The sequence below is a fragment of the Fundidesulfovibrio agrisoli genome (assembly GCF_022808715.1).
Lineage (GTDB): Bacteria > Desulfobacterota > Desulfovibrionia > Desulfovibrionales > Desulfovibrionaceae > Fundidesulfovibrio > Fundidesulfovibrio agrisoli.
On sequence record NZ_JAKZKX010000014.1, the window covers coordinates 1 to 97,436 of the forward strand.

88 protein-coding genes and 1 pseudogene are annotated in these 97,436 nt (G+C 65.9%); 40 read left to right on the forward strand and 49 right to left on the reverse strand.

What is annotated here, in order from left to right:
- Positions 1-123 precede the first annotated feature (123 nt).
- The 4 genes from MLE27_RS11200 to MLE27_RS11215 all read right to left on the reverse strand — a co-directional run bounded on the left by MLE27_RS11200 (position 124) and on the right by MLE27_RS11215 (position 3,665).
- On the reverse strand, positions 124-510 hold the full coding sequence (locus tag MLE27_RS11200) for a response regulator (protein WP_243312162.1): 387 nt from the start codon (positions 508-510) through the stop codon (positions 124-126).
- Positions 479-1,423 (reverse strand): sensor histidine kinase, encoded by a 945-nt coding sequence (locus MLE27_RS11205; protein ID WP_243312163.1) that lies wholly within the window; start codon positions 1,421-1,423, stop codon positions 479-481. The genes MLE27_RS11200 and MLE27_RS11205 overlap by 32 nt, the downstream gene beginning before the upstream one ends.
- Before the next feature lie 184 nt (positions 1,424-1,607).
- Complete coding sequence (locus tag MLE27_RS11210) at positions 1,608-1,997, reverse strand: response regulator (RefSeq protein WP_243312164.1); 390 nt, start codon at positions 1,995-1,997, stop codon at positions 1,608-1,610.
- A gap of 12 nt (positions 1,998-2,009) precedes the next feature.
- Complete coding sequence (locus MLE27_RS11215; RefSeq protein ID WP_243312165.1) at positions 2,010-3,665, reverse strand: ATP-binding protein; 1,656 nt, start codon at positions 3,663-3,665, stop codon at positions 2,010-2,012.
- A gap of 107 nt (positions 3,666-3,772) precedes the next feature.
- Between MLE27_RS11215 and MLE27_RS11220 the strand changes: the two genes are divergently transcribed.
- Genes MLE27_RS11220 through MLE27_RS11230 form a run of 3 tightly spaced genes read left to right on the forward strand, consistent with a single transcriptional unit; the run spans position 3,773 to position 6,232 of the window.
- Positions 3,773-4,924, forward strand: a complete 1,152-nt coding sequence (locus tag MLE27_RS11220) for a metallophosphoesterase (protein WP_243312166.1) — start codon at positions 3,773-3,775, stop codon at positions 4,922-4,924.
- Entirely contained in the window at positions 4,921-5,850 is a 930-nt protein-coding gene (locus tag MLE27_RS11225) for a hypothetical protein (protein ID WP_243312167.1), read from the forward strand. Before MLE27_RS11220 ends, MLE27_RS11225 begins: the two co-directional genes overlap by 4 nt.
- Positions 5,816-6,232 carry a PqqD family protein gene (locus MLE27_RS11230; protein WP_243312168.1) on the forward strand — a complete coding sequence of 139 codons (417 nt, stop codon included), beginning with the start codon at positions 5,816-5,818 and terminating at the stop codon, positions 6,230-6,232. The genes MLE27_RS11225 and MLE27_RS11230 overlap by 35 nt, the downstream gene beginning before the upstream one ends.
- Before the next feature lie 164 nt (positions 6,233-6,396).
- Here the strand turns inward: MLE27_RS11230 and MLE27_RS11235 are convergent, their stop codons facing one another.
- Positions 6,397-8,181 carry a serine hydrolase domain-containing protein gene (locus MLE27_RS11235; protein ID WP_243312169.1) on the reverse strand — a complete coding sequence of 595 codons (1,785 nt, stop codon included), beginning with the start codon at positions 8,179-8,181 and terminating at the stop codon, positions 6,397-6,399.
- Positions 8,174-9,004, reverse strand: a complete 831-nt coding sequence (locus MLE27_RS11240) for a purine-nucleoside phosphorylase (RefSeq protein WP_243312170.1) — start codon at positions 9,002-9,004, stop codon at positions 8,174-8,176. Before MLE27_RS11240 ends, MLE27_RS11235 begins: the two co-directional genes overlap by 8 nt.
- A gap of 44 nt (positions 9,005-9,048) precedes the next feature.
- On the opposite strand from MLE27_RS11240, the gene MLE27_RS11245 reads away from it, so the two are divergent.
- From MLE27_RS11245 to MLE27_RS11280, 8 genes are all read left to right on the forward strand, one after another.
- Positions 9,049-9,804 (forward strand): motility protein A, encoded by a 756-nt coding sequence (locus MLE27_RS11245; protein WP_243312171.1) that lies wholly within the window; start codon positions 9,049-9,051, stop codon positions 9,802-9,804.
- A complete protein-coding gene (locus MLE27_RS11250; RefSeq protein ID WP_243312172.1) occupies positions 9,794-10,534 on the forward strand; it encodes an OmpA/MotB family protein in 741 nt (246 codons plus the stop codon). The genes MLE27_RS11245 and MLE27_RS11250 overlap by 11 nt, the downstream gene beginning before the upstream one ends.
- A complete protein-coding gene (locus MLE27_RS11255) occupies positions 10,531-10,929 on the forward strand; it encodes a PilZ domain-containing protein (RefSeq protein WP_243312173.1) in 399 nt (132 codons plus the stop codon). The genes MLE27_RS11250 and MLE27_RS11255 overlap by 4 nt, the downstream gene beginning before the upstream one ends.
- Positions 10,930-10,960: 31 nt before the next feature.
- A complete protein-coding gene (locus tag MLE27_RS11260) occupies positions 10,961-12,319 on the forward strand; it encodes an acetyl-CoA carboxylase biotin carboxylase subunit family protein (RefSeq protein WP_243312174.1) in 1,359 nt (452 codons plus the stop codon).
- A gap of 31 nt (positions 12,320-12,350) precedes the next feature.
- The gene (locus MLE27_RS11265; RefSeq protein WP_243312175.1) at positions 12,351-14,600 is read left to right on the forward strand and encodes a carboxyl transferase domain-containing protein; all 2,250 of its coding nucleotides are present in this window, start codon (positions 12,351-12,353) and stop codon (positions 14,598-14,600) included.
- A gap of 10 nt (positions 14,601-14,610) precedes the next feature.
- Positions 14,611-15,261, forward strand: a complete 651-nt coding sequence (locus MLE27_RS11270) for a biotin attachment protein (protein ID WP_243312176.1) — start codon at positions 14,611-14,613, stop codon at positions 15,259-15,261.
- Positions 15,262-15,411: 150 nt separating this feature from the next.
- Positions 15,412-15,759: a hypothetical protein gene (locus MLE27_RS11275; RefSeq protein WP_243312177.1), complete on the forward strand. Its 348-nt coding sequence runs from the start codon at positions 15,412-15,414 to the stop codon at positions 15,757-15,759.
- A gap of 77 nt (positions 15,760-15,836) precedes the next feature.
- A complete protein-coding gene (locus MLE27_RS11280; protein ID WP_243312178.1) occupies positions 15,837-16,358 on the forward strand; it encodes a single-stranded DNA-binding protein in 522 nt (173 codons plus the stop codon).
- 80 nt (positions 16,359-16,438) lie between these two features.
- Here MLE27_RS11280 and MLE27_RS11285 read toward each other — a convergent pair whose 3' ends face one another.
- From MLE27_RS11285 to MLE27_RS11320, 8 genes are all read right to left on the reverse strand, one after another.
- Positions 16,439-17,269: an alpha/beta fold hydrolase gene (locus MLE27_RS11285; RefSeq protein WP_243312179.1), complete on the reverse strand. Its 831-nt coding sequence runs from the start codon at positions 17,267-17,269 to the stop codon at positions 16,439-16,441.
- Positions 17,270-17,373: 104 nt separating this feature from the next.
- Complete coding sequence (locus MLE27_RS11290) at positions 17,374-17,934, reverse strand: hypothetical protein (RefSeq protein ID WP_243312180.1); 561 nt, start codon at positions 17,932-17,934, stop codon at positions 17,374-17,376.
- A gap of 49 nt (positions 17,935-17,983) precedes the next feature.
- The gene (locus tag MLE27_RS11295) at positions 17,984-18,493 is read right to left on the reverse strand and encodes a hypothetical protein (RefSeq protein WP_243312181.1); all 510 of its coding nucleotides are present in this window, start codon (positions 18,491-18,493) and stop codon (positions 17,984-17,986) included.
- A gap of 78 nt (positions 18,494-18,571) precedes the next feature.
- A complete protein-coding gene (locus MLE27_RS11300; RefSeq protein WP_243312182.1) occupies positions 18,572-19,657 on the reverse strand; it encodes an ADP-ribosylglycohydrolase family protein in 1,086 nt (361 codons plus the stop codon).
- A gap of 154 nt (positions 19,658-19,811) precedes the next feature.
- Positions 19,812-20,819 carry an inorganic phosphate transporter gene (locus tag MLE27_RS11305; protein ID WP_243312183.1) on the reverse strand — a complete coding sequence of 336 codons (1,008 nt, stop codon included), beginning with the start codon at positions 20,817-20,819 and terminating at the stop codon, positions 19,812-19,814.
- A complete protein-coding gene (locus MLE27_RS11310; RefSeq protein WP_243312184.1) occupies positions 20,812-21,441 on the reverse strand; it encodes a DUF47 domain-containing protein in 630 nt (209 codons plus the stop codon). Before MLE27_RS11310 ends, MLE27_RS11305 begins: the two co-directional genes overlap by 8 nt.
- Before the next feature lie 32 nt (positions 21,442-21,473).
- Complete coding sequence (locus MLE27_RS11315; protein ID WP_243312185.1) at positions 21,474-22,790, reverse strand: histidine kinase dimerization/phospho-acceptor domain-containing protein; 1,317 nt, start codon at positions 22,788-22,790, stop codon at positions 21,474-21,476.
- A 114-nt stretch (positions 22,791-22,904) separates the two neighbouring features.
- Positions 22,905-24,308 carry a lipopolysaccharide biosynthesis protein gene (locus MLE27_RS11320; RefSeq protein WP_279355796.1) on the reverse strand — a complete coding sequence of 468 codons (1,404 nt, stop codon included), beginning with the start codon at positions 24,306-24,308 and terminating at the stop codon, positions 22,905-22,907.
- Positions 24,309-24,415: 107 nt separating this feature from the next.
- Between MLE27_RS11320 and MLE27_RS11325 the strand changes: the two genes are divergently transcribed.
- A complete protein-coding gene (locus MLE27_RS11325; RefSeq protein ID WP_243312186.1) occupies positions 24,416-25,495 on the forward strand; it encodes a glycosyltransferase in 1,080 nt (359 codons plus the stop codon).
- Here MLE27_RS11325 and MLE27_RS11330 read toward each other — a convergent pair.
- Positions 25,464-26,687: a glycosyltransferase family 4 protein gene (locus MLE27_RS11330; protein WP_243312187.1), complete on the reverse strand. Its 1,224-nt coding sequence runs from the start codon at positions 26,685-26,687 to the stop codon at positions 25,464-25,466. The genes MLE27_RS11325 and MLE27_RS11330 overlap by 32 nt on opposite strands.
- A gap of 96 nt (positions 26,688-26,783) precedes the next feature.
- Here MLE27_RS11330 and MLE27_RS11335 point away from each other — a divergent pair, with 96 nt between their 5' ends.
- Positions 26,784-27,656 carry a deoxyribonuclease IV gene (locus MLE27_RS11335; RefSeq protein ID WP_243312188.1) on the forward strand — a complete coding sequence of 291 codons (873 nt, stop codon included), beginning with the start codon at positions 26,784-26,786 and terminating at the stop codon, positions 27,654-27,656.
- 140 nt (positions 27,657-27,796) lie between these two features.
- The gene (locus MLE27_RS11340; RefSeq protein WP_243312189.1) at positions 27,797-28,831 is read left to right on the forward strand and encodes an AMIN domain-containing protein; all 1,035 of its coding nucleotides are present in this window, start codon (positions 27,797-27,799) and stop codon (positions 28,829-28,831) included.
- Between the two features lie 96 nt (positions 28,832-28,927).
- On the opposite strand, the gene MLE27_RS11345 is transcribed toward MLE27_RS11340, so the two are convergent.
- From MLE27_RS11345 to rpmH, 7 genes and pseudogenes are all read right to left on the reverse strand, one after another.
- Positions 28,928-29,341, reverse strand: coding sequence for a hypothetical protein (locus tag MLE27_RS11345; RefSeq protein ID WP_243312190.1), 414 nt, complete (start codon positions 29,339-29,341; stop codon positions 28,928-28,930).
- Between the two features lie 78 nt (positions 29,342-29,419).
- Positions 29,420-29,740, reverse strand: a complete 321-nt coding sequence (locus tag MLE27_RS11350; protein ID WP_243312191.1) for a DMT family transporter — start codon at positions 29,738-29,740, stop codon at positions 29,420-29,422.
- Between the two features lie 84 nt (positions 29,741-29,824).
- Positions 29,825-30,970, reverse strand: coding sequence for an RNA-binding cell elongation regulator Jag/EloR (gene jag, locus MLE27_RS11355; protein WP_243312192.1), 1,146 nt, complete (start codon positions 30,968-30,970; stop codon positions 29,825-29,827).
- A gap of 9 nt (positions 30,971-30,979) precedes the next feature.
- A complete protein-coding gene (yidC, locus tag MLE27_RS11360) occupies positions 30,980-32,590 on the reverse strand; it encodes a membrane protein insertase YidC (RefSeq protein WP_243312193.1) in 1,611 nt (536 codons plus the stop codon).
- Positions 32,591-32,602: 12 nt separating this feature from the next.
- On the reverse strand, positions 32,603-32,869 hold the full coding sequence (gene yidD / locus MLE27_RS11365; protein WP_243312194.1) for a membrane protein insertion efficiency factor YidD: 267 nt from the start codon (positions 32,867-32,869) through the stop codon (positions 32,603-32,605).
- 70 nt (positions 32,870-32,939) lie between these two features.
- A pseudogene (rnpA, locus tag MLE27_RS11370) lies at positions 32,940-33,302 on the reverse strand (ribonuclease P protein component); the annotation flags it as partial.
- 14 nt (positions 33,303-33,316) lie between these two features.
- A complete protein-coding gene (rpmH, locus tag MLE27_RS11375) occupies positions 33,317-33,454 on the reverse strand; it encodes a 50S ribosomal protein L34 (protein ID WP_243312195.1) in 138 nt (45 codons plus the stop codon).
- 161 nt (positions 33,455-33,615) lie between these two features.
- Here rpmH and MLE27_RS11380 point away from each other — a divergent pair, with 161 nt between their 5' ends.
- Positions 33,616-34,269, forward strand: coding sequence for a lactate utilization protein (locus tag MLE27_RS11380; protein ID WP_243312196.1), 654 nt, complete (start codon positions 33,616-33,618; stop codon positions 34,267-34,269).
- Between the two features lie 198 nt (positions 34,270-34,467).
- Here the strand turns inward: MLE27_RS11380 and MLE27_RS11385 are convergent, their stop codons facing one another.
- The 6 genes from MLE27_RS11385 to MLE27_RS11410 form a co-directional block, all read right to left on the reverse strand.
- Positions 34,468-36,513, reverse strand: coding sequence for a glycosyltransferase (locus MLE27_RS11385; RefSeq protein WP_243312197.1), 2,046 nt, complete (start codon positions 36,511-36,513; stop codon positions 34,468-34,470).
- A gap of 39 nt (positions 36,514-36,552) precedes the next feature.
- Positions 36,553-38,730 (reverse strand): STT3 domain-containing protein, encoded by a 2,178-nt coding sequence (locus MLE27_RS11390; RefSeq protein WP_243312198.1) that lies wholly within the window; start codon positions 38,728-38,730, stop codon positions 36,553-36,555.
- A gap of 7 nt (positions 38,731-38,737) precedes the next feature.
- Positions 38,738-39,748 carry a beta propeller repeat protein gene (locus MLE27_RS11395; RefSeq protein ID WP_243312199.1) on the reverse strand — a complete coding sequence of 337 codons (1,011 nt, stop codon included), beginning with the start codon at positions 39,746-39,748 and terminating at the stop codon, positions 38,738-38,740.
- A gap of 35 nt (positions 39,749-39,783) precedes the next feature.
- Positions 39,784-41,673 carry a GspE/PulE family protein gene (locus MLE27_RS11400; RefSeq protein ID WP_243312200.1) on the reverse strand — a complete coding sequence of 630 codons (1,890 nt, stop codon included), beginning with the start codon at positions 41,671-41,673 and terminating at the stop codon, positions 39,784-39,786.
- An 8-nt stretch (positions 41,674-41,681) separates the two neighbouring features.
- Positions 41,682-43,874, reverse strand: coding sequence for a type II secretion system secretin GspD (gspD, locus tag MLE27_RS11405; protein ID WP_243312201.1), 2,193 nt, complete (start codon positions 43,872-43,874; stop codon positions 41,682-41,684).
- A gap of 283 nt (positions 43,875-44,157) precedes the next feature.
- A complete protein-coding gene (locus MLE27_RS11410; RefSeq protein ID WP_243312202.1) occupies positions 44,158-45,432 on the reverse strand; it encodes a M23 family metallopeptidase in 1,275 nt (424 codons plus the stop codon).
- A gap of 218 nt (positions 45,433-45,650) precedes the next feature.
- Here MLE27_RS11410 and MLE27_RS11415 point away from each other — a divergent pair, with 218 nt between their 5' ends.
- The 5 genes from MLE27_RS11415 (at position 45,651) to MLE27_RS18265 (ending at position 53,539) form a co-directional block, all read left to right on the forward strand.
- Positions 45,651-46,751, forward strand: a complete 1,101-nt coding sequence (locus tag MLE27_RS11415) for an efflux RND transporter periplasmic adaptor subunit (RefSeq protein WP_243312203.1) — start codon at positions 45,651-45,653, stop codon at positions 46,749-46,751.
- Entirely contained in the window at positions 46,748-49,834 is a 3,087-nt protein-coding gene (locus MLE27_RS11420) for an efflux RND transporter permease subunit (RefSeq protein WP_243312204.1), read from the forward strand. The genes MLE27_RS11415 and MLE27_RS11420 overlap by 4 nt, the downstream gene beginning before the upstream one ends.
- Entirely contained in the window at positions 49,831-50,733 is a 903-nt protein-coding gene (locus MLE27_RS11425; protein WP_243312205.1) for a delta(1)-pyrroline-2-carboxylate reductase family protein, read from the forward strand. Before MLE27_RS11420 ends, MLE27_RS11425 begins: the two co-directional genes overlap by 4 nt.
- Positions 50,734-51,129: 396 nt before the next feature.
- The gene (ettA, locus tag MLE27_RS11430; protein WP_243312206.1) at positions 51,130-52,815 is read left to right on the forward strand and encodes an energy-dependent translational throttle protein EttA; all 1,686 of its coding nucleotides are present in this window, start codon (positions 51,130-51,132) and stop codon (positions 52,813-52,815) included.
- 301 nt (positions 52,816-53,116) lie between these two features.
- The gene (locus tag MLE27_RS18265) at positions 53,117-53,539 is read left to right on the forward strand and encodes a TIR domain-containing protein (protein WP_423747980.1); all 423 of its coding nucleotides are present in this window, start codon (positions 53,117-53,119) and stop codon (positions 53,537-53,539) included.
- A gap of 82 nt (positions 53,540-53,621) precedes the next feature.
- Here MLE27_RS18265 and purE read toward each other — a convergent pair whose 3' ends face one another.
- Entirely contained in the window at positions 53,622-54,116 is a 495-nt protein-coding gene (gene purE, locus MLE27_RS11435; RefSeq protein ID WP_243312207.1) for a 5-(carboxyamino)imidazole ribonucleotide mutase, read from the reverse strand.
- Positions 54,113-55,393 carry a phosphoribosylamine--glycine ligase gene (gene purD / locus MLE27_RS11440; protein ID WP_243312208.1) on the reverse strand — a complete coding sequence of 427 codons (1,281 nt, stop codon included), beginning with the start codon at positions 55,391-55,393 and terminating at the stop codon, positions 54,113-54,115. The genes purE and purD overlap by 4 nt, the downstream gene beginning before the upstream one ends.
- 186 nt (positions 55,394-55,579) lie before the next feature.
- Here purD and MLE27_RS11445 point away from each other — a divergent pair, with 186 nt between their 5' ends.
- The 15 genes from MLE27_RS11445 to MLE27_RS11515 all read left to right on the forward strand — a co-directional run bounded on the left by MLE27_RS11445 (position 55,580) and on the right by MLE27_RS11515 (position 68,266).
- Positions 55,580-56,023 carry a Fur family transcriptional regulator gene (locus tag MLE27_RS11445; RefSeq protein WP_243312209.1) on the forward strand — a complete coding sequence of 148 codons (444 nt, stop codon included), beginning with the start codon at positions 55,580-55,582 and terminating at the stop codon, positions 56,021-56,023.
- A 92-nt stretch (positions 56,024-56,115) separates the two neighbouring features.
- Positions 56,116-56,610, forward strand: a complete 495-nt coding sequence (locus MLE27_RS11450) for a rubrerythrin family protein (RefSeq protein ID WP_243312210.1) — start codon at positions 56,116-56,118, stop codon at positions 56,608-56,610.
- A 28-nt stretch (positions 56,611-56,638) separates the two neighbouring features.
- A complete protein-coding gene (locus MLE27_RS11455; protein ID WP_243312211.1) occupies positions 56,639-56,797 on the forward strand; it encodes a rubredoxin in 159 nt (52 codons plus the stop codon).
- Positions 56,798-56,934: 137 nt separating this feature from the next.
- A complete protein-coding gene (locus MLE27_RS11460; protein ID WP_243312248.1) occupies positions 56,935-57,249 on the forward strand; it encodes a cupin domain-containing protein in 315 nt (104 codons plus the stop codon).
- A gap of 374 nt (positions 57,250-57,623) precedes the next feature.
- Positions 57,624-58,889, forward strand: a complete 1,266-nt coding sequence (locus MLE27_RS11465; protein WP_243312212.1) for a phenylacetate--CoA ligase family protein — start codon at positions 57,624-57,626, stop codon at positions 58,887-58,889.
- A complete protein-coding gene (locus MLE27_RS11470; protein ID WP_243312213.1) occupies positions 58,880-60,139 on the forward strand; it encodes a ChaN family lipoprotein in 1,260 nt (419 codons plus the stop codon). Before MLE27_RS11465 ends, MLE27_RS11470 begins: the two co-directional genes overlap by 10 nt.
- Complete coding sequence (mutM, locus tag MLE27_RS11475; protein ID WP_243312214.1) at positions 60,139-60,954, forward strand: bifunctional DNA-formamidopyrimidine glycosylase/DNA-(apurinic or apyrimidinic site) lyase; 816 nt, start codon at positions 60,139-60,141, stop codon at positions 60,952-60,954. The genes MLE27_RS11470 and mutM overlap by 1 nt, the downstream gene beginning before the upstream one ends.
- Positions 60,955-61,081: 127 nt before the next feature.
- The gene (locus tag MLE27_RS11480) at positions 61,082-62,041 is read left to right on the forward strand and encodes a tetratricopeptide repeat protein (protein ID WP_243312215.1); all 960 of its coding nucleotides are present in this window, start codon (positions 61,082-61,084) and stop codon (positions 62,039-62,041) included.
- 134 nt (positions 62,042-62,175) lie between these two features.
- Positions 62,176-62,325 carry a hypothetical protein gene (locus tag MLE27_RS11485; RefSeq protein WP_243312216.1) on the forward strand — a complete coding sequence of 50 codons (150 nt, stop codon included), beginning with the start codon at positions 62,176-62,178 and terminating at the stop codon, positions 62,323-62,325.
- 196 nt (positions 62,326-62,521) lie between these two features.
- A complete protein-coding gene (locus MLE27_RS11490; protein ID WP_243312217.1) occupies positions 62,522-63,142 on the forward strand; it encodes a Maf family protein in 621 nt (206 codons plus the stop codon).
- Between the two features lie 10 nt (positions 63,143-63,152).
- Positions 63,153-64,466 carry a hypothetical protein gene (locus MLE27_RS11495; RefSeq protein ID WP_243312218.1) on the forward strand — a complete coding sequence of 438 codons (1,314 nt, stop codon included), beginning with the start codon at positions 63,153-63,155 and terminating at the stop codon, positions 64,464-64,466.
- 43 nt (positions 64,467-64,509) lie between these two features.
- Entirely contained in the window at positions 64,510-64,974 is a 465-nt protein-coding gene (locus tag MLE27_RS11500) for a phosphatidylglycerophosphatase A family protein (RefSeq protein WP_243312219.1), read from the forward strand.
- A 382-nt stretch (positions 64,975-65,356) separates the two neighbouring features.
- Positions 65,357-67,084: an aldehyde ferredoxin oxidoreductase C-terminal domain-containing protein gene (locus MLE27_RS11505; protein WP_243312220.1), complete on the forward strand. Its 1,728-nt coding sequence runs from the start codon at positions 65,357-65,359 to the stop codon at positions 67,082-67,084.
- A gap of 94 nt (positions 67,085-67,178) precedes the next feature.
- Positions 67,179-67,403: a MoaD/ThiS family protein gene (locus tag MLE27_RS11510; protein WP_243312221.1), complete on the forward strand. Its 225-nt coding sequence runs from the start codon at positions 67,179-67,181 to the stop codon at positions 67,401-67,403.
- The gene (locus MLE27_RS11515; RefSeq protein WP_243312222.1) at positions 67,400-68,266 is read left to right on the forward strand and encodes a ThiF family adenylyltransferase; all 867 of its coding nucleotides are present in this window, start codon (positions 67,400-67,402) and stop codon (positions 68,264-68,266) included. Before MLE27_RS11510 ends, MLE27_RS11515 begins: the two co-directional genes overlap by 4 nt.
- 369 nt (positions 68,267-68,635) lie before the next feature.
- Here MLE27_RS11515 and MLE27_RS11520 read toward each other — a convergent pair whose 3' ends face one another.
- The 15 genes from MLE27_RS11520 to MLE27_RS11590 all read right to left on the reverse strand — a co-directional run bounded on the left by MLE27_RS11520 (position 68,636) and on the right by MLE27_RS11590 (position 81,495).
- Positions 68,636-69,991: a dihydrolipoyl dehydrogenase family protein gene (locus MLE27_RS11520; protein ID WP_243312223.1), complete on the reverse strand. Its 1,356-nt coding sequence runs from the start codon at positions 69,989-69,991 to the stop codon at positions 68,636-68,638.
- Between the two features lie 115 nt (positions 69,992-70,106).
- Positions 70,107-70,403, reverse strand: coding sequence for a hypothetical protein (locus MLE27_RS11525; protein WP_243312224.1), 297 nt, complete (start codon positions 70,401-70,403; stop codon positions 70,107-70,109).
- Between the two features lie 24 nt (positions 70,404-70,427).
- A complete protein-coding gene (locus MLE27_RS11530) occupies positions 70,428-70,844 on the reverse strand; it encodes a hypothetical protein (RefSeq protein ID WP_243312225.1) in 417 nt (138 codons plus the stop codon).
- A 2-nt stretch (positions 70,845-70,846) separates the two neighbouring features.
- Positions 70,847-71,164 carry a hypothetical protein gene (locus MLE27_RS11535; protein WP_243312226.1) on the reverse strand — a complete coding sequence of 106 codons (318 nt, stop codon included), beginning with the start codon at positions 71,162-71,164 and terminating at the stop codon, positions 70,847-70,849.
- Positions 71,164-71,910, reverse strand: coding sequence for a flagellar basal body-associated FliL family protein (locus MLE27_RS11540; protein ID WP_243312227.1), 747 nt, complete (start codon positions 71,908-71,910; stop codon positions 71,164-71,166). Before MLE27_RS11540 ends, MLE27_RS11535 begins: the two co-directional genes overlap by 1 nt.
- A 51-nt stretch (positions 71,911-71,961) precedes the next feature.
- Positions 71,962-72,345: a chemotaxis response regulator CheY gene (locus MLE27_RS11545; RefSeq protein WP_243312228.1), complete on the reverse strand. Its 384-nt coding sequence runs from the start codon at positions 72,343-72,345 to the stop codon at positions 71,962-71,964.
- Between the two features lie 78 nt (positions 72,346-72,423).
- The gene (locus tag MLE27_RS11550) at positions 72,424-73,218 is read right to left on the reverse strand and encodes a FliA/WhiG family RNA polymerase sigma factor (protein ID WP_243312229.1); all 795 of its coding nucleotides are present in this window, start codon (positions 73,216-73,218) and stop codon (positions 72,424-72,426) included.
- The gene (locus tag MLE27_RS11555; protein ID WP_243312230.1) at positions 73,160-73,990 is read right to left on the reverse strand and encodes a MinD/ParA family protein; all 831 of its coding nucleotides are present in this window, start codon (positions 73,988-73,990) and stop codon (positions 73,160-73,162) included. The genes MLE27_RS11550 and MLE27_RS11555 overlap by 59 nt, the downstream gene beginning before the upstream one ends.
- A gap of 14 nt (positions 73,991-74,004) precedes the next feature.
- Positions 74,005-75,054: a flagellar biosynthesis protein FlhF gene (locus tag MLE27_RS11560; RefSeq protein WP_243312231.1), complete on the reverse strand. Its 1,050-nt coding sequence runs from the start codon at positions 75,052-75,054 to the stop codon at positions 74,005-74,007.
- A gap of 31 nt (positions 75,055-75,085) precedes the next feature.
- Positions 75,086-77,185: a flagellar biosynthesis protein FlhA gene (gene flhA / locus MLE27_RS11565; protein WP_243312232.1), complete on the reverse strand. Its 2,100-nt coding sequence runs from the start codon at positions 77,183-77,185 to the stop codon at positions 75,086-75,088.
- A gap of 22 nt (positions 77,186-77,207) precedes the next feature.
- Positions 77,208-78,281, reverse strand: coding sequence for a flagellar type III secretion system protein FlhB (gene flhB, locus MLE27_RS11570; RefSeq protein ID WP_243312233.1), 1,074 nt, complete (start codon positions 78,279-78,281; stop codon positions 77,208-77,210).
- A 4-nt stretch (positions 78,282-78,285) separates the two neighbouring features.
- The gene (fliR, locus tag MLE27_RS11575; protein WP_243312234.1) at positions 78,286-79,071 is read right to left on the reverse strand and encodes a flagellar biosynthetic protein FliR; all 786 of its coding nucleotides are present in this window, start codon (positions 79,069-79,071) and stop codon (positions 78,286-78,288) included.
- A 53-nt stretch (positions 79,072-79,124) separates the two neighbouring features.
- The gene (locus MLE27_RS11580) at positions 79,125-80,036 is read right to left on the reverse strand and encodes a M23 family metallopeptidase (RefSeq protein ID WP_243312235.1); all 912 of its coding nucleotides are present in this window, start codon (positions 80,034-80,036) and stop codon (positions 79,125-79,127) included.
- 12 nt (positions 80,037-80,048) lie between these two features.
- The gene (locus MLE27_RS11585; protein ID WP_243312236.1) at positions 80,049-80,810 is read right to left on the reverse strand and encodes a tRNA lysidine(34) synthetase; all 762 of its coding nucleotides are present in this window, start codon (positions 80,808-80,810) and stop codon (positions 80,049-80,051) included.
- A 205-nt stretch (positions 80,811-81,015) separates the two neighbouring features.
- Positions 81,016-81,495, reverse strand: a complete 480-nt coding sequence (locus tag MLE27_RS11590; RefSeq protein ID WP_243312237.1) for an acyl-CoA thioesterase — start codon at positions 81,493-81,495, stop codon at positions 81,016-81,018.
- 72 nt (positions 81,496-81,567) lie between these two features.
- On the opposite strand from MLE27_RS11590, the gene MLE27_RS11595 reads away from it, so the two are divergent.
- Positions 81,568-83,232: an MBL fold metallo-hydrolase gene (locus MLE27_RS11595; protein WP_243312238.1), complete on the forward strand. Its 1,665-nt coding sequence runs from the start codon at positions 81,568-81,570 to the stop codon at positions 83,230-83,232.
- Positions 83,233-83,690: 458 nt separating this feature from the next.
- On the opposite strand, the gene MLE27_RS11600 is transcribed toward MLE27_RS11595, so the two are convergent.
- The 4 genes from MLE27_RS11600 to MLE27_RS11615 all read right to left on the reverse strand — a co-directional run bounded on the left by MLE27_RS11600 (position 83,691) and on the right by MLE27_RS11615 (position 88,316).
- Positions 83,691-84,359 (reverse strand): hypothetical protein, encoded by a 669-nt coding sequence (locus MLE27_RS11600; RefSeq protein ID WP_243312239.1) that lies wholly within the window; start codon positions 84,357-84,359, stop codon positions 83,691-83,693.
- Positions 84,360-84,406: 47 nt separating this feature from the next.
- Positions 84,407-85,159 carry a hypothetical protein gene (locus MLE27_RS11605; protein ID WP_243312240.1) on the reverse strand — a complete coding sequence of 251 codons (753 nt, stop codon included), beginning with the start codon at positions 85,157-85,159 and terminating at the stop codon, positions 84,407-84,409.
- 40 nt (positions 85,160-85,199) lie between these two features.
- Positions 85,200-86,126, reverse strand: a complete 927-nt coding sequence (locus MLE27_RS11610; protein ID WP_243312241.1) for a WG repeat-containing protein — start codon at positions 86,124-86,126, stop codon at positions 85,200-85,202.
- A 1,071-nt stretch (positions 86,127-87,197) separates the two neighbouring features.
- The gene (locus tag MLE27_RS11615) at positions 87,198-88,316 is read right to left on the reverse strand and encodes a tRNA nucleotidyltransferase/poly(A) polymerase-related protein (protein WP_243312242.1); all 1,119 of its coding nucleotides are present in this window, start codon (positions 88,314-88,316) and stop codon (positions 87,198-87,200) included.
- A 249-nt stretch (positions 88,317-88,565) separates the two neighbouring features.
- Here MLE27_RS11615 and MLE27_RS11620 point away from each other — a divergent pair, with 249 nt between their 5' ends.
- The 4 genes from MLE27_RS11620 to MLE27_RS11635 all read left to right on the forward strand — a co-directional run bounded on the left by MLE27_RS11620 (position 88,566) and on the right by MLE27_RS11635 (position 97,341).
- On the forward strand, positions 88,566-89,303 hold the full coding sequence (locus tag MLE27_RS11620; protein WP_243312243.1) for a biotin--[acetyl-CoA-carboxylase] ligase: 738 nt from the start codon (positions 88,566-88,568) through the stop codon (positions 89,301-89,303).
- A 12-nt stretch (positions 89,304-89,315) separates the two neighbouring features.
- Positions 89,316-93,017 carry a pyruvate carboxylase gene (locus tag MLE27_RS11625; RefSeq protein ID WP_243312244.1) on the forward strand — a complete coding sequence of 1,234 codons (3,702 nt, stop codon included), beginning with the start codon at positions 89,316-89,318 and terminating at the stop codon, positions 93,015-93,017.
- Positions 93,018-93,131: 114 nt separating this feature from the next.
- On the forward strand, positions 93,132-96,680 hold the full coding sequence (locus tag MLE27_RS11630) for a PEP/pyruvate-binding domain-containing protein (protein ID WP_243312245.1): 3,549 nt from the start codon (positions 93,132-93,134) through the stop codon (positions 96,678-96,680).
- A 175-nt stretch (positions 96,681-96,855) separates the two neighbouring features.
- Positions 96,856-97,341, forward strand: a complete 486-nt coding sequence (locus MLE27_RS11635; protein ID WP_243312246.1) for a hypothetical protein — start codon at positions 96,856-96,858, stop codon at positions 97,339-97,341.
- The last annotated feature ends 95 nt before the right edge of the window (positions 97,342-97,436 follow it).

Consider the following 97,436-nt stretch of genomic DNA (forward strand, 5'->3'; position numbering starts at 1 on the left):
CCGCCGGAGGCGTTTTCTTCTTGGGCCTCCGGGGCCAGAGAGGGCGCTGCCCTCTCTGGACTCTCCCGCCAGAGGGACTTCGTCCCTCTGGACACCCTTTCCGCTTCGCAACCGGGAGCGAAACTACAGCCCCTTGGCGGCCCTCCGCTCCACGGCGGAGAGAATCTTTGCCGCCACGTCCTCCGTGGGGCAGGGCTTGAGCAGATAATCAGACCCGCCCTTGCCCATGATCTCCGCCGCGATGTCCACGGAGGCGTGCCCGGTGAGCACGATGACCTCCAGGTTGGGGTCGAGCTTCTTGAGCTCGGCCAGCAGCTCCACGCCGGACATGCCCGGCATCTTCACGTCCACCAGGGCCACGTCGAAGGCTCCCGGCGCGAAGGCCTCCAGGGCCTGCTCGCCGCTGAAGGCCGTGGTCACCTCCATCTGGCGCATGGAGAGCAGCCGGGCCAGGGTGGAGACGAAGCGCTCCTCGTCGTCAACTATGAGCAGGCGGATGGGGCTTTGCATTGCTTGGCTCCGTGCCGGGCGCTCCGGCGGGCAGTGTTATGGTGAAGACAGCGCCGGACCCGGGCCGGTTGGCCACGGTTATCAAGCCGCCGAGCCGGTCCACGATCCGCTGGGTGATGGCCAGGCCAAGGCCGGTGCCCTTGCCGGGGGCCTTGGTGGTGAAGAAGGGGTCGAACACGCGGGAGAGGTGCTCGGCCGGGATGCCGGGGCCCGTGTCGGCCACGCGGATGTAGGGCCGTCCGTCGGGGTGCAGGCCCGTGGAGGCGGTCACGCTGCCGCCGGGGCCCACGGCCTGCATGGCGTTGACCAGCAGGTTGAGCACGGCTTGGCGCAGCAGGGGCGGGTCCACCGGGACGGGGGGCAGGCCCGGCTCGTATTCGCGGCGCAGGGTGATGTTGCGCGGCGAGGCCTCGCGCTCCACCAAGCGCAGCATGTCCTCCACGAGGCGGCTCAAGTCCGAGGGCTGGCGCACGGGCTTCCAGGTGCGGGCAAGGCCCAGCAGGTTGTGGGTGATGTCCGCGCAGCGGCGCACCTGGGCCTGCACCCCGGCCAGGCTCTGGCGCAGCTCGGCCGCGTCGGGCTGCGGCTGGGCGAGCAGATGCCCCATCCACTCGGCCTCCTGGGTGATGACGGCCAGGGGGTTGTTGATCTCGTGGGCGATGCCCGAGGCGATCTCGCCGATGGCGGCCAGCTTCTGGGATTGCAGGAGCTGCTCGTCCAGGGCGCACTTCTGCGATTCGAGGCGCAGCACGCACTCCTGCGAACGTCTGAGCAGCCGCCAGGCCAGCAGGCAGGCCCCCGCGGCCGGCAGCAGGGACCACGGCGGCGGCGCGACCGCCGTCAGCAGGATGAGCGCGGCGGCAGCCGCGCCCTGCGCGAATTGGCTGGTGGCGAACCGTGGCGACGGGGTCATGGGTGGGCCGGGATGGGCTGGAAACAGGATGAAGAAAGGCGGGAACGGGCGCACGCGGCGGCACGGCACCTGCGCGCAGGGGAGGCCCTCCGGCGGGCAAAGGGCTGCGCCTTTTGGAATCCCATGCCTGTCATGCGTTCTCCGCTTGCGCAGGGGCCGAGGGAGGCGTCCGCCGGGCTGAAGGTTAGGCCCCGCCGCCGCTCAGGCGCTTGCGCTCGTAGGCCTGGCCGATGGCGGCCAGCAGTTCGTCGAAATCCACAGGCTTGAGCAGATACGAGTTGGCCCCGATGGACATGCCCAGCACGCCCGACTCCACGGAGGCGTGCCCCGTGAGGAGGATGACCTCCACCTCGGGGGTGCGCTTCTTGAGTTCGCGCAGCACCTCGATGCCGTCCATGCCGGGCATCATGATGTCCAGCAGGGCCACGTCGAAGCTCTTGCGGCCGAGCAGCTCCAGGGCTTCCGGGCCGGAGAGGGCCGTTTCGGCCTCGAAGCCCCTGCGCCGCAGCCGCTTGACGATGGTTTCGTTGTAGTCCCGCTCGTCGTCCACCACCAGAATCCGCGCCTGTTCCATGCCGCCTCCTTGTCAGACCGCCGGGACGTAGACGGTGAAGGTGGTCCCCTTGCCCACGGCGCTCGTCACGGTGATGCGCCCGCCCAGCTTCTCGATGATGCCGAAGGCGATGGCCAGCCCGAGCCCGGTGCCTTCGCCGGGCTTCTTGGTCGTGAAGAAGGGGTCGAATATCTTGTCCAGCGTTTCCGGTGGGATGCCGCATCCCGTATCCACGAATACGGCCGCCAGCTCGTTCTTGTCGGCGTCGAAGCGGGTGGTCAGGGTGATCTGCCCGTTTTTGCCGATGGCGTCGATGGCGTTGTCGATGAGGTTCAGGAACACCTGCTGCAACTGGGTCGGGTCCGACTTGGTGGGGGGCAGGTTCTCCCCGAGGTTCAGGCGCACCTCGATGTTGCGCAGCAGGGCCTCGGTCTTGAGGAACTGCACGGTCTCGCCCAGGAGCTTGTTGAAGTCCACCTCGTGCAGGGAGGGCTCCATCCTGCGCGCGAAGCCGAGCATGCGGTGGGTCACGGTCTTGGCGCGCTCCACGTGGTGCTCGATGCGGTGCACGGAGTCGTAGATCTCCTTGTATTGGGGCACGGCCTTGACCTCGTCCTCTTCGAGCAGGTCCTTGATCCAGCCGGCCTGCTCGCGGATGATGGCCAGGGGGTTGTTGATCTCGTGGGCCACGCCCGCAGCCATCTTGCCCAAAGCGGCCATCTTGCCGGACTGGGTGAGGTTGGCGTCCAGTTCGGCCTTCTCGCGTTCGGCCTTCTCCAGCCTGCGCACCATGGTGTTGGTGACGATGACGGTCCCGGCGATGATAACGGCCACACCCCCGGCCAGCAGCAGCCAGACGAGGTATTCGGCCTCGAACAGGGGGCGCAGCTCGTCCTCGGGGTCTTCGCGGATGACCAGCATCCAATCCTTGTTTTCGAGCCAGGTCCAGCCGTACAGGTAGGAGCGGTGGCTCACCGTGAGCTCCTGCACGCGCACGCCCTGGAAGCGGCCCTCCACGCGGAAGGGCAGCTCCATGTCCTCCATGGCGTGGCCGCCGAAGCGGGGGTTGGTCTGGAGCACCAGCTTGTCGTTGAGCAGGAAGGCGTCGCCCTTGCGGCCCATCTGCACGCGCTTCACGAAGGATTCGAAGATGTCGGAATCGATGGTGGCCCGCACGATCCAGGAGCGGTTCCCCTCGCGCCGCAGCACCGCGATGATGATGTGCGGAACCTTGCGGAAGCCCAGAAACACGTCCGAGATGTAGACGCCCTTGGACGTGACCTTGGAGAACCACTCCTCGTTTTTGTAGTTCAGGCCCTCCAGGTTGTAGGGGCCGGCGTAGGCCATGTGGTAGCCGTCCATGCCGATGACGCCGATGTCGATATAGTAGCGGGTGGAGCTCTGCATGAGCGCGAAGATGCGCTCCAATGTGGCCTGATCGGAGGATTCCTCGTAGCTGAGGGCGCTTGCCAGGGTGGTCACCTGGCTCAAACGCTCGTTGAGGAAGAGGTCTATGGCGTTGCGCTTGCTCTCCACCAGAGTGCGCAGGTTGCCACGGAGGGCGTCCTGGTAGGCGCTGGAGAAGCGCTGCTTGACGCCGATGCCGAGCACCAGCAGGGGCAACAGGGAGAAGCCCACCGTGAAGACGATGATGGAGAGGCGCAGGCGTTTGAAGTCGAGTGTTTTCATCTCCCCGCCAAAGAGGACGGTCGCTTGTTACTTTGAGCGCATGGTAACGTGATGGACAGGCAGGGGCAAGTCCGTCTATGCAGCGGGTGACCATTTTTGAGGACACCATGAACATTCTCGGCTTCCACGGCGCACATCCGGTGCTGCTGCTGGCCTTCCCCCTCATTCTGGCGATCGTCCTGGCCGGCCCTGTGCTGCTGTGGCGCTGCCGGGCTAGGCTGGGGCGCGACAGGCATCGCCTGTTCATCCGGCTGTACTGCGCCGTGCCCGTGGCGGCCCTCGTCGCGTTCGCCCTGGGCGCTCATGACTGGATCAGCCGCCTTTTCTTCTACCTCAGCCTGCTGGCTACCCTGACCACGCTGGACGTGCTGCTGGCCCTGGCCGTGCTGCGCCCGGCGCGCGCATCAGGCGCGTCGGCGATCACGCCTGGGCACGACGGCTCCAGGCGGCGTTTCCTGGCCCTGGGCACCATGGCCGCGGCGGGGTCGCTGGCCGTGGTCCCCGTGCTGCGCGGAGGGGAGGGCGAGGCCGCAACCCAGGTGATCGAACGGCGCATCGAGCTGCCGCGCAGCCCCAAGGCCGCGCCGGGCAGGCCGCTGCGCCTGAGCCTCATCACCGACCTGCACGCGGGGTTCTTCCTGCCGGACGCCAACCTGGAGCAGGCTCTGGCCCTGGTGCGCGGCTTTGGGCCTGACGTGATCGTGTTCGGGGGCGACCTGGTGGAATACCACCTGGAGGCGGCCGCCCAGACAGCGCCCTTCTTCAAGGCCCTGGCCAGCGTGGCCCCGGTGTACGCGGTGCTCGGCAACCACGACTGCTACATCGACCCCGGCGTCGTCACCGCCTTCCACCAGGGCAACGGGGTCATCCCCCTGCGCGACCGGCGCGTGGACCTGGCCGGGCCTTGGGGCCGCTTCCAGCTCTGCGGCTCGCGCGACTTCTGGGAGCCCGACAGGCGCATGACCTGCCTGGACGGGGCGGACCTGGACTCCACCCTGCTGCTGGCCCACAACCCGCAGAAAGTCCTGGGGCTGCCCGCATCCAGGCTGCCCTGGCTGAGCCTGGTGGGGCACACCCACGGGGGCCAGATACGGCTGCCGCTTCTGGGGCCCCTGGTCAACCAGGCCGACCGCCGCCTCGGCCCGGGTCTCAACGAGTTGGACGGCCGCAGGATCGTGCTCTCCGCCGGTCTGGGCTTCGCCGGGCTCCCCATCCGCCTGGATTGCCCCCCGGACGTGACCAACATGGTCGTGCTGTGAGCGCGCCGGAACCGGTCCTCTGGGACGGGCTGGGGCTGGATGCCCCTCCCGGCTGGGAGCCAGCCGCCCTGGGCAAGGGCTACCTGCGCCTGGACGACGCGGACGGGCCGCGCCTGACCCTGCGCTGGCAGCGCGTGAAGCCTGGGCTGGCCCCTGCGGGGGTGCTGGGCAGGCTCAAGCGTAAATACCGCTTCAAGCAGGACGAGGCCCCCGGGCGGATGGCGAAACAGTTGGGCGAGGCCCTGGCCCCGGTCGGCGCGTCGTTGGCCTGCCTCGGGCCGGACGGGCGCGAGGCCGTGCTGTTTGTGCTCCCCGGCCCCCCGGCAACCGAGGGTGCGGGGCTGGCCGTTCTGGCCGCGCCTCATGTTCGCCCTGGCGAGAGCGCCCAGCCCTGGCTGGACTGCGCCCGCAGTCTGCGCGGCGCGGACCAGGGCCTGCTGCGCCTCTACGACGTGGCGGCACAGGCCCCGCCGGGCTTCGCCCTGGCGGAGTGCAGCGTCCAGTTGGGGCACTTCAGATTCCTCTACCGGGCCGGGAGCTCCAGCCTGGAGTACCACCGCTTCGCCCCGGCGCAGGCCATCCTGCGGGGCACCAGCCTGGAGGCCTGGGCCGGGAAGGTCTTCCCGGACAGGCGCGGCAGGGCGCGGGTCTTCGTTCCGGGGCGGCTCCCCGGGGCGAGGGGGGGCGCGGGGGAGGGCTTCGCGGCGGCGCTCCATCCGCCGGTGGAGGTCCAGGCCAGTCCGGCCCGGCGTCTGGCCGCGCGGTGGCTGCCCGCCCTGCGCCTGTTGCGGGCTGCGGTCTGGCTCGGGGACGAATCCAGGATTCTGGCCGTGCTGGCCGTGCACACGGGGGAGCTTTCCCCGCAATTCTTCAAGGAGGTCTGCGCGCGCCATGTGGTTCAAACGCCGCCCAGCCAAGCCGGTTGAGCCCGCCCACGCCGACCCCCCGGAGAACGTGGAGGAGAGGCGGCGCAACCTGGACATGCGCCCCGCGCGCAACCGCCTGGTGCGCGAGGAGCGCACGGAGCAGGGCTTCGCGCGGCTGATCTATTTGAGCGCCTACAAGCCGTGGTTCGCAGGCGTGGCCCGGCGCCTCGGCATGTGGGACGGCAAGCCCCTGGAGCGCAAACTGGAGCTGGACGAGCTGGGCACCTTCTGCTGGGAGCTGATCGACGGGCGCAACTCCGTGCGGGACGTGGCCGCGCGCCTGGCCGGGCACTACGGCCTGCCCGGGCGCGAGGCCGAACTGGCCGTGGCGGGGTTCCTGCGCGAGCTGGGCAGGCGGGGGATCGTCGGCCTGCGCGATTAGCAGCCTGTTGAAAAATTCCCGCTGGCGGCGTCGCTTCAAAAAAGCCAAACCCTCACGTAGGCCAACTACGCATCGGGCTTGGCTTTTTCTCGCGCCTTGCCGGCAGGTTTTTTGAACGGGCTGCGGCGATCGGCTTTCGCGACGGCCTGACGGGCTCTGCGTGATTAGGGCTTCGCCTCCGCTTCGGGCATGCGCTTGAAGTGGTAGCCCGAGTAGTACAGCCCGTCCTCTTCGGCCCGGAGCGTCGCGCCCGAGCCGATGCCCAGGCCCGCCACCACGGCCTGGTCGTCCCCCAGGGGGACGAGCGGGGTCACGGCCGGAATCGCCGGGGCGTCGCCTCCGGGGAGCGACACGCCGAGCACGGCCATGAGCTGCCCGTCGCGCACGGTCAGGGCCAGGGCCTTGTAGCACAGCCCGGCGCATTCGCCCGAGGCGGCGTACACGCCCTGCCGGGCCATCCAGGCCGCTGGGATGGTCTTGTTCTGCAGCTTCACCAGGGGCACGGGCCTGGCCCGGCCCCTGAGCACCAGCACGTCCAGCCCGTCGGGGTGCATGTGCTCCAGGTATTCCTCCTGCCCGGCCTTGGGCAGCAGGGGCAGCAGGCTCTTCTCCGCCTGCAGCCGCAGCAGGCCGCCCCTGGCCGGGGTGAGCTCCACGTCCCTCCCTTCCACGCTGGCCTTGAGCACGCCGTCCACCAGCCGGATGGTGCTGAGCAGGCCGCCTTCCCCCGCATAGTCGCCCGCATAGGTGGCCAGCTCCTCGGGGGTGAGCTTCTCCGGCCGGAAAGCCTCCGGCCTGAAGACGCGGCTGCCGGGCACAGGACGGGCCCCCGCGCCGGGGCGCGAGGCCGCGGCCAGCTCCAGGGCCTTTACCGCCAGGTCGGAGATGAAATGCGCTGCCTCCTGGGTGTTGGCCATCACCACCACCCCGAGCTTGCGGTTGGGCTCCATGGCCATGAAGGCCTGGAAGGGCAGGGCGGTGCCCGCGTGCCAGATCAGTCGGCTGCCGTCGGAGAGGTTCAGGCCGGAGAGCATGAACCCCAGACCCATCTGGAACTCGAAATCCAGAGGCAGGCCGGGGAACTGCGGTGTGACCATCTGGCGGAAGAACCGGTGGGAGAGCACGTCCCCGCCTCCGGCCAGCATGGCCTGGATGAAGGCGGCCATGTCCGGCGCGGTGGAGTAGAGCGAGCCCGCGGGCATGTCGCGCAGGGCGGGGCGGGGAGCCTCCTTGCCGCCGGAGTAGCCCTGCGAGTAGCGCGGGGACAGCTCGGGGGTCATCACGTAGCTGGAGCTGGCCATGCCCAGGGGCTCCAGCAGGCTCCAGCGCATGGCCTGGTCGAAGCCCATCCCTTCCACCTTCTCCACCATGCGCCCCAGCAGGCTGAAGCCCACGTTGGAGTAGCGCCAGAGCTTGGCCGGGGGGGCGGCCATGCTCTCCTGCGCGAGGGAGGGGATGTACGCCGCCAGGGCCTGCGGGTGTTCCGACCACATCCCGGCCACCACGTCCGTGGGCAGGCCCGAGTGGTGCGACATGAGCATGCGCGGCGTGATGTGCGGGTCCGGCCCGAAGCGGCTGCGGATGGAGAATTCCGGGACGTAAGCCCGGATGTCGGCGTCGAGGTCCACCAGCCCTGCCTCGGCCAGTTGCATCACGTGCGCGGAGCTGACCACCTTGGAGATGGAGCCCATCCGGAAGATGGTGTCCAGCTCCGCCGGGACGCCCTTGGCCTCGTCGGCCCAGCCGTAGGCCTGGGCCCAGAGCACGTGCTGGTCGTCCACCACGGCGATGGAGAGCCCCTTGATGTCGTAGCGGGACATGTTCTTGCGGATCTCGGCTTCCAGTTCCTTGACTCCCGTGAACGTCCCCCTGGCGGCCCGGGCGGCGGGGCACAGCGTCAACGAGGCCGCGAACGCCAGCAATGCGGCGGTGAAGACAATCCTACGCATCGAGCTTCTCCAGGATTTCGAACAGCAGGCGGCTCAGGTTCCCTCCGGAACTCCGGGCCACGGACAGCACCTCCTCGATGCTCACCTCGGCCATGCAGTCGGGCAGGTTCTTGTTCACCAGGCAGGAGAGGCCAAGCACCTCCAGCCCCATGTGCTTCGCCGCGATGGCCTCCATCACCGTGGACATGCCCACGGCGTCCGCGCCGATGGCCCGCAGGAAGCGCGTCTCGGCCGGGGTCTCCAACTGCGGCCCGGCCACCCCGGCGTAGACCCCCAGCTCCAGGCGCTGCCCGAGCTTCATGGCGCATTCCTGGGCGATACGAAGCAGGCGGGGGCTGTAAACCCGGCTCATATCGGGGAAACGGGGGCCCCAGGAGTCCTCGTTGGGGCCGGTGAGGGGGCTCTGGCCGGTCAGATTGACATGGTCCACAATGGCCAGTAATCCTCCCGCGTTGTACTTTGGGTCGAGCGCCCCGGCCACGTTGGTGACGATCAGCGTGCGTGCGCCCAGCAGGGCGGAGACGCGCACCCCCATGCAGACCTGGCCCGGTGTGTACCCCTCATACAAATGGAAGCGCCCCTGCCACACCAGCACGGGCCTGCCCCGGAGCACTCCGGCCAGCAGGCGCCCGGCGTGGCCCGGCACCGTCGATTCGGGAAAGCCGGGTATGTCCCGGTAGTCCGCCGAGAGCACAGGGGCCAGGCCGTCGGCCACGTCGCCCAGGCCCGTGCCGAGGATGACGGCGGCCTCGGGCCTGAAGCCGGGGGGCAGCGCTCCGGCAAGGTGCTTCGCGGCTTTCTCCACAGATATTCTGTCCTGCATTGGGCGTGCCTTCTCCGGGTAGTTTGACGAGGAGAGTTGTAGCGATGGACATAGCGACCCTGCTCGGGTTGACCACCGGCGTCGGGCTGGTGCTCGGCGCCATCTTCATGGGCGGCTCCCTGCTCCAGTTCATGGACCCACCGGCCGTGATGATCGTGGTGGGGGGCACGCTGGCCGCCATCTGCGTCAGCCATCCTCTTGAGGAAGTTGTACAGGCCTTCAAGGCGGGCTTCAAGATTTTCGCCTCGCGCAAGGTCACCGCGCAAGAAGTGGTCAACGTCATGGTGCGCATCGCGGACATCTCCCGCCGCGAGGGACTGCTGGCCCTGGAGAAGATCCGCACGGACAACATGGTGCTCAAGAAGGCCTGCAAGCTCATCGCGGACAACGCCGGGCCGCAGCTCATCCAGGACACGCTGCGCATCGAGATCCACTCCCTCAGGCGCCGCCACCAGATCGGCGAGACGGTCTTCAAGTCGCTGGGCACCTTCTCGCCCGCCTTCGGGCTCATCGGCACGCTCATCGGCCTGGTGCAGATGCTGGCCAGGCTGGAGAACCCCAAGACCCTCGGCCCGGCCATGGCCGTGGCCCTGCTCACCACCTTCTACGGCGCGCTGCTGGCCAACCTCGTTTTCCTGCCCGTGGCCGGAAAGCTCAGGGCCCGCACCCAGCAGGAGCTGCTCAACCTGGAGATCATCTTCGAGGGCGCGCGCTGCATCCTACAGAACAACAACCCCGTGCTCGTGCGGGACAAACTCTCCTCCTTCGTGCCTCCCAAGGAGAGGACCTATGGCGGATGACAACGGCCTCTTCGGAGAGGAGCATGGGGACACCTCGCTGCCCCAGGTCTGGGTCATCACCCTGGCCGACCTCTCCATGCTGCTCATGGCCTTCTTCATCTTTCTGTTCTCCCTGGCCTCGCTCAAGCCCGAAGGCGTGAACGAGACCCTGGAGAGCGTGCGCAAGCAGCTCAAGGGCGACCCCGCCCGCATGAAGCCACTGGGCAAGCCCGACGACGCGGCCAAGGAGAAGGCCCTGGAGCAGGTGAACCTGCGCGAGCAGCTCATCAGGCGGGAGCGCCAAGTCTACGAGGACCTCACCGCCTTCTTCAGGGGGCGCGGCGAAACCTCCATGCGCACCAGCCTGGACGGCGCGAGGGCCACCATCTCGGTGCCCACGGACGGCATGTTCGCGCCCGGCGACCCCGGCCAGCTCACAGATTTGGGCCGCCAGCGCGTGATGGCCGTTAAGGATTTCCTGGCCCGCCACCCGGACCAGCGCGTGCACATCAAGGGCTTCACGGACGACACGCCGCCGCCCCCCCAATCCAGGTTCCGCAACAACTGGGAGATTTCCTCCCTCGAAGCGGTGACCGCCTTGCGCTTCCTGCTCTCCCAGGGGGTGCCCCCGACACGGTTGACATCCACCGGGTTAGCTGATTTAGAACCTCTTTTCCCCAACACGAGCGACGCGAACCGGGCTCGCAACAGACGCCTGGATTTCGTCCTGGAAGTGCAGGTTGAGGGATGAACGAACTGGAATTCAGCTACGAAGGCGACGCCAACGAGCATCGCAAGGCCTTCAGGGCCAGCTTGCCCGGGCTGGCCGCGCTGGCGGCCGGCGCGCCCGAACCCTACCACGTGGGGGATGTCAGCGTGGGCGGCCTCTCCCTGGCGGACCCGCAAGGCTTGCTCCAGCCCGGCGGCGAACACACGTTCGACCTGGTGTGCAAGGGGCGCAAACTGATTTCCGGCCTTGCGGCCCGGGTGGCCAGGCGCAACGGCGACCTGGCCGGGCTCACATTCATGGGCCTCGACCAGCTCCAGGAGCAAAAGCTCGACAAGCTGGTGCTGGAGGTCCAGAAGTATCAAATCACTCAAAGCAAAAACCGTGGGTGCCACATTGACGACGAGCACGCGACATAAAGTACTGGTTGCGAACCGGGGCGAGATCGCCATGCGCATCATCCAGGCCTGCTGCAAGCTGGGCCTGGATTTTGTTTGCGTCTACACTGCCGAGGACGAAGCCTCGGGCCACCTCTCCCTGGCCAGGGAGCTCGGCGGGCAGGCCTTCCGCATCAGCTCCTACCACGACGCCAACGAGATCATGGCCGTGGCCGACCATGCCGGGGCCACAGCCGTGCATCCGGGCTACGGCTACTTCGCGGAGGACTACCGCTTCGCCCGCCGCGTGTGCGAGCGCACCCGCCCCATGATCTGGATCGGACCCAGCTGGCGCGTGATCCGCACCCTGGGCGACAAGATCAACACCAAGCGCCTGGCGCGCTCCCTGGGCGTGCCCACGGTGCCCGGGTCCGACAGGCCCGTCTACGACGAGCTCGAGGCCGAGGAGATCGCGGACTCCCTGTTCCGCTTCCAGGCCGAGCAGGGCATCGACCTGGCCCGCGTGCTGGTCAAGGCTTCGGCGGGCGGCGGCGGCATGGGCATCGAGGAGGTCCACAACCTGGACCACTTCAAAACGGTGTACCGGCGCATCCGCAACTACTCCAAGCGCCAGTTCCACGACGAGGGCGTGCTCATCGAGCAGCGCATCCTGGACTTCAACCACCTCGAAGTGCAGATCGCGGCGGACCGCCACGGCTCCATCGCCCACTTCGGCACCCGCAACTGCACCATCCAGTCCACCGGCCGCCAGAAGCGCGTGGAGATCGCCCCGGGCTTCGCGCCGGACCAGATCAAGTACAGCTTCGACGCCGCCAAGGTGCTCGACGACATCACCAACCACTCCCTGGCCATCGCCAAGGAGGTCGGCTACGACAACGTGGGCACCTGGGAGTGGATCGTCACCCCGGCGGGCCAGCCCTTCCTGATGGAGGTCAACACCCGCATCCAGGTGGAGAACGGCGTTTCAGCCGCCATCTCGCGCCTCAAGGGCCAGCCCGGGGTGGACATCATCAAGGAGCAGATCCGCATGGGCCTGGGCGACCCCATGGGCTTCACCCAGCAGGACATCACCTTCGAGGGCATCGGCATCGAATACCGCATCATCGCCGAGGACCCCGCCAACCGCTTCACCCCCTGGGTCGGCCGCATCGACCGCTTCAACCCGCCCCAGGCCCCCTGGCTGTCCATGCATTCCCAGATCCCGCAGGACAAGCCCTACGTGATCCCCACCGAGTTCGACCCCAACCTGGCCCTGGCCATCATCTGGGGCAAGGACCTGGCCGAGGCCAAGTCCCGCGGAGTCGAGTTCCTGGACCGGCTGGTGCTCCAAGGCCAGGACCAGGAAGGCAACCCCATGAAGTCCAACATCGCCTTCCTGCGGGAAAAGACGTCGGACATCCTGGTGTTCTAAACAACGCCAACACACGAAGCCAACCAACCCTATGGATATCGAAAAAAGCACCCAGGAGCTGGCCGACAGGCTCCAGTACATCCAGGACATCTTCGGCTCCCGCCAGCCCGGGGACGTGGCCCTGCTGGCCGAGAAGCTGGCCGAGTTCCGCGCCAGGGAGCAGGCCGAGGGCATGCCCCAGAAGGTCAAGCTGCTCGCCCAGATCCAGGACCTCTTCGACTTCGTGGAGAAGAAGCTCGACGCCGAGCTGGTCCCCATGGACAAGGTGCGCATCGTGCGGCATCCGCAGCGCATCACCCTCAAGGACATCCTCGAGTTCGTCTACGACAACTACACCGAAATCGGCGGGCAGGACGAATACTCCATCGACCCCTCCATGGTCATCGCCAGGGCCTACATCACCCGCCGCATCGGCGACAAGGTGCACAACCAGCCCGTGATGGTCATCGGGCAGGAGAAGGGCCACGGGCAGGAGTTCCGCAACGGCGGCTCCGTGAAGCCCTGGGGCAACGCCAAGGCCCTGCAGTACATGAAGGTCGCGGAGACGGAGAACATCCCCATCCACACCTACGTGTTCACCCCCGGCGCCTTCCCCGTGGAGGACTACCCCGGCGCGGCCCAGCAGATCGCCCGCAACCTCTATGAGATGGCGGCCCTGCGCGTGCCCGTGGTCGCCTGCTTCTCCGAGGGCGGCTCCGGCGGCGCCGAGGCCATCGCCCTGGCCGACACCAGGCTGATGCTCTCCCACGGCTACTACTCCGTCATTTCGCCCGAGGGCGCGGCGGCCATCGAGTCCGGCATCCGCCAGGGCCAGCGCGCCCCGGTGAGCATGATCGAGGAGTGCGCCGAGCGCCTGAAGATCACTGCGGCCGACAACCTGCGCATGGGCTACATCGACCGCGTGGTGCACGAGCCGCCCCTGGGCGCGCGCCCCCACCACTACGACTTCTTCAAGCGCCTGCGCCAGGAGATGATCATGGCCACGGACGAGGCCTTCCTGGGCGTGAAGGGCCTGGGCCTGATCCGCGGCATGGCCCTCAAGCGCCGCAAGAAGGACGCCGTGGCCGACCCCGAGTCCATGTTCGTGCGCTGGGTGCTGGACGAGGGCGCGGCCGACCGCCTGGTCTGGAAGCGCTACAGCAAGTTCCGCAACATGGCCAAGGGCGCCATGCGCGACAAGACCCCGGCCTCGCGCAGGCTGACCGACAGCCTGCAGCAGGTCTCCTGGTCGACCTATTCCTACCTGCGCTACGAGTTCCTGCGCACCTACGGCAAGAAGCTCATGACCCTGGCCGAAGAGACCAGGGCCGAGGCGGGCGTGGTGCTGGAGAAGGTGCTCAGGCCCTTCAAGAGCGGCGGCGCGCGCAAGGTGGACACCCAGACCATCCAGAAGCTCACTGAGCTCTCCTGCGCCGAGGAGGGCATCTGCCTCACCGGCGACTGGGACGGCGGCTATGTGAGCCCCAAGGCCCGCGAGGACAAGGCCGTCACCTGCCCCAACGCCTCCACCCACGGCTGCCTGGACCTCTGGGCCCCGGACCTCTTCGGCGACTTCGCGGGCGTGTGCCAGTACTGCGGGCACCACTTCCCCATGGAGTACCAGTGGTTCATCCACAACGTTCTGGACAAGGACTCCGCCATCGAGTTCGGCCAGGACGTGGAGGCGGGCAACCCGCTGGACTACCCCGGCTTCGACCAGAAGATCGAGGAAGCCAAGCGCAAGAACAAGATCAAGAGCTCCTGCCTGACCTACGAGGCCTCCATCGACGGGGTGAAGATCGTCATCGGCGTGCTGGTGGCCCCCTTCCGGGGCGGCACCGTGGGCGCGGCCGAAGGCGAGAAGTTCATCCGGGCCCTGTCGCGCGCCCGCAAGAAGCACTACCCCTTCCTGGCCTACGTGCACGGCACGGCGGGCATCCGCATCCAGGAGGGCACCAACGGCGTCATCCAGATGCCCAGGGCCACCATGGCCGTGCGCCGCTACATCGAGGCGGGCGGGCTCTACACCGTGCTCTACGACACCAACTCCTACGCGGGCCCGGTGGCCAGCTTCCTGGGCTGCTCGCCCTACCAGTTCTCGGTGCGCTCGGCCAACATCGGTTTCGCCGGCCCCGGCGTCATCAAGGAAACCACCGGCATCGACATCGCGCCCGACTACCACAAGGCCTACAACGCCTTGGCGCGCGGCCACATCCAGGGCATCTGGGACCGCCGCGAGATCAGAAACAACCTGGTGCAGGCCTTCCAGACCATCGGCGGCCGCAACCTGTACTACCGCTAGGGGGTCATCCGTGCAGGACGTGAAAGCCATCCTCGAGGAAATCAAGGCCTCGCCGTACGAGGAAGTCGCCATCCTGGCCCCCCACGCGGGCAAGGTGCAGTTCAAGGTGGCGGGCGAGGGCACCAAGGTCTACGCTCCCTCCGGCACCTGGAGGGAGAAGCCCGGCACCCTGCTGGCCTCCCTGGAGCGCGAGCGCAACCCCCGGCCCATCACCTGCACCCGCAAGGGCGAGGTGCAGAGCGTGAACACCCAGCTCGACGGCACCTTCGTCGAAGCCGGAACCCCGCTCATGGTGCTGCGCCACTTCTTCACCAAGGAGGAAGTCACCCAGGCCATCCTGAAAAAGGTGCTCTTCCTGTTCCCCGCGCCGGAGAGGGCCAAGTACCTCTTCGCCCCCGAGGTGGACAAGAAGGTCAAGGTCTCGGGCTGCCAGTCCATCAAGGTGAAGGACGGCATGGACCTCTTCATCGTCTCGCGCATGAAGCGCGAAAAGCCGCTGGCCTACAACGGGCCCGATGGCATACTCTACGCCGTGTACTTCTCCTACGATCAGAACGTGGACGCGGGCCAGCCCCTGGTCAGCGTCTGCCCGGAAAACCAGATGGACATGATCCGCGACGTGGTGAACCGGGTGCAGTCGGACTGGGAGGAGCGCGAGTAGCGCTACGGAGAGTGCCCAGCCAGGGCGCGAAGCCGGATGGGAGTCCAGAGGGCCGAAGGCCTTTTGGCCGCCGGAGGCTTCCTCGTCCCGGCGGCAGGCGTTGCATGCGGCGCGGTGAGCGCCGCGACACCTCTTCCAGGAGGCGACGGTATGAGCAAGCTGCTGCAAGTGCGCGTGAGCGTCTCGACCCTGGACGTCGCCGCGGTGGAGCGGGCCTGGCCCACCCTGTGGGACATGGCCTATCCCCCCGGCAACGACTACGCCCCGGCCAAGCAGGGGGTGCTCGAACTGGTGGACACCCTGCACGCGCGCATGGCCGCCGGGGAGCTCTCCCCGGCGATCCGCAAGGGCCTCGCCCCCGGGCTGGAGGCCGTGAGCGGCCTGGTGCGCAGCCTGCAGGACGCCCTGGGCACCTGGAACGTTCACGAGGCGCAGGCCCTCACCCAGAAGATCGAAGATGCGCTGGACGCCCTGGAAGACAGGGCGGGAACGCTGTAGGCCCATAATCATACGGACCGCAACGCCGCCCTAGGCGACGGCGGCACGACACACACGCAATCACCTGGAGGTGCCGCATGGCCGGCAGCGTCAACAAGGTCATTCTTATCGGCAGGCTCGGGCAGGACCCGAAGCTCACCTATCTGCCCTCGGGCCAGCCCGCGGCGGAGTTCTCCCTGGCCACGGACGAATCCTTCAAGAACCGCGAGGGCCAGAAGGAAGAGCGCACCGAGTGGCACCGCGTCAAAGTGTACGGCAAGGTCGCCGAGACCTGCGCCAACTACCTGAGCAAGGGCCGCCTGGTGTTCATCGAGGGCAGCCTGCGCACCCGCAGCTGGGACGACCAGCAGGGCCAGAAGCGCTACATGACGGAGATCGTGGTCTCCGGCCCGGGGCACACCGTGCAGTTCATGGACTCCAAGGGCGGCGGCGTGGAAGCGGCTCCCGGCGGCGAAGGCGGCTGGGGCGAGCGCAGGGGCGGCGGCCAGCCCCCCAGGCAGCAGCAGGGCGGCGGACGCCCCCAGCAGCAGAACCGCGAGGACGACCTGGGCCCCGCCTTCCCCTCGGAGGCCTCGGGCATGGACGACGTGCCCTTCTAGACCCTCGCCCTCGAGCATCGTTGCAAACGAGAGAGCCCGCACTTGGCGGGCTCTCTTTTTTTGTCCGGGGCGGGGAGGGGCTACACCTGCCCCTCCTGGATGAACCAGAGCAGGTCCGCGTTGACCTGGTCCTTGTGGGTGGTGCACATGCCGTGCGGCGCGCCGGGGTAAACCTTGAGGATGGAGCCGGGCACGAGTTTGTGGGCCATCATGGCGGAGGCCCCGATGGGCACGATCTGGTCGTCGTCGCCGTGCAGGAACAGGGTGGGCACGTCCACCTTCTTGAGGTCCTCGGTGAGGTCCGTCTCGGAGAAGGCCTTGATGCAGAAGTAGCTGGCCGGGAACCCGGCCGCCATGCCCTGGCGCCAGAAGGCGTAGCGCACGCCGTCGGAGGCTTTGGCCCCGGGACGGTTGTAGCCGTAGAAGGCCGTGGGCAGATCCTTGAAGAACTCGGAGCGATCGGCCTGCACGCCGGCCCTGATGCCGTCGAAGACCTCCATGGGCAGGCCCCCGGGGTTGGCGTCGGTCTTGAGCATCAGCGGCGGGATGGCCCCGATGAGCACGATCTTGGCCACCCGCTTGGAGCCGTGCCTGCCGATGTAGCGCACCACCTCGCCGCCTCCGGTGGAGTGGCCCACATGGATGGCGTCCTTGAGGTCCAGCTCCTTGACCAGGCGGTGCAGGTCGTCGGCGTAGGTGTCCAGGTCGTTGCCCTGCCAGGGCTGGTCGGAGCGGCCGTGGCCCCTGCGGTCGTGGGCGACGGCGCGAAAGCCCCTGGAGGCCAGGAAGAACATCTGGTCCTCGAAGGCCTCGGAGGAGAGCGGCCAGCCGTGGCTGAACACCACGGGCTGCCCGGCGCCCCAGTCGTTGTAGTATATTTTCGTGCCGTCCTTGGTCTTGAAAGTGGGCATATCCCGTCTCCTTGGGGGGCGACCCGATGCGTCCGCCCCCCCGTTCGCGTATGGGGTCAATTTCGCGGCCCGCCTTCGAGGCGGCGGGTCCGCGCCGGATCACGCTAGTACATCTTCAAACATTGTTCCTTTTCCGCCGCGCAGTCCTCCTGGCAGGCCTTGCGCTGGCCGGAGGGGAGGCTTGCGCAGCGCTCCTTGCACTTCCTCAGCTCGCTGGCGCAGTAGGAGGGGCTCTTGCCGCTTTGCAGCGCCGGGTAGACCTTGGAGTCCTTCAACAGGGGCAGCGGGTCGATGGGCGTGCCCGGGCCGGACTCGTCGATGAAGTGCATGGCGCCGTCCTTGTCGCGGTAGAAGAGCCTGCCCGCGTTATCCAGCGAGTAGGGCCGCTCGTCGCCCTTGAGGTAGAACACGCTGCTCTCGCCGTTCTGCTCGGTGACGACGCCGCGCCGCTGAATGGTGTGCAGCGCGCCCTGGTCGTCCACGTAGTAGAGCTGGCCGTTGTCGTCCTTGTAGACGCGGGTGGGCCGCTGCTGCGTCCCGTCGGACCCGGGGGCCGGGGCGGGCTTGTAGGCCGTGGCGTCGGCGCACCACAGGGCCAGGCAGGCCGCAAGCAGGATCAAGGCCATGAAAGTCGGGCGCAGGGAGGCGCGCGGCGTAGGGAACATACACTTCTCCATGTGTTTCGGGTTGATGCGGTGCTGCGGCGGGCCGTACTCAGCGGTCCTTGCAGTTGCGGCGGATCTCTTCGCAGGCGGCCAGGCAGTTGGGCCTGTCAGCCGCCTGCCTGGGGGATATTCCCCGGCATCCGGCCAGGCAGCTCTCCACCTGCGCGGAGCAGGGCTGCGCGGGCGGGGCCTTGGCCGCGCTGCCGGGGATCACGGTGTAGGGTTCGGGCCTGGGCGGGGGAGGGGGCATGCTCTCCACGGGGTGAAGCCGCCCGGAAGCATCAAGGTAGTACAGTCCGGCGGGACCGCGTTCCACCACGGGGCGGTCGTCGTCCTCGAGGTAGTAGAAGATGCCCTCCACGCCGCCGGGGTCGCGGGCCTCGCGCACGATGCGGTGCAGGACGCCCTTGTCGTCCAGGTAATAGCGCTCGCCGCTTTCCGTGCGCACGACGCGCCCGCCGGTGTCCTGGCCCTGGGCGCCGGCCGGGCGCGGAGCAGTCAGGAAGGCGCAGGGCGCAAGCAGGGCCATCAACAACATCATCCGGCACATACGTCTCATGGGGCCTCCTCAGGTTGGAGAATTGCCCTATCCTTGCACCTTTTCACTCCGGGACGTCAACAACCGGATGACGCGGACTCACGTGGCCTCCACCGCGTCCGCGAGTCGTTCCGCCAGCCCCAGGAGCTCGGCGGCATTCTCCAGGCCGTCCAGGAAACGCCTCGGAATGCCCCGCAGACCCGTCTGCGCCCCGGCGAGGGCGCCGGTGAGGATGGCCCGGGCCTGGTTCTGCCCTCCGCCGTTGACCGCGTGGAGCACGGCGGATTCGAAGTCGCCCTTGAAGCGGGCCGCCAGGTAGTACGCCGCCGGAAGCTGGTGGTAGATGGCGCAGGGCATGCCGTAGACCAGGGAGACCTTCCAGGCCGGTTCGATGCTGATGCCGGGGTCCACGGCTGCGGCGGCCATGTAGGCGGGCGAGAGCAGCGCGTCCGGGGATGCGAAGCGCCCGGCGCGCGGCGGGTCCGGGTCGCCGGGCCGCGGCGGCTGGAGGTCGTCGCGGGTGACCGCGTGGAAGGGCAGCTCGCCCCGGTGCACCAGCTCCATGAGCCTGCCGGAGATGTGCGCGTCCAGGGGGTGCCCCTGCACCAGCTGCCCCAGCACCGAGCAGAAGGCCACGGTCAGGGAGAGCACCAGGTCGTCGCCCTGGGTCAGGGCGGCGTTGCGGGCCACGGCCGTGGCCAATTGCCCAGGATGCAGGGCGTAGCGCACGGCGATTGCCAGGCAGCGCTCGATGGCCTCGGTTGTGTCGGCCGGGCCGCCGGGCTCGCCCCAGGCTCCGCCCTGGAGCACGCGCCTCCTCCAGGCCTCGCGGATGGACTGGCTGGTGTAGCCGCCGGGTCCGCTGGCCGGGGTGCCGTCCAAATGGGGGAAAAGTTCCTGGTCCAGGCGGCGGCAGAAGTCCTCCTGGTCGTAGCCGCCGCGCTCGGCCAGGGAGCGCAGCGTCAGCGCCAGGATGAAACCCGCCTGCGAGCTCTGGCCCGCCTTGAGGCCCTCGTGGTAGCGCCCGGGCCTGGGGTCGGTATAGCCGTCGATCCAGTCGCCGTAGTCGCGGCGCAGTTGGCCCAGGTCATAGTACCAGTGGGGGCCGAGGCCCAGGGCGTCGCCCACGAAGGCGCCCATGATGGCGCCCACGGCCCGCTCGCGGATGTCGGGGGTGTTCGGCATGACTTCGCTCCTTTTGAGGGGATGCACCCGTAATATCCCCGCATCGCCTCCGAACGCCAGACGAATGTGCCGCCTGGGGGCGAAATCATGGAAAAACAAAGGGCCGCTCCCCGGCTGGGGAGCGACCCTTCGAGCGTCCGGGCGCAAAGGCGGCTCAGCTGATGCCCAGGGCCTCCAGGGCCCAGAAGCAGAGCGCGGCCACGGAGGCGGCGGCGGGGATGGTCAGCACCCAGGCCACCACCAGGTTGCCCGCCACGCCCCAGCGCACGGCGGAGAAGCGCTTGGAGGCCCCCACCCCGATGACCGTGGTGGAGATTGTGTGCGTGGTGCTGATGGGCGCGCCGAAGCCGGAGGCTCCCATGATGACCAGCGAGGCGGCGGTCTCGGCGGCGAAGCCGTGCACGGGCTCCAGCTTGAAGATCTTGTGGCCCATGGTCTTCACGATCTTCCAGCCGCCCATGGCCGTGCCCAGGCCCATGGCCACGGAGCAGACCACCTTGACCCAGAAGGGGATGGTCACCTCGGGCAGCTGGCCGAAAATCACCAGGGCCAGGGTGATGATGCCCATGGTCTTCTGGGCGTCGTTGAGGCCGTGGCTGGTGGCCATGAAGGCCGAGGAGAGTATCTGCAGCTTCTTGAAGGCCGTGTTGATGGTGTGCGGGTGCGCCTTCACGAACATCCAGGTGATGAGCACCATGAGCAGGTAGCCGCCCAGGAAGCCCGCCAGCGGCGAGAGGAACAGCGGCAGCAGCACCTTCTTGGCGATGGAGGCGTAGCTTGGGGCGGCCCAGCCCTTGTAGGCGATGGCCGCGCCGATGAGCCCCCCGATGAGCGCGTGGGAGGAGGACGACGGCAGGCCATAGTACCAGGTGAGCACGTTCCAGAAGATGGCCCCCAGCAGGGCGGCCAGCACCAGGATGCGGCAGCCCGAGACCATGTCCGGCCCGACGATGCCGCTGCCCACGGTGTGGGCCACCTCGGTGCCCAGGAACGCGCCGAAGAGGTTGAGGGATGCGGCCATCAGCACCGCGGTCCTCGGGGAGAGCACCTTGGTGGAGACGATGGTGGCGATGGCGTTGGCCGAGTCGTGCGCGCCGTTGGTGAAGTCGAAGACCAGGGCGATGAGCACGATGGCCACGAGCAGCAGGGGGACCTCAAGCATTTTTGAGCAGCACCCCTTCGAGCACGTCGCTTAAACGCTCGGCCCGTTCCACGGCCTGCTCGATGCGGCCGTAGACGTGGTTCCACTTGATGACGTGCAGCATGTTGTGCGGCTCGTCCTTCTTCTGGTCGAAGAGTTCGCCCAGGCCGACGAGCAGGAGCATCTCGCACTCGTACTTGTGGGCCTTGATCTTCTCGATGTTCTCCTTGGCCTGTTTGTTCTTGGAGAGCTTGTCCAGCACCTCCCCGGCCTCCTCGATCATCACGCGCAGCGAGCGCACCAGGCGGCGCGAGGGGTAGAGTATCTCGCCGCAGTCGAAGAGCCCGATGCGGGTGGCGGTGGCCTTGATGTGGTTTATCAGGGCCTCCTGGGTGATGTTGATCTGGTGTATGTCCTCGCGGTCCAGGGGGGTGATGAACGTGGAGGAGAGCTCGGCGGCGATGTTGCGCGAGATGGTGTTGGCTTCCGCCTCGATGATGTTGATGAGGGTGCAGCGGTCCTCGACGTCTTCAAAGGTGTTGAAGAGCTCGTCGAGGATGACGACCGCTTTTTTCACCTTGCGGTTCTGTTCTTTGAAGAGGTCGAAGAATTTGACCTCCTTCGGGAATAGGCTGAATCCCATGCGGGCTCCTTGCGGCGGTTGTGTATTTCGTCTCAGCCCTGGGCCTTTTCGGCCTGGGGGCTGGCTGTGTGCAGGAGGTCGGTGACGATGCCGCTCATCTCCTGGCTGCGCTTGAGGATGGTGCCGAGCATCTTGTCCATCTGCTCAGGGTCATTGGGGGGGGACTCCACCAGGGTGGCGGCGTAGCCCTGGATGCTGGTCAAGGGCGTGCGCAGTTCGTGCGAGGCCTTGATGACGAACTCGCGCAGGATGCGCTCCGCGTTCTTGATGGGGGTAACGTCGTGCAGCACCAGGACCATGCGGCGCTTGCCCTTCTGTGTGGTGTAGGGGGCCACGTCGACGTCCACGTCCGGGCCGTCGGCCAGCCGGGCCTGGAAGCGGATGGGCTGCGGGTCGGGCGCGCGCAGGGCCTCGCTCACGGCTTCGAACAGTTCGAGCCCCAGCCCGGCCTCCAGCATGTGCCTGCCGGAGCAGTCCCCGCTGCGCGAGCCCAGCAGGGCGGCAAGGGCGTCGTTGTGGGCCAGGATGGAGCCCTGCTCGTCCAGGATGGCCACCCCGTCGTTCATCTTGGCCAGCACGGCCTCGAACTGGCTGCGGGTGTCCAGCAGGTGGCGCAGGTGCTTGCGGTTGCGCTTGGCCAGGGTGTTGATGGAGTCCATCAGGGGCTTGAACTCGGAGCCGGGGCAGACGCGGATCTTGTCGGAGGCCTCGGGCGCGTCCATCTGGCTGACCACCTCGCTGAAGGCGCGCAGGGCACCCTGGGTGCGGCGGATCAGGAAGAATGCCAGGGCCGCCGCGCACAGGGCCATGACGCCCACCACGGCCAGGAAACGCTGGCTGGACTGGGTCAGCTCGGTCTGCACGGCGGAATAGGGCGAGGCGATGCGCAGCACGCCGTCGGGCACGCCCGCCAGCCCGCCGATCTTGCGGGCGACGTAGAGCATCTGGGTCTGGAGGGTGGCGCTGAAGCGGGTGGACTTGCCCGTGCCGGAGGCCAGGGCGGTGATGATCTCGGGGCGGTCGGAGTGGTCTTCGAGCTTGCCCAGGTCCTGGTCGGGCACTTCGGAGTCGGCCAGCACCTTGCCTGCGGCAATGTAGGTGATGCGCACCTTGAGGTGGGTTCCAAGCTCATGGATGCGCGCCCGCAGGGCGGCATCGCCGGCGTAGGGGGCCTTCTCCGCCAGCAGCCAGGCGACCACTTCGGCGGTGTTGGCCTCGCGCTCCTCGAATTCGTTGACGAGGGTCTCCCCGGCCCGGTGGCTGCCCTGGTAGTAGATGACTATGGCCGCAAGCAGCAGGATCGACAACGCCACTGCGAGCAGGCGCGCGAAGTAGGAGCGGTTTTCCATGGGGGATACCTCGTGTCGTGGGGCGTAACGCTTTCGCCGACGTTCCGTGACACGACGGTCACTATCAGGAAGGCGGGCGTCTGAAAAGCCCGGGAGTCGTTCTGCGGGGGAGTATCAGGCCGGTTTGCGCGGCCGCCAGCGCCAGAGCAGCCAGGCCAGCGGGGCCAGGGCGGCGGCCTCGGCCAGTTCGCGCGGGGCGCGCCCGGAGAGCGCCAGCCAGAGCCCGGCGGCCAGGCAGGCGCAAGCGGCGGCCAGGGCGGCGGAGCGCAGGCTCATGAAGCCCGTCCGGCGCTGGCAGTAGCCCACGGTGCATACGCCCACGGCGGCCTTGGTCGCCACGATGGCCACGGCCGCACCCATGAGCGGCGCGCCGGGCACCAAGAGCCAGCACAGCCCCATGCCCACGAGCAGCCCTCCGGTGTAGACGGCCAGCAGCAGGCGCTCCCGCCCGAAGGCCAGCATCATGTAGGCGGCCAGGTTGTGCAGAAAGGCGATCATGATGGAAGGGGTGAGCAGCGGTGCCACCCAGGCGTACTGGCGGTAGCCCTCGCCGAAGATCAGCGGGATGAGCCTGTCGGACTCCATGGCCAGGAAGGCCATCACGGGCAGGCTCACGGCGGTGAGGGTGCGGGCCGAGCTCCGGGCCAGGTGGGCGAAGCCCTCCTTGTCGGTGCGCCAGAGCTTCACCAGCAGAGGGTAGATAACCCCGGAGAGCAGCAGGGAGGCCACTAGGTTGGAGGCCCCGTCCACCAGCTCCCAGGCCACGCCGTAAGCCCCCACCAGTTCCGCGCCGCCGTGGCGCTGCAGGAAGAAGACGTTGGCCTTGTTGTAGCCGATGGCCGCCAGGGCCATGCCCACGAACACCAGCCCGCCCACGGCGGTGCGCCAGGCCCGGGCCACGCCGCGCCGCCCAAGCCCGAGGCCCGAGACCTCCTCCCAGCGCAGGGCCAGGCAGGCGCTCCCGGCCAGGTTCAGCAGGTTCTCAAGCACCTTGAACAGCCCGAAACTCCAGGCGGGCCAGCCCAGCCACACGGCGGCCAGGGCGTAGCCGTAGCCCGCGGCGGCCGCGACGGAGCGCACGTAGGCCTCCAGGTCCTGCCTGCCCTGCACGCGCAGGGCCACGAAGAAGGAGCCCGCCAGGGGCTCCAGGCCGCAGCCTGCGCAGATGCCCAGCGACATCCAGAGCAGCCCGCCGGAGTAGCCTTGCAACAGGCAGAAGCCGAGCACCCCGAGCATGCCCGCGCCCAGGAGCGCCGCCTTGATGAGCCCGTACTGGGCCAGCACGTGGCCCTTGTCGCCCCAGCGGCGGGAGAGGGCCACCACCATGGGCTGGTTCAGGCCGAACTCGCCCAGGAACAGGATGAACTGCGCCAGGGAGAAGGCCAGCACGAACTCGCCGTAGGTGCTGGCGCTGGCCCGGGCCAGCAGCACGATCAGCAGCGTGTGCAGGCCGTCGCGCACCCACTGGGCGCAGGCCAGGTGCAGGAATTTCTTCAGGATGGAGTGCTGGGTCTTCATGGGATGTTTTCGTGGCGGGCTGATTCGTATTGGGTTAACTGCCGCGGGGAACGGGTACCCCATTTCGGCGGTGCTGGCAAAACATCCCCATGCCGGGGCGGGCGGGCATGCGACCGGTCAAGACAGTTCTCCTTTTGCAGGATTTCCACCTGGGCGGCACCCAGCGCCACGCCCTGGAGCTGGCCAAGCGCCTTGATCCGGCGCGCTTCCAGACCGAAATATGGACCCTCATGGGCGGCGACGCCTTCCTGCCCAAGGCCCGCGAATACGGGCTCACGGTGCGCATGCTGGCGGGCGGCGGCGCGGTGGGCCCGGCCGGGCTGTGGAGCCTCTGGCGCGGGCTTTCGCGCTTCAGGCCGGACGCGCTCATGGCGCTCACCGTAGTGCCCAATATCTGGGGCCGGGTGCTGGGCCGGCTGGCGCGGGTTCCCGCCGTTGTGGCCAACTGCCGTGGCGGGGACGACCTCTGGCGCCAGCACGAGGGCCTGCTCAGGAACCTGGCCCACCACCACATCTGCAACGCCCGCGCCCTCAAGGCGGCGCTCACGGAGCGCTACGGGCTGCCCCCGGAGCGCGTGGACGTGATCCCCACCGGCGTGGACACGGACTTCTTCCTGCCCGCGCCTAAGCTGCGGCAGGAGCCGCCGGTGATCCTCTGCCTGGCCCGCCTGGCCCCCGTTAAGGACCACGAGACTTTGATCCGCGCCTTCGAGATCCTGCAGCCCGGCCACCCCGAGGCGCGCCTGCGCCTTGTGGGCGACGGCGAACTGCGGGAGAAGCTGGCCGCGCGGATTGCCGCCAGCCCGGCTGCCGCCTCCATGGAGCTGCTGCCCGGCGTGAGCGACCCGAGGCCCCACTACGGCGCGGCCTCGGTGGTGGCGCTCAGCTCCGCCAACGAGGGCATGCCCAACGTGCTGCTGGAGGGCATGAGCATGGGCCTGCCCGCCGTGGGCACGGACGTGGGCGGCGTGGGCGAGGTGATCCGGCACGGGCGCACGGGGTTCGTCGTTCCGAAGAGGGACAGCGAAGCGCTGGCCGGGGCGCTCTCGACCCTGCTGGACGATGCCGGGTTGCGCGAGCGCATGGGGGAGGAGGGCAGGCGGACCGCCCTTGAGGAACATTCGCTTGGGAGCGTGGCCGAGCGCCACGCCGCGATCATCGAGGGTCTGGTTCGCGCCCGGCGATGAGCGTGTAGAACCGCCTGGCGTTGCGGGCCGTGTCGTAGAACTCCGCCACCCGCTGCTTGCCCCGTTCGGCCATTTCCAGGGCCTTCTCCCGGTCGGAGGCCAGCTCCATGACGGCGTCGGCCAGGGCGGCGGGGTTGCGCTGCTGCACGAGCATGCCGGTCACGCCCGTCTCCACCACTTCCCTGATCCCGCCCACGTCCGTGGCCACCACGGGCACGCGGCTGATGAGCGCCTCCATGATGACGGTGGGCAGGCCGTCGCGGTCGCCCGTGCGGCTCACTTTGCTGGGCATCACGAAGATGTCGTGCTGGGCGATGAGCTCGGGGATTTTGGAGTGCAGCACGAAGCCGGGGAAATCCACCTTGTCCGCCAGGCCCAGCTTTTCGGCCTGCTTGCGCAGCGCGCCCTCGATCCTGCCGGAACCGGCCAGGGTCAGGCGGAAGTCCACGCCTTTGCCGCGCAGCAGGGCGCAGGCGTCCAGGAGCACGTCCAGCCCCTTGGTCTTCACGAAGCGGCCGATGGCGAGCAGGCGGTAGGGCTGGCGCATGGGCACCTCGCCGGGGGCGGGGATGTCCCAGGAGAGCATGTTGCGCACCAGGTGGATGCGGTCCTTGCGGTCCTTGGTGAACTGGCGCAGGTAATCCACGTTGAAGCCCGCGTCGGTGCGCACGAAATCGGCGGCGGCGATCTTTTCCTCCAGGGCGCCGTCGGGCGGGTAGATGTCGCCCGCGCGGCCGGTGAAGCTGAAGGGAATGCCCGTGAGCATGGAGGCGGTCCAGGCGGCGGTGGCGGGGCCGTTGGCCCAGCCCGCGTGGATGTGGTCCACGCCGTCCTTCTGGAACATCCGCGCCAGCAGGCACCCGGCCAGGAAGGCCCAGGAGTTCTCGCCGGTCTGCTCCAGGTCGCGCCAGAACCGGCCCAGCACCATCCTGGCGGCGTTCCTGAAAAGTTCCTTGTGGTTGGAATGCCACCAGGCCATGGCAGCCAGCCCCCGGCCGGTGCTGCGCGAGCCCAGCCGGACCACCGGGGCGCACTTGGCCTCCATATCCGCGCCGATGTGCTTGGACAGGCGGCCGTAGAGCGTATAGACCGTCACGGGCATACCGAGGTTGCGCAATGCTGCAACCTCCCCGACGACGAACGTTTCAGAGGGTTTGGGATACCAAAGCGTGACGTATGCTGTGCGTGCCATGGGTGCTGCTTGACCCGGAGCGGGTTGTTCAACCCCGGGCAGATCCGATAGCATTCCTGGACGTTCGACTCAATAGACAACTTCCTGGACGGAAAAATGAGTGCAACAGGCTTCGTCAGGCGCATCGGGGCGCATGAATCAATCGCCGGAGGGCTGCATACGGCCTTCGAGCGCATCGCCAGCGTGGGCGGCACCGCCCTGCAGATTTTCACCCGCAACCAGCGCCAGTGGGACGCCGCCCCCGTCTCGGACGAGGAGGCGGCCCTGTTCGCCCAAGCCTGGGAGCGCTGGGGGAGCTACCCCGTGGCCAGCCACGCCTCCTACCTCATCAACGTGGCCTCGCCGGACGATGCGCTGCGGAAGCGTTCCGTGGCGGCCCTTGCCGCCGAGTTGGAGCGCTGCCGCAGGCTGGGAGTGTCCTGGGTGGTGCTGCACCCCGGAGCGCGCGGCGGCTCTCCGGTGGAGGAGGCGATGGCCCGCGCGGCCGCCTCGCTGGACCAGGCCTTCGAGGGCGGCGGGGAGGACGGCCCCCTGATCCTGCTGGAGAACACCGCCGGGCAGGGCAGCGCCCTGGGCGGCGACCTCGCCGAACTGGCGGCCATCGCCGGGCTCTCGCGCCATCCGAGCCGGATCGGCTTCTGTTTCGACACCTGCCACGGCTTCGCCGCTGGCTACGACGTACGCAGCGCCGAGGGCCTCGACGCCGCCCTGTCGCACCTGGACACGGCGCGGCTGCTCCTGCTGCACGTGAACGACTCCAAAGGCGGGCTGGGCTCCCACCTGGACCGGCACGAGCACATCGGCCAGGGGGCCATCGGGCCGGAAGGCTTCTCCGCCATCGTCAACCACCCCCGGCTGGCCGGGCTGCCCATGATCCTGGAGACGCACAAGGAGAAGGACCTGTCCGAGGACGTGCGCAACCTTGCCGCCCTGCGCGCCCTCTTGGCCGAGAACAGGCCCTTGGGCTGAACCGGCCGTGCGGCTACCCGGTTGAGGGCGGTTGCCTGGGCGGTTGCCTGGGCGGCGTGGAATCGTGTAGGGGGGATAATCCGGCGTGGCGGCCAGGAAGTCGCCGCGCGGATTCGATAAGCAACAGGAGGCTTGCGGAAATGGCCGGGAACAATACAGCGAAAGTGGTCGTCTTCATCGTCATGGGAGCCGCGTTGGCCTTGGGTGCGGGCATCGCCTACATGAACAGGCAGGAGGCCCCCGAACCCAAACCGGCGCAGCAGGCCCAGATAGCCGAGACGCCGCCGCCAGCCGCTGCCCCCTCCCCGGCGCAGCCGCAGCCCGAGCCCGGCGCGCAGGCCCCCAAGGCCGAGAGCGTGGCCGACCCCTATGCGGCGTCCAGCGATCCGCACAAGGTCACCACCGGCTCCGATGCGGCGCGGGTGGCCAAGCTGGGCCGCTCCGTGCCCATGGAAGGCCAGCAGGCCGAAGCCGCCCAGGGAGCGCGGGAATCCGCCCAGGACGACGACCAGCCCGGCCTCCCCGCCGGGTTGTGGACCGTGCGGCAGCCTGGCGGCGAAAGGCCCGTCCCAGCTCCGGCCACACCTGCGGCCCCTGCCTCTGAAGCCGCCGCCCCCGCAGCCGCCGCTGCTGCTCCCGCTCCGGCTGCCGCTCCCGCCATGGAACCCGCCAAACCCGCCAAGGCGCAGAAGCCCGAAAAACCCGCGATGGCGGAAAAGGCCGAAAAAGCCCAGAAGCCCGAGAAACCGGCCGCGCCCGAGAAGAAGGAAACCCCCGCCAAGGCGCCCGCCGAGGCGAAGCAGGCTCCGGCCAAGGCCGACGCGGCTGACACCGGGGCGCAGGCCTCGGGCAAGATCCTGGAAGTCACGGCCAAGACCGTTTCAGGCGCGCTGGTGCTGACCGTGGTCACGGACGCGCCCGTGGAGAAGGTGCTCACGGCGCGCTACAAGGGCCCCACCCGAGTGGTGGTGGACGTCGTGGGCCACTGGCAGGGCGGGGTGAAGCCCTCCCTGGCCTCGGAGGCGGATTTCGTGGAGAAGGTGCGCCTGGGCATGCACCCGGACAGGCTGCGCATCGTGTTCGACTACCGCGACAAGCAGTCGGAAGGCGGCGCGGAGCCCAAGGTCGAGAAGCAGGCCAAGGGCGTGGTGATTACGCTGCCGCCTGCCAAGTAAGGGGAATCCCAGCGGAACATCACTGTTCTAGTCAAGTGAAAGGGATTCCAGGGCGTGCCCTGGAATCCCTTTTGTTTTGCTCTGTTCTACGTTGCCTCAGGCGCTGGCCTTCAAGCCGGTGGTGCCGGACGACCCCGCCGCCAGCTTGGAGAGCTGCTGCTGGAGCTGGGCCATCTGGGCCTGCAGCCCCTCCACCACGGCCTCCTTGGCTTCGTCCGGGATGGTGCTCTGCTCCACCTTGTCGATCTTCTTCTGGAGCTCTTCGATCTTCTTCTTGATGGCCTCGGCGCTGTCCCCGCTTGAGCTGGAGGAGGCGTCCGTGGCCTGTCCGCTCTGCTGGGCCAGGATGCTGGAGAGCTCCTTGGCGGCGTCGGAGATGTCCACGGTGTCCGAGCCGCCGGAGCTGCTGGAGGCCTGGCTCTTGGCCGTGGCCGCCCGGCTCGAATTGGCCTGGATGGCGGCGTAGGGGTTGGCTGCGCTGGTGCCGGTGATCTGGTTGATGGCGGCCATGGGGTCCTCCTGGCGGTGTTCTCGGCTGCGGCAGAATCTGCCGCCCCGCTCATGCCAGCAGGAAGCGTTCCAGCCGCCTCACTCCCCCGAGAACAGGCGCAGCCCGGCGACACCGGCGGCGATCATGGCCATGCAGGCAAGCCGCCCCAAACTGGTTGATTCGCCGAAGAAGACGATGCCCGCCAGGGCCACGCCGACGGCCCCGATGCCGGTCCACACGGCGTAGGCCGTGCCGATGGGCAGCTGCCGGGAGGCCAGGCCAAGCAGCGCGATGCTGGCCAGCATGCTGACCGCGACCAGCACGGTGGGCAGGGGCCTGCTGAAGCCGTCGGTGGTCTTGAGCCCGGCGGCCCAGCCGATCTCGAAAAGGGCGGCCAGAAAAAGAATTGCCCAGGCCATGCTCAGCGCCTCCTTGGTTTGGCGTGAAAAGCAAAGGGCCGGAGGATTGCCCCCGGCCCTTGTGAACTGTGTTTGCCGCCCGGTCTACTGCTGCGGCTGGTTCTCGGCCTTGGGGCGCCTGGGCACGATGATGACCCGCTTCATGGGGCCGTCGCCCTTGCTGCGCGTCTGGATGGTCTCGTCGGCCTGCAGGGTCAGGTGCACCACGCGGCGATGGTAGGAGCTCAGGGGCTTGGTGCTCTGCGGGCGGCCCAGGTTCTTGGCCTTGTCCGCCAGATACAGGGCCATCTTGCGCAGGTTGTCGTCCTGCTTCTCACGGTATTCGCCGGTGTTGATCTGCACGCGCACCGGGCTCTCCCAGCGGCGGGCCATGATGCGGTTGGCCAGGTACTGCAGGGCGGCGAGGGTCTGGCCCTCGCGGCCGATGAGCAGGCCGGAGTGCTCCTCGTCCTGGATGATGACGCTCAGGCGGCTGGCCGTGCCCTCGATCTCCATGGCGGGCTCCTGCTCCAGGATGGGGGTCAGCAGTCGCAGCATGATCTCGGAGGCCAGATCCTTGAGTTCCTGGGAGGCCGGGGTCTGGTCCACGCCTTCGGGCAGGTCGTCGTCCAGGGCGGCGTCGGAGAGGTCGCGGCCGGAGGCCTCAAAACCTTCCGGACGGGCTTCGTCGCGCTGACGGGCGGCCTGCTCCCCACGGGAGCGGTCGCGCCTGGGCCTGCGGGAGCGGGAGCGGCGGCCTTCTCCCCCTTCGCGGGGCTGGGCGGCGGCCTCTTCTCCCGCGCCTTCCTCGCCGGATGCCTCCGTTGCCTGCCGGGCTGGCGCGGCCTCGCGGGGCTTGCGCTGCTGGCCACGACCGCCGCGGCCCCTGGGCTCGCGGCCCTTCTGCGGGGCGGGCGCGGCCTCGGCGGAGTCGTCGCCCGAAGCCTGTGCGGCAGCCTGTGCGGATACCGGGGCGGCCGGGGCCTCGGCCCCAGGGGCGGACGCAGCCGCGGGAGCTGCGGCGGCCTTGGGGGCCTCCTCGCATTCGCACATGGCGGCCTTCACGGCCGGGTCATGGCGGCGGCGGGCCTTGATCTGGGCCTTCTTCTTGCCCACCAGCCCGAAGATGCCGGTGGAGCCGCCGGTGATGATCTCAACCTCGAGCTTGTCGCGTTCCGTGGTGAAGAACCGGCACGCCTCGCTGATGGCGTCGTCGACGGTTTTCCCGGTGAACGTGTTGAAGTCGCTCATGGAAGCTCCTTAAGCCTTCTTGGGGGCGGGAGCGGTGCTTCCCTTCATGAGCAGCCACTGCTGGGTGATGGAGAGCACGTTGTTCACCAGCCAGTAGACCACCAGACCGGCGGGGAAGTTCAGGAACATGAACGTGAAGATCACGGGCATGAACATCATCACCTTGGCCTGGGTGGGGTCGCCGGGAGGGGGCGACATCTTCTGCTGCAGGAACATGGTGGCGCCCATGATCAGCGGCGTCACGTAGAAGGGGTCCTTGGCGGAGAGGTCGGCCAGCCAGAGGATGTCCGTGAAGGGCACATGCGCGATGAAGGGGGCGTGGCGCAGCTCGATGGAGTTGAGCAGCGCCTGGTACAGGCCGAAGAACACCGGGATCTGCACCAGGATGGGCAGGCAGCCGCCCGCCGGGTTGACCTTGTAGGTCTTGTAGAGCTGCATCAGCTCTTCGTTCATCTTGTTGCGGTCGTCGGGGTACTTCTCGCGGATGGCGGCCATCATGGGCTGGAGTTTGCGCATCTTCTCCATGGACTGGTAGCTCTTCTGGGAGAGCGGCCAGAACAGCAGCTTGATGATGACCGTCAGCAGGATGATGGCCACGCCGTAGTTGCCCACGAAGCCGTGCAGCAGGTCCAGCAGCCAGAGGCAGGCCTCGGCCAGGATGTGGAACATGCCGTAGTCCAGGGCGATCTTCAGGTCGCCGGGGGCGGCGGCCAGGGTGGCGCGCTCCTTGGGGCCGAGGAAGTAGCTGTTGTCCACCTTGACGGGCTGGCCGGGGGCGAGGGCGATGTTGTCCTTCTCGGCGGCCAGGCGGGTGATGCCGTCGATGTACTGGAGCTTCAGCACGGCGGCCCCGCTGGGGATCACGGCGGAAATGAAGTAGTTGCTCTCCACGGCGGCCCACCTGCCGCCGCTCTCGACCACCTTGCCGTCCTTGATCTTGTCCAGGCTGGTGATCTCTTCCAGGCTCTTGTCCAGGTAGGCGGCGCGGGTGGGGTTGTAGTTGGCTTCGCCGCCGGTGAGGCTGCCGCCCGCCAGGGTGAAGGTCAGCCTGGAGGTCTGGGCGCTCTGCGAGGTCAGGGTGACGGCCTCGTCGATCAGGTAGGTGTCGGCGTGGAAGGTCAGCTCGCGCTTGATCTCCAGGCCGTTCTGGGTGCCGGTGAAAACCAGCGTGGCGGACTGGCCCTTGGCCAGGGAGGTGTCCTTGGCGTCGGTGGCCCAGTTCACGGTGCGCCAGGTGGCCTGCCCGTCAACGATGAGGCCCAGGGGGGCCTTGGCGGCGGCCTCCTCGGTGAGGTCCATGTTGGGGGAGTTCTTGGCCAGGGTCAGCTTGAAATTGTTCAGCGTGAAGTGCTGGAGCACGCCGCCGGAGCTGAGCAGGGTGGCCTTGTACAGCGGGGTGCTGACCACGATGGGCGTGCCGGTCATGGGTTCGGCGGCGGCCAGGGTGGCGTCGGGCTTGCCGGCGGGCTTGCCCGCCGGGGCGGCGTCGGGCTTCTTCTGCGCGGCCTCCTGCTGCGGGGCCTTCTGGACCATGCTGTACTGCGGGAAGAAATACTGCCAGGCGATCAGGACGCCCAGGCACAGGACGATGGCGATCAGGACGCGCTTGTTGTTTTCCATGACGTGAACATCCTATTTCGCGGCAAGCCGCTCGCGGCGCCGCGCGGTGAACGCGTGCCAGCTCAGGTTGTGGGGGACGGGATCGTAGCCGGGTCTGCACAAGGGCTGACACCGCAGAAGCCGCCAGGCGGCCAGCAGGGAGCCGCGCAACGCGCCGTGCATGACGACGGCCTCGCGCGCGTATTCGGAACAGGAGGGTGTGAACCGGCAATGCCCGGGAATCAAAGGGGAAAGGCAATACCGGTACATGGCTATAAGAGCCAAAATAAGCCTTTGCATAGTATCCCGAACCAGGCCTCGCAGCCTGGACAATGGAGCCCGAAAGCCCCTGGAGGCGGCCCGTGCGGCCTCAGGCCGGTTCCGGCCGTGGCTGGCGTTCCTGATTGGCCTGGATTTTGGCGATTGCCGGCATGAGGTCCACAGTGAGGAGCTCAAGCGTCAGGCCGGATGCGTCCAGATGTTTTTTCGGAACAGCCACGATGTCGATTCCGTCCGGAATTTCAGGGCCGTGGAGTCGAAAGAATTCCCGCAGGAGCCTTTTCACCCGGTTCCGCAGCACCGCATGGCCGGTTTTCTTGCTCACGGCCAGCCCAAGCCGCCAATGGTCGGCGCGGGCTGGCCGTTCGAGCACGAAAAGGATGAAACCCTTGGTGTGGTAGCGTCGGCCTCGCTCGTAACAGTCCAGGAATTGCTGGCGCTTGACGAGGTGAAAGGCCTTTGGAAATTCTAGACGCCCAGGCGTTTGCGGCCCTTGGCCCTGCGGCGGCGGATGATGGCCTGCCCGTTCTTCGTGCGGGAGCGCACCAGGAAACCGTGGGTCCTCTTGCGCCGGGTGTTGGACGGCTGGTAGGTTCTCTTGCTCATGAGTCTTCTCCATATCGTATTGAAAAAAGGAACTTGGCTTCATAGCCGGAAAGCGCGGTTTCGTCAAGCGGCCCGCGCCCGGGCTGGACTTCCTTCCCGCGCGGGGCTACAGGCCCTGGAGTGGTAAAACCCATAACACCTTCTGTCAACAAGGACTCACCATGCATCCAAAACTGAAGGAATTCCATCAGAGCCGTCTGGAGGAAACCGCCAAGGCGCTGCGCAAGAACAATTTCGGCGCCCACGTGGTTGAAACCGCGAAGGATGCCAAGGAGCTCATTCTGGGCACGCTGCTGCCCGAGTGCAAGCCCGGCTCAGTCTCCTTCGGGGGCTCCATGACCCTGGCCGAGAACGGCATCTATGAAGCGGTCAAGGCCGTGCCCGGCCTCAAGATTTTCGACACCTACAATTATTCCCTGCCCCCCGCCGAGATGGTGGAGCTGCGCAGGCAGGCCCTGTTGGCCGACCTGTTCATCACCAGCACCAACGCCGTGACCGAGCAGGGCGCGCTGGTGAACCTGGACGGCACCGGCAACCGCGTGGCATCCCTGACCTTCGGCCCCAAGAAGGTCATCGTGGTGGCCGGGCGCAACAAGCTCTGCCCCGACGAATTCTCGGCCATGGAGCACATCCGCTCCCTGGCGGCCCCGGTGAACGCGGCGCGCCTGAGCAGGAAGACGCCCTGCGTGTCCACCCACCGCTGCGAGGACTGCCACTCCCCCGAGCGCATCTGCAACACCTGGACGATCACCGTGAAGTCCGCCCCCAAGGAGCGGACCGTGGTGGTTCTCGTCAACGAAGACCTGGGCTTCTAGCAGCCCGCTGAAAATTCCGCCCTGGCCGCGTTGCGGCTGAAAAGCCAGCCCCTCACGAATGCGCAATACGCTTCGGCCCCGGCTTTTCCCCGCGCCTTGCCGGCGCGTTTTTGAGCGGGCTGTCATTGGTGTCGAGATTCATCGCGCACTGACCGCGCGAAGGCCGCGTCCCGAAAGGGCGCGGCCTTTTTCATGCGTTCAGCGCGGGCGGCCCAGATGGCCGGCGACAGGCAGCGGGAAGCGCAGGCCCAGGTAGGGCAGGCCCCGGCGGCCCAGCAGGGGGTGGTAGTGCGGGTCGTCCTCCAGGAAGGCCCCCCAGCGCTCGGCGAACAGGGCCAGCTCCCGCGAGGCGCGGGCCAGCTTGCGGGGGGAGTCGTCCGCGCCCCGGCTGGCGGACTCCAGGTGCCAGGCCCAGGCGTGGGGCGTGCACACGGTGCGCAAGCCTTGCTGGCGCACGCGCAGGCAGTAGTCCACGTCGTTGAAGGTCACGGCCAGTTCGTGCTCGTCCAGCCCGCCCAGGCGTTTGAAGAGCGCCCGGGGCGTGAACAGGCAGGCTCCCGTGACGGCGGAGCACTGCCGGGTTGCGGCGGCCAGGCCCATGTAGCCGGGCTCGGTGCCCGCACAGTGGCGGAAGGCGTGCACGGCCGTGGCGTCCGGCCCCAGAGTCATGCCCGCGTGCTGCACCAGCCCGTCGGGATAGAGCAGCTTCACGCCGACCACGCCAACATCCGGCCGGGAGAAGTGACCCAGCACGTGGCGCAGCCAGCCCCCTGAAGGATCTGCCGGGAAGAGCAGGTCGTCGTTCAGGAGCGCCAGGACGGAGCCCGCACCGTGGCCCGCCCCTGCGTTGGCCAGCCTGGAGTAGTTGAACGGCCCGGGCGCGCGCACCACGTGGACGCCCGGCGTGGCCTCCAGCTCGGCCAACAAAGCCAGAGCCTCAGGCAGGGCGCTGCCGTTGTCCACCACCACCACATCCAGGGGAATGGCCGCGACGGCTAGGCCCCGCAGGCTGTTCAGGCACTGGCGCAGCAGGGCGGGCTGATCCTTGGTGGGCAGCACGCAGGTCAGGCTGGGGCCTGGAGGCAGGGGCCACTCCACGCGGATGGTCCCGCCGGGGCCTTCGCAGGCCTGGGCCGACGGTGCGGTCCTGGCCAGATGGCGGCGCACGGCCTGGAGGTCCGGCGCGGGGGCCGGCGTCAGCCTGCTCCAGAGAGGCAGGGGCAGGTGGGCGGGGGCCGCGCCGCCCAGGCGCTCAAGGAGCAGCAGGGGCAGGTCCGCCCAATCAGCGCCTGCGGGCAGGCCGCGCAGCAGCCCGGCGCGCACTCCCAGCACGCCGCCGGTGTAGCCGGTGGAGAGCTGGAGGTCGTAGTCCCAGGCGGGCTTGAGCCGGGGCAGGGGCGGCTGGTTCGGAGCGGCCGGGGCCTCGTGGTCGCTGTAAACCAGGGGATGCTCGCGCAGGGCCAGGGAGAATGCCTCCAGGGCGTGCGGGTCCAAGCTGACGCCCGGTCCCGCCAAAAACACGGGGGTGTCATGCGCCGCGCCCAGCTGATCCAGGGCTTGCGACAGGGCCGCTGGGCTGTCCGGCACGTGCGGGACGCCGGGCGAGAAGGGGGCGTCGCCGCCCAACTGGACGGCCGCGCCCGGCGCAACGGTCTGGGCGCGCAGGGCCTCCAGGGCCTGCCCGGCATCGCCGCCCATGCGGATCGCAGCCACGGCGGGGCCGGGCGCGGCGCTGCTGCCGCTTCGCAAGTCTGCTAGCAATTCGGGCAGCATCAGGGCGCGGTAGTCAGGCCAGTCGGAGAAATCCAGGGATTGGGGCGCGCGCTCCTCCAGCCTGCCCACCATGTCCGCCGCGTGCAGCAGCCGCCGGGCCTGTTCCGGCGCGATGCGCCCAAGCTCATCCGCGGTGCCCCGCAGCAGGGCCCGAAGCCCACGGGCCGGGAGGGCGATCAGGGCCGGGCTGCCGTTCAGCTCGCGGCCGTCCTCCAGGCGGATGCGCACGCTGTGCTCCCGCCCGTCGGCCAGGCGCAGGGGCAGGCGCAGCAGGAAGCCGCCATGCCCGGAGCCGATGTCCTGGGCCTTGAGGTCCGGCCGGGGGGTGTCCGCCCGGGCCGAGGCCAGCACCGCGCCGTCCTCCACGGCCAGCACCGTGAGCACACGCTCGGGCGCGTCCTGGTCCACCGCGAAACCTTCGACGTTGAGGCCGCCGACGAATTCGATCCGGCTCAGGAATCTGTGCTGCATGGGCGTTACCGTGACAGAATGCGGGTGGAGGTTTCGGGATCAGGGCGCATGTTCCGACGGCCCGGAGGGAATGTCAACGGTTTCGCCGAGCTGTGCGCGCAGCCTGTAGACGCGCACCCAGGGCGCGCCGTCGTCCACCAGTTCGAAGGGCGATTCCGCGCCGGGCGGATCGTCCAGCAGCAGGCGCGCGGCAGCGCTCTCACGAGAGCGTTCGTCCATGACGATTAGCTCCTGGTTGCCCAGGTTCAGCGCGGCGAACGCAGCCCCGGGCCGGTTCCAGTGGCGCGACGCGCCCTTGCCCGAGGCGTTGCGGATAAGAATGCCATCCAGGGGGAACACGCCCTCTTCGAGTTCAATCACGCCGTTATCCAGGTCGATGCTTTTGGGCTTCAGGGCCAGGAAGGGGAACGGGCCGGCTCCCGGCTGCGGGGCCTGCGGGTCCCAGGCGGCGAAGGCCAGGGGCCAGCGCGCGGTGCGCAGCGCCTCCCAGGAGACCACGAGGTACTGCTCCGGTAAATTCGCACCGAGGGGGCCGGGCGGCAGAGGGGCGTCCAGGGAAGCCAGCACGGCGCGGGTTGCGGCGAGGTCCTTCCCGGCCAGGGGAAAGAAAGCATCGGGGTTCGGGGGGACGCAGGCCAGGCCGAACGGGGCGCACCAACGGGGACAGGGCGCGGGGGGCGGCCCGGACGCCTGCGTGCGCGCCGCCAGCAGCATGGCCCGGGCGGCCTTGGCGTCGTCAGGGGCGGCCAGGGCCATGGATTGCAGATAGAGCACCTCGCCGCCGTTGTTGCCCGGATCGGCGAAGGTGCGCAGCCCCGCGAGGTGTTGGGCCGCGTAGCCGTAGTCCCACCAGGTCCAGACCTGGGCTTCGTGATGGACCATGGTCCGCAAGTGCGACAGCGCCTGCGCGTGCCGGGGGCTCAACACCGGCAAGGGGACGAGGGTAGCCGCGTCCCTGGCCGCGAGGACAGCCAGCACGGCGAGCAATGCCGCCTGCATGCCCCTCCCGGCCCAGGAGCCCAGCCGCATTGCACCGGCCAGCAGCGCCCCTCCCGCCGCCAGGCCCAGGCCCAGCGCGGGTCCGCCGTACATGGCGAAGCGGACGCCTAGCCATGGCGATGAGGCCGCAAGCAGCGCCAGGGGCAGCGTTGGCAGCAGGACGGGCGCGCGGAACAGGGCCCACAGGTAGCCTGGGGCAGCCGCGGCGGCCAGTATCCAGTGGAAACCGGCCTGGCGCAGAGTCTCCGGCAGGTCGGGGGTCTGGGCCTCCAGCAGGCTGGGGGAGGCTCCCGGCAGGGGCGTCTGGCCCGGCATCGTCGTCTGGCCGGGCAGCTTGGCGAAGAAGAACAGCATGGCCCGGAGCTTCTCCCAGATGGAAGGGAGCGAATAGGCCAGGACCGCCGCCAGGGCGCACCCGGCCAGCAGCAGCAAGGCGGCGCGCAGCCTGCCGCGCGGGCGCAGAGTGGCGGGCAGGCGCACCCAGGCCCCCAGCAACACGGCAGCGAAGGCGAAGGGCCAGAACCCCAGGCCCACGGCAACGGCGAACAGGCCAGCGCCCGGCAGCACGCTGCGCAACGAGCGCACGCCCAGGCAGGACGCCGCGGCCAGGGCGCAGACGGCCATGCCCGCCGCCACCACCCTGCCGCTGGGGTACGCCGCGCAGGTCAGGGCCAGCAGCGCGCCTGCCGCGACCGCCCTGGTCAGAGCGGGGGCGTTGGAACCCTTCCCGGAGTCATCCCCCAGGCGGGCCGCCCAGGAACCCAGGGCCCAGGCGCAGCCGCAGAGCAGGGGCAGCACGAGCATGTCCGTGTCGCAGAAGCCCAGCCGCGTGCGGTAGAGGTAGGCCGGGGCAAGCACCGTGGCCGCGCCAGCCGTCAGGGCCGCCTCCGGGACCTGGGCCAGGCTGCACAGCCGGGCCACGGGCCATGCCGCCAGCGGGGCCAGCAGCGCGGGGAGCCAGAACCCGAGGACTTCCAGGGGCAGGCCTGTCAGCCGGTGCAGCGCGGCCAACAGCATGGAGAGCGGCTCCCCGGCCAGGCGGCCCACGCAGGCGGCCCCGGCCAGCCAGCCGTAGGCGTCGAAGCTGGGCAGCAGGGGCAGGCCCTCCCAGCTGAGCCAGGGGGAATCCCAGGCTTGGAATTCGCTGAAGCGGGCCGCCAGGCCCAGGAGGATGGCCGCCACCGCCGGAAGGGCGCGCCTTCCGGCGGTGAGGCTCATGAGGATTCTACTGGCCCAGCAGGATGGCCAGGGCCGCGGCAAGTGTGGCGTGGTTCAGGGATGCGCCGTTGTTGAGCACGGTGCCGTTGGCGCCCACCACGGTCACGTCGCTGGCGGAGCTGCCGCACACGCCCAGCAGGTCCTGCGTGGTGTTGCTGGTTTCAAGGTTCCAGGCGTTGCCGTCGAAGCGCAGGATGGTGCCCTGGTCGCCCACGGCGTACACGTTGCTGGCGCTGGTGCCCCATACCGCGCGCAAGGTTCTGCTGGTGGGGGTGGACATGCTCTGCCAGACGCTCCCGTTGCCGTGCAGCGCGAGCCCGCTGCTGCCGACGGCGTAGAACGAGCCCGGGGCGTCGCTCCAGATGGCGGTGATGTCCTGGTTGCCGTTCGTGGGATAGGGGTACCAATACTCGAGCTGGCTGCCGCCGCCGGTCCAGATGTTGCCCGCCGACGCGCCCGCAAGCACGTGCCGAGGGGAGTCGCCGCTGAGGCCCTGGAAATTGACGCCGTTGAGGTGGTACACTTGGCGCCAGTTGTTCTGCCCCATCAGGTCGTTGACGAAGATGCCGTCCTGCCCGGTGGCCACCATGGCGGGGCCGGCCGGGGTCGTGGTGGAAGCCCCCCAGACCGAGTTGAGCTTGAGCACGGTGGCGTTGTTCTGCAACTGCCAGCCCGAGGCGTTGTAGTGGAGCATGGCCCCCTGGCTGCCAACGGCGTAGAGGTTCACCTTGGCCGCGGAGGTGCCGTTGTTCTGGTAGACTTGGCCCCAGACGGCCGTGAGATTCTGGTTCGTGGGGGACTGGAGAGCGGTCCACTTGGTCCCGTTATTCTGGATGATCGCGCCGTTGCTGGCGGAAATGAAGCGCAGGCCCGGCTGGGGCTGCCAGATGCCGGTGAAGGTCGAACCCGAATAACCGGAGGGGGAGACGGTTTTCCAGGCTGCCTCCGCGTTGGAGGTGAATCCGCTAGACATCACGGCGGCGAAGCACACGGCCAGAAACACGCGAAACAGAAGCATCTCTTCCGTCCTTGTTGTTTTGGTGCGATCTGTATTTATACGACTGTTGCCTTGACGACTTCCTCTATGGTGGTCACTCCGGCCAGCACCTTCTCGATGCCGTCCTGGCGCAGGGTGAGCATGCCGTGGTTGATGGCCACCTGGCGTATTTTCCCCGCCTCGGAGGTGTGCATCACGGTTTCGGCCAGCTCTTCGTTCATCACCAGCAGCTCGTGGATGGATGTACGGCCCCTGAAGCCGGTGTTCATGCAGTTCTTGCAACCCTGGTGGCGGTAGATCTCGCGGCCCTGGAGCGACTCGCCGGAGCTGCCCAGGCGCAGCAGCTGCTCCGGGGTGGGGATGAAGGGCTCCCGGCAGTGCGTGCAGAGCTTGCGCACCAGTCGCTGGGCCATGACCGCGCGCATGGTGGAGCACACCAGGAAGGACTCGATGCCGAAGTCGATGAGGCGCGTCACGGAGCCAGCCGCGTCGTTGGTGTGCAGGGTGGAGAACACCAGATGGCCCGTGAGGGCGGCCTGGCAGGCGATCTGGGCGGTCTCCTTGTCGCGGATTTCGCCCACCAGGATGACGTCGGGGTCCTGGCGCAGGATGGAGCGCAGGCCGCTGGCGAAGGTCAGGTCGATCTTGGTGTTCACCTGCATCTGGCCCACGCCGTCCAGCTGGTACTCGACGGGGTCCTCGATGGTCAGGATGTTCTTGTCGGAGGACTTGATCTCGTTCATGGCCGCGTAGAGCGTGGTGGACTTGCCGCTGCCCGTGGGCCCGGAGACCAGGATGATGCCGTGGGGCAGAGTGACGAGATCCTTGAAGATGCCGAAATGCCTCGAGGAAAGGCCCAGCTCCTCCAGGGAGAGCACGCGGGAGTTCTTCTCCAGCAGGCGCATGACCACGCGCTCCCCGAATTTGGTGGGGAACACCGAGACGCGGATGTCCACGTTGCGGTTGCCCAGGCGCACGTCGAAGCTGCCGTCCTGAGGCAGGCGCTTCTCCGCGATGTCCAGCTTGGAGCGGATCTTCACGTGGGAGACCACGGGCGCGTGCCAGCGCTTGTCCAGCACCTTGAAGTCGTAGAGCACGCCGTCCAGGCGGAAGCGGATCTTGAAGGTGTTGGAGTATGGCTCCAGGTGGATGTCGCTGCAGAGGTCCTTCACGGCCTGGGTGAGCAGCAGGTTCACCAGCTTGATGACGGGGGAGTTGCTGGTTTCGTCCAGGAGGTCGGCGGTGGAGAGGCTGTCGGGCGGCGGGGCGGAGAAATCGTCCAGGCTGGAGTCGTCCATCATGGGCAGGGCGTCTTCCTCGGCCTGGCCGAAGACGTTGTTGAGCGCGTCGATCAGGGCCTGGGCGGGCACCACCACCGGGTGCACCACCTGTGCGCCGAACATGCGGGCCATGTCGCCGTGGAGCTCCGTGCGCAGAGGGTCGGCGGTGTAGAGCAGCATGTTCTCCACGGGGCCCGCCGGGGCCACGAGCTGGTTCTTGAGGTAGGCCAGGGGGGTGCGGCGCAGGCGCTCCACGTCCTGGGGCTCAAAGGCGGGCGCGCTGCGGAACTCCAGCCCGAGCACTTCGGCCAGCACCCTGGCGGCCTCGGCCTCTTCGCGCTTGGAGAGCCCGGCCAGCAGGGGCACCAGGGGGCCGCCCGTGCGGAAGTATTCGGCCAGGTGGATGCGCAGCTCCGGCCAGGCCACGCCGAGCCTGGCGGAGAGCTCGGCCGCCCAGGCCGGGGGTGGCGCGCCGTGTGTCGCCTCGGGCAGGGTGGCTTGCGCGTCGTCGCCGTTTTCCTCAGTGGAAGCTTCCGGCCCGCCGGGGCGTGACCCGTCGGCGCGGGGCCGGAATCGACCGAGCACGGAGGCCTTCAGCTCCTCCACGCGGAGCTTGTCCTTGAGGCCGGCGAGGGCCTTGCGCAGGGCCTGATCCAGGACGCTCATGGCCCGGGCTAGCGGTCCTTGCCGATGGGGCCGAACATCACCGGCGCCTTGGGGATGGGCGGCATGGTCGACTGGGTGAGGTGGATCACGCTGTCGATGTTGGCGCGCTTGTCCCGCAGGATTTCCGAGTTGATCTCCGCGGTGCTTGCGATGCGCGGGGTGATGAACACGAAGAGGTTGGTCTTGAGGTCGTCCTCGGAGCGCTTCTTGAAGAGGTTGCCCAGGATGGGGATGTCGCCCAGGCCGGGCACCTTGCTGTGGCCTTCGCTGCGGCTCTTGCCGATGAGGCCCGAGAGCACGATGGTCTGTCCGTCCTTTATCAGGACGGTGGTCTCGGTGAGGCGTTTGCGCGTGGTGGGCTGGAGGGTGCCGGTCTGCTGCGTGACGGTTTCGTCGACGCGGCTGGTCTCCTGCTTGATCTTGAGCTTTATGGTGTTGCCCTCGTTGATCTGCGGGGTCACCTTCAGGGTTGTGCCCACGTCCTTGTAGTCGAAGCGCTGGAAAGTCTTGTCGGTGGTGCTCTGGCCCACGTCCTGCGCGGTGAGGAAGGGGCGGTTCTCGGCCACGGTGATGGTGGCCTCCTCGTTGTCGAGGGTCATGAGCTGCGGGGTGGAGATGATGTTGAAGCTGTTGTCGGTCTTGGCGGCGTTCACCAGCACCTGCAGGTTGGAGTAGATCACCTCGCCCACCTTCACCGGGAAGGCCACCGCGCCCAGGGCAAGGCCCGCGGGCGGGATGAGCGAGCCCGAGGAGTTGTATACCGACTGGTACCCCGCCGGGTTGGAGGAGCCGAAGATCAGGCCGCCCTTGCTGGAGTCGCCCAGCGCGGCCTGCCTGTTGGCCACGTTGATGTCCACGCCGAAGCTGAAGGCCTTGTCGGTGGAGACCTCCATGATGAGCGCCTCCACGTAGACCTGCTTGCGGGGGATGTCGAGCTTGCCCAGAACGTCGTTGATGAAGGGGAAGTCCTCCTGGTCGGCCGTGATGAGCAGGCTGTTGGTGGACTTGTCCGCCACGAAGCGCACCGTGTCGGAGACGATGGGCGCGGGCTTTCCGCCCTCGGTGGTGCCGGCGGAGCCGCCCTTGCTCAAGAGGTCGGTGAGCACCTTGCTCAGGTTCTCGGCGTCGGCGTGCTGCAGGTGGTAGACCCGGAAGTTGCCCTGGCTCTTGACGTTGGGCACGTCCAGCTTGGCCACCAGGGTCTTGACCTGGGCCAGGTAGTCCGGCTCGGCCAGCACCAGCAGGGAGTTGGTGCGCTCGTCGGGCACGATGGCCACGCGCGTGCCGCCGCCTTCCTTCTTGGGCTCCTGGGCCATGAGCTTGTCGATCTTCTGGGCCACCTTGGAGGCCTGGGCGAACTTGAGGGAGACCAGCGACAGGCCGGACTTGGCCCCGGGCACGTCGATCTGGGAGATGATGGCGATCAGGCGGTTGATGTTGGGCTTGAAGTCGGTGACCACCAGCGTGTTGGTCTCGGGGTAGTCGGCGATGAGGCCGTCGGTGGAGACCATGGGGGTCAGCACCTTGCGGACCTCGGGGGAGCGGATGTAGCGCAGGGCGATCACCTGGGTGACCATGCGGTCGTCGGGCTGTCCGGCGGTCTCCCTGCCGCCTTCAACGGTCTCCATGCTACGGGTGCGGCTGGTCTTGGAGGGCACGATCTTGGTGTACTTGCCCGAGGGCAGCGTGGTGTAGCCGTTGACCTCCAGCACGGACTCGAAGACCTTGTAGGCGTCCTTGACGGAGATGGCCTGGGGCGAAACCACGGAGACGTTGCCCTTCACGGCATCGTCGATCACGAAGTTCTTGCCGGATATCTGGCTGATATATTTAATGAAGGATCGAATGTCCACGCTGTCGAAGTTCAGCGTGACCATGGTCTCGTTGCTGGGGAGCGTGGCCTCGTTCAGTGGCGTCGGCACCTTGGCGCCGGGTGTGGGCGGCGTCTTCTGCATGGGCTGGATGGCCGTCTGGGCCGGAGGGGCGGCGGGCTCGGGCTGCCGGGGGGCGGTCTGGATCGGTTCGGAGCCGGGGAGGGGTTGCGTCATGGTGGGCTTGCCGATGGGCGGCCCGCCGGGCAGGGGCTGCTCCGGGGTCTGCGCCACGGTCTGCGCCAGGGACGCGGACGCCGCCAGCAACGTGAGAGCCAGGGCGAACGCCGCCAGGGCGAGGGTGGAACCTGCGCGTGAACCCAAGGTCATGAGTGACTCCTGTATGGCAAGGACGCCGTGCGCGGCGCGAGAATCATGCCGGACGGTGTCGGATGCTAGTGTAGCGAATATTCTATCTCCGCTGAATTACTTCCCGGTGTCGTGGCTGTCAACGGGAAAGTGGCTGCGGTGCTGCCGCCGTGAAGCGGGCGGGATGTTCTATTGAGGGGGTGATGCGTCGGCGGGGAATGCAGTCGTTATGCGTGGCGTCTGCGTTCGGGCGCACGCGGCGGCATATCAGATGCCGGCCGCGTGCGCCGGGAAAGCGGCAGGCCTATTGGAACTTGCCTGTTATGTTGTCCTTGATCCAGTGGGGGTCCCACCATTCGATGGGCTGCACCTCGATGCCCTGCAGGATGATGCCGAAGTGCAGATGGTCTCCCGCGGCCAGGCCCGTCGCGCCCGTGTTGCCCAGGATGTCGCCCTTCTTCACCTCGTCGCCTTCCTTCACGCGAATCTGGCTCAGGTGCGAGTAGATGGTCTGCAGGCCCCAACCGTGGTCCAGCACCACGGCGTTGCCGTAGATGCCGAAGAACCCGGTGAACACCACCCGCCCGTTGTTGGCGGCGGGCACCTGGGCGTTCTCCAGGGAGGCCAGGTCCACGCCGAGGTGGGTCTCCTCGTCGATCTTCTGGTTCTTGTAGAAGTAGGAGCGGCCGTCGCCGAAGCCCGCCCTGGGCGCGGCGTTGGGCAGGCGCAGGAAGGCGCCGTCCCAGAGCATCTTGGGGGAGGTCTTGGAGGCGAACTCGAAGAGTTTGGCCACGTTCTCCTTGCGGACGTCCCGGTTGACCTTCACGTAGAGGGCCACGGGGTCCTTGATGTCGGGGTACATGGTCTCGAACTGGGGCATCTTGGCCTGCAGGAACTCGTCGCCCACGTTCAGGTTGTCGTGCTTGAACTTGGTGGCGCGGGCCTGGTACCGGAAGGAGATGCTGCGCTCGTTGCCGGCCGAATCCTCGGCGAAGAGGCGGGGCTGGAAGCGGGAGGGGTCCATGTTCCAGGGGAAGGCGAAGATGCAGGCGTAGTTGCCGGTATCGAGCTTGTAGCCGGGGAAGAACATGTCGCCGACCATGACGCCGGAGCGCTCCACGTCCTTGTTGACCTGGTAGACCACGCCGCAAGCGCCGCCCTGCTTGATGATGTGCGCCTGGGAGAGCACGTTGATCACCGGGGCGCGGTTGTCGAGGTTCATGGTCCTGCTGATGCGGGTGGTGTTGCCCGCGCCGAAATTGAACACGGACTTGTCCGCGACCACGACCACGATGTCGAACTGGCCTTCGCGCAGCCCGGCCTGCTCCAGGGTGAACTTCTCCTGGATGGACTTGGGGGCCGGGTCGTAGGTCTTCTGGATGATGGTGGTTTCCTTCTGGCCTTGCAGAACGGAGACCTTCAGGGTGCGCACGCCGGAGCCTTCGTCGCCGGCGGTGACGGCGAACTCCCGTTTGCTGCCCGTGGCGGGCCTGTCCGGGGTGAGCTGCACCTCCGGGGCGGCCATGTCCCGCGTGAAGTAGTACGCGCCGACGCCGGCACCCGCGAGGATGATCAACAACAGAAATGATATGAACTTGCCCATAGCTGCCGATGTGGTTGGAGTGTTGCGCCGGGACCGCGGCGCGCTTCGACGCTGCCTTACCGTGGCCCGCCCGCAAGCACAAGGGCTGTGTTCCCTGGATGAAACGCTTCGTGTCCTATGGGGATCGCTGGACGTGCGGTGGCAAAACGGTTAATTCGCGCTGAAATCGCTGCTCCGGGGATTCCCAGGTGAAAATGAGACTGTCCGCACTGCTGTTGTTGTTCGTCGTCGTCTGCTCCGCATGCCAGAAAAAGGCCGAGCCTCCTCAGGCCAGGCCGGTGCCTGTGGGCGCGGTCAAGGCCCAAGTCAAGGACGCGCCCGTGGTGGTCAACGGCATCGGCCACGTGGTGGCCATGCGCACCGTCACGGTGACACCGCAGGTCACGGGCCTGCTCAAGTCGGTCGACTTCAAGGAAGGGGCCATCGTCCGCGAGGGTGACCTGCTCGCCGTCATCGACCCCAAGCCCTTCGAGGCCAAGGTGGCCGAGGCCCTGGGCGCGCTCAAGCGCGACTGGGCCAAGGCGGACCAGGCCGGGCGGGACTACCTGCGCTACAAGGACCTTGTGCAGAAGGAGGTCGTCAGCCGGGACGACTACGAGCAGAAGCGCACCGATTTCGAGTCCGGCTGGCAGCAGGTCCGCTCCGACCAGGGCGCGCTGGAGACCGCGCGCATCAACCTGGCCTACTGCCGCATCACCTCGCCCGTATCTGGCGCTGCCGGCTACCAGAACGTGAAGCCCGGCAACATCGTCAGCGCCAACACCACGGCCATCGCCACCATCAACCAGGTGCAGCCCGTGCTGGTGCGCTTCTCCGTCAACGAGGCGGACCTGCCCCTGGTGCGCTCCTGGTTCGGCAAGGAGACCGTGCCCGTCACGGCCCGCGTCCCCAAGGAGGAGAACGACATCAAGGAGCGCGGCGTGCTCACGGCCATCGACAACGCGGTGGACGTGCAGACCGGCATGATAATGATCCAGGCCCAGTTCGAGAACAAGGAACTCGCGCTCTGGCCCGGCCAGTTCGTCAACATGCAGGCCGTGCTCACCGTGGAGAAGGGCCGCACCGTGATCCCCTCCGACGCGGTGATGACCCGGCAGGACGGCTCCTTCGTGTTCGTGGTCTCGGACAAGTCCACCGCGGAGCTGCGCAAGGTGACCACCGGCAGGATGGTCGGGCGCAGGGAGGTCGTGATCCTCGAGGGCGTGGCACCGGGCGAGACCATCATCTCCGACGGCGTGATCCGGGTGGCCCCGGGCGGGGCCGTCACCGTCCAGGGAGCCGGAGCCCAGCAATGACCGACATCTTCATAAAGCGCCCCATCGCCACGGCGCTCATCACCTTCGGCCTGCTGTTCCTGGGCCTCACAGCCTACGATGCGCTGCCCGTCTCCGAGATGCCGGCCATCGACTTCCCCACCATCCAGGTGGTGGCCAGCCTGCCCGGCGCGGACCCCGAGACCATGGCCTCATCCGTGGCCACCCCCCTGGAGAAGCAGTTCGCCACCATCGCGGGCATCACCTCCATGAACTCGGTGAACACCCTGGGGCAGACCACCATCATTTTGCAGTTCGAGCTCAACCGGAACATCGACGGCGCGGGCTCGGACGTGCAGACCGCCATCTCGGCGGCCAGCGGCTACCTGCCCTCCAACCTGCCCAACCCGCCCACCTACCAGAAGGTCAACCCGGCGGACACGCCCATCCTCTACATCGGCATGCGCTCCTCCACGCTGCCGCTGTACAAGCTCACGGACTACGCCAAGACCTTCGTTTCCCAGCGAATCTCCATGATCTCCGGCGTGGCCCAGGTGGCCATCTACGGCGACCAGACCTACTCCCCGCGCATCCGGGTGGACCCCGACAAGCTGGCCGCCTACAACCTCTCCATCAACCAGGTGGCGGACGCCTTCGTGTCGGAGAACGTGAACCTGCCCACGGGCTCGCTCTACGGCCAGGTGAAGCTCTTCACCATCAAGGCCAAGGGCATGCTCATGAACGCCCGGCAGTACATCAACCAGGTCATCGCCTGGAGGGGCGAGAAGCCCATCCGCCTTTCCGACGTGGGCACCGCGGTGGACTCCACCATCAACGACAAGAACGCCTCCTACCACAACACCACGCCCTCGCTGACCATCGCCGTGCGCCGCCAGCCCGGCACCAACACCATCCGCGTGGTGGACGACATCAAGGCCCTGCTGCCCGCCATCAAGGCCACGCTGCCCCAGTCCGTGGAGTTCGAGGTCATGTACGACCGCTCGGACACCATCCGCGAGTCCGTGCAGGACGTGAAGTTCACCATGGCCCTGTCCATCGCCCTGGTGGTCGTGGTGGTGTTCCTGTTCCTCAAGAACGCACGCGCCACTGTCATCTCCAGCCTGGCCATCCCGGCGGCCATCATCGGCACGTTCGCGGTCATGAAGCAGATGGGCTTCTCCCTGGACAACCTCTCGCTCATGGCGCTCACCCTGGCGGTGGGCTTCATCGTGGACGACGCCATCGTCATGCTCGAGAACATCGTGCGCCACATGGAGATGGGCAAGCCGCCCATGCAGGCCGCCCTGGACGGCGCGCGCCAGATCGGCTTCACCATCGTGTCCATGACGCTCTCCCTGGCGGTGGTGTTCATCCCGATCATGTTCATGGCGGGCATCCTGGGCCGCATCCTCAACGAGCTGGCGGTGACCATCACCATCGCCATCATCGTCTCGGGCTTCGTCACGCTCTCCTTCACGCCCATGCTCTGCAGCCAGTTCCTGCGCCAGGGCACGGTGGGCCACTCCGGCAGGATCTTCTCGGCCATGGAGCGCGGGTACGAGGTCTCCCTGCGCTTCGTGCTGCGCCACCGCTTCGCCACGCTCATGGCAAGCTTCGGCATCCTGGCGCTCACGGGCTGGACGTTCACCAAGGTGCCCACGGGCTTCATCCCCACCACGGACGCGGGCTTCATCTACGGCTACGCCATGGCCGAGCAGAGCGCCTCCTTCGAGTCCATGAAGGAGCGCATCCTGCGCGTGGCGGAGATCGTCTCCGCCGACGAGAACGTGCGCAAGATGGTGGGCATCGTGGGCGTGGGCGGCCCCAACACCTCCATGAACAACGCGGCCTTCTTCACGCTGGTCAAGCCCGCGCACGAGCGCAAGGAGGACATCAACGGCGTGCTGAACACCCTGCGCGCCAAGCTCTCCTCCATCAAGGACCTGCGGCTGTTCATGTTCAACCCGCCCGCCATCCAGATCGGCGGGCGCTCCACGCGCGCGCTCTACCAGTTCACGCTGCTCTCCCCCGAGGTGGACAAGCTCTACGCCACGGCCCGCCAGCTCGAGGACAAGATGCGCGCGCTGCCGGAACTGCGCGACGTCAACTCCGACATGCAGATAGACGGCCCCCAGGTGATGCTGCGCATCGACCGCGACAAGGCCGCCAGCTACGGCATCTCGGCCAAGGCCATCGAGACGGCGCTGTGGTCGGCCTACGGCGCGCGCCAGATATCGAACATCTACGCCACCACGGACACCTACCGCGTGGTCATCGAGGTGGACCCCGAGTTCCAGCGCGACCCGGGCCTGCTCTCCAAGCTCTACGTGCAGCCCGACCTGGAGAACAACAAGGACAAGAACAAGGACAAGCTCGTCCCGCTGGCCAACCTGGTGGCCTTGGAGGAAGGCGTCGGGCCCATCACGGTGAACCACACCGGCCAGCTGACCTCGGTGACCATCTCCTTCAACACGGCCGAGGGCTACTCCCTGGGCCAGGCGGTGAACGCCATCACCGAGCTGGCCGACAAGGAGCTCCCGGGCGACATCAGCCGCACCTTCGAGGGCCAGGCCACGGCGTTCAAGCAGTCGGCGGCCAGCGTGCCCTTCCTGCTGCTCTTGGCCGTGGTGGTCATCTACATCATCCTGGGCGTGCTCTATGAGAGCTTCGTGCACCCCATCACCATCCTCTCGGGCCTGCCCTCGGCGGCCCTGGGCGGCCTGGTGGCGCTGATCGTCTTCGGGCGCGAACTGGACCTCTACGGCTTCGTGGGCATCATCATGCTGATCGGCATCGTGAAGAAGAACGCCATCATGGTCATCGACTTCGCCATCGAGGCCGAAAAGCATGGCAAGTCCCCCACGGATGCCGTGTTCGAGGGCTGCCTCACCCGTTTCCGGCCCATCATGATGACCACCGTTGCCGCCATCGCGGGCATCATGCCCATCGCCATGGCCTACGGCGCGGGCGGGCAGGCCCGCCAGCCCCTGGGCCTCTCGGTGGCGGGCGGCCTGGCCATCTCCCAGGTGGTGACGCTCTACCTGACCCCGGTGTTCTACACCTACCTCGACCAGTTGCAGAACTGGCTCAAACGCAAGAAGGGTGGGGAGGAGGAAGCCGCATGACGACCGCCGACGCCGAGCGCACCGCCGAGTTGCTTCCGTTCACGCCTCTGGCGAGGACCGTGGCCGGGGTTTTGGCCGCCAAGGCCGCCGGTCGGGTGACCGCGCCGGAGCGGCTGCACATGCCTTTGCCCGGCGCGGGCGTGCTGCTGGCCATGCCCGCCTCCGACGGGGAGATGGCCGTGACCAAGCTGGTCACCCTGCACCCGGGCAACGCCGACAAGGGCCTGCCGCTGCTGCACGGCGAGGTGGTGGCCATGTGCGCCAGGACGGGCCGCCGCCTGGGCATGCTCGACGGCCCCGAGGCCACGGCCCGGCGCACCGCCGCCGCAACGCTGCTGGCGGCCACGCGCCTGGCCCCTCATCCGGGCGGGGAACTGCTGGTGCTGGGCGCTGGCGTGCAGGCCATGGCCCACGCCCTGGCCTTCGCTGAAGGGCTCGGCGTGGAGCGGGTGCACGTCTGCTCCCTGCGTTTGAGCAGGGCCGAGGCCATGGCGGACAGGCTCTCGGAGCTGGGAATCCCGGCCACGGCCGTGGCCAGCGCGGAGGAGGCCGCCGCCCGCGCCTCGCTGATCGTGGCCGCCACCACCAGCCCCACCCCGGTGGTGCCGGAAAACGTCCGGGAGGACGCCTTCATCGCCGCAGTGGGCTCCTTCCATGCCGACAGGGCCGAAGTGCCCGCCGCGTTGGTTCGTCGCTGCCGCCTGTTCGTGGACGACCTGGACGCCGCCCGCACCGAAGCCGGGGACCTGATCCTGGCCGGGGCGGATTGGAAGGACGTCACCCCCCTGGAGGCCGTGACCGAACGCCTGGAGCTGACCGGCCCGGTGTTCTACAAGAGCGTGGGGCATGCCTCCCTGGACCTCGCCGCCGCGCGCCTGGCCTTCGGGCATTTGCTGTAGTGCGGCGGGTTGTCCGACCGTATTTGACAATCCTTCCCGCTGCCCCTAGGGTAACCCGCTCGACGCGCCCGGGCCTCGGCGCGTAACACCTCGCACGTTTGGACTAAATCCGTTCGGACGCCCTGAGCGTTCCCGGACGGGACGCGAAGCCGGAGGGGATTCCAAAGGGCGAAGCCCTTTGGCCGCCGGAGGCGTTTTCCATCCCCGAAGTGCATGCCAAAAGGAGGCCTCCGGCGGCCAAAGGGAGTTCCTCCCTTTGGAATCCCTTATAGGTCTGTGTGGCCGGCGGATGCGGCTCAACTGCGCTGCCCCCGGTGCCGAATGTTTATTTTGAAGCAACAAACCCGGCTCACATCCGGAACCATCACATGATGAAGAACATCAGTAGGAGCTTCCATGGCTGACGAACCGAACAAGATCATCTACTCGATGATCAAGGTTTCCAAGTTCCACGACAAGAAACCCATCCTGCAGAACATCTCGCTGTCCTACTTCTACGGCGCGAAGATCGGCGTGCTGGGCATGAACGGCTCGGGCAAGTCCACGCTGCTGAAGATCCTGGCCGGCGTGGACAAGGACTTCCAGGGCGAGACGGTGCTGGCCCCCGGCTACACCATCGGCTACCTGGAGCAGGAGCCCATGCTGGACGAGACCAAGACCGTGCGCGAGATCGTGGAGGAGGGCGTGGCCGAGACCATGGCCCTGGTCCGCGAGTTCGAGGAGATCAACGCCAAGTTCGCCGAGCCCATGGACGACGACGCCATGGACAAGCTCATCGAACGCCAGGGCGCGGTGCAGGAGAAGCTCGACGCCGCGGACGCCTGGGACATCGACTCCCGCCTGGACATGGCCATGGACGCCCTGCGCTGCCCCCCGCCCGACACCCCGGTGAAGGTCATCTCCGGCGGCGAGAAGCGCCGCGTGGCCTTGTGCCGCCTGCTGCTCAAGAAGCCCGACATCCTGCTGCTGGACGAACCCACCAACCACCTGGACGCCGAGACCGTGGCCTGGCTGGAGCACCACCTGCACACCTACCCGGGCACCATCATCGCCGTCACCCACGACCGCTACTTCCTGGACAACGTGGCGGGCTGGATCCTGGAGCTGGACCGCGGCCGGGGCATCCCCTGGAAGGGCAACTACTCCTCTTGGCTGGAGCAGAAGCAGGAGCGCCTCAAGAACGAGGAAAAAGCCGAGGACGAGCGCCGCAAGACCCTGGAGCGCGAGCTCGACTGGATCAGGATGAACCCCAAGGGCCGCCACGCCAAGAGCAAGGCCCGAATCAGCGCCTACGAGTCCCTGGCCGCGCAGGACTCCGACAAGGTCGCCAAGGATCTCGAAATCTACATCCCCGCCGGGCCGCGCCTGGGCAACAAGGTCATCGAGGCCTCCCACGTGTGCAAGGCCTTCGGCGACAACATGCTCGTGGACGACCTGGATTTCATCATCCCCCCCGGCGCCATCGTGGGCATCATCGGCCCCAACGGCGCGGGCAAGTCCACCCTGTTCCGCATGATAACCGGGAAGGAAAAGCCCGACTGCGGCGAGCTGGTGCTGGGCGATACGGTGGTCATGGCCCACGTGGACCAGTCCCGCGAGGCCCTCAAGGACGACATGACCGTCTACGACGCCATCAGCGAAGGGCAGGAGACCGTGATGCTCGGCAGGCGCGAGGTCAACGCGCGGGCCTACGTGGCGCGCTTCGGCATGACCGGCCCGGACCAGCAGAAGAAGGTCAGCCTGCTCTCCGGCGGCGAGCGCAACCGCGTGTTCCTGGCGCGCATGCTCAAGAGCGGGGCCAACGTGCTCCTGCTCGACGAACCCACCAACGACCTGGACGTGAACACCATGCGCGCCCTGGAGGACGCCCTGGTGAACTTCGCGGGCTGCGCCCTGGTCATCAGCCACGACAGGTGGTTCCTGGACCGCGTGGCCACGCACATCCTGGCCTTCGAGGGCGACAGCAAGGCCGTCTGGTTCGACGGCAACTACTCCGAGTACGAGGCGGACCGCAAAGCCCGCCTGGGCAAGGAGGCCGACCAGCCCCACCGCATCAAGTACAGGAAGTTCGCCCGGGCCTAGCGCGGGCGAATCATTGGCATATGAAAAGGCCCCCGGCCGCCAGTGTGGCGGCCGGGGGCTTATTTCATGAATAGTTTTCACCCCTATCATGTCATGTGCTTCCCTCTTCAGGAAAAGAGCCACGAAAATTCTTTGGTGGAGCAGCTTGGCTTAAAGTTCGTGGCTAGACACAATGGCGTTTGGTGCGTATTATAAAAGATCTTATATATCGCCCGACAGGAGTCAGTAGGCTGCGGTATCAGGCTGAGATTAAGGGCATCAAAGAAAGTAAAGATGAGCCTAGCTATAGCGAAGAGGGACTATGCCAAAACCAAACGTCTTTATTTCTCATCGTTGGGATAGCAACCAAAACTATTACGGCCTTACACAGAAATTTGCACAATATGGTTTCGGATTCCTTAACTATTCTGTCCCGCAGCATGACCCGGCCGATGCAACGCGGGTAGGTATAATAAAAGCCATGCTCGCTGAGCAGGTTAGGCAGTGTAACTACTTTATTATATTTGCAAATATGGCCATAAGTAACAGTAGGTGGTGCATGTTCGAGCTCGAATGTGCAGTGGGTTACAATAAACCGATTTTGAGCGTAAATCCTTTTGGCTATGCTGGGGGAACACCTTCAAGAATTGCATCTGCTGGCAACCAGGGTGGGCCTGTTGGTTTTAATGCACCATCTATTGTGCGTAAAATTTGTAGAACCCTGAGTTGGCCCATCCCGTTTTGACCCAATCCTAGTTAAAGTAAAGAAAAAGGCCGGCTTGCGCCGGCCTTCTCTTCTTCATTCTGCCTTGAAATCGCGGGGAGGCTCAGCCGTTCCCTTCCATTTCTTTCGCGGCCTTCTCCACGCCTTCCACGAAGCCCTGGCGGGCTTTCTTGATCTTCTCGGCGATCTCGGGGTCGTTCAAAGCCAGGATCTGCGCGGCCAGCCAGGCGGCGTTGCGCGCCCCGGCCTTGTCCACGGCCAGGGTGCCCACGGGGAAGCCCGGAGGCATCTGCACGGTGGAGAGCAGGGCGTCCATGCCGCCCAGGGGCGAGGCGTTCACGGGCACGCCGAGCACAGGCTTGATGGTGCGCGCGGCCACGGCCCCGGCCAGGTGCGCGGCCATGCCGGCGGCGCAGATGAACACCTGGCAGCCGTCGGCCTCCAGGTCGCGCACGAGGCTCTCGGTGCGCTCCGGAGTGCGGTGCGCGCTGGTGACGGTGTACAGGTGCGGGATGCCCAAATCGTTCAGGATGTCCGAGCAGGGCTGCATCACGTCCTTGTCGGAGATGGAGCCGATGAAGATGGCAACGGAAGTCATTGCGCGAGCCTCCTGATTCCTTTGTCGCCGATGTCGCGGCGGAAGTATGCTTTGTCGAAGTGCAGCTCGGCCACGGCCTTGTAGGCCTGGGCCTGGGCCAGGGCCAGGGTGTCGCCCAGGGCGCTGACGCCCAGAACCCTGCCGCCGGTGGTCTTGAGGGTGCCGCCCTCGAGGGCCGCCCCGGCCACGAAGACCTTGGCCCCGTCAACCTGGTCGGCCCGCTCCAGGCCGGTGATCTCCATGCCTTTGGCGTAGGAGCCGGGGTAGCCCCCGGCGGCCATGACCACGCACAGCGCGGTCTTGGGGCTCCAGCGCACCAGGGAGGGCTCGAGCTCGCCCTTGGCGCAGGCCAGCATCACGGGCACGATGTCGGATTCCAGGCGCATGAGCAGCGGCTGGCACTCGGGGTCGCCGAAGCGCACGTTGTATTCGAGCACGCCGGGGCCGTTCTCGGTCATCATCAGCCCGGCGTAGAGCACGCCCTTGAAGGGGTGGCCCTGTTCGGCCAGGGTGCGCACGATGGGCTCGATCACCAGCTTGGCCATGCGCTCCCATTCGGTGTCGGGCAGCACCGGGGCGGGGCTGTAGGCGCCCATGCCGCCGGTGTTGGGGCCGGTGTCGCCTTCGCCCACGGCCTTGTGGTCCTGGCAGGAGGGCATCGGCACTACGGTCTTGCCGTCGCAGAAGGCCAGGAAGGATGCCTCCTCGCCCACCAGGCAGTCCTCCACCACCACCTTGTCGCCTGCCGCGCCGAAGCTGCGGGCGGCCATCATGTCCTCGATGGCGTCCAGGGCCTCCTGGCGGGTCTTGGCCACCACCACGCCCTTGCCCGCGGCCAGGCCGTCGGCCTTGACCACCATGGGCAGCGGCCGGGCGGAGACATGGGCCTTGGCGGCGGCGTAGTCGGTGAAGACTTCGAAGTCGGCGGTGGGCACGCCGGAGAGGCGCATGATCTGCTTGGCGAAGGCCTTGGAGCCTTCCAACTGCGCGGAGTAGGCGTCCGGGCCGAAGCAGGGGATGCCCGCGCCGGCCAGGGCGTCGGACAGGCCCGCCACCAGGGGGGCTTCGGGTCCGGCCACCACCAGGCCGCAGGCGTTTTCCTTGGCGAAGGCCACCAGGGCGTCTATGTCGGTATCCTTGATGGGCACGTTGCGGGCCACCAGGGCGGTGCCGCCGTTGCCCGGCGCGACGAACAGCGAGGATACGAGGGGACTTTGGCTGAGTTTCCAGGCCAGGGCGTGCTCGCGGCCGCCCGAACCCACCAGCAGGACGTTCATGTTCGCTCCTTGGATTGCGGTCAGGCACGGTTAGCGCAAGTGGGCATCGAAATCAAACGGGTCATTTCCAAGAATGTACTTGTTACGAACAATTCTCATTATTACTTGACATCCATCTTCCGTAGGGTATTGAAACTAGAAAATGCCCATAGCGAGGTACTTATGCTCCAAGCTCCGGCTGTTCCTATGGATTTCGATTCCGCACTGGAACGGTTCAAGGGGATTTCCCAGGAAAAAGGGCTCCGGCTCACGCATCAGCGCCTGGAGATCCTGCGCGAGCTCGTAGCTGCCAAGGACCACCCCAGCGCGGAGACCGTGTTCGGGCGCGTCCGCAAGCGGCTGCCGACCATCTCGCTGGACACGGTGTACAGGACGCTCTCCACCTTCGACGAGGTGGGGCTTATCATGCGCGTCCCCGTCACCGGCGACCAGGGCCGTTTCGACGCGGACACCAGTCCGCATCACCACTTCGTCTGTTCGCGCTGCAAGTCGATCTACGATTTCCTCTGGGACGAGTTCGACAGTTTGGAACTCCCGGAGAATTCCAGGGCCCTTGGCCGCGTGGATGACAGGCGTGTGGTGGTTCGGGGCGTCTGCGAGAAGTGCGCCGCTGACGGGATAACGAACTGATTTAGTCGGGTTTGTTGTCCTGTCGGGAGATTTTGCCCGGTTTTTTATTAGGAAAAATTATTACAACGTAACATTACTGACTAGGAGGCGATATGTCTAATTCGGAGAAGAACCTCAAGGAAGCTTTCGCCGGTGAGTCCCAGGCGAACCGCAAATACCTCGCTTTCGCCAAGCAGGCCGACAAGGAAGGCCTGCACCAGGTGGCTAAGCTGTTCCGCGCCGCCGCCGAGGCCGAGACCGTTCACGCCCACACCCACCTGCAGGTGCTCAAGGGCGTCGGCAGCACCGCCGACAACCTCAAGGCCGCCGTCGAGGGCGAGACCTTCGAGTTCGAGAGCATGTACCCCAAGATGATCGAGCAGGCCATCGCCGAGGGCAACAAACAGGCCGAGCGCGCCTTCCGCTACGCCAACGAGGTGGAGAAAATCCACGCCGCCCTGTACCAGAAGGCCCTGGCCGACCCCGCCGGGCTCAAGGAGACCGAGTACTACATCTGCGCCGTGTGCGGCTACACCTGTGAAGAACACGCCCCGGACAAGTGTCCCGTGTGCAACGCCGCGGCCAAGGCCTTCTACACCGTCGGCTAACCCGTACCCGGAACGCCAGGAGGTTTCGATGGACAAGTGGGAATGCCCTTGCGGCTACGTGTACGACCCTGAAGAGGGCGACTTCGAGCACAACGTGAAACCCGATACCCCCTGGGAGGATCTCCCGGAGGACTGGGTCTGCCCCAAGTGCCTCGCGGAGAAGGAATTCTTCGAGAAGGTGGAGTAGGGAGCGGCCCTTGAAAACGAAGCCCCCGGTTTCCGGGGGCTTTTTTGTTGCCGAAGCGCCCTGTGACCTCGACGGAGTGGGCGATATGGGCTATGTATGGCGTACAGTGCCACCTTTACCGCTGGAGATCCGCCATGATGAAGAAGACGGCGATTTTCGAGGGCGCCAGGTTCACGGACCTCACCTTCCACAGCGCGCTCATCCACGATTCGGAATTCTTCAAGATCATCAACTTCAACTTCAAGGCCGGGCAGTCCATGCCCATCCACTCCCACGAGATCGAGGGGCAGCTCTCCATCGTGGTGCTTTCGGGCGAGGGGGAGTTCCTCTCCGAGGACGACTCCATCCCGGCCAAGACCGGCGACATCCTGGTGTCCGACATCAGCGAGCCCCACGGCATCCACGCCATTACGGACATGCGCGTGCTGGTGACCATCGCGCCGCCTATCTGATCTTCGGGCCGGAAAGACGCTGCCGCAAGGCCGCATGGTGCGCTCCGGTATGTGGGCACGGGTGCTTTGCGGCCCGGCCCGCCATGCCCGCCCGGGGGGAGCCCCCTTCGGGACGGGGGCGGCCGGAAGCCTTGACGACGGGGAGCATGACCCAGGGATATCCGGCCTGAACGGATCGATCTCCTCTCCTGCCATGCGGCCGCCACCTCGGTTTCTCAGGGAGATATCCCGCCAGCGCGGACGGTTGTCGCCGGGCGGAAGCCCGCCTGCGCCCGGCGCATGGCCGTAGTTGCTTTTTTTTGCCGGAGGGCTTAGGAAAACCTTCTTTTTATGCTGAAATGCGGCATTCCCGCTGCTAGATCAAGGAGCGCTCCATGACCCGCAAGGACCGGACCGAAGGCATCTACTCCCGCCGGGAGGTGCTGGATGAATCCGAACGTCGCCAATATTACCAGATCCAGCTCAAGGATCTGCTGAGCTACGCATACCGCTACTCCGAGGACGTCAAGAAGCGCTTCGACCGCGCCCAGTTCCAGGTGGGCAAGTTCAAGCAGCTCACCGACCTCAAGCACATCCCCATCCTCAAGAAGAAGGAACTCATCTTCCTGCAGTCCATGGGGCCGCGCCTGGGCGGGCTGCTCACCAAGGACCTGGGCGACCTGCGCCGCGTGTTCCTCTCCCCCGGGCCAATCTTCGACCCCGAAGACCGCGAGGACGACTACTGGGGTTGGACCGAGGGCTTCTACGCCACCGGCTTCCGCTCCGGCGACGTGGTCCAGGTGGCCTTCAACTACCACCTGACCCCGGCCGGCCTGATGTTCGAGGAGCCCCTGCGCAACCTCGGCTGCGCCGTGATGCCCGCCGGCCCCGGCAACTCCGCCACTCAGCTCGAGATCATGCAGAAGCTGCGCGTCACCGGCTATGTGGGCACGCCCAGCTACCTGATGCACCTGGCCCAGAAGGGCGAGGAGTCGGGCATGAACCTCCGCAAGGATCTCTTCCTGGAGGTGGCCTTCGTCACGGGCGAGAAGTTCTCCGAGAAGATGCGCGCCAACCTGGAGAAGAAGTTCGACCTCATCATGCGCCAGGGCTACGGCACGGCGGACGTGGGCTGCATCGGCTACGAGTGCTTCCAGAAGAACGGCCTGCACATCGCCAACCGCGCCTTCGTGGAGATCTGCCACCCCGACACCGGCATCCCCCTCAAGGACGGCGAGGTGGGCGAGATCGTGGTCACGGCCTTCAACAAGACCTATCCCCTGATCCGCCTTGCCACCGGCGACCTCTCCTACATCGACCGCGCCCCGTGCTCCTGCGGGCGCACCTCGCCGCGCCTGGGCAACATCGTGGGCCGCGTGGACACCACCGCCCGCATCAAGGGCATGTTCGTGTACCCGCACCAGGTGGAGCAGGTCATCTCCCGCTTCGAGGAGATCAAGCGCTGGCAGATCGAGGTCACCAACCCCGGCGGCATCGACGAGATGACGCTGCTCATCGAGGCCAGCAACTTCAAGCGCGACGACGAGTTGCTGCACATGTTCCGCGAGAAGATCAAGCTGCGCCCCGAACTCAAGGTGCTGGCGCCGGGCACGCTGCCCGCGCAGATCCGGCCCATCGAGGACAAGCGCAAGTGGGATTAGCCCGAAACCTCACGCTGGCCGCCCTCTGGGCGGCCATGCTTTTTTCGCCCATGGGCTGCAAGCGCTACAGCGATGTGTCGCCTGAAACGGCCGCCGCGCCGGCCGCCTTCGAGCCTGGCCAGTTCCTGGACGCCCAGGGCGCGCCCCTGAGCTCCGGGGAACTGGGGGAGAAGGCCGCCGCCTCTGCCTATGTGCTCGTCGGCGAGAGCCACCCCTATCCCTGCGACCATCTGGCCCAGGCCCGCGTGCTCGAGGCCATGAGCCGGGCCGGAACGCCGCCCGTGGTGGGGCTGGAGATGGTCAGCCTGGACCGCCAGGACGTGCTGGACCGCTTCAACGCCGGGGAGATCGGCGTTGACGGCCTGCCCGAAGCCCTGGACTGGGACAAGACCTGGGGCCACCCCTTCGAAGCCTACCGCCCCCTGTTCGATGCGGCCAGGAGCCTGGGCCTGCCGCTCTACGCCCTGAACGCCCCGCGCGACGTGGTCCGCAAGGCGGGCAAGGTGGGGCTCAAGGGTTTGAGCGCCGAAGAACGCCAAGGGCTCCCCGCCAAAATCATCCCCGTTTCCGAGGCCCAGAAGGCGGAGCTGCGCGAGATTTTCAACGCCCACCCCTTCGGCAAGCCCAAGGACGCCAGGGCCGCCTGGAAGAGCTTCCTGACCGTGCAGGCCCTCTGGGACACCACCATGGCCCAGCGCGCCACCCAGGCCCGCCGCATCTGGGACAGGCCCGTGGCCATCATGGCCGGGGGCGGGCATGTGGAGCGGGGCTGGGGCATCGCCGCCCGGCTCGCCGTGTTGGACCCCGCCGGGCCGAGGCTTCTGGTCATGCCCTGGCGGGGCGGCGGGCAGCCCGACCCCGCAGAGGCCCAAGTGTTCGCCTACTGCCCGGAGCCGCCCCGGCGACCGCGCATCGGCGTGGCCCTGGAGAGCGTCGATGGCGGGCTTTCGGTCACCGCGGTGGACCCGGGCTCCAAGGCCGAGGCCGCCGGAGTGCGCCCGGGCGACCTGCTGCTCAAGGCCCAGGGCGAGCGCCTCGCCACCGTCAAGGATCTGCACGCCGCGGCCATGCGCGCCCTGGAGCAGGGCGGCACCCTGGTGCTCGAGATCGGGCGGGACGGCGGCAGCGTGGAGATCGACATCCCCCTCGTCCAGCCCCAGCCGGGCCAGCAGCCGGGCCAGCAGCCGAACGGGCAGCCGGACGGGCCCCAGGATCAGCAGCAGGCCCAGCCTAACGCGCCGGGGTCCTGATGCCCGAACTTCCCGAGGTTGAAACCATCGCCAGGGGGCTCGACCCCCTGCTGCGCGGCGCCGTGCTGGAGGGGCTCACCGTGCTGGACCGCCGGGCCTTTCCCGGCGACGGCAAGGCCTTCCTGCGCGAGCTTGGGGGCAGGCGCATCGAGGCCGTCTCCCGCCGGGGCAAGCTCTGCCTCCTTGAGATGGAGGGCGGCGGGCGAATCGCCTTCCACCTGCGCATGACCGGGCGGCTCTACGTGCCGGAGCCCGGAACCCCGCACGAACGGCACCTGCGCCTCATCCTGCATCTGGCGGACGGGCGCGCCCTGCACTTCTCCGACACGCGGCGCTTCGGCACCTGCCACGGGTTCGGGCCGGGCGGCATCGAGAAGTGGGACTTCTACGCATCCCTGGGCCCCGAGCCCCTGACCCTCACAGACGAAGGCTTCGATGCGGCCCTGGGCGGGAGCAAAGGCAACATCAAGGCCTTGCTGCTGAACCAGCACGTCGTGGCGGGCATCGGCAACATCTACGCGGACGAGGCCCTGTTCCTGGCCGGGATCAGGCCCCAGGCCCGGGCGGACCTGCTGGATGCCCCCAGGCGCAAGGCCCTGCTGGCCGCCCTCAAGGACGTCCTCTCCCGCGCCATCGCGGCCGGGGGCAGCACCATCAGGGACTACCGCACCGCCCACGGCGTGGAGGGAGCCTTCCAGTGGGATTTCAAGGTGTACGGCCGCGCCGGGCAGCCCTGCGCCGTCTGCGGAGCCAAACTCGAAGGCGACCGCGTGGCCGGGCGCGCCACAGTTTTCTGCCCCGTCTGCCAGCTCTGATTTGCCGTTACATGAATTATTCTTCACAATTGGATTCATCAGGGATGCTTGCCCAGGCCTGCCTAAGGGGCTAGTGTCCGGCCTGCGGCACGAAGCCGCGGCAACCAATTGGATAGCGGACGTACCAATGCGCCGAATCAACTGCATATTCATTACACTCATCATCATGGTCCTGGCCTGCGGCGTCACCGGAGTCTCGGCTAAGAACGACCCGAACACCGCCGCCACCAAATCCGGCAGCAAGGCCTCGACATCCGGGGCGAAGCCGGCGGACAAGGCTTCCTCGAAGGATTCCAAGGCTGGAGCCAAGCCCTCCCCCAAGGACGCGAAGGCCCCCGCGAAAGCCGCCTCGAAGGACGGCAAGAGCTCCTCGAAGGACTCTAAGAACTCTGCGAAGGATGCCAAGTCCTCCGGCTCCAAGAGTTCCAAGGGCCACGACACCGGCAAGTCCAAGTCCGGCAAGTCCAAGAAGGAGTCCAAGCGGCACAAGCATCCGGCGGTGGTGCAGTCCAACGCCGAGGCCGTGCGTAACGCCGAGGAGGCCATGCGCACCACGGATGGCAAGGCCCCCGCGGCAGCCGCTGCGGCGGCCACTGCGGCAGCCTCCGGGCAGCAGGCCCAGCAGGCCTCAGGCCCCGCGCAGGACGCCTACGAGAAGGGCATGGAGCTTGGCCGCCAGAACAACTACGCCCAGGCCGTGGACAAGTTCGACGCCGCAATCAAGCTTGACCCCAAGAACGCCAGTTATTACGCCGGGCGCGGGCACGCCAACTTCATGCTCAACAATCTGGACAAGGCCCTGGACGACTACAACAAGTGCATCGCCATCAACTCGCAGGATACCCTGGCGATGATGATGCGCGGCCACACCTATTACAAGATGGGCTCCTTCTCCAAGGCCATCGACGAATACGACAGGGCCATCAAGCTGGGTTACACCGACGCCGAGGTATACAAGGGGCGCGGGGCTGCTTATCTGAAGCTCAACCAGCCCGTCAAAATGTGCCCGGACCTCAAGACGGCCTGCGAGAAGGGCGACTGCGAAATGTGGGAAAACGCCAGAAAAAGCGGCGTCTGTTCGGAATAGCCTGCCAAAGCCAGGAGTGACGGTTCAGGCGCGGGCTGTTCTCGCGCCTTTTTTCTTCCCCGGCCGGGCCCGGGGGTGCGCCGCAGGGGCCGGGCCCGGAAGGGACGGCGGCTGCGGCCGGGAAGGGTAACAACGTGAGTGTTTACGTATTCTGGGGGGTGGTCATCCTGCTCTGCTTCTACCTGGGGGCCAGGCTGACGTTCCAGACCCGGGAAAAGAAGAAGAGCATGCTCGGCATCAACTTCGAGAAGGCCAAACAGCGGGAGGCCAAGAAGCGGGCCTGAGCCGCGCCTGCGCCCTCTCTTTGCCCGGCCTCGGCCACCTCGGACGACAACGCGGCGACCCGCCCGGGCCGCCGCTTTTTTATTCATCCGAATTAGGCAGGCAGGCCTCCGGCCCAACGCGATGTTGACCCAACCCCCGCCGTGGGCTAGGCGAGGCGGGATACGAAACACCCAACCCCCCGGAGTGACAGCAGCAATGACCGGCGCCTTCGCGAACACGGCGGATATCGTCCTGGCCTCGGCTTCACCCAGACGCAAGGAGCTGCTGGCCTCGACAGGCGTCGACTTCGACGTGGTTGTCTCCGCCGTGGAGGAGCCCGCGCCGGACGAAGGGGAGACCCCTGGCGGCTACGCCCTGCGGCTGGCCTGCCTCAAGGCGCGCGACGTGGCCCGGAACAGGCCGGGCGCATTCGTGCTGGGCGCCGACACCGTGGTTGCCGTGGGGGAGCACATCCTGGGCAAGCCAGTGGACAAGGACGACGCCGCGCGCATGATCGGCCTGCTCGCCGGGCGCGAGCACACCGTGGTCACGGCCTGCTGCCTGCTTGGCCCCGACGGCGAGGCCGTCTGGGCCGAACCCGTGAGCACCCTGGTGCGCTTCGGCCCGCTCACGCCCCAGACCATCGCCTCCTACGCGGCCACGGGCGAATCCCTGGACAAGGCCGGGGGCTACGCCATCCAAGGGCTGGGCGGGTTCATGATCGAATCCATCGACGGGTCCTACTCCAACGTGGTGGGCCTGCCCCTGTCCGAGACGGTGCACGCCCTGGCCCTGGCCGGGGCCATCTGCCCGCGCCGCACCTGCGGCCAGGACTGATCCCCGCCGCATGAGCGCCGATCCGTCCTCCGCCGCCCGCCTGTCGCCCCCGGAGGGGCTTTCCGGTCTGGTGCAGGCCCTGGCCTTCAACGCCTGCCTGATCGCGGCGCTGGCCACCGTCGCCCTCTCGATCTACGGCAAGGACCGCTTCTGGCCTCCCCTCAAGGGCGACGGCGTGGGCTACTACGCCTATCTGCCCTCGCTGCTGCTGGATCGCGATCCGGCAATGCGCGCCTTCACCTCCAGGCTGGACCCCCAGCGCCTCGAGGAGTACGGCCTGCTGCCCAATCCCGCCGGAAACGGCCATTACACCAAGTACCCCCTGGGCACGGCCCTGCTCATGCTGCCCGGCTTCCTGGCCGCGAGCCTGCTGGCCTGGTTGGGCGGCAGGCCCCTGGACGGCCTGAGCGCCCCCTACATGCACATGCTCATCTGGTCCGCCGCGCTCTACGCCTGGGCGGGCATGAACCTGCTCTTCGCGGCGCTCAGGCGGCGCTACGGCCCCGTGGCGGCCTTCACAGCCTGTCTGGCCTGCCTGCTGGGCACCAACTTCCTGTTCTACGCCGCCTATTTCGTGAGCATGTCCCACGTGTATTCGTTCTTTCTGGTGGCGCTGCTGCTCTGGCTGCTCACCTGCAAGGGCGCGGCGTCGCTGCCGGCCATCGGCCTGACCCTGGGGCTCGCGGCCGTGACCAGGCCCACCAACATCACGGTGGCCATCCTGCTCGCGCCAATGCTCTGGGGCCAGTTCGGCCAGGTGCTGCGCCGGCCGGGCAGGCTGGCGCTGGCCGCCGCGCTGTCCGCGGCCCCGGTCATCCTGCAGATGGCCTACTGGAAGCTGGCCTGCGGCTCCTTCCTGTTCTACTCCTACAGCCACGAAACCTTCGACTTCCTGCACCCCCACCTGGCGGAGGTGCTCTGGAGCCTGCATCGGGGCCTGTTCGTGTTCAGCCCGGTGCTGGCCTTCGCCCTGCTGGGCCACCTGCTGGGCCTCAGGCGCGACGCCTTCTTCTGCGCCTGCTGCCTGGCCCTGTTCGCGTGCAACGCATGGATCATCGCCTCCTGGCACGACTGGACCTACGGCTACGCCTTCGGCATGCGCCCGTTCGTGGAGTTCCTGCCCGTGTTCGCGGCGGGCATCGCCGCCTTCGTGCAGGCCGTGGCCGCCACGCAGTGGCTCTACCTGAGCCTCTTCATCATGGCGGCCATGTGCTACTACACCCTGTCGCTTATGATCGTGGGCATCTACGACATCCTGAACCTGCACGGCTTCACCCTGATCGACTTCCTGCTCACCTTCATCCAGATATGGTATTGGCGCTGAGCCCCCACCCCGCCAGCCCCACCAGCCCCGAGGAGAGAACACCATGAGCTTCACCGAACGCACCGCCTTCGCCTTCGCCTCCCTCGGCCCTTTGGGCCGCATGCCTGCCTCGGGCACTGTGGGCTCCCTGGCGGCCATGCTCGCCGCGCCCTGGCTGTTCCTGGACGCCTCCTTCGCGGCCAGGCTGTGCATCCTGGCCCTGGTGTTCCTTGGCGGCGGCCTGGCCTGCGACGTGGTCGAGCGCGTCACCTGCCGCAAGGACCCCGGCCTCTGCATCATCGACGAGGTGCTCGGGCAGTGGCTCGCCTACCTGTGCTTCCCGGCTTTGAGCGTGCGTCAGCTGGTGCTGGGCTTCGTACTGTTCCGCATCTTCGACATCGCCAAGCCCTGGCCGGTGCGGGCCTCGGAAAGCTGGCTCCCCGGCGGCTTCGGCGTGATGCTCGACGACGCCCTGGCCGGTGTGTATGCCGCCATGTGCCTCGGGGTTCTGGTCCGGCTGGGCGTTTGAAAACACCGTGAACAGATTTTAACAGTTTTTTTTGCCTTCCCGGCCGGGTGCCCCGCCTGGCCGGTCCCGCCTCGTCATCATGCGAGGCCGCCCTCAATTTCCCCCACGATAATAGTCTGTTGCCAGCCAAATGCGGCTTCGGCGCATCGGCTTGCACCCCACCTCCCGCGAGTCAATCTGACCCACTTCAAAAATGTAGGACTTACCCTTTTGTCATGCCTGTGTCCTTATGACTCTTATGCCAGAGGTGGCATAAATTGACAGAATAATTAAACTTTATGTAGCTGCGCCCTTAGATGAGCTGTTCCTTCTTCCCCGTTGCGGAACCAGGAGCAGACCCGGTTCCTCAACGAGAAACCCCATAAAACCGGAGGGAAGCCGCATGTCCCGTCTTCTGCGTATCGACACCAGCAAACAGACCTACTCCTTTGATCCCATGGGCGCCTACGAAGGCCTCGGCGGCCGCGCGCTCAGCTCGCGCCTTGTCAGCCGCGAGGTTCCGCCCACCTGCCACCCCCTGGGCGCGAAGAACAAGCTGGTTCTGGCCACCGGCATGGTCACCGGCCGTCCGGCCGGCTCCTCGGGCCGCCTCTCCGTGGGCGCCAAGTCCCCCCTGACCGGGGGCATCAAGGAATCCAACGTGGGCGGTTCCTTCGCACAGCGTTTGGCCCGGCTGGATCTGATGGGCGTGGTGCTCGAGGGCAAGCCCGAAGCGGGCTCCGCCCCGGTGACCATCATCATCGGCAAGAACGACGTGACCTTCGAGGACGCCTCCGACCTGCGCTACCTGGGCACCTATGAAACCGTGAAGCGCCTGATGGCCAAACACGGCGAGAAGGCCTCCGTGCTGTGCGTCGGGCCCGCGGGCGACACCTGCCGCCAGAACGCCTCTATCCAGGTCGCCGACCCCAACGGGCGTCCGGCCCGCGCCGCCGGTCGTGGCGGCATGGGCGCCGTCATGGGCTCCAAGGGCGTCAAGGCCGTGGTGATCGTCGAATCCGGCTCGAGCCCCGCCATCGCCGACAAGGACGCCTTCAAGGCCGCGGCCAAGCGCTGGGTCGAGATCATCAAGGGCCACCCCGTCACCGCCGAAGCCCTGCCCAACCTGGGCACCGCCGTGCTTGTGAACATCCTCAACGAGGCGGGCGGCCTGCCCACCAAGAACTTCCGCTCCGGCCGCTTCGACAACGCGGGCGACATCAGCGGCGAGAAGATCGCCGAGCTCATCAAGGCGCGCGGCGGCGAAGTGAAGGAAGGCTGCCACGCGGGCTGCATCATCCAGTGCTCCCAGGCCTTCCACGACAAGGAAGGCAAGTACCTCACCAGCGGCTTCGAATATGAGACCGTCTGGGGCTTCGGCTCCAACATCCTGGTGAAGGACATCGACGACATCGCCATGCTCGACCGTCTCTGCGACGACCTGGGCCTGGACACCATCGAGACCGCCAACGCCATGGCTATGGCCATGGAAGCCGGGCTGGTGGCCTGGGGCGACGGCAAGGGCGCCATCGAGCTGCTCAAGAGCGTCTACGATCCCAAGAGCCCCATGGGCCGCATCATCGGCGGCGGCACCAACTACGTGGCCCAGGCCTACGGCATCGACCGCGTGCCCGTGGTCAAGAACCAGGCCATGCCCGCCTACGACCCGCGCGCCGTCAAGGGCGTGGGCATCACCTACGCCACCACCCCCATGGGCGCCGACCACACCGCCGGCTACTCCGTGGCCCAGAACATCCTGGGCGTGGGCGGCAACGTCAACCCGCTGACCAAGGACGGCCAGGTCGAGCTCTCCAAGGCCCTGCAGATCGCCACGGCGGCCATCGACGCCAGCGGCTTCTGCCTGTTCGTGGCCTTCGCCGTGCTGGACACCCCCGACGGCGTGGAGTGCATGTCCAACATGATCCAGGCCGCCTACGGCAAGCCCTTCACCGCGGACGACTTCATCAACCTGGGCAAGTCCATCCTGAAGGACGAGTTCGCCTTCAACGCGGCCGCGGGCTTCACTGCCGCCCACGACCAGCTGCCCGAGTTCATGTCCGAGACCCTGCCTCCCCACAACGTCACCTGGGACTTCACCACCGAGGAGATGCAGGCCGTCAAGGCTGTCTAAGCCAATCCTTTACTCCTGGGGCGCCCAACGTGTAGGGTGCCCCAGGAGCCCCAATCACAACCGGGCGGGCCAAGGCCCGCCCACCACGAACGCCATGCCCATAACAGTGAACTGCTTCGCCACCCTGGCCCAGTATTCGCCCCCCGGCGGGCAGATGGACATCGCCCCCGGCATGACCACGGGCAAGCTGGTGGACCTGCTCGGCATCCCCCGCGACGGCGTGAAGATCCTCTTCGTCAACGGCCTGCGCGTCGACCTGGACGCCCCCCTCAAGGACGGCGACCGCGTGGGCATGTTCCCGGCCGTGGCCGGAGGATGAACACCGACCCTGGCCGGACCCTGGACGATCTGGCCGAATCAGCCTCCATGCCGGACGGCAGCCCCGTCCGCACCATTTCCCCCCGCGCCGTGCGCAGCGCCGCCCACCTGCTGGGCCTCAGCCTGCGCGAGACCGAGATCCTGGCCCTGGAGCGGGAGATAATCCCCGCGCGCTACCTCCGCAATTTCAACTCCCTGGACTGCCCCTCGCAAGCCGCGCTGCTGCGCACCCGCGTGGCCCTGGTGGGCCTTGGCGGCCTTGGCGGCCCCCTGCTGGAAGGGCTGGCCCGCCTTGGGTTCGGCATGGTGCGCGCCGCCGACCACGACGTGTTCGAGCCCTCCAACCTCAACCGCCAGCTTCTGGCCACCGGGGCGACCCTTGGCTTGCCCAAGGCCCGCGCCGCGGCCCAGCGCGTTGAGGACGTGAACCCCGCCGTGGAGCTCAACGTGCGCCAGCTCTTCGTGGACGAGGCCGGGTTCGCCGAGTTCTTCCAGGACGCGGACATCGCCCTGGACGCCCTGGGCGGCATGGCCAGCCGCCCGGCGGCCCTGCGCGGCGCGGCGCTGGCCGGGGTGCCGATGGTGACGGCCAGCGTGGCCGGCTGGACGGCCATGGCCGCCACCGTGCTGCCCGGCTGCCCCGGCCCGGCGGACCTGTTCTGCCCCGGCGGGGACACGGGTGGGCTCTGCGCCGAGGATCATCTGGGGTGTCTGGCCCCGGCCATCAACGTGGCCGTGGGGCTGGTGTTGGCCGAGGCCGTGAGGCTGGCCCTGGGGCGGGAGCCGCAGCTCGGCGGACCGCACGGGCGCATGGTGGCCGTGGACCTGGGCACCATGAGCTGGGACCGGTTCAGCCTGGGGTAAGAGCTGGAGAGGTGAGGGGAGGAGGAGCCTCCGGCGGCCAGGGGCGCTGCCCCTGAACCCCGCCAGAGGGAGTTCCTCCCTCTGGACTCCCATTGAGCTTCGCATTGTTCCCAGCCAATATGTCCCGGCTTGATGCCGCAGCCCCCTCAGGACGGCTCTCCCTCAAAGTGAAAGGTTGCCGCGCAGGAGCATCGGCAACCTATGATGACGTGAAGCTATACAGGATTCCAAAGGAACGAAGTTCCTTTGGCGGGAGAGTCCAGAGAGGGCAGCGCCCTCTCTGGCCGCCGGAGGCTTTTCTCTTCTACGAATAAAAAGCCCGGCCCGTTCAACCGCAAGCGCCGCGCTGATTGTTAAGTCTCAAGGGCGCTAGGCGGCGGGGCCGAGCAGGGCGGCCTTGAGGGCCTCGTCCAGGGTGGGGTGGGGGAAGATGAACTCCTCGCACTGCTTGTGGGTCCAGCCCTGGGAGACGAGCACCGTGCCCAGCGTGGCCAGGGAGGCCACGCCGTGGCCCACGGCGGTCACGCCCACGAGCCTGCCTTCGCCCCACACGCACTTGACCAGCCCGCCCGTGGCCCCGTGGGCCTGGGCGATGGGGTTGGCCACCATCTGCGAACGGGAGACCTTCACGTCCATGCCTTCCTCGCGGGCCTGGGCCTCCATGACGCCCACGCGCATGGTCTCGGGCGCGCCATACATGCAGCCGGGGATGGGGCCTGGCTCATACGCTCCGGCGACCTCGCCGGCGAAGTGGCGCACGGCCCATTCGCCCTGGCTGGAGGCGGCGTGGGCCAGCAGGGTGCGGCCGTTGACGTCGCCCACGCAGTAGACCGTGGGCGAGGCCATGAGCTGCTCGTCGGTGTGCACCCAGCCCGCGCCCTTGACCTCGGCCCCGAGCATCTCAAGCATCAGGTTGCGGGAGTTGGGCAGGCGCCCCACGGCCAGCAGGCACTTGTCCGCGCCGAACTCGCGGCCGTCCTCCAGCACCAGGCGGGCGCGGCCGTCGGCGTTCTCCAGCGCGGCGATGCGCACGCCGGTGTGGATGTCCCAGCCCATGCGCTTGAAGGACTGGTGCAGCGCCTTGGAGACCTCTTCGTCCTCCGACGGGGCGATGCGCGGCGCGGCCTCGACCAGGGTGACGGCCGACCCCGCGCGGGAGAAGAACTGGGCCAGCTCCAGCCCGATGAAGCCAGCGCCCACCACCAGCAGTGTCTTGGGGACCTCGCGCAGGCTCAGGATGTCGCCGGAATTGAGGATGGCGTCGTGGTCGGCCTTGAGGCCGGGGTGCGCGGCCGGGCGGCTGCCCGTGGCCAGGATGCAGCGCTTGTATTCGAAGACCTGGGGCTCGTCCCCCACGGTGACCACCGACTTCACCGCGCCGATCATCTTCAGCTCGCCGCGCACCAGCTCAACGCCGGACTTTTCCAGGGCGGCGGCCATGGCCTTGCGCGTGGCCTCCAGGTGGCGCTTCTTGCGGTCCACCAGGGCGGGCAGGTCGAGCTGGATCTGCCCGGAGGCGGTCTTCATTTTGACCTGGCCTTCCAGTTCGGCCAGGGGCGCAACCGCGCCCAGCAGGAACTTGGTCGGAATGCAGCCCCAGTTCAGGCAGGAGCCGCCCAGATGTTCCTTTTCCACCAGCGTGGTCTTGATGCCGCGCTTGGCGGCGGCCATGGCCGCGTCGTAGCCTGCGGGTCCGCCCCCGACGATGAAGAGATCTGATGGCATGGTGTTCACAGGGTAAGGGTGTACGAAATCCGGATGTTGCCGTCCGATGGTGGTAGATTGAAGGCGCCGTACAGGGCAAGAAAAATTATGGAGTCGGGCGTAACGGTTATGCGTCTCATACCAGCACGTCCAGGCCTTTCGAACCGGCTGTGAGCTCGCGCAGCATGATGTCGGGCTCTAGCCGAACGATCAGGAACTGCCGCTCAAGGCCCAGGGCGGCGTCCTGGCTGATGGCGGCCAGCAGGCGGTGCCCGTCGATCTCCACCCAGGCCAGGCCCGGCTCCTCCCAGGCCACCACGGTGCCGCGCACCTTCTGCCCGGCCCGGTGCGCCATGCGGAAGCGGCGGGAGCGCTGGGAGTCCTGGCGGTTGCCGCCGGAACCGAAGGAAGTCCCCTGGCCCTGGATGCGCATGGTCGGTTTGCCTCGCGATGAGAGCTACTTGGCCTGGGAGATGATGAGCGCCACCTCGTCCGGGCTGAGGCCCGTGGCCTTGGCCAGGGCCTTGGGCGTCTGGCCCTTCTTGTGGCCGGAGAGCACCACCTGGCGCAGGAAGTCCGGGGAGCGGGTCATGTCCTCGGCAGTCTTGACCAGGGCGGAGAGTTCGCGGGCGCGGGCGTCGAGCTTGTCCTCCAGCCGGATGAGCTCCTTCTGGCGCGCCTCGAAGGATTCGAGCAGCTCCTGCTCCAGCCGGGCGCTGCGCTCCAGCTTGCCCATCAGCTCGCCGTGGTTGGCCTGCAGCGCGGAGAGCGAATCCTCGGAGCGGCGCAGCCTGGCGAAAAAGCCCACCACAAGGATGAGCAGCACGAGCTCGCTGCCGGTGAGGGCGAGCAGAATCCATTCCTGAAAAGACACGTTCACACCTTCTTGTCGAGCAGATGCCCGATCCAGGGCGACGAGGACGGGGGCGCATCCTCCCCCTCGTCGGGGTGACGCTGGCGGCGGGGCTGCTGCTGGTGCTGGGCGGACTGGCGGGATGAGTCCTCGTCCTTCACCATCACGGCGGATTCCTGCTTTTCGACCTTCTGGACCTGATGCTGCTGGTCCTTCTGGATCTGCAGGGCCATCTGCTGGGCGAAGACCTGCTGCACCTCCGGGTGGGCCAGCTGGGCGGCGGCCATGCCCTGGAGGTTGGGCATTTGCACGATGGGAGCCGTGATGTTGATGTCCGCCATCATTTCACCAGCAATTCGTCGAACAGCACCTGGTCGATCTGTCCGGAGTTGAGGTAGTTGTTCACCACCCCGCGCAGCTCTTCCCGGATCTTCTCCACCTCGTCCTTGTCGGTCAGATTGTTGAAAGTCTTGTTCTTCAGGTTGTAGTACAGGCCGTCCCTTATGGGGAACGACTTGAGCTGCAACTCGGGCGCAATGGGGCTGTCCTGCTTGTACACCAGCTTGAGCTTGATGTTGACTACCCTGCTCACGCCCTTGGCGTCCACCTTTTCCACCACGAAGGGGGCCAGCTCCAGAAAGACGTCCGGCGGCGGAGGCGGCGGCGGCGGAGGCGGAGGCGGAGCGGGCTCCTCCACCGGCGGGGGCGGCGGCGGAGGCGGCGGGGGCTCGGGCGGCGTGCGCAGGAAGAACCACCACACGGCGGCCCCTGCCACCAGCAACAGGGCCGCACCGCCGATAAGCACGAGCTTCTTCTTCCAGAAGGGCAGCTTGAGGGGCTCGTCGAGCTCCTGGGGCGGCGGTGCTGTGGGAATCTCGGGGAGGGGGGCGGCCTCCTCCGGTTCGTCTTCGAGGAAGGGGGCGTCGTCGAGGTCCAGCTCGACCTTCTGCTGGGCGCGCGGCGAGCCTGCGGAAAGTTCGGTGTCGTCGAGCCTGGCCTTGGCCTGGTCGGAGGCGGCCGGGTCCAGCACTCCGTCGCGGGGGCCGCCCGGGGGGGCGGTGTCGTCGGGGGGCGGCGGCGCGGCCATGTGTGATCCGTGCGGGGGGTGAAATGGCGGGGCGCGAGGCCCCGCCGGTGTTTACTTGTCGAAGATCTTCTCGATCTTCTGGCCGAGGGTCTCGGCAGTGAACGGCTTGACGATGTAGTTGGAGACCTTGGCCTGCACGGCCTCGATGATGTTCTCCTGCTGGGCTTCGGCCGTGACCATCAGGAAGGGCATGGCGGCGAACTCTTCGCTGGCGCGCACCTTGCGCAGCAGTTCGATGCCGGGCATCTTGGGCATGTTCCAGTCCGAGATGACGAAATCGATGCGGTCCTTGTTGAGAATCTCCCATGCGGTGGTGCCGTCGTCGGCCTCGATGATGTTGGTGAAGCCCAACTGGCGCAGGATGTTCTTGATGATGCGGCGCATGGTGGAGAAATCGTCCACCACGAGCACTCGCATGTCTTTGTTCACGGCCATGACGGTCTCCTTTTGGCATGTCCCGCCGGCGGCGGGGAGGCTACGAAACGTGTCGCCGGGTCTGGCTGCCGCTTCCCGCTAGGCGTCCACGATACCGAACTGCGCGTGGAACTTGTTGCGCAGCTTGGCCAGGGCCTGGGAATGCAACTGGGAAACACGGCCTTCGGTGATGCCCATGACTTCGCTGGTCTCACGCATGTTGAGCTCTTCCACGTAATACAGTGAGAGCACAAGCTGTTCCCGTGGCGTCAGTTCATCAATAAGCAGCGCCAGTTTGTCAATGATTTCTTTGAGAGCCGCCGATTTGTAGGGCTCGTTGTCGATCTGCTGCTGCTTGAACGAGGTCAAATTCTCGGTGATGGCGTCCAGGCTCAGGCAGAGCTGGCTCTGCATGGCCTCCATGGCCTGGGTCACTTCCTTGACGGAGAGGCCCGTGACGCCGGAAAGCTGTTCCGGGGTGGGCGTGGCGTCGGACACCGCCTCCAGCTTGCGGATGGCCTCGTCGATGACGCGCACCCGGTGGCGCTGGCCCCGGCTGAACCAGTCGAGCTTGCGCAGTTCGTCGAGCATGGCGCCCTTGATGCGCGACTCGGCGAACGTCTCGAACTTGATGCCCATCTCCGGCTTGAAGCGGCCCAAGGCCTCCATGAGCCCGAGCGCCCCGGCGCTGAGCAGCTCCCCCAGCTCCACGCTGGGGGGCAGCTTGGCCTTGAGCCGCAACGCCAGGAGCTTGATCTTGGGGGAGTAGTGCCTGACGATGTCCTGCCGATCCGCCTGGGCAAAGTCCTGCCAAGACTTGGCTCCGGCTTCGAAGCTAAGCCACGGGCTGCTCTTGGAAGAGGAGCTTTTTCCAGAAGAACTTGATGTTTCCATCGAGTTGCGCGTCGACGTCCCAGCTTGTAATTTTGCGGGCAATCGCCCCCACCTTCAGGCTTGCAGGCGCTTCCGGGGCCATGTGACAAAATGGCGTTTGGCGGATGACCGCCTGCCGCACTGTGGTATCATGCGGTATAAAGTCTACAAAATCCAGAGAAATTCCATCGAGGAAGTGGTCGCAGGCCGCGTAGAGCTTGCTGAAAACCTGTTTGGCCGCCTTTTCGCTTTGCGCCATGTTCACCACCACGCGGAAGCGGTTCACCGCATGGTTCATGTGCATGACCTTGATGAGGGCGTAGGCGTCCGTGAGGGACGTGGGCTCCGTGGTGAGCACCAGCAGGCGCTCGCGCGCGGCCAGGTTGAAGTAGAGCACGTTGTCGTTGATGCCCGCGCCGGTATCCACGATGAGGTAATCGATCCTGTCCTCGAGGTAGTCCATGGCCTCCAGGAGTTCCAGCTTCTGCCCGGTGGAGAGCGAGAGCATCTCCGCCACGCCGGAGGATGCGGGCAGGATGTGGAAGCCGTAGGGCGTCTTGTAGAGCACCTTCTTGAGGCTCACGCCCTGGTGGAACAGGTGGAAGAGGTTGAGCTCCGGGGCCAGGCCCAGCACCACGTCCACGTTGGCCAGGCCGAGGTCGGCGTCGAGGAGGACCACGCGCTTGTCCAGCTTGGCCAGGCACAGGGCCAGGTTCACGGAAATGTTGGTTTTGCCGACGCCCCCCTTGCCGGAGGTGACGGAGAAGACAAGGGGCGGATTTTTCGAGTGCATGCGCTGGGTTCCGTTTACGCGGCCTGTTCCACGGTTTGCGACGCCGGGGCTTGAGCCCCAGGCATCTGGTGGGAGAAGACGATCTTCCACATCGCCTGGGAGGCGGCTTCGGCCATGGTCCCCGTAAGGCCTGGTCCGAAGCAGAAGGCCGAGGCGGGCAGTTCCGTCATGCGGCCCACGTTGATCAGGCTTCCAAAAGTACCGGCTTCGTCCAATTTCGTCCAGACCACGCTTTGCAGCGCATTGCAACGATATTGTTCCCAGACCCGGGCGTAATGCGCGGGGCTGAAGTGGGGCGGCAGGGCCAGGTGGGCGGCCACGTCGTCGCGGGCTTCCATGTTGCGGGCGCGCAGCCAGGCGTCGAGGGTCTGGCCCTGGGGCAGGGCGGGCAGGTCCACGTAGATGGCGTCGAAATTTCTGCAGGCGATGAGGATGCGGTCGAAATCCTCGGGGTCGGCGGCGTCGGCGAACTGGATGCCGGAGAGCTCGGCAGAGCGCTTCAGGGGGGATTTGCCGCCCGCGGTGCGCTCGTCGCAGTTGACGATGCCGATGCGCCAGTTGGGGTGCGCCTGCCTGGCGGCCAGGGCCATGCGCAAGAGGACGCTGGTCTTGCCCGCGCCGGAAGGCCCGGCCATGAGCTGGAACTTCTGCTTGAACTCGCCGTAGGGCTTCACCTGGGCCACCCGGCCCAGCTCCGCCAGCAGGGAGGGGTTCTGCGCGCCCTTGAGCTTGAGGAACAGCCCGGTGAGCACCGGCTCCTCCACCTCTTCGCGCTCCAGGTGCTGCATGGCCATCTTGAGCCTGGGGGGCAGGGCGTCCAGGTCCAGGTGGGGCTTGAGCAGGGCGCTCAGGTGGCCCTTGATCTCGCACCACTCCTTCTCCCAGCCGCCGCGCGGGGCGCGGGCCGCCTGGGGGAGCTGGTCGTCCTCGGCTGCCGGTTTGGGGGCCTCCAGGTCCTGGTCCACCGCGGCCATGATCTCGCAGTAGGACATGCCGTTCTCGCGGCGGGTCTGGTTGGAGAGGATGACCGCCTCGGGGCCCAGTTCCTTCTTGATCTGGGTCATGACCAGCGCCGCGCTCGTACCCCTGAATGTTTTAACCCGCATGGCTCAGTCCTATGATGGCAATGGATTGAAGCTTTATGTCCGCCGGAATTTCGGCCTGTGAGATCACCGGCAGCGTCGGAATGAACCTATTCAAAAGCTGGGCCAAATGGGGCCTGGAGGTGGGGGTCACGAGCAGGACGGGCTGCCCTTCGCTCAGCATGGCCCGCTCCAGGTGCTGGTTCAGGTTGGTGATGAGCGACTGCGCCGAGCCCGGGTCCATGGCCATGTAGGAGCCGGTGTCCGTGCGGCGGATGGAGTCGCGGATGATGGTCTCCACGTTGGGGGCCAGGGTGAAGATGGGCAGCGCCGACTCCGAGGTGAGAAAGGGCTTCACGATGGAGCGGCCCATGCGGGAGCGGACGTATTCCGTGAGCTGGTCGGGGTCCTTGGTGGCGTGGCCGTAGTCCGCCAAAGTTTCGACGATGGTCAGCATGTCGCGCACGGAGACGCCCTCGCGCACCAGGTTCTGCAGCACCTTCTGCACCGCGCCCAGGTTGAGCACGCCGGGCACCAGCTCCTCCACGGCCTTGGGGGCGCGCTTGTGCAGGTTGTCCAGCAGGCTCTGCACCTCCTGGCGGCCCAGGAACTCGTGCAGGTTGCGCTTGAACACCTCGGTGAGGTGGGTGGAGATCACGGTGGCCGGGTCCACCACGGTGTAGCCCGCCAGCATGGCCTCCTCCTTGGAGGCGTCGGGAATCCACAGCGCGGGCAGGTTGAAGGCGGGCTCGCGGGTGTCCACGCCCTGGATGCGGTGCTTCACGTCGCCCGGGTCCATGGCCAGGAAGTGGTCGATGAGGATCTCGGCCGAGGCCACCTCGTTGCCCTTGATGAGCACGGCGTACTGGCCGGGCTTGAGCTGCAGGTTGTCGCGCAGGTGCAGCGACGGGATGATGACGCCCATGTCCAGGGCGAACTGGCGGCGGATGGAGCGTATGCGCGCCAGGAGGTTGCCGTTCTGGTCCTCGTCCACCAGGGGGATCAGGCCGTAGCCCACTTCCAGCTCCAGGGCGTCCAGGGGCAGCAGCTGCTGGACCTCCTCGGGGGTCTCCAGCTCCTGGGGCTTGGGCTTGTCGTCCTCGGCCTGGCCCTCGGCCAGGATGTCCTTCTGCCTCTTGCTCACCTGCGAGAGCAGGAACATGAGCCCCGCCAGCGCCGTGAAGGGGATGAAGGGCATGCCGGGCACCAGGCCGAAGAGAAGCAGAATGCCGCTGACCAGCTTCAGGGCCTTGGGGTGGAAGGTGAGCTGGGCGATGAACTCCTCGCCCATGCGCGCCTCGGCGGCCGCGCGGGAGACGATCAAACCCGCGGACGTGGAGATGATGATCGAGGGTATGATGGAGACCAGACCGTCGCCGATGGTCAGGATGGTGTAGGTGGAGGCCGCCGTCTTCCAGTCCATGCCCTTTTGCATGACGCCGATGAGGAAGCCGCCCACGATGTTGATGACCGCGATGAGTATGGTCGCCTTCACGTCGCCCGAAACGAACTTGCCCGCGCCGTCCATGGCGCCGTAGAAGTCGGCCTCCTTGCGGATCATCTCGCGGCGCTTGTTGGCCTGCTGTTCGGTGATGATGCCCGCGTTGAGGTCCGCCTCGATGGCCATCTGCTTGCCGGGCATGGCGTCCAGGGTGAAGCGGGCGGCCACCTCCGCGATGCGCGTGGTGCCCGCCACGATGACGGTCTTGTTGAGCGAGAACAGGATCAAAAACACGACCACGCCGATGACGTAGTTGCCGCCCACCACGAACTCGCCGAAGGCCCGGATGACCTGGCCCGCCGCGCTCGTGCCTTCGTCGCCGTGCAGCAGGATCAGGCGCGTGGAGGCCACGTTGAGCGAGAGGCGCATCAAGGTGGTGACCAGCAGCAGCGTGGGGTAGATGGAGAACTCGAGGGGCGAGGTCATGAACATGGACGTGACCAGCACCACGAGGCTGATGGAGATCGACAGCGTGAGCATCAGGTCGATGACCATGGTGGGCACCGGCACCAGCATCACGAAGAGGATGAGCACCACGCCGCCCGCGAGCATGATGTCGCCCTGGGTGGAGAACCGCGCGTAGTTTATGTCCAGGATGTCGGTCTTGGCCATGTTTTTGACACCTTCCTAAGAGCTAACGGGGGATGCGGTTGCGGAACTTGTCCAGGGTGGCGAGCACTGCGGCCACGGCCTGGAAGAGTTCCTCGGGGATCACCTCCCCTACGTCCGAATCCTTATACAATGCCCGTGCCAGAGGCTTGTTCTCGCGCACGGGCACCCCGTTGTCGTAGGCGATGTCCTTTATTTTCTTGGCCAGGTGGTCGGCGCCCTTGGCCACCACGATGGGGGCCGGGGCGATGAGCGGGTTGTATTGCAGGGCCACCGCGATGTGGGTGGGGTTGGTGATGACCACGTCCGCCTTGGGCACGTTCTTGAGCATGCGCTTGCCCATGACCTCGAACATCTTCTGGCGCTGCTTGGACTTGACCTGCGGGTCGCCCTCCACGTTGCGGTGCTCGTCCTTCACTTCGCTTTTGGTCATCTTCATGCTCTCGGCGTAGTCCCAGCGGGTGTACCAGACGTCGAAGGCCGCGATGAGGGCCATGGGAACCAGGGTGTACCAGAGCATGGTCATGGAGCTCTGCAGGATGTACACGGCCAGGCCGTGGGCGTTGTTGTAGAACAGCGGGATGAAGCTGGCGAACTCCTTCTTGAGCACGATGTACGGGGCGATGGCGATGGCCGCGGCCTGGGCCACCTGCCGCGCGAGGCGCACCAGGGCCTTGGGGTCGGCGAACAGGGCCTTGAGGCCGTTCATGGGGTTGAAGAGCTTGCCCCAGTCGAAGTTGGCCAGGTGGTTGATCCACAGGCTGCCCACCTGGACGCGCATCACCGTGTAGGCAGTGGCCGCGATGATGAGCAGCAGGGGCAGCAGCATCTTGGCCAGGCGCATGCAGACGTCCACAAGCATGGCGTTGACGCTGCCCATGGTGATCTCGGTGCGCATGCCTTCGCTCAGGAACCAGCGGAAGATGGCGGTCAGCTCCGACTCGTAGGTGCCGATGGTCATGCGCACGGCCAGCGCGCCCATGAGCAGCACGGCCAGCTTGGGCAGCTCGGCGCTCTTGGCGACGGAGCCCTTCTTGCGGGCGTCGGTTATTCGTTTTTGGGTCGCCGGTTCTGTTCTGCTCGGGTCTTTCTCCGCCATGGGGCTACCTGCCGGGCATGCGGTGCATCACCGCCGTGTACATGGGGCCAAGCTCCGAAATGAAGTCGGCCACGTAGTGCGCCAGGGCGGCCATGGTCAGGGTCATGAACAGGAAGCCCACGGTGATCTTGGCGGGGAAGCCGATCTGGATCACGTTCATCTGGGGCGCCGCGCGCGAGACCAGGGCCAGGGCCAGGTCCACCAGGAAGAGCGCGGCGATCACGGGCGCGCAGATCTTAACGGCCAGCACGAAGATCTCCGCCGAAAACTTGAGCACGGAGTCGGCCAGGGCGGGGGTGATGAACAGCGCCCCGGGCGGCACCAGCTGGAAGCTCTGGGCCAGGCTGGTGAGCAGGAAGAGGTGCCCGTTCAGGGAGAGAAACATCATGATGGTGCACTGGTTGAGCAACTGGGCGGTGACCGAATCCGAGGAGCCGGTCATGGGGTCGAGCACGCTCATCATGGAGAAGCCCATGGAGAAGCCCATCATGTGCCCGCCCGTCATCACCGCCGAGAACAGGAAGTTGACGATGATGTCCAGCACGAGGCCCAGCACCAGCTCGCCCGCGATCATCAGGGTCAGGCCCAGGGCGTCCATGGGGAGCAGCTCCCCCGGGAAGGAGAGCCTGGGCCAGACGGCGAGGCTGAGCACGATGCACAGCGCGCCCTTGACCGGGTTGGGGATGGCGCCGGCCCCGAAGAAGGGCAGCAGAAACACCACCAGGCTCACCCGGATGATGGTGAGGAACAGGCTGAAGAACTGGACGGCCTGGAGGTTGAAGAGTTCCATGCGGGGAGCTTAGCAAATGGCGGGCCAGTCAGGGAAGTGGCCCGTTGGAGGGGCTAGGGCTTGCCGGGAGCGGGGGCCGCGCCGCCAAGGTAGGCGGCGGGGTTCACGGGCACGCCCGCGAAGCGGATCTCGTAATGCAGGTGCGGCCCGGTGGAGCGGCCGTCCTGCCCGACGCCGCCCAGGGAGTCGCCGCGCTCCACGCGCGCCCCGGCCCGCACGTCCAGGCGCTGCATGTGGGAGAAGGCCGTGACGTAGCCGCCGCCGTGATCCAGCACCACGGTCATGTTGCCCTCGGAGTCCTCCCCGGCGAAGCTCACCAGCCCGGGGGCCGGGGCGCGCACCGGGGTGCCCGCCGGGGCCATGATGTCTACGCCCTTGTGGAACTCCTCCTGCCCGGCGAAGGGCGAGAGGCGCACCCCGAAATCGGAGGAGACCACCCCGCGCACCGGCCAGGCGTCCGGCACGGAGCCGGGCAGCGAGGGGCCGACGGAGAGCAGCCTGTCCAGGGCCGCCGCGTCGATCTTGCGGGGCTCCACGCGCTTTGAGAGGGCGCGCAGGAAGTTGTCGGAGAGCTCCATGCGGTCCAGCAGGGCCTTGGGGTCGGCGGCGGCGCTGTTGCCAGCGTCCATGCCGGCGGCGGCCTGCCGGGCCTCCTTGTCCAGGCTTATCATCTTGCGCAGGGCCGCGTCGCCCTCGCGCAGACGGGCCGCCCCTTCGTCCAGGCCGCCGGAGATGTCCCGGATGCGCTCCGCAACCTGCCTGCGCTGGGCCGAGGTCTTGCTGATCTCATCCAGCTCCTCCTCCAGGCCCGGGCGGGAGAGCATGGCCGTGAGCCACCAGAGGTTGCCCGCCAGCACCAGCAGGCAGAGGATGGCAGCGGCGGCCACCAGGGGCCAGCGCACGTTCAGCCGCCTGTAGCGGTTGGCGCTGTCCTTGAAGAGTTCGAGGCCTGAGGTGTGGGGCATGTGCGGACGCGGTTATGGCTTCGGCTGGCCGCTGTCAATCTGCCAACGGGTCAGCGCGCCGAAGGCGTTGGCGCGGAAGCGCCTGTCCCGGCCGTACATCTCCTTGAGCCAGCCCTCGAAGTCGGAACGGCGGGTGTTGCCCGCCGACGGGCACGGGTTGGACCAGATGGGCAGGCCCCATTGCCGGGCCGCGCGCTTGATGTGGTCCTTCTCCACGGTGAGCAGCGGGCGGATCATCCGGAGCCTGCCGCCGAAGAAGGGCTCCGAGGCCGAGAGGCCCTGTACCCTGCCGGTCTGGAAAACGTTCATGAAGAAGGTGGTCACCAGGTCGTCGGCGTTGTGGCCGATGGCCAGGTGGGTGAGCCCGTACTGCTCGCAGAGCTGGAACAGCCGCGTGCGGCGCAGCATGGCGCAGTAGAAGCAGGCCGAGGCCTTGCGGTTCTCGGGGGAGTGGGCGCGGGGGCCGTGGTCGGTGACTTCCGCGTGCAGTGCCACGCCCTTTTCGGCGCACCACTCGATGAGCGGGGCGTGGGAGGCCTCGTCGAACCCGGGGTTCACGTGCAGGGCCAGCACGTTGAACTTGAAGGGCACGATGCGCTGGCGCAGCCGCAGGACGTTCAGCATCACGAAGCTGTCCACCCCGCCGGAGACGGCCACGCCCACGCGCGAGCCCGGGGAGAGCATCTCCAACTGGCGCATGAGCTTGCCCGCCTGGCCTACGCAGACCTTCTGGGCATAGGTGGCCTTCTCGGCCTTGACGCGCTTGAGTGTCATGGGAAACCTCTGGGGAGCCCCGCTTGGTGAACGCGGGGACGGCTGCGGCCATAAGCCTGGAGCGGGGCGCTTGGCAAGCGCTCGCGAACCGTTGCGGTCGGGATGGGCGTAAGCGGGCGCTACAAGCGCTCCTTGTCGATCAAGCGTTACCCAGCGGCGTCCGCGATGTGGCGGCGGCCAGGGTCGCCCCGGCCGGAGCGGCCGGCTAGGAGCACTCCCCGATGCGCCTGCGCCTGCGGCTCTGGGCCTCCTCGCTGCGGCGGCGCTCGTCGTCGGTCTCCAGGATGAGCTGCGGGGCCGGGGTGGGCTTGCCATTGGTGTCCAGGGCCACGAAGGTCAGGTAGGCCGAGGCGGTGTGGCGCACTTCGCCGGAGAACATGTTCTCCGACTCCACCCGCACGCCCACCTCCATGGAGGTGGTGCCCACGTGGTTCACGATGGCCTTGAAGGTCACCAGTTCGCCCACGCGCGAAGGCGCCAGGAAGCTCACCTGGTCGATGGAGACGGTCACCGCGTTGCAGCGGCAGTGGCGCATGGCGGCCATGGCCGCGGCTGCGTCGATGTGCTTGAGGATCACCCCGCCGTGGATGGAACCGTAGGGGTTGGCGTCCTGGGGCAGCATGGCGATGGAAAGTTCGGTGCGGCTGGCCGCCGCGGGCTTGCCTTGTCGTCTCTGCTCGTCCATACCAGAACCCTAGCCCAGGGCCGGGCCGGATGCAACCGGCCGGGGCCGGGCCCTCATGAACAAGGAGCGCGCATGGAGCCCGTGGAACCCAAGGACCGTCAATTCGTTCTGACCCTGGACGGCCCCCGCTGGCGGGCCGGTTTCGTGGCCGACGTGCCGGACCGCAGCGGCGCCCTGGCGGACCTGGCCAGCCTGGCCGCGGGCCACGGCGTGAACATCCACCGCCTGCTGTACGAACGCGGCCGCCACCCCAACCGGGTGGAGTTGACCCTGGAGTGCCCCGAATCCCGACGCATCGGGGCCGTTTTGGACGCCCTGAACGCCAAGGGCATGCTGCGCGACATCCCCGAACCCGAGGAGACTCCCCTGGCCATCACGGACGTCTCCGGGGTGCTCAGCTTCAAGGTCTCCCTGGACGACCGGCCCGGAGCCCTGGCCGCGTTGACCGAGCGCTTCAAGGCGATGCACGCCAGCGTGATCCACCTGCGCTACGACGGCGACTCCGAGCCCGGCATGGCCGAGATCTCGGTGGTCACGAGCGGCGCGGAGGAGGTCTCCAAGCTGCTGCGCGAGCTGACCGGCGCGGGCTACCACTACCACGTGCTCTGGCAGGGCGGGCCGGACAGCAGCGTGGACGCGGTCCTGGGCCTCTCCGAGGTGGAGGCCTTCCTGTTCAAGCTGCGCTCCTCCCTGCCGCCGGAGCGCATGAGCGCCCTGGAGGACCTTTTCAGCACCTCGCGGGCCATGCGCCAGGCCCTGGGCGAGTTCCGGGGCGCTTCGGGCGAGTCGGGCGAGGCCCTGGCCGCCTCCCAGACCTACGCCAACATCCTGCGCCTGGCGGCCATGGCGGTGGGCACCACCCACGAGCGCTTCACCCTGCGCCTGACAGGGCCGGTGCGCCTCACGCCGCAGGTGGGCATGTACATGCTCTCCTGCCCGGAGGGCGCCAACAGCTACCTGCTCAGGCACGGGGACGCCGCCACCTTTCTGGACACCAACTTCGGCATCTACTTCGACGACGTGATGGACTGGCTGGCCCACCACGGGCTGGACCCATCCTGCGTAGGCACCGTGCTGGCCACCCACCCCGACGCCGACCACGCGGGCTGGGCGGGCAAGCTGCAGCAGCGCTTCGGGGCCGAGGTCTTCATGCACCCGGACAGCGCCGAGGTGTTCCGCTGCGAGGACCGCACCCTAGGCCAGGGCGACCTCTGCGGCATCAACCGGCCCTTCACCCGCCTGGTGAACAGGCTCACGGACCTGGTGCCCCCGGAGCGCATCGCCGCCTTCGACCCGGCACAGGGGGAGCGGGGAGGCTTCCGGGCCATGGGGCGCATCGCCGTGGCCGACCTGGACTTCACGGTGCTGGAGAGCCTGGGCGGGCACGCGGCTGCGCAGGTGTTCTTCCTTGAGGAGCGGCTGGGGTATCTGTTCTCGGGCGACTACCTGCTGGACCCGCGCAGCCTCTCCCCCAAGGACCGCGACGCCCTCTCGGTGCACAAGTCCCTGCTGACCAGCACCAACACGGATTCCGCCCTGTTCCTGAAGGAGATGGGCATGCTCAGGGAGCTCATGCGAGGCGTTGCCGCCGATGTGGCCAAGGGCGGGCGCAGGGCCATGGTCTTCCCCGGGCACGGGGATTTCTACGCGGTGGAGCAGGCGGAGTGGGGGGACAGGGCTATAAAGCTGGTGGCTGGTACGGAAACGCAGGCTAAAATGACAATTACTGATAGATAATTCCTGTGACGTCGAGATCACTAAACTAGTTACGCCAACACAATCGGTGTATTTGATTTTGACGCTTTTAGACTAATTGGCTAAAATTATATCAATTTGTAAAGAAATAAACCTTGTCAATTTGAAAGCCTCGGACATGGTCCGAGGCTTTCAAAGTAATGAACAAGGAAAAACAAATGTTATCTGAAGGTCTCTCTAACGTTGTTCTTGCCACATTTCTGACAAGTTGAGTTGTGGAATGTCTTGTTGCTACAGTTTATTCGGTCACATCCAACGGCTCCACATGCCTTACACTTGTACAATGGATAGTTGCATTTTGAACCTTTACAGGTGCCCGGACACTGCGCCATTTCAACCTCCTGATAATTTACAAGTTAAGCTGACACGTGAACTGCTGAATCTGGCGATACCCAATTGTCATGGCAAATCAATAAATGTAATGATCATAGTGATAGTATTTAGTTGCGGATAAGTCCTAGGTGACAATAGTCGGACGGGAACGGCATCTCGCTTTCTTTAAGAAGGCTATGCCTCAATTCAAAATCGTCAGATGGCCTTCTGCTTATCTTCCCAAAAAAAGTATCATTAGACTTTGCGCCAGCATATCTTGCATATATGTTCTGATGATTAAAAAAGTGACTATTTAACAACTCAAGCATTCGCCCTTCGATCTCCATTGAGAAATCTTTCTTGTCAACATAAGTGGCAGGGTCAATTACGCCAAAACCAAAAATGCAATTATTCAAGTACCGAATGTTTTTGGTATAAATGTCAGGGCAAAGCATTTTGATGCGTTGCCTCCCTTCGTAGTGAATTAAGTCGCTGTTGCCGATGCGAGATTTTGGTTTCCCGCAAAAATTCAAAGCCAAGTATTCGTAAAAATCAAGGCCTAGTGGTACGTTGTTTATATAGTATTTTAAAGTGATTTGATTTTCAATGTGGGCAAGCATTCGGGTTAAGAAGTTTTTAGTGGTTTGACCTATGTAAATAATTCTTTGCAAAGAATGCTTGTCATTCCATATCCAGGTATAAATGCCATGGTTTGACTCCATGAAATCAAATGCATCACCGTTATTAATAGAAGAAAACGGAAAAAAAGCCCAGTTTATATCAATGGTATGAGGCATTGATCAATCCTTTGTGTGGACAATTTAAACAAAATGAAAACATTAAATCAAATTAAGCACTCATAAAAAGGGTCTGGTCCAGTACGGATCAACCCAAATACTAAATCTTCGATGTCAACGCCATTGCCTTTTAGGAAGGCAAAATTCCCAGGTTTTACGTACTCAACCACACCAGTCGAAAGCCGAGAATAGCCTTCAAACTGTCTCCAGTCCTTGTAGCCAGGCGAAACGTATTCAAATCCATGCCTCAAGAATATGTTGTATAGCACAGCATAAGATCTGCCGATGGAGGTCTTGCCGTCTTCGCGAAGTTTTGACAACCTAAGGTTAGCGTAAGAAACAGCCAACGCCTCCTCTAGTAAGGGGGAGTATGTAAATTCAAAAATTTCTCGAAAAATGTTGCAATTGAAATGAAAAATTTCATGAAAATATGTTTTGTAGACAACAAGGCTTAAATAGTTCTTTAGGTCGACTCTTGTAATATTCCTGAGGTTGTAGTTGTCAATAGCGAATCGTACCATTCCCCAGAAAAAATTAGTAAGGTTATTTTGATAAAGTCTGATTACTCCGGGACTAGACATGCACGTATACGAACCTAAGGCGTACTCGTAGTCGGTTGCCTGTTGAGAAAGATAGTCGTTGTCGTTATTGAAATAAACGTCGACTCGTTGATCAAAAAATAAACCAAGATCGACATTAACACAGGGAACACTGTCGATCAGGACTTCATCCAGTTCTGTAACGGGGAGTTTGTCGATTTCATGTCCAATGGTCTTGCATAGATCATTCACAATACTCACGATCGCACCTCTTGTGAAACATTACAAAAGCAACATAAGATTAGCTGTCTACCCATATTGGAGAGAAATTGCTGTCAAGATATGAGCAGTAGCCATCATTTGTAACTTTTAAAATTCCTGGAAGGACGTAGTGCATTCCTAAACAACTGTTTTCATATATTTCATTCCCCGCGTTATCTATGACAACCCAGGACTCGTCTTGAGATTCCGCTCTACGAACTGTTGCAAGGCCACCAAGAAATCTCGATGCCCCTAGGTAGCGTGGCGGAATGACAAAGGTTCCTGTAAAATCGATAAATCCACAAAAACTATTACGATAACATGCGCATAGACCTTCTGTGAAATTCAAAGTGTTTTCAAAGCACATGTCAACGACTAGTTGGCCGGATAAGTTTATAAACCCATGCTTGATATAGTCTGAAGTGACAGAGGCCATTCCGTCAGAATATGCGCCTACTGATTCATAATTCAACTGTAACAGTTTTTTTCCGTTTATTGACATAACATAATAGCAGCCGTCTTTTTGGTCGTATGCGACTAGTCGTCCATTTCGCGGGGCAAGTGCAGATTCATATTTTGGTTTAACAATAAATCTAAAATTTCTGTCAATATATCCATACTGTTCGAGTCCGTTTTGGATTATAGATACTCCACATACTCCGTCAAAGTATCCTGTTGCGTCTGAAAAAACATATCCGCTTTCAGTCCCGGCATCGATATTAATGCAATTCCACATGTCATTTCTCAGGACACAAAGCATGCCATCTGCCGAGACAAGTATGCTGTCAAAATATGTGTCAACTTTTGTTTCGCCACAGCAGTCTATCACGCCATATTTACTGTTTTGCCCTACAACGGCATAGTCGCCACGAAATGAAGTGACAAAGTCATACGTAAAGGCAATTTCGCAAGAGCCGTGTGCATTGATAAAACCCCATTTCCCGTTACGCCTGCCCGGAAGTAGCATCTTATGCGCCCGTGCTGATGATGGTTAAAGATGAAGCTTGACTTGAACTGTATGTGTCAGACATATATAAAATTGTGTTTGGATTTAGAATGTTATTAAATTTTGAAACGAATGAATCTGTGGCCTCGATGATCTGACTATGAAACAACTCCGAGTCAATGTCAGAAATATGAACAACGCCAATGGTAAGCAGTACAAAAAATTTATTATGCAATTTAAATAATTTTCCAAGATGTGATGTATCTAGATGTGTTGGATTGCTGTCAAGGTTGATGATGCTGACCGTGGCCCGTGAGTTTTCAAAGAGGTTGATTAGTTCATCAATTGACGAACTAATTGTACTTGGGAGTATGTTGAATCGAAGGAGGCAGTCGGTGAGTTTAACTGCACTTTCATGGTTCTCGACTAGTGCACAAAACTGTTTGTCAAGCCCAACATTGATCAAATTGACCATAGTCTTGTTGTTGCATAAACAATGATATTTTGCATTGTCATGTACGTGTATGTGCATGTCAAAACGTCTACTGTTAAGAAGTGTAGTCGCATCATCGGTGCAAGCAATTTCAATTAAGGGGAGTCCGTTGCCAACAAAGCATTGAGATGTGTTCAGGGAGTCCCTGACGTCCTTTGTGATATTATTACAAGCGTCTACATACATCCCGTGCAACATATCAAGTTCAAAAGATAAACTAATAAGCACGGAAGTTTCTAGATTACCTGGTTCCATTTTTGTCTCATGTAGTGAGTGTTGAATTTGCAATCCACCAAGTCGAATGCGTTGCTTACTTGCAGAGGGTGGTCCGTTCAGCATTGCTTGGTTGGAATTTAATGTGTTGCATTGACAAATATGCCAATTGTGGTAATGTATTCTGGCTGCAGCGGGAAGATGGCATTTATTTTGTGTGTCAACATCATTGTTCTTCTTTATTTCTTGTTCGAATGGCAGTCAAGCTGGAATAATCATGCATCAACATGGCTCTGGGGGGCAATCCCCCGACAACTATTTAGGGTTTGTTCTTCTCTGTGTTCTCTGGTGCACAGTGTCTGCTGTTGGCGGCAACAAGTTAAGGATCAGCCTCTGGACTTGACCGAAGATGCCAGCGCCTCGCAGCGCAACTGGTGCAGCAGCGCCCCGGAGGCCTCGCCCTGGTCCTGCTTGTCCTCGGGCAGCCGCACGGCCAGCACGGCGCGCAGCTCCCGACGGACCTGGGGCAGCATTACCTCCCCGCCGTCGCAGGCCACCAGCTTGAACATGCGCGAGGTGAGCCTGCGCGCCTCCAGGCGCATGAGCAGGTCCACCTTGGTGCCGGGGCGCAGCTCCCGGTAGCGGTGGGCGCGCATGTGCTCCCCGGCGGCGGCCATGCCCGCCTCGATGAAGGCCATGGGCAAGCGCAGCCTGCGCCCCAGGGCCTCGGCGGCGGCCACCCCGGCTTCGTCGTGGCCGTGGTGTCTGGGCAGGCGCTCCGGCGGCGTCAGGGCCTTGCCCAGGTCGTGCGCCAGGGCCATCCAGACCAGCAGGGCGTCCCCGGCGGCGCAGTCCATCACGCGGCAAATGTGTTCCAATACGTCTGAATCGTGGTATTGGGCTGGCCCGGCCGGAACGCCCCGGCAGGCTTCAAGTTCGGCCAGCCAGGGGCGCAGGCAGTCCGTGGCGGCCAGCAGGCGCACGAAGCGCGAGGGTTTGGGCGCGGCCATGGCCTTGGCGGCCTCGCGGCCCACGCGCTCGGCGGCGTGGCCCTCCAGCAGGCCCTGCCCGGCGGCCTCGCGCATCTGGGCCAGAAGCTCCGGGCTGGGTGAGAAATCGGGGAACTGAGCGGCGAAGCGGGCGGCGCGGAACACCCGCACCGGGTCGTCGCGCATGGAGGCGGGGGAGCAGGGCCGCAACACGCTGGCCTGCAGGTCCATAAGGGCCATGGGATGGGCGTGGATGGCGCCGTCCTCGGCCAGGGCCACGGCGTTGATGGTCAGGTCGCGCAGGAGCAGGTCGCTCTCCAGCGAGCCGCCCCGTGGCCAGGCGTATTCGCACCCGTCCAGGATAAACACCGGAAAGGACTTGCCGACCAGGCGAGCGGTGGGATACCGCCCCTGGAACATTTCGTGGTCAGCGTGGACGACGAGGTAGTCGCGGTCGGTGACGGGCCTGCCCAAGAGCATGTCCCGAACCGCACCGCCAACCAGAAGTATCTGCATGGAGGTTTCCGATCCGTGGCGGAGATTGATGGTCCTGCGCTGCCGGGGCCCGGGGCGCTCCTCTGGGCTTTGGGGCGGGAGGAGTTGGCGGACCCGCTGTGTCCTGACTCGCTGGCCGGGAGCCACCCGGCCTGGGAGGAGGATGCTCGCCGCTTCGCTCCTTGGCAAGAGGTTTCGGTGACGTGGTGTTCGGCCTGCTCACAGGAGAAATGGTGGGTTTCCCCGGTGAGGCGGCAAGGTAGAATTCTGGTGAGCGGCAAGTGTTCCTCGGCCCTGGACGTGGCCCGGCCCCTGGCCGAGAACACCATGTTCGGGGCGTGGGATTCGGTGCTGGCGGTGTCCCAGTGGGCGGGGCGCGGCCAGCTCAGGCGGCAATGGCTCTCGCCGCCGGGCAACGTGTACGCGGCCCTGGTGCTGCCGCCCGTGCCCAAGGAATACGATACGCTCTTGCCGCTGATCCTGGGCTATTGCATCGCGGGTTTCCTGCGTTACAAGAAGCTGGACGCTGCCATCAAGTGGCCCAACGACCTTCTGGTGGCCGAACAGAAGGTTGGCGGCATCCTGGTGGAGGAGCGCAGGGGCGTGGCCCTGGCGGGCATCGGCCTCAACCTTGTCAGCGCCCCTCCGCCGGACATGCTGCGTGAGGCCCACGCCGTGCCCGCCGGGTATCTGCGCGCGCACGGCCTGAAATCCGGCCCGCTCACGCTATGGGCGGAACTTGTGGATTTTGTGAAAATATGCTACGAAACTACTCTTCAACAAGGTTCACCCGGTAACGTCGCCGCCATGATCGAGCCTCTTCTGTGCTGGCTGGGCGAAACGATTGCGATCCGGGACGGGGATGAAACTCCGTGGACGGCCCGGTTGGCGGGGCTCGCCCAGGACGGAGCGCTCCGAGTCATGCCCGCAGGCGGAGCGGGCGAAAGACTACTCACTTCTGGCGGCATTTGGCGGGTCCGCGAACACCCCCTCAAGCATCCAGGTTAGGGACATCTCACAATGGGCGTGAAGACCTTTCAGGACGTTCTCCAGGAAATCCAGGGCAAAAAGATTCTCGTTGCCAACAGGGGCATCACCGCGCGGCGCGTGCTGCGCTCCATCCGCGAACGCTTCCAGGCCGTACCGGTGCTGACCGCCACCAAGGTGGACATGACCTCCCCAGCGGTGGCGGGCGCGCACGAGCTGATCCTGCTCGGCGAAGACCCCCGTGCCTACCTCGATCTCGACCTCATCATCCGCGAGGCCAAGGCCAAACGAATCGCGGCCATACATCCCGGCTGGGGCTTCGCCTCGGAGGACCACACCTTCCCCGAGAAGTGCGCCCAGGCGGGCATCGTGTTCATCGGCCCCACGGCCACGGCCATGAACCTGCTGGGCAACAAGGTCGAGGTGCGCAACCTGGCCCAGAAGCTCGGCATCCCGGTGGTGCCCGGCTCCACCGCGGCGGTGAGCGTGCCCGAAGCCCGCGAGATCGCCAGCCAGATCACCTTCCCCATCATGCTCAAGGCCGAGGGCGGCGGCGGCGGGCGCGGCATCTACGTGGTGCACGAGCCCAAGCAGCTGGAGGAGGCCTTCTCCAAGGCTTCGGCCCTGGCCCAGGCCAGCTTCGGCAACCCCCGGCTCTACGTCGAGAAGTACCTGCGCAGCGTGCGCCACATCGAGATACAGGTCATCGCGGACAAGCACGGCAACGTCCTGGCGCTCGACGAGCGCGACTGCACCGTGCAGCGCAACCACCAGAAGCTCGTGGAGATCACCCCCTCCCCCTGGAAGGGCATGACCGCCGAGCTGCGCGACAAGCTCAAGAACTGGTCCGAGATGCTCATCAAGAGCGTGGGCTACTACTCGCTGGCCACGGTCGAGTTCCTGGTGGAGCCCGACGGCACCCCCTACCTGATCGAGGTCAACACCCGCCTCCAGGTGGAGCACGGCATCACCGAGTGCCGCTACGGCATCGACCTCGTGGAGGAGCAGATCGCCGTGGCCTTCGGCGCCAAGCTGCGCTACACGCGCAACAACACCAAGGCCTTCAACACCGCCCTGCAGGTGCGCATCAACTGCGAGGACCCGCGCCAGGGCTTCACGCCCAACGCCGGGCTCATCAACCGCTACATCTCTCCCGGCGGCCCGGGCGTCCGGTTGGACTCCTGCATCTCCGCCGGCTACGAGTTCCCCTCGCAGTACGACTCCGCCGGCGCGCTCCTGGTGGCCTACGGCCGCAACTGGGAGAAGGTGCTCGGCATCATGGACCGGGCGCTGCGCGAGTACATCGTGGGCGGGCTCAAGACCACCATCCCCTTCCACCTGCAGGTCATCCGCAACGCCAAGTTCCGCTCCGGCGACTACGACACCAACTTCGTGGCCACCTCGCCCGACCTGCTGGAATACCGCGACGTGGAGCCCGAGGCCTTCCGCCTCTCGCGCCTGGTGGCCGACATCTCGGCCAAGGGCTACAACTCCTACGTGCAGCTGGGCGAATACCGCGGCAGGGCGGACAAGCGCGTGGGCCGCTTCACCCCCGTCATGCCCGTGCTGGACCAGAAGGCCTGGCAGAGCCCCTATCCGCGCGGCGACCGGCAGGCCCTGCTGGACCACATCCGCGATTCGGGCATCGTCCACTTCGTCGACACCACCACCCGCGACATCACGCAGTCCAACTCCGGCAACCGCTTCCGCCTGGCCGAGGACAAGCTGGTCGGCCCCTACCTGGACAACTGCGGCTTCCTCTCCCTGGAGAACGGCGGCGGCGCGCACTTCCACGTGGCCATGATGGCCAACATGACCTACCCCTTCACCGAGGCTGAACAGTGGAACTGCTTCGCGCCCAAGACGTGCAAGCAGCTGCTCATCCGCTCCACCAACGTGCTGGGCTACAAGCCGCAGCCCCGCAACCTCATGCGCCTCACCGGCGAGATGATCTGCGAGCATTACGACATCATCCGCTGCTTCGACTTCCTGAACCACGTGGAGAACATGCTGCCCTTCGCCGAGGTGGCGCTCAACTCCAAGGCCAACATCTTCCAGCCCTGCCTCTCGGTCTCCTGGGCCAAGGGCTTCGACGTGCCGCACTACATGGGCGTGCTGGAGGACATCCTGGACATGTGCGCCAAGGTGGCGGGCGTCTCCAAGAAGAAGGCCACCAAGCTCATCATCCTCTGCCTCAAGGACATGGCCGGCGTGTGCCCGCCGCGTTTCATCTCCGCGCTGATCACCGCCATCCGCCAGAAGTACCCCGACCTGGTCATCGACTACCACCGCCACTACACCGACGGCCTGTTCGTCCCGGCGGTGGGCGCGGCGGCCAAGGCCGGAGCCCACATCGTGGACACCGCCATCGGCGCGGCCGTGCGCTGGTACGGCCAGGGCGAGGTGCTCTCCCAGGCGGCCTACCTGGAGGACGAACTGGGCCTCAAGACCCAGCTCAACAAGGACATGATCCGCTCCTGCGGCTTCGTGCTCAAGCAGATCATGCCCTACTACGACCGCTACACCGCGCCCTTCTTCCAGGGCATCGACTACGACGTGGTGGAGCACGGCATGCCCGGCGGCGCCACCTCCTCCTCGCAGGAGGGCGCGCTCAAGCAGGGCTACATCCACCTGCTGCCCTACATGCTCAAGTTCCTGGCGGGCACCCGCAAGATCGTGCGCTACCACGACGTGACGCCCGGCTCCCAGATCACCTGGAACACCGCGTTCCTGGCTGTCACCGGGGCCTACAAGCGCGGCGGCGAGCGCGCCGTGCGCGACATGCTGGAAGTGCTGGAGGCCACCTCGAGCCACCCGGACGAGTGCCTGACCCAGGCCTGCCTGGCCGACCGCCTCATGCTCTACGCCGACTCCAACGACGCCTTCCGCCAGCTGCTGCTGGGCAAATACGGCAAGCTGCCCCTGGGCTGGCCCGCCGACTGGGTCTACGAGTCCGCCTTCGGGGCCGAGTGGGCCGACGCCATCAAGCAGCGCACCACGGAGTCGCCCCTGGCCTCCCTCAAGGACGCGGACCTCTCCGGCGAGTTCGAGTCCCTGGCCAAGCGCCTGCAGCGCGACCCCTCGGGCGAAGAGTTCGTGATGTACCTGAACCACCCCGGCGACGCCCTCAAGACCATCGAGTTCAAGGGCAAGTACGGCGACCCCAACCTCCTGCCCCTGGACGTCTGGTTCGAGGGCCTGGAGCCCGGGCAGGAGATGTTCTTCGAGGATTCGCGCGGCAAGCCCCACACCTTCACCCTGCTCGACATCGGCCAGCCCGATCCCCAGGGCTACAGCGTGGTGCGCTACGTGCTCGACTCCGAGATCCTCTCCCACCAGGTCAAGGTGGCCGAGGCCATCGGCGGCGCGTCGGCCGCCAGCGTGGAGATGGCCGACCCGGCCAACCCCTACCACGTGGCCGCGCCCTGCAACGGCGACCTCTGGGTCATGCACGTGAGCCCGGGCGACTTCCTCAAGCCCGGCCAGGAAGTGTTCAACATCTCGGTGATGAAGCAGGAGAAGTCGGTGCTCTCCCAGGTGGAGGGCGTGGTCAAGCGCGTGCTGCGCAACGCCGACTACTTCGAGGATAGGAAGATGGTCCCCGTGAAGGAGGGCGAGCTGCTGGTGGAGATCATGCCCGTCAGCAAGGCCTGCCCCGGTTGCAAGGCCCCCCTGGCCGCGGAAGACTACCACTACTGCCCGTGGTGCGGCCACGGCATGGAGATCGCCGACTAGACGGGTTTGACTTGCCCGCCCGGCACCGAATCTGATAGCGCTCCGCCCCATGAGGGCGGAGCCCTAAGACATAAATCTCAAGATGCCTTGTGGATATTCCTAAGGAGGAATCGAATGGCTAAAGCCGCTTGCAAAGCGCCCGCCAAAGACAAAAAAGAACTGGCGAAGAAGCTCATCCTCACCGGTGCCGAGATCGAGGCCATCGGAGAGGAGGCCGAACTCCTGGTGGGGGGCAAGAACTACAACACCGCCATCATCAGCCAGGTATCCGGCATCCGTGCTCCGCAATTCCGCGCGGTATCCTCCATCGCGTTCCATAAGCTGCTCGACGAGACCAAAGTCAACGCGGCCCTGATCCGGGCCACCGTGGACCATGAATATAACCGCATCGACTGGACGAGCGAGGAGGTCAACAAGGACCCCGAGTTCCTCAAGCACTTCACCCGCACCGTCGCCCAGGAGGTCCGCGCCCAGGCCGGCGAGAAGGCCACGCAGATCAAGCTGCGCACCTTCGTGAACAACGTGGTCGAGGGCTTCGCCACCTCCCCCGAGGGCATCGACCAGCTGCGCAAGCGCTCCGTGCTGGTGCAGGTGGCCATCCTCTCCGTGGACATGCCCCTGGATGTGGCCGAGGCCGTGCGCGGCGGCTACCAGGAGATCTGCCGCGAGGCGGGCCTGGAAGACGTGCCCGTGGCCGTTCGCTCCTCCGCCGCCGGCGAGGACTCCCGCAAGAAGGCCTTCGCGGGCCTGCAGGACACCTACCTGAACATCGTCGGCGACGACCAGGTGGTGGAAGCCTACCAGTGGGACTGCGCCTCCGCCTACAACCTCCGCTCCATGACCTACCGCCGCGAAGCCATCCTTGACGCCGTCCAGCTGGCCGAGCGCACCGGCGACGACACCATCGCCGAGAAGGCCAAGCAGGAGTGGGCCATCGAGAACACCTCGCTGTCCGTGTGCGTCATGCGCATGATCAACCCGGTGATCTCCGGCACCGCTTTCTCCGCCGACACCGCCACCGGCTGCCGCGGCACCGACCGCAAGGACCTGGTCTCCATCGACTGCTCCTACGGCCTGGGCGAAGCGGTGGTGGGCGGCATGGTCACCCCGGACAAGCTCTACGTGTTCCAGCGCGAGGACAACCGCGAGGTCGTCGTGCGCTTCATGGGCTTCAAGGACAAGAAGATCATCTACGACGAGCGCGGCGGCACCAAGCTGGTCCCCGTGGACGAGCTGGAAGCCTACCGCTGGGCCCTCTCCCTGGCCCAGGCCGAGGAAGTGGCCAAGGGCGTGCGCGCCATCTCCCAGGCCTACGACGCCATGATCATGGACACCGAGTTCTGCATCGACCAGTCCGAGCGGCTCTGGTTCGTACAGGCCCGGCCCGAGACCCGCTGGAACGAGGAGTTCGAGCAGCACCCCGACACCATCTTCATGCGCCGCATGGAAGTGGACAAGAAGGCGCTGGCCCGGGCCGAGGTCATCCTCGAGGGCAACGGCGCCTCGCGCGGCGCGGGCCAGGGCACGGTGAAGTTCCTGCGTTCGGCGCTGGAGCTCAACAAGATCAACAAGGGCGACGTGCTGGCCGCCGAGCGCACCGACCCCGACATGGTGCCCGGCATGCGCGTGGCCTCGGCCATCATGGCCGACGCGGGCGGCGACACCTCCCACGCGGCCATCACCTCCCGCGAGCTGGGCATCCCGGCGGTCATCGGCATCCAGCGCGCCGAGCTGCTGCGCTCCCTGGACGGCCAGGAAGTCACCGTGGACGGCTCGCGCGGCGTGGTCTACCGGGGCCTCCTGCCCCTGGTGGCCGTCGGCGGCGAGATGGACCTCTCCAAGCTGCCCGCCACCAAGACCAAGGTCGGCCTGATCCTGGCGGACGTGGGCCAGGCCCTGTTCCTCTCGCGCCTGCGCATGGTCACCGACTTCGAGGTGGGCCTGTTGCGCGCCGAATTCATGCTGGGCAACATCGGCGTGCACCCCATGGCCCTGGAAGCCTACGACCAGGGCACCCTGGGCCAGCTGGTCGAGAAGCAGCTGCAGGAGTACGAGCAGCGCCTGACCAAGGTCATCAAGGAGCAGATGGCCGCGGGCTACATCCCCATGGACCTCAAGCTCCGCCAGTACGTGGGCCTCATCACCGGCCTCACCAAGGAGCTGGAGAGCCTCACCGAGCGCGAGGGCGCCAAGGGCACCGACGAGGTGCTGGCCATCCACCGCCGCCTGCGCGAGCTGGACAAGAAGCTCGACGAGTACCTGGGCAACGCCACCCGCCGCCTGGACGTGCTCAAGACCTCCATCAGCCTGGAGGACCACGTGGCCGTCATCATGGGCTACTGGTCCGAGCTGCAGGACACCTCCAACCATGCCGACGCCGTGAAGCGCCGCATGGAGGTGAAGGCCCACGTGGCCGAACGCGCCCAGGCCGTGGCCCACGAGCCCCTCATCAAGGAGACCCTGGCCAAGATCAAGGAGATGCGCGCCGAGATCGCCCGCCAGGTGGGCATCCAGCGCGACATGGAGGAAGTGCGCACCCTGCCGGACCGCATCGCCAAGCAGCTTCGCTCGCGCGGCTACCGCACCGGCAAGGAGCTCTACGTCCAGACCCTGGCCCAGAACCTGGCCCTGTTCGCCATGGCCTTCTACGGCAAGCCCATCATCTACCGCACCACCGACTTCAAGTCGAACGAGTACCGCAACCTCGTGGGCGGCATGCTCTTCGAGCACTTCGAAGACAACCCCATGCTGGGCTACCGCGGCGTCTCCCGCAACATCCACGACTGGGAGATCGAGTCCTTCAAGCTGGCGCGCGGCATCTTCGGCGGCAAGAACCTCCAGATGATGCTGCCCTTCGTGCGCACCCTGGAGGAGGCCCGCTCCATGAAGCGCTACCTGGAGAAGGTGCACAAGATGCGCTCCGGAGACGACGGCCTGAAGATCCACATGATGAGCGAGATTCCCTCCAACGCCATCCTGGCCAAGGAGTTCATCGCGGAGTTCGACGGCTTCTCCATCGGCTCCAACGACATGACCCAGATGGTGCTCGCCACCGACCGCGACAACCCGAGCCTCCAGCACATCTACGACGAGGAAGACCCCGCCGTGGTTTGGGCCATCCTGGTGACCATCTTCACCGGCCAGAAAATGGGCAAGAAGGTGGGCTTCTGCGGGCAGGGCGTCTCCAACAGCCTGATCCTGCGCGGCCTGGTCTCCATCGCGGGCATCGTCTCCGCCTCGGTGGTGCCCGACACCTACTACCAGACCAAGTTCGACGTGGCCGCCGTGGAAGAGGAGAACATCCCCGTCTCCGGCTTGGGCGCCTGGCTCTGCGAACAGCACCTGGAGCGCCTGCACGAGATGCTCGTGGACAACAAGTACGAGCACATCCTCAGGAAGAACCAGTCCGCCAAGGACCTGAACGAGTGGTACGAAGGCGAGCTGACCCGCCTGGCCACCCAGCTCCGCGACCACCTGGACACCCCCAAGGAGGCCTTCTATCGCGGCGAGCTGGAGAAGTTCCGCACCACCTTCCACAAGCAGGTGATCTACGCCGCCTGGGACTGGGAGAAGACCGTGGCCGACGCCCTGTACCACGCCGGGTTCAGCGACTGGGAAGAGCAGGCCGTGGCCATGCAAGAGCAGCGCAAGAAGACCTGGTAGAGAAGAGACGGAGGCAGGAAGATGCCTCCCGCGGCCAAAGGGAGTTCCTCCCTTTGGAATCCCATAGAAGCAAAAAGGCGGCCCCAGGGCCGCCTTTTTTAATGAACGATTCTGAATATTCTGATAAAAGCAGTTATCGTATTAAGCGTCTTCGGTAAAAAATATGGAGGGTGCAGTGATAGAAACACGGCGAGTGCCTGTGGTAAATAAGGTATTTCAGAAGAAAGACATTGCTAGGCTGTGGGAAGAGTTTAAGGTAGAAAGTTCGAATTTTGCGCAAATTGCAGTGCGACATAAGCTCGCGGTAAGCGTTGTTTGTGCAGATGGGTCGAGCTTTGAAATGTATGGAGTTGATATTGAGATTGATAGTGATATTCTGGACCTGAAGCCAGTTAAAAGGATTGAATTTTCAATGTACTGTTATGATGTTGAAAAACACATGAGATTTGTGGTGTCAAGTTTGGCAGGCGATGGTGAGTTGGTTGTTAGCTCTGATGACAGGGGTTGGGTGCACAGTGTCATTGTGCGGTTTAACGATGTTCTTGGATCGATTTCGCAGCAATTTACAGCTGTACACCGTTATGGATTTTTATTAATAGTAATTCTTGCTTGCTGTATTGGTTATTTATACGGTAATCCCCCCAATAAAAGGTTGTTCTGAAAAGTAGAATTTTCTCGTAAACCCAGGCGAGGAGATTTTACATGAAGACGTCCCGCTACTCCGACAGTCAGATCCTGAGCATCCTGAAGCAAGCC

Excerpts from the sequence above, each read along its gene's own strand:
- MLE27_RS11630 (WP_243312245.1), top strand. The coding sequence starts at position 93,132 with ATGGCTAAAGCCGCTTGCAAAGCGCCCGCCAAAGACAAAAAAGAACTG.
- MLE27_RS11390 (WP_243312198.1), bottom strand. The coding sequence starts at position 38,730 with ATGAGCCTCACCGCCGGAAGGCGCGCCCTTCCGGCGGTGGCGGCCATC.
- MLE27_RS11245 (WP_243312171.1), top strand. The coding sequence starts at position 9,049 with ATGGACATAGCGACCCTGCTCGGGTTGACCACCGGCGTCGGGCTGGTG.
- MLE27_RS11230 (WP_243312168.1), top strand. The coding sequence starts at position 5,816 with ATGTGGTTCAAACGCCGCCCAGCCAAGCCGGTTGAGCCCGCCCACGCC.
- MLE27_RS11505 (WP_243312220.1), top strand. The coding sequence starts at position 65,357 with ATGTCCCGTCTTCTGCGTATCGACACCAGCAAACAGACCTACTCCTTT.
- yidC (WP_243312193.1), bottom strand. The coding sequence starts at position 32,590 with ATGGAAAACAACAAGCGCGTCCTGATCGCCATCGTCCTGTGCCTGGGC.
- MLE27_RS11610 (WP_243312241.1), bottom strand. The coding sequence starts at position 86,126 with ATGCTACTTCCGGGCAGGCGTAACGGGAAATGGGGTTTTATCAATGCA.
- MLE27_RS11350 (WP_243312191.1), bottom strand. The coding sequence starts at position 29,740 with ATGGCCTGGGCAATTCTTTTTCTGGCCGCCCTTTTCGAGATCGGCTGG.
- MLE27_RS11395 (WP_243312199.1), bottom strand. The coding sequence starts at position 39,748 with ATGCTTCTGTTTCGCGTGTTTCTGGCCGTGTGCTTCGCCGCCGTGATG.
- MLE27_RS11385 (WP_243312197.1), bottom strand. The coding sequence starts at position 36,513 with ATGCAGCACAGATTCCTGAGCCGGATCGAATTCGTCGGCGGCCTCAAC.
- MLE27_RS11300 (WP_243312182.1), bottom strand. The coding sequence starts at position 19,657 with ATGCCGAACACCCCCGACATCCGCGAGCGGGCCGTGGGCGCCATCATG.
- MLE27_RS11380 (WP_243312196.1), top strand. The coding sequence starts at position 33,616 with ATGCATCCAAAACTGAAGGAATTCCATCAGAGCCGTCTGGAGGAAACC.
- MLE27_RS11290 (WP_243312180.1), bottom strand. The coding sequence starts at position 17,934 with ATGTTCCCTACGCCGCGCGCCTCCCTGCGCCCGACTTTCATGGCCTTG.
- MLE27_RS11210 (WP_243312164.1), bottom strand. The coding sequence starts at position 1,997 with ATGGAACAGGCGCGGATTCTGGTGGTGGACGACGAGCGGGACTACAAC.
- MLE27_RS11585 (WP_243312236.1), bottom strand. The coding sequence starts at position 80,810 with ATGACACTCAAGCGCGTCAAGGCCGAGAAGGCCACCTATGCCCAGAAG.
- MLE27_RS11420 (WP_243312204.1), top strand. The coding sequence starts at position 46,748 with ATGACCGACATCTTCATAAAGCGCCCCATCGCCACGGCGCTCATCACC.
- MLE27_RS11310 (WP_243312184.1), bottom strand. The coding sequence starts at position 21,441 with ATGGGATTCAGCCTATTCCCGAAGGAGGTCAAATTCTTCGACCTCTTC.
- MLE27_RS11540 (WP_243312227.1), bottom strand. The coding sequence starts at position 71,910 with ATGGCCGCGCCGCCGCCCCCCGACGACACCGCCCCCCCGGGCGGCCCC.
- MLE27_RS11265 (WP_243312175.1), top strand. The coding sequence starts at position 12,351 with ATGGATATCGAAAAAAGCACCCAGGAGCTGGCCGACAGGCTCCAGTAC.
- MLE27_RS11520 (WP_243312223.1), bottom strand. The coding sequence starts at position 69,991 with ATGCCATCAGATCTCTTCATCGTCGGGGGCGGACCCGCAGGCTACGAC.
- MLE27_RS11285 (WP_243312179.1), bottom strand. The coding sequence starts at position 17,269 with ATGCCCACTTTCAAGACCAAGGACGGCACGAAAATATACTACAACGAC.
- MLE27_RS11250 (WP_243312172.1), top strand. The coding sequence starts at position 9,794 with ATGGCGGATGACAACGGCCTCTTCGGAGAGGAGCATGGGGACACCTCG.
- MLE27_RS11335 (WP_243312188.1), top strand. The coding sequence starts at position 26,784 with ATGAGTGCAACAGGCTTCGTCAGGCGCATCGGGGCGCATGAATCAATC.
- MLE27_RS11345 (WP_243312190.1), bottom strand. The coding sequence starts at position 29,341 with ATGGCCGCCATCAACCAGATCACCGGCACCAGCGCAGCCAACCCCTAC.
- MLE27_RS11495 (WP_243312218.1), top strand. The coding sequence starts at position 63,153 with ATGAGCGCCGATCCGTCCTCCGCCGCCCGCCTGTCGCCCCCGGAGGGG.
- MLE27_RS11590 (WP_243312237.1), bottom strand. The coding sequence starts at position 81,495 with ATGGACGAGCAGAGACGACAAGGCAAGCCCGCGGCGGCCAGCCGCACC.
- MLE27_RS11560 (WP_243312231.1), bottom strand. The coding sequence starts at position 75,054 with ATGACCCAGATCAAGAAGGAACTGGGCCCCGAGGCGGTCATCCTCTCC.
- MLE27_RS11535 (WP_243312226.1), bottom strand. The coding sequence starts at position 71,164 with ATGGCGGACATCAACATCACGGCTCCCATCGTGCAAATGCCCAACCTC.
- jag (WP_243312192.1), bottom strand. The coding sequence starts at position 30,970 with ATGAGCGACTTCAACACGTTCACCGGGAAAACCGTCGACGACGCCATC.
- MLE27_RS11415 (WP_243312203.1), top strand. The coding sequence starts at position 45,651 with ATGAGACTGTCCGCACTGCTGTTGTTGTTCGTCGTCGTCTGCTCCGCA.
- MLE27_RS11425 (WP_243312205.1), top strand. The coding sequence starts at position 49,831 with ATGACGACCGCCGACGCCGAGCGCACCGCCGAGTTGCTTCCGTTCACG.
- gspD (WP_243312201.1), bottom strand. The coding sequence starts at position 43,874 with ATGACCTTGGGTTCACGCGCAGGTTCCACCCTCGCCCTGGCGGCGTTC.
- MLE27_RS11510 (WP_243312221.1), top strand. The coding sequence starts at position 67,179 with ATGCCCATAACAGTGAACTGCTTCGCCACCCTGGCCCAGTATTCGCCC.
- MLE27_RS11305 (WP_243312183.1), bottom strand. The coding sequence starts at position 20,819 with ATGCTTGAGGTCCCCCTGCTGCTCGTGGCCATCGTGCTCATCGCCCTG.
- MLE27_RS11500 (WP_243312219.1), top strand. The coding sequence starts at position 64,510 with ATGAGCTTCACCGAACGCACCGCCTTCGCCTTCGCCTCCCTCGGCCCT.
- ettA (WP_243312206.1), top strand. The coding sequence starts at position 51,130 with ATGGCTGACGAACCGAACAAGATCATCTACTCGATGATCAAGGTTTCC.
- MLE27_RS11460 (WP_243312248.1), top strand. The coding sequence starts at position 56,935 with ATGAAGAAGACGGCGATTTTCGAGGGCGCCAGGTTCACGGACCTCACC.
- MLE27_RS11625 (WP_243312244.1), top strand. The coding sequence starts at position 89,316 with ATGGGCGTGAAGACCTTTCAGGACGTTCTCCAGGAAATCCAGGGCAAA.
- MLE27_RS11595 (WP_243312238.1), top strand. The coding sequence starts at position 81,568 with ATGGAGCCCGTGGAACCCAAGGACCGTCAATTCGTTCTGACCCTGGAC.
- MLE27_RS11200 (WP_243312162.1), bottom strand. The coding sequence starts at position 510 with ATGCAAAGCCCCATCCGCCTGCTCATAGTTGACGACGAGGAGCGCTTC.
- MLE27_RS11295 (WP_243312181.1), bottom strand. The coding sequence starts at position 18,493 with ATGAGACGTATGTGCCGGATGATGTTGTTGATGGCCCTGCTTGCGCCC.
- MLE27_RS11450 (WP_243312210.1), top strand. The coding sequence starts at position 56,116 with ATGTCTAATTCGGAGAAGAACCTCAAGGAAGCTTTCGCCGGTGAGTCC.
- MLE27_RS11615 (WP_243312242.1), bottom strand. The coding sequence starts at position 88,316 with ATGCAGATACTTCTGGTTGGCGGTGCGGTTCGGGACATGCTCTTGGGC.
- MLE27_RS11545 (WP_243312228.1), bottom strand. The coding sequence starts at position 72,345 with ATGGCCGTGAACAAAGACATGCGAGTGCTCGTGGTGGACGATTTCTCC.
- MLE27_RS11340 (WP_243312189.1), top strand. The coding sequence starts at position 27,797 with ATGGCCGGGAACAATACAGCGAAAGTGGTCGTCTTCATCGTCATGGGA.
- MLE27_RS11260 (WP_243312174.1), top strand. The coding sequence starts at position 10,961 with ATGCGCATCATCCAGGCCTGCTGCAAGCTGGGCCTGGATTTTGTTTGC.
- fliR (WP_243312234.1), bottom strand. The coding sequence starts at position 79,071 with ATGGAACTCTTCAACCTCCAGGCCGTCCAGTTCTTCAGCCTGTTCCTC.
- MLE27_RS11600 (WP_243312239.1), bottom strand. The coding sequence starts at position 84,359 with ATGCCTCATACCATTGATATAAACTGGGCTTTTTTTCCGTTTTCTTCT.
- MLE27_RS11280 (WP_243312178.1), top strand. The coding sequence starts at position 15,837 with ATGGCCGGCAGCGTCAACAAGGTCATTCTTATCGGCAGGCTCGGGCAG.
- MLE27_RS11515 (WP_243312222.1), top strand. The coding sequence starts at position 67,400 with ATGAACACCGACCCTGGCCGGACCCTGGACGATCTGGCCGAATCAGCC.
- MLE27_RS11240 (WP_243312170.1), bottom strand. The coding sequence starts at position 9,004 with ATGCAGGACAGAATATCTGTGGAGAAAGCCGCGAAGCACCTTGCCGGA.
- MLE27_RS11480 (WP_243312215.1), top strand. The coding sequence starts at position 61,082 with ATGCGCCGAATCAACTGCATATTCATTACACTCATCATCATGGTCCTG.
- MLE27_RS11315 (WP_243312185.1), bottom strand. The coding sequence starts at position 22,790 with ATGGAAAACCGCTCCTACTTCGCGCGCCTGCTCGCAGTGGCGTTGTCG.
- MLE27_RS11465 (WP_243312212.1), top strand. The coding sequence starts at position 57,624 with ATGACCCGCAAGGACCGGACCGAAGGCATCTACTCCCGCCGGGAGGTG.
- purE (WP_243312207.1), bottom strand. The coding sequence starts at position 54,116 with ATGACTTCCGTTGCCATCTTCATCGGCTCCATCTCCGACAAGGACGTG.
- purD (WP_243312208.1), bottom strand. The coding sequence starts at position 55,393 with ATGAACGTCCTGCTGGTGGGTTCGGGCGGCCGCGAGCACGCCCTGGCC.
- MLE27_RS11255 (WP_243312173.1), top strand. The coding sequence starts at position 10,531 with ATGAACGAACTGGAATTCAGCTACGAAGGCGACGCCAACGAGCATCGC.
- MLE27_RS11550 (WP_243312229.1), bottom strand. The coding sequence starts at position 73,218 with ATGGAAACATCAAGTTCTTCTGGAAAAAGCTCCTCTTCCAAGAGCAGC.
- rpmH (WP_243312195.1), bottom strand. The coding sequence starts at position 33,454 with ATGAGCAAGAGAACCTACCAGCCGTCCAACACCCGGCGCAAGAGGACC.
- MLE27_RS11220 (WP_243312166.1), top strand. The coding sequence starts at position 3,773 with ATGAACATTCTCGGCTTCCACGGCGCACATCCGGTGCTGCTGCTGGCC.
- MLE27_RS11320 (WP_279355796.1), bottom strand. The coding sequence starts at position 24,308 with ATGAAGACCCAGCACTCCATCCTGAAGAAATTCCTGCACCTGGCCTGC.
- MLE27_RS11205 (WP_243312163.1), bottom strand. The coding sequence starts at position 1,423 with ATGACCCCGTCGCCACGGTTCGCCACCAGCCAATTCGCGCAGGGCGCG.
- MLE27_RS11215 (WP_243312165.1), bottom strand. The coding sequence starts at position 3,665 with ATGAAAACACTCGACTTCAAACGCCTGCGCCTCTCCATCATCGTCTTC.
- MLE27_RS18265 (WP_423747980.1), top strand. The coding sequence starts at position 53,117 with ATGCCAAAACCAAACGTCTTTATTTCTCATCGTTGGGATAGCAACCAA.
- MLE27_RS11445 (WP_243312209.1), top strand. The coding sequence starts at position 55,580 with ATGGATTTCGATTCCGCACTGGAACGGTTCAAGGGGATTTCCCAGGAA.
- MLE27_RS11400 (WP_243312200.1), bottom strand. The coding sequence starts at position 41,673 with ATGAGCGTCCTGGATCAGGCCCTGCGCAAGGCCCTCGCCGGCCTCAAG.
- MLE27_RS11580 (WP_243312235.1), bottom strand. The coding sequence starts at position 80,036 with ATGCCCCACACCTCAGGCCTCGAACTCTTCAAGGACAGCGCCAACCGC.
- yidD (WP_243312194.1), bottom strand. The coding sequence starts at position 32,869 with ATGCAAAGGCTTATTTTGGCTCTTATAGCCATGTACCGGTATTGCCTT.
- MLE27_RS11455 (WP_243312211.1), top strand. The coding sequence starts at position 56,639 with ATGGACAAGTGGGAATGCCCTTGCGGCTACGTGTACGACCCTGAAGAG.
- MLE27_RS11490 (WP_243312217.1), top strand. The coding sequence starts at position 62,522 with ATGACCGGCGCCTTCGCGAACACGGCGGATATCGTCCTGGCCTCGGCT.
- MLE27_RS11330 (WP_243312187.1), bottom strand. The coding sequence starts at position 26,687 with ATGGCACGCACAGCATACGTCACGCTTTGGTATCCCAAACCCTCTGAA.
- mutM (WP_243312214.1), top strand. The coding sequence starts at position 60,139 with ATGCCCGAACTTCCCGAGGTTGAAACCATCGCCAGGGGGCTCGACCCC.
- MLE27_RS11235 (WP_243312169.1), bottom strand. The coding sequence starts at position 8,181 with ATGCGTAGGATTGTCTTCACCGCCGCATTGCTGGCGTTCGCGGCCTCG.
- MLE27_RS11555 (WP_243312230.1), bottom strand. The coding sequence starts at position 73,990 with ATGCACTCGAAAAATCCGCCCCTTGTCTTCTCCGTCACCTCCGGCAAG.
- MLE27_RS11525 (WP_243312224.1), bottom strand. The coding sequence starts at position 70,403 with ATGCGCATCCAGGGCCAGGGGACTTCCTTCGGTTCCGGCGGCAACCGC.
- flhA (WP_243312232.1), bottom strand. The coding sequence starts at position 77,185 with ATGGCCAAGACCGACATCCTGGACATAAACTACGCGCGGTTCTCCACC.
- flhB (WP_243312233.1), bottom strand. The coding sequence starts at position 78,281 with ATGGCGGAGAAAGACCCGAGCAGAACAGAACCGGCGACCCAAAAACGA.
- MLE27_RS11275 (WP_243312177.1), top strand. The coding sequence starts at position 15,412 with ATGAGCAAGCTGCTGCAAGTGCGCGTGAGCGTCTCGACCCTGGACGTC.
- MLE27_RS11325 (WP_243312186.1), top strand. The coding sequence starts at position 24,416 with ATGCGACCGGTCAAGACAGTTCTCCTTTTGCAGGATTTCCACCTGGGC.